Source organism: Halomonas sp. QHL1, assembly GCF_001882345.1.
Lineage (GTDB): Bacteria > Pseudomonadota > Gammaproteobacteria > Pseudomonadales > Halomonadaceae > Vreelandella.
Genome location: NZ_MINL01000001.1, coordinates 114565 through 228676 on the forward strand (window position 1 = coordinate 114565; position 114112 = coordinate 228676).

105 protein-coding genes (2 of these 105 running past the window's edge) are annotated in these 114112 nt (G+C 55.5%); 59 read left to right on the forward strand and 46 right to left on the reverse strand.

All coding sequences use genetic code 11. The features are described from left to right. The 3 genes in view from QHL1GM_RS00510 to QHL1GM_RS00520 are tightly spaced (at most 44 nt apart) and all read right to left on the reverse strand, a layout consistent with a single transcriptional unit that may run on beyond the window. A protein-coding gene (locus QHL1GM_RS00510) for an FtsX-like permease family protein (protein WP_071692720.1) crosses the window boundary here: on the reverse strand, nt 1-2460 show its 5' portion. 42 nt of this gene lie to the left of the window's left edge; the window shows 2460 of its 2502 coding nt (coding positions 1-2460); its start codon is at nt 2458-2460; its stop codon lies off the left edge, out of view. Beyond that, a complete protein-coding gene (locus tag QHL1GM_RS00515) occupies nt 2457-3122 on the reverse strand; it encodes an ABC transporter ATP-binding protein (RefSeq protein ID WP_071692721.1) in 666 nt (221 codons plus the stop codon). Before QHL1GM_RS00515 ends, QHL1GM_RS00510 begins: the two co-directional genes overlap by 4 nt. Before the next feature lie 44 nt (nt 3123-3166). Continuing rightward, a complete protein-coding gene (locus QHL1GM_RS00520) occupies nt 3167-4594 on the reverse strand; it encodes a GGDEF domain-containing protein (RefSeq protein WP_254795231.1) in 1428 nt (475 codons plus the stop codon). A 498-nt stretch (nt 4595-5092) separates the two neighbouring features. Between QHL1GM_RS00520 and QHL1GM_RS00525 the strand changes: the two genes are divergently transcribed. From QHL1GM_RS00525 to uxuA, 8 genes are all read left to right on the forward strand, one after another. Then, a complete protein-coding gene (locus QHL1GM_RS00525) occupies nt 5093-5872 on the forward strand; it encodes a GntR family transcriptional regulator (RefSeq protein WP_071692723.1) in 780 nt (259 codons plus the stop codon). Next, nucleotides 5869-7080, forward strand: a complete 1212-nt coding sequence (gene manD, locus QHL1GM_RS00530; protein ID WP_071692724.1) for a D-mannonate dehydratase ManD — start codon at nt 5869-5871, stop codon at nt 7078-7080. The genes QHL1GM_RS00525 and manD overlap by 4 nt, the downstream gene beginning before the upstream one ends. A 13-nt stretch (nt 7081-7093) precedes the next feature. Then, on the forward strand, nt 7094-8116 hold the full coding sequence (locus QHL1GM_RS00535) for a Zn-dependent oxidoreductase (RefSeq protein WP_071692725.1): 1023 nt from the start codon (nt 7094-7096) through the stop codon (nt 8114-8116). Between the two features lie 85 nt (nt 8117-8201). Continuing rightward, nucleotides 8202-9170: a TRAP transporter substrate-binding protein gene (locus tag QHL1GM_RS00540; protein ID WP_071692726.1), complete on the forward strand. Its 969-nt coding sequence runs from the start codon at nt 8202-8204 to the stop codon at nt 9168-9170. A gap of 102 nt (nt 9171-9272) precedes the next feature. Next, nucleotides 9273-9851, forward strand: a complete 579-nt coding sequence (locus QHL1GM_RS00545; RefSeq protein ID WP_071692727.1) for a TRAP transporter small permease — start codon at nt 9273-9275, stop codon at nt 9849-9851. 2 nt (nt 9852-9853) lie between these two features. Then, nucleotides 9854-11134, forward strand: coding sequence for a TRAP transporter large permease (locus QHL1GM_RS00550; RefSeq protein ID WP_071692728.1), 1281 nt, complete (start codon nt 9854-9856; stop codon nt 11132-11134). 3 nt (nt 11135-11137) lie between these two features. Further along, nucleotides 11138-12610, forward strand: a complete 1473-nt coding sequence (locus tag QHL1GM_RS00555) for a mannitol dehydrogenase family protein (protein ID WP_071692729.1) — start codon at nt 11138-11140, stop codon at nt 12608-12610. 15 nt (nt 12611-12625) lie between these two features. Beyond that, nucleotides 12626-13804 carry a mannonate dehydratase gene (uxuA, locus tag QHL1GM_RS00560; RefSeq protein WP_071692730.1) on the forward strand — a complete coding sequence of 393 codons (1179 nt, stop codon included), beginning with the start codon at nt 12626-12628 and terminating at the stop codon, nt 13802-13804. 35 nt (nt 13805-13839) lie between these two features. On the opposite strand, the gene QHL1GM_RS00565 is transcribed toward uxuA, so the two are convergent. The 5 genes from QHL1GM_RS00565 to QHL1GM_RS00585 form a co-directional block, all read right to left on the reverse strand. Continuing rightward, the gene (locus tag QHL1GM_RS00565; RefSeq protein WP_071692731.1) at nt 13840-14505 is read right to left on the reverse strand and encodes an HAD family phosphatase; all 666 of its coding nucleotides are present in this window, start codon (nt 14503-14505) and stop codon (nt 13840-13842) included. Next, nucleotides 14502-15476 (reverse strand): D-glycerate dehydrogenase, encoded by a 975-nt coding sequence (locus tag QHL1GM_RS00570; RefSeq protein ID WP_071692732.1) that lies wholly within the window; start codon nt 15474-15476, stop codon nt 14502-14504. Before QHL1GM_RS00570 ends, QHL1GM_RS00565 begins: the two co-directional genes overlap by 4 nt. Before the next feature lie 62 nt (nt 15477-15538). Then, nucleotides 15539-16522, reverse strand: coding sequence for a sugar kinase (locus QHL1GM_RS00575; RefSeq protein ID WP_071692733.1), 984 nt, complete (start codon nt 16520-16522; stop codon nt 15539-15541). 85 nt (nt 16523-16607) lie between these two features. Beyond that, nucleotides 16608-17624, reverse strand: a complete 1017-nt coding sequence (locus QHL1GM_RS00580; protein ID WP_071692734.1) for a LacI family DNA-binding transcriptional regulator — start codon at nt 17622-17624, stop codon at nt 16608-16610. A 114-nt stretch (nt 17625-17738) separates the two neighbouring features. Next, nucleotides 17739-19478 (reverse strand): HD domain-containing phosphohydrolase, encoded by a 1740-nt coding sequence (locus tag QHL1GM_RS00585; protein ID WP_071692735.1) that lies wholly within the window; start codon nt 19476-19478, stop codon nt 17739-17741. A gap of 279 nt (nt 19479-19757) precedes the next feature. On the opposite strand from QHL1GM_RS00585, the gene QHL1GM_RS00590 reads away from it, so the two are divergent. Both QHL1GM_RS00590 and QHL1GM_RS00595 read left to right on the forward strand, forming a co-directional pair. After that, nucleotides 19758-20597, forward strand: a complete 840-nt coding sequence (locus QHL1GM_RS00590) for a methyltransferase domain-containing protein (protein ID WP_071692736.1) — start codon at nt 19758-19760, stop codon at nt 20595-20597. Beyond that, nucleotides 20594-21613 carry a methyltransferase gene (locus tag QHL1GM_RS00595; RefSeq protein ID WP_071692737.1) on the forward strand — a complete coding sequence of 340 codons (1020 nt, stop codon included), beginning with the start codon at nt 20594-20596 and terminating at the stop codon, nt 21611-21613. The genes QHL1GM_RS00590 and QHL1GM_RS00595 overlap by 4 nt, the downstream gene beginning before the upstream one ends. Before the next feature lie 21 nt (nt 21614-21634). Here the strand turns inward: QHL1GM_RS00595 and greB are convergent, their stop codons facing one another. Then, a complete protein-coding gene (gene greB, locus QHL1GM_RS00600) occupies nt 21635-22165 on the reverse strand; it encodes a transcription elongation factor GreB (RefSeq protein WP_083570937.1) in 531 nt (176 codons plus the stop codon). Between the two features lie 172 nt (nt 22166-22337). Between greB and QHL1GM_RS00605 the strand changes: the two genes are divergently transcribed. The 6 genes from QHL1GM_RS00605 (at nt 22338) to cysN (ending at nt 27598) form a co-directional block, all read left to right on the forward strand. Next, nucleotides 22338-22997 (forward strand): TRAP transporter TatT component family protein, encoded by a 660-nt coding sequence (locus QHL1GM_RS00605; protein ID WP_071692738.1) that lies wholly within the window; start codon nt 22338-22340, stop codon nt 22995-22997. Between the two features lie 72 nt (nt 22998-23069). Next, nucleotides 23070-23789 (forward strand): NUDIX domain-containing protein, encoded by a 720-nt coding sequence (locus tag QHL1GM_RS00610; RefSeq protein ID WP_071692739.1) that lies wholly within the window; start codon nt 23070-23072, stop codon nt 23787-23789. 2 nt (nt 23790-23791) lie between these two features. Further along, a complete protein-coding gene (locus QHL1GM_RS00615) occupies nt 23792-24238 on the forward strand; it encodes a DUF1249 domain-containing protein (protein WP_071692740.1) in 447 nt (148 codons plus the stop codon). Then, entirely contained in the window at nt 24238-24984 is a 747-nt protein-coding gene (locus QHL1GM_RS00620) for a phosphodiesterase (RefSeq protein WP_071692741.1), read from the forward strand. The genes QHL1GM_RS00615 and QHL1GM_RS00620 overlap by 1 nt, the downstream gene beginning before the upstream one ends. A 177-nt stretch (nt 24985-25161) precedes the next feature. Then, nucleotides 25162-26154: a sulfate adenylyltransferase subunit CysD gene (gene cysD / locus QHL1GM_RS00625; RefSeq protein ID WP_071692742.1), complete on the forward strand. Its 993-nt coding sequence runs from the start codon at nt 25162-25164 to the stop codon at nt 26152-26154. A 1-nt stretch (nt 26155) separates the two neighbouring features. Beyond that, nucleotides 26156-27598, forward strand: a complete 1443-nt coding sequence (gene cysN / locus QHL1GM_RS00630; protein ID WP_071692743.1) for a sulfate adenylyltransferase subunit CysN — start codon at nt 26156-26158, stop codon at nt 27596-27598. A 195-nt stretch (nt 27599-27793) separates the two neighbouring features. Here the strand turns inward: cysN and QHL1GM_RS00635 are convergent, their stop codons facing one another. The 3 genes from QHL1GM_RS00635 to QHL1GM_RS00645 are packed head-to-tail and all read right to left on the reverse strand — an operon-like array spanning nt 27794 to nt 30064. Beyond that, complete coding sequence (locus QHL1GM_RS00635; RefSeq protein WP_071692744.1) at nt 27794-28603, reverse strand: substrate-binding domain-containing protein; 810 nt, start codon at nt 28601-28603, stop codon at nt 27794-27796. A gap of 28 nt (nt 28604-28631) precedes the next feature. Then, entirely contained in the window at nt 28632-29363 is a 732-nt protein-coding gene (locus QHL1GM_RS00640) for an ATP-binding cassette domain-containing protein (protein WP_071692745.1), read from the reverse strand. Further along, a complete protein-coding gene (locus QHL1GM_RS00645; RefSeq protein ID WP_071692746.1) occupies nt 29360-30064 on the reverse strand; it encodes an ABC transporter permease in 705 nt (234 codons plus the stop codon). The genes QHL1GM_RS00640 and QHL1GM_RS00645 overlap by 4 nt, the downstream gene beginning before the upstream one ends. Before the next feature lie 170 nt (nt 30065-30234). Here QHL1GM_RS00645 and QHL1GM_RS00650 point away from each other — a divergent pair, with 170 nt between their 5' ends. The 4 genes from QHL1GM_RS00650 to QHL1GM_RS00665 all read left to right on the forward strand — a co-directional run bounded on the left by QHL1GM_RS00650 (nt 30235) and on the right by QHL1GM_RS00665 (nt 33700). Continuing rightward, on the forward strand, nt 30235-31122 hold the full coding sequence (locus QHL1GM_RS00650; protein WP_071692747.1) for a helix-turn-helix transcriptional regulator: 888 nt from the start codon (nt 30235-30237) through the stop codon (nt 31120-31122). Between the two features lie 105 nt (nt 31123-31227). Beyond that, entirely contained in the window at nt 31228-31791 is a 564-nt protein-coding gene (locus QHL1GM_RS00655; RefSeq protein ID WP_071692748.1) for a type 1 glutamine amidotransferase domain-containing protein, read from the forward strand. Then, the gene (locus tag QHL1GM_RS00660; RefSeq protein ID WP_071692749.1) at nt 31791-32909 is read left to right on the forward strand and encodes an App1 family protein; all 1119 of its coding nucleotides are present in this window, start codon (nt 31791-31793) and stop codon (nt 32907-32909) included. Before QHL1GM_RS00655 ends, QHL1GM_RS00660 begins: the two co-directional genes overlap by 1 nt. Before the next feature lie 116 nt (nt 32910-33025). Further along, the gene (locus QHL1GM_RS00665; RefSeq protein ID WP_071692750.1) at nt 33026-33700 is read left to right on the forward strand and encodes a zinc metallopeptidase; all 675 of its coding nucleotides are present in this window, start codon (nt 33026-33028) and stop codon (nt 33698-33700) included. A 34-nt stretch (nt 33701-33734) separates the two neighbouring features. Here QHL1GM_RS00665 and QHL1GM_RS00670 read toward each other — a convergent pair whose 3' ends face one another. From QHL1GM_RS00670 to cmoA, 4 genes are all read right to left on the reverse strand, one after another. Next, complete coding sequence (locus QHL1GM_RS00670) at nt 33735-34364, reverse strand: cyclodeaminase/cyclohydrolase family protein (RefSeq protein ID WP_071692751.1); 630 nt, start codon at nt 34362-34364, stop codon at nt 33735-33737. Nucleotides 34365-34421: 57 nt separating this feature from the next. Next, nucleotides 34422-34736, reverse strand: a complete 315-nt coding sequence (locus QHL1GM_RS00675) for a thioredoxin family protein (protein ID WP_071692752.1) — start codon at nt 34734-34736, stop codon at nt 34422-34424. 79 nt (nt 34737-34815) lie between these two features. Continuing rightward, nucleotides 34816-35823: a tRNA 5-methoxyuridine(34)/uridine 5-oxyacetic acid(34) synthase CmoB gene (cmoB, locus tag QHL1GM_RS00680; RefSeq protein ID WP_071692753.1), complete on the reverse strand. Its 1008-nt coding sequence runs from the start codon at nt 35821-35823 to the stop codon at nt 34816-34818. A 1-nt stretch (nt 35824) separates the two neighbouring features. Then, nucleotides 35825-36568 (reverse strand): carboxy-S-adenosyl-L-methionine synthase CmoA, encoded by a 744-nt coding sequence (cmoA, locus tag QHL1GM_RS00685; RefSeq protein ID WP_071692754.1) that lies wholly within the window; start codon nt 36566-36568, stop codon nt 35825-35827. A 159-nt stretch (nt 36569-36727) separates the two neighbouring features. Between cmoA and pgi the strand changes: the two genes are divergently transcribed. From pgi to serB, 4 genes are all read left to right on the forward strand, one after another. Beyond that, the gene (pgi, locus tag QHL1GM_RS00690; RefSeq protein WP_071692755.1) at nt 36728-38410 is read left to right on the forward strand and encodes a glucose-6-phosphate isomerase; all 1683 of its coding nucleotides are present in this window, start codon (nt 36728-36730) and stop codon (nt 38408-38410) included. A gap of 343 nt (nt 38411-38753) precedes the next feature. Continuing rightward, a complete protein-coding gene (parE, locus tag QHL1GM_RS00695; protein WP_071692756.1) occupies nt 38754-40649 on the forward strand; it encodes a DNA topoisomerase IV subunit B in 1896 nt (631 codons plus the stop codon). A gap of 6 nt (nt 40650-40655) precedes the next feature. After that, entirely contained in the window at nt 40656-42908 is a 2253-nt protein-coding gene (gene parC / locus QHL1GM_RS00700) for a DNA topoisomerase IV subunit A (RefSeq protein ID WP_071692757.1), read from the forward strand. 3 nt (nt 42909-42911) lie between these two features. Continuing rightward, on the forward strand, nt 42912-43853 hold the full coding sequence (serB, locus tag QHL1GM_RS00705; RefSeq protein ID WP_071692758.1) for a phosphoserine phosphatase SerB: 942 nt from the start codon (nt 42912-42914) through the stop codon (nt 43851-43853). 203 nt (nt 43854-44056) lie between these two features. Here serB and QHL1GM_RS00710 read toward each other — a convergent pair whose 3' ends face one another. Genes QHL1GM_RS00710 through QHL1GM_RS00735 form a run of 6 tightly spaced genes read right to left on the reverse strand, consistent with a single transcriptional unit; the run spans nt 44057 to nt 49927 of the window. Next, nucleotides 44057-44443, reverse strand: coding sequence for a Na+/H+ antiporter subunit G (locus QHL1GM_RS00710; protein ID WP_071692759.1), 387 nt, complete (start codon nt 44441-44443; stop codon nt 44057-44059). Nucleotides 44444-44486: 43 nt separating this feature from the next. Beyond that, a complete protein-coding gene (locus QHL1GM_RS00715) occupies nt 44487-44756 on the reverse strand; it encodes a K+/H+ antiporter subunit F (RefSeq protein WP_008958594.1) in 270 nt (89 codons plus the stop codon). Continuing rightward, complete coding sequence (locus tag QHL1GM_RS00720; RefSeq protein ID WP_071692760.1) at nt 44750-45247, reverse strand: Na+/H+ antiporter subunit E; 498 nt, start codon at nt 45245-45247, stop codon at nt 44750-44752. The genes QHL1GM_RS00715 and QHL1GM_RS00720 overlap by 7 nt, the downstream gene beginning before the upstream one ends. Further along, nucleotides 45244-46758, reverse strand: coding sequence for a monovalent cation/H+ antiporter subunit D (locus QHL1GM_RS00725; protein WP_071692761.1), 1515 nt, complete (start codon nt 46756-46758; stop codon nt 45244-45246). The genes QHL1GM_RS00720 and QHL1GM_RS00725 overlap by 4 nt, the downstream gene beginning before the upstream one ends. Next, nucleotides 46755-47087, reverse strand: a complete 333-nt coding sequence (locus tag QHL1GM_RS00730; protein ID WP_071692762.1) for a Na+/H+ antiporter subunit C — start codon at nt 47085-47087, stop codon at nt 46755-46757. The genes QHL1GM_RS00725 and QHL1GM_RS00730 overlap by 4 nt, the downstream gene beginning before the upstream one ends. Beyond that, nucleotides 47087-49927, reverse strand: a complete 2841-nt coding sequence (locus QHL1GM_RS00735; RefSeq protein ID WP_071692763.1) for a monovalent cation/H+ antiporter subunit A — start codon at nt 49925-49927, stop codon at nt 47087-47089. Before QHL1GM_RS00735 ends, QHL1GM_RS00730 begins: the two co-directional genes overlap by 1 nt. Nucleotides 49928-50101: 174 nt before the next feature. Here QHL1GM_RS00735 and QHL1GM_RS00740 point away from each other — a divergent pair, with 174 nt between their 5' ends. The 3 genes from QHL1GM_RS00740 (at nt 50102) to QHL1GM_RS00750 (ending at nt 53868) form a co-directional block, all read left to right on the forward strand. Further along, the gene (locus QHL1GM_RS00740; RefSeq protein ID WP_071692764.1) at nt 50102-50992 is read left to right on the forward strand and encodes an ion transporter; all 891 of its coding nucleotides are present in this window, start codon (nt 50102-50104) and stop codon (nt 50990-50992) included. 16 nt (nt 50993-51008) lie between these two features. Further along, on the forward strand, nt 51009-52715 hold the full coding sequence (gene leuA, locus QHL1GM_RS00745) for a 2-isopropylmalate synthase (RefSeq protein WP_083570938.1): 1707 nt from the start codon (nt 51009-51011) through the stop codon (nt 52713-52715). Between the two features lie 94 nt (nt 52716-52809). Continuing rightward, on the forward strand, nt 52810-53868 hold the full coding sequence (locus QHL1GM_RS00750) for a hypothetical protein (RefSeq protein WP_254795232.1): 1059 nt from the start codon (nt 52810-52812) through the stop codon (nt 53866-53868). Between the two features lie 84 nt (nt 53869-53952). On the opposite strand, the gene QHL1GM_RS00755 is transcribed toward QHL1GM_RS00750, so the two are convergent. From QHL1GM_RS00755 to epmB, 3 genes are all read right to left on the reverse strand, one after another. Further along, entirely contained in the window at nt 53953-55971 is a 2019-nt protein-coding gene (locus QHL1GM_RS00755; protein ID WP_071692766.1) for a pyrroloquinoline quinone-dependent dehydrogenase, read from the reverse strand. 10 nt (nt 55972-55981) lie between these two features. Beyond that, entirely contained in the window at nt 55982-56347 is a 366-nt protein-coding gene (locus QHL1GM_RS00760; protein ID WP_071692767.1) for a hypothetical protein, read from the reverse strand. Nucleotides 56348-56591: 244 nt separating this feature from the next. After that, the gene (gene epmB, locus QHL1GM_RS00765; protein ID WP_071692768.1) at nt 56592-57626 is read right to left on the reverse strand and encodes an EF-P beta-lysylation protein EpmB; all 1035 of its coding nucleotides are present in this window, start codon (nt 57624-57626) and stop codon (nt 56592-56594) included. Nucleotides 57627-57790: 164 nt separating this feature from the next. Between epmB and efp the strand changes: the two genes are divergently transcribed. Further along, complete coding sequence (efp, locus tag QHL1GM_RS00770; protein ID WP_071692769.1) at nt 57791-58357, forward strand: elongation factor P; 567 nt, start codon at nt 57791-57793, stop codon at nt 58355-58357. Nucleotides 58358-58443: 86 nt separating this feature from the next. Beyond that, entirely contained in the window at nt 58444-59424 is a 981-nt protein-coding gene (gene epmA / locus QHL1GM_RS00775) for an EF-P lysine aminoacylase EpmA (RefSeq protein ID WP_071692770.1), read from the forward strand. Here epmA and asd read toward each other — a convergent pair. Genes asd through rsgA form a run of 3 tightly spaced genes read right to left on the reverse strand, consistent with a single transcriptional unit; the run spans nt 59421 to nt 62145 of the window. Next, entirely contained in the window at nt 59421-60254 is an 834-nt protein-coding gene (gene asd, locus QHL1GM_RS00780) for an archaetidylserine decarboxylase (protein ID WP_071692771.1), read from the reverse strand. The two genes, epmA and asd, sit on opposite strands and share 4 nt — an antisense overlap. A gap of 10 nt (nt 60255-60264) precedes the next feature. Further along, a complete protein-coding gene (locus QHL1GM_RS00785; RefSeq protein ID WP_071692772.1) occupies nt 60265-61107 on the reverse strand; it encodes a sulfurtransferase in 843 nt (280 codons plus the stop codon). Nucleotides 61108-61125: 18 nt separating this feature from the next. Beyond that, nucleotides 61126-62145, reverse strand: a complete 1020-nt coding sequence (gene rsgA / locus QHL1GM_RS00790; RefSeq protein ID WP_071692773.1) for a small ribosomal subunit biogenesis GTPase RsgA — start codon at nt 62143-62145, stop codon at nt 61126-61128. Nucleotides 62146-62301: 156 nt separating this feature from the next. Between rsgA and orn the strand changes: the two genes are divergently transcribed. Beyond that, nucleotides 62302-62907 carry an oligoribonuclease gene (gene orn, locus QHL1GM_RS00795; RefSeq protein WP_071692774.1) on the forward strand — a complete coding sequence of 202 codons (606 nt, stop codon included), beginning with the start codon at nt 62302-62304 and terminating at the stop codon, nt 62905-62907. A 4-nt stretch (nt 62908-62911) separates the two neighbouring features. On the opposite strand, the gene queG is transcribed toward orn, so the two are convergent. Further along, the gene (gene queG, locus QHL1GM_RS00800) at nt 62912-64000 is read right to left on the reverse strand and encodes a tRNA epoxyqueuosine(34) reductase QueG (protein ID WP_071692775.1); all 1089 of its coding nucleotides are present in this window, start codon (nt 63998-64000) and stop codon (nt 62912-62914) included. Nucleotides 64001-64136: 136 nt separating this feature from the next. On the opposite strand from queG, the gene QHL1GM_RS00805 reads away from it, so the two are divergent. The 11 genes from QHL1GM_RS00805 (at nt 64137) to QHL1GM_RS00855 (ending at nt 77336) form a co-directional block, all read left to right on the forward strand. Beyond that, nucleotides 64137-65609: a bifunctional ADP-dependent NAD(P)H-hydrate dehydratase/NAD(P)H-hydrate epimerase gene (locus QHL1GM_RS00805; RefSeq protein WP_071692776.1), complete on the forward strand. Its 1473-nt coding sequence runs from the start codon at nt 64137-64139 to the stop codon at nt 65607-65609. 11 nt (nt 65610-65620) lie between these two features. Next, entirely contained in the window at nt 65621-66127 is a 507-nt protein-coding gene (tsaE, locus tag QHL1GM_RS00810) for a tRNA (adenosine(37)-N6)-threonylcarbamoyltransferase complex ATPase subunit type 1 TsaE (protein WP_071692777.1), read from the forward strand. Further along, the gene (locus QHL1GM_RS00815) at nt 66118-67581 is read left to right on the forward strand and encodes an N-acetylmuramoyl-L-alanine amidase (RefSeq protein ID WP_071692778.1); all 1464 of its coding nucleotides are present in this window, start codon (nt 66118-66120) and stop codon (nt 67579-67581) included. Before tsaE ends, QHL1GM_RS00815 begins: the two co-directional genes overlap by 10 nt. A 32-nt stretch (nt 67582-67613) precedes the next feature. After that, the gene (mutL, locus tag QHL1GM_RS00820; protein ID WP_071692779.1) at nt 67614-69521 is read left to right on the forward strand and encodes a DNA mismatch repair endonuclease MutL; all 1908 of its coding nucleotides are present in this window, start codon (nt 67614-67616) and stop codon (nt 69519-69521) included. Nucleotides 69522-69596: 75 nt separating this feature from the next. Continuing rightward, complete coding sequence (gene miaA, locus QHL1GM_RS00825) at nt 69597-70535, forward strand: tRNA (adenosine(37)-N6)-dimethylallyltransferase MiaA (RefSeq protein WP_071692780.1); 939 nt, start codon at nt 69597-69599, stop codon at nt 70533-70535. Between the two features lie 191 nt (nt 70536-70726). After that, nucleotides 70727-70975 (forward strand): RNA chaperone Hfq, encoded by a 249-nt coding sequence (gene hfq, locus QHL1GM_RS00830; RefSeq protein WP_007114649.1) that lies wholly within the window; start codon nt 70727-70729, stop codon nt 70973-70975. A gap of 37 nt (nt 70976-71012) precedes the next feature. After that, on the forward strand, nt 71013-72323 hold the full coding sequence (hflX, locus tag QHL1GM_RS00835; protein WP_071692781.1) for a ribosome rescue GTPase HflX: 1311 nt from the start codon (nt 71013-71015) through the stop codon (nt 72321-72323). 148 nt (nt 72324-72471) lie between these two features. After that, on the forward strand, nt 72472-73740 hold the full coding sequence (gene hflK / locus QHL1GM_RS00840) for an FtsH protease activity modulator HflK (RefSeq protein ID WP_071692782.1): 1269 nt from the start codon (nt 72472-72474) through the stop codon (nt 73738-73740). Next, nucleotides 73741-74637 carry a protease modulator HflC gene (gene hflC / locus QHL1GM_RS00845; protein WP_071692783.1) on the forward strand — a complete coding sequence of 299 codons (897 nt, stop codon included), beginning with the start codon at nt 73741-73743 and terminating at the stop codon, nt 74635-74637. A 207-nt stretch (nt 74638-74844) separates the two neighbouring features. Then, nucleotides 74845-76041: an ATP phosphoribosyltransferase regulatory subunit gene (locus QHL1GM_RS00850; RefSeq protein WP_071692784.1), complete on the forward strand. Its 1197-nt coding sequence runs from the start codon at nt 74845-74847 to the stop codon at nt 76039-76041. Next, nucleotides 76041-77336 carry an adenylosuccinate synthase gene (locus QHL1GM_RS00855; RefSeq protein ID WP_071692785.1) on the forward strand — a complete coding sequence of 432 codons (1296 nt, stop codon included), beginning with the start codon at nt 76041-76043 and terminating at the stop codon, nt 77334-77336. Before QHL1GM_RS00850 ends, QHL1GM_RS00855 begins: the two co-directional genes overlap by 1 nt. Nucleotides 77337-77424: 88 nt before the next feature. Here QHL1GM_RS00855 and cobO read toward each other — a convergent pair whose 3' ends face one another. After that, entirely contained in the window at nt 77425-78024 is a 600-nt protein-coding gene (cobO, locus tag QHL1GM_RS00860; RefSeq protein WP_071692786.1) for a cob(I)yrinic acid a,c-diamide adenosyltransferase, read from the reverse strand. Nucleotides 78025-78274: 250 nt separating this feature from the next. Between cobO and QHL1GM_RS00865 the strand changes: the two genes are divergently transcribed. From QHL1GM_RS00865 to QHL1GM_RS00880, 4 genes are all read left to right on the forward strand, one after another. Next, complete coding sequence (locus QHL1GM_RS00865; protein WP_071692787.1) at nt 78275-78760, forward strand: YajQ family cyclic di-GMP-binding protein; 486 nt, start codon at nt 78275-78277, stop codon at nt 78758-78760. 68 nt (nt 78761-78828) lie between these two features. Further along, nucleotides 78829-81459, forward strand: coding sequence for an aminopeptidase N (gene pepN / locus QHL1GM_RS00870; RefSeq protein WP_071692788.1), 2631 nt, complete (start codon nt 78829-78831; stop codon nt 81457-81459). A gap of 55 nt (nt 81460-81514) precedes the next feature. After that, complete coding sequence (yegS, locus tag QHL1GM_RS00875; protein ID WP_071692789.1) at nt 81515-82474, forward strand: lipid kinase YegS; 960 nt, start codon at nt 81515-81517, stop codon at nt 82472-82474. Nucleotides 82475-82518: 44 nt separating this feature from the next. Further along, complete coding sequence (locus QHL1GM_RS00880; protein ID WP_071692790.1) at nt 82519-83328, forward strand: hypothetical protein; 810 nt, start codon at nt 82519-82521, stop codon at nt 83326-83328. Between the two features lie 71 nt (nt 83329-83399). On the opposite strand, the gene QHL1GM_RS00885 is transcribed toward QHL1GM_RS00880, so the two are convergent. Continuing rightward, the gene (locus QHL1GM_RS00885; protein ID WP_007114660.1) at nt 83400-83603 is read right to left on the reverse strand and encodes a cold-shock protein; all 204 of its coding nucleotides are present in this window, start codon (nt 83601-83603) and stop codon (nt 83400-83402) included. Nucleotides 83604-83736: 133 nt separating this feature from the next. Here QHL1GM_RS00885 and QHL1GM_RS00890 point away from each other — a divergent pair, with 133 nt between their 5' ends. Next, nucleotides 83737-84393 (forward strand): LysE family translocator, encoded by a 657-nt coding sequence (locus tag QHL1GM_RS00890; RefSeq protein ID WP_071692791.1) that lies wholly within the window; start codon nt 83737-83739, stop codon nt 84391-84393. 34 nt (nt 84394-84427) lie between these two features. Here the strand turns inward: QHL1GM_RS00890 and QHL1GM_RS00895 are convergent, their stop codons facing one another. Next, nucleotides 84428-86377, reverse strand: coding sequence for a transglycosylase SLT domain-containing protein (locus QHL1GM_RS00895; RefSeq protein WP_071692792.1), 1950 nt, complete (start codon nt 86375-86377; stop codon nt 84428-84430). A gap of 137 nt (nt 86378-86514) precedes the next feature. Between QHL1GM_RS00895 and QHL1GM_RS00900 the strand changes: the two genes are divergently transcribed. The 4 genes from QHL1GM_RS00900 to sixA all read left to right on the forward strand — a co-directional run bounded on the left by QHL1GM_RS00900 (nt 86515) and on the right by sixA (nt 90639). Beyond that, nucleotides 86515-86847 (forward strand): YkvA family protein, encoded by a 333-nt coding sequence (locus QHL1GM_RS00900; protein ID WP_071692793.1) that lies wholly within the window; start codon nt 86515-86517, stop codon nt 86845-86847. Between the two features lie 151 nt (nt 86848-86998). Beyond that, complete coding sequence (gene htpG, locus QHL1GM_RS00905) at nt 86999-88933, forward strand: molecular chaperone HtpG (RefSeq protein WP_071692794.1); 1935 nt, start codon at nt 86999-87001, stop codon at nt 88931-88933. A 103-nt stretch (nt 88934-89036) separates the two neighbouring features. Beyond that, complete coding sequence (locus QHL1GM_RS00910; protein ID WP_071692795.1) at nt 89037-90167, forward strand: NAD(P)H-dependent glycerol-3-phosphate dehydrogenase; 1131 nt, start codon at nt 89037-89039, stop codon at nt 90165-90167. Next, nucleotides 90160-90639 (forward strand): phosphohistidine phosphatase SixA, encoded by a 480-nt coding sequence (gene sixA / locus QHL1GM_RS00915; RefSeq protein WP_071692796.1) that lies wholly within the window; start codon nt 90160-90162, stop codon nt 90637-90639. Before QHL1GM_RS00910 ends, sixA begins: the two co-directional genes overlap by 8 nt. A 170-nt stretch (nt 90640-90809) precedes the next feature. Here sixA and gatB read toward each other — a convergent pair whose 3' ends face one another. The 3 genes from gatB to gatC form a co-directional block, all read right to left on the reverse strand. Continuing rightward, nucleotides 90810-92264 (reverse strand): Asp-tRNA(Asn)/Glu-tRNA(Gln) amidotransferase subunit GatB, encoded by a 1455-nt coding sequence (gene gatB, locus QHL1GM_RS00920; RefSeq protein ID WP_071692797.1) that lies wholly within the window; start codon nt 92262-92264, stop codon nt 90810-90812. Next, a complete protein-coding gene (gene gatA / locus QHL1GM_RS00925) occupies nt 92264-93724 on the reverse strand; it encodes an Asp-tRNA(Asn)/Glu-tRNA(Gln) amidotransferase subunit GatA (protein WP_071692798.1) in 1461 nt (486 codons plus the stop codon). Before gatA ends, gatB begins: the two co-directional genes overlap by 1 nt. 94 nt (nt 93725-93818) lie before the next feature. Then, nucleotides 93819-94106 (reverse strand): Asp-tRNA(Asn)/Glu-tRNA(Gln) amidotransferase subunit GatC, encoded by a 288-nt coding sequence (gene gatC / locus QHL1GM_RS00930; RefSeq protein ID WP_071692799.1) that lies wholly within the window; start codon nt 94104-94106, stop codon nt 93819-93821. A 229-nt stretch (nt 94107-94335) separates the two neighbouring features. Between gatC and QHL1GM_RS00935 the strand changes: the two genes are divergently transcribed. From QHL1GM_RS00935 to tldD, 7 genes are all read left to right on the forward strand, one after another. Then, nucleotides 94336-95373, forward strand: a complete 1038-nt coding sequence (locus tag QHL1GM_RS00935; protein WP_007114671.1) for a rod shape-determining protein — start codon at nt 94336-94338, stop codon at nt 95371-95373. A gap of 24 nt (nt 95374-95397) precedes the next feature. Further along, the gene (gene mreC, locus QHL1GM_RS00940) at nt 95398-96327 is read left to right on the forward strand and encodes a rod shape-determining protein MreC (protein ID WP_071692800.1); all 930 of its coding nucleotides are present in this window, start codon (nt 95398-95400) and stop codon (nt 96325-96327) included. Beyond that, nucleotides 96327-96815, forward strand: coding sequence for a rod shape-determining protein MreD (gene mreD / locus QHL1GM_RS00945; RefSeq protein ID WP_071692801.1), 489 nt, complete (start codon nt 96327-96329; stop codon nt 96813-96815). Before mreC ends, mreD begins: the two co-directional genes overlap by 1 nt. Beyond that, a complete protein-coding gene (locus tag QHL1GM_RS00950) occupies nt 96812-97393 on the forward strand; it encodes a nucleoside triphosphate pyrophosphatase (protein WP_071692802.1) in 582 nt (193 codons plus the stop codon). The genes mreD and QHL1GM_RS00950 overlap by 4 nt, the downstream gene beginning before the upstream one ends. A gap of 70 nt (nt 97394-97463) precedes the next feature. Next, the gene (rng, locus tag QHL1GM_RS00955; RefSeq protein WP_071692803.1) at nt 97464-98927 is read left to right on the forward strand and encodes a ribonuclease G; all 1464 of its coding nucleotides are present in this window, start codon (nt 97464-97466) and stop codon (nt 98925-98927) included. A gap of 2 nt (nt 98928-98929) precedes the next feature. Then, nucleotides 98930-102784, forward strand: coding sequence for a YhdP family protein (locus tag QHL1GM_RS00960; protein WP_071692804.1), 3855 nt, complete (start codon nt 98930-98932; stop codon nt 102782-102784). Next, nucleotides 102781-104232, forward strand: a complete 1452-nt coding sequence (tldD, locus tag QHL1GM_RS00965; RefSeq protein WP_071692805.1) for a metalloprotease TldD — start codon at nt 102781-102783, stop codon at nt 104230-104232. The genes QHL1GM_RS00960 and tldD overlap by 4 nt, the downstream gene beginning before the upstream one ends. Nucleotides 104233-104257: 25 nt before the next feature. On the opposite strand, the gene yjgA is transcribed toward tldD, so the two are convergent. Next, nucleotides 104258-104779 carry a ribosome biogenesis factor YjgA gene (yjgA, locus tag QHL1GM_RS00970; protein WP_071692806.1) on the reverse strand — a complete coding sequence of 174 codons (522 nt, stop codon included), beginning with the start codon at nt 104777-104779 and terminating at the stop codon, nt 104258-104260. A 123-nt stretch (nt 104780-104902) separates the two neighbouring features. Between yjgA and pmbA the strand changes: the two genes are divergently transcribed. Continuing rightward, entirely contained in the window at nt 104903-106243 is a 1341-nt protein-coding gene (pmbA, locus tag QHL1GM_RS00975) for a metalloprotease PmbA (RefSeq protein WP_071692807.1), read from the forward strand. A 16-nt stretch (nt 106244-106259) separates the two neighbouring features. On the opposite strand, the gene QHL1GM_RS00980 is transcribed toward pmbA, so the two are convergent. From QHL1GM_RS00980 to QHL1GM_RS01025, 10 genes are all read right to left on the reverse strand, one after another. Then, complete coding sequence (locus QHL1GM_RS00980) at nt 106260-106529, reverse strand: HPr family phosphocarrier protein (protein WP_071692808.1); 270 nt, start codon at nt 106527-106529, stop codon at nt 106260-106262. Nucleotides 106530-106574: 45 nt separating this feature from the next. Further along, nucleotides 106575-107507, reverse strand: a complete 933-nt coding sequence (gene rapZ, locus QHL1GM_RS00985; protein ID WP_083570939.1) for an RNase adapter RapZ — start codon at nt 107505-107507, stop codon at nt 106575-106577. Nucleotides 107508-107606: 99 nt separating this feature from the next. Further along, the gene (locus QHL1GM_RS00990; protein WP_071692810.1) at nt 107607-108077 is read right to left on the reverse strand and encodes a PTS sugar transporter subunit IIA; all 471 of its coding nucleotides are present in this window, start codon (nt 108075-108077) and stop codon (nt 107607-107609) included. Nucleotides 108078-108081: 4 nt separating this feature from the next. Further along, nucleotides 108082-108390, reverse strand: a complete 309-nt coding sequence (gene raiA, locus QHL1GM_RS00995; RefSeq protein WP_071692811.1) for a ribosome-associated translation inhibitor RaiA — start codon at nt 108388-108390, stop codon at nt 108082-108084. Between the two features lie 98 nt (nt 108391-108488). After that, a complete protein-coding gene (locus QHL1GM_RS01000) occupies nt 108489-109904 on the reverse strand; it encodes an RNA polymerase factor sigma-54 (protein ID WP_071692812.1) in 1416 nt (471 codons plus the stop codon). Between the two features lie 129 nt (nt 109905-110033). Beyond that, nucleotides 110034-110783 (reverse strand): LPS export ABC transporter ATP-binding protein, encoded by a 750-nt coding sequence (lptB, locus tag QHL1GM_RS01005; protein WP_083570940.1) that lies wholly within the window; start codon nt 110781-110783, stop codon nt 110034-110036. A gap of 11 nt (nt 110784-110794) precedes the next feature. Next, entirely contained in the window at nt 110795-111304 is a 510-nt protein-coding gene (gene lptA, locus QHL1GM_RS01010; protein WP_071692813.1) for a lipopolysaccharide transport periplasmic protein LptA, read from the reverse strand. Nucleotides 111305-111315: 11 nt separating this feature from the next. Then, nucleotides 111316-111885, reverse strand: coding sequence for an LPS export ABC transporter periplasmic protein LptC (lptC, locus tag QHL1GM_RS01015; protein ID WP_071692814.1), 570 nt, complete (start codon nt 111883-111885; stop codon nt 111316-111318). Continuing rightward, entirely contained in the window at nt 111886-112428 is a 543-nt protein-coding gene (locus QHL1GM_RS01020; protein ID WP_071692815.1) for an HAD family hydrolase, read from the reverse strand. 45 nt (nt 112429-112473) lie between these two features. Then, nucleotides 112474-113460, reverse strand: coding sequence for a KpsF/GutQ family sugar-phosphate isomerase (locus QHL1GM_RS01025; protein ID WP_071692816.1), 987 nt, complete (start codon nt 113458-113460; stop codon nt 112474-112476). Nucleotides 113461-113768: 308 nt separating this feature from the next. On the opposite strand from QHL1GM_RS01025, the gene QHL1GM_RS01030 reads away from it, so the two are divergent. Further along, nucleotides 113769-114112, forward strand: the 5' portion of a protein-coding gene (locus QHL1GM_RS01030) for an ATP-binding cassette domain-containing protein (RefSeq protein ID WP_071692817.1). Its footprint extends 481 nt past the window's final position; the window shows 344 of its 825 coding nt (coding positions 1-344); the start codon lies at nt 113769-113771; its stop codon lies off the right edge, out of view.

The following is a 114112-nucleotide window of genomic DNA, read 5'->3' on the forward strand; positions in this document are numbered from 1 at the left end:
GCGCCAGAAACGCAGCGTGGGCAGGGCCGCTGCCAAGAGCGCCACACCGACGGCGGTTGCCAGTGTCACGGCCATTTCCCAGGGAAACAGATAGAGCGGCAGTCGCCAGCCGAAGGCGGCCACATTGATAATGGCCACTAATCCCCAGGTAATCACGATACCCAGCGGGACGGCCAGCAGGCCGGTGACTAACGCTGCGCCGCCTAGTTGCGCCAAATTCAATTGTGCCAGCTGTGTTCGAGGAACGCCCAGCGCCCATAGAGGTGCTAACTGTTGGCGTCGGCTGCGCGCCTGGGCTAACAGGCTGGCGAATAGCGCGAGGGCCGCTACTGCGAGGGTCAATACATTCAGTGCGCGGGTGATGGTAAATGTGCGCTCGAAAATCTCGGTGGCGATACGCTTAATCCCGGCTTGGTCGCTTAGCGCATCGCTGCCGAGGACAAAGCGTTCGCGCAGAGCAGCACGCAGGGCATCAACATTGGCGTCATCATTCAACACTAACCCCATGGAGCTCGGCGGCGCATTAAAACGCGCGGCAAGCTGGGGCGATGCCACCAGCACCTGCCCGCTGGGGTTGCCGTAGTCGGGATAAATAGCGGCGATTGTTAGCGTTTCATTGGCGCCCGGCGCGCTCAGGGTTAGGCGATTACCGGGGGCAAGATTCTCTGCGGTGGCAAGTTGCTCGTTAACAAAAATCGCACCATCGCCAAAGGCTGCCCAAGCGGATGCGCGGTCTTGTTGGGTTGCCAGCAACGGCCAGTGAGGGGTTAATGATTTGCCTGGGGTGATGCCGTAAAGCTCGATAGGTGTGCCTAAAGCGCGACTACCTTCTGGCGTTGTGGCGGCCTGTAGGGTGGCATCACTGCGCCGAGTGAGCAGACGCTCGAAGACCTCCGGGCGATCAGCCAGCCAAACATCAATATCCGCATACTGCTCGGTGGGGGCATTCAAATAGAGCGGGGCGACTAGCCGCTGATCAAGCCAGTCTAAAAACGTAAGACGAAAGCCGCCGACCATGCTACCCACCCCCAGATTGGTCGCTAAGGCGATGAGTAGTGCCATCATGGCCAGTGACAGTCTGGGTAACTGAAGCTGCATATCCGCCATTGCCCAGTGAATAAGCGGGCGCCGCCGGACAAGGTGTGTCAGCGTTCTCAGTACCAGCGCTAAAAAGGGCGGGAGCCACAGGGCGCTTGCCAGCAGCAGCGCGGCAATTAGCCCAAAACCTGCCACTAAGCCATCGCCAGGGGGCTGGAAACGTAACCAGGCATACAGCGCTAGCGCAATGCTCAAGGCGATCGCACCACCGATGCCCATTAGTGTTAATTGCCGACGGTAACCACTACGCCAAGCCTGCATCTGGCCTAATTCCAGCATGTTTAAGCGAGCAGCGCGCCATAATACGCCGCTGCCCGCCAGCAGTAGCCCGCTAAGGCTAACCGCCAGCCCTCCCACCCAGTAATGCCAAGGCAGGTTTAGCTCTTGCCCCACACCTGCGCCATAGAGTGAGCCCAGGGTGGCAGCGACATCGGGCAGTAACAAGCGTGCCAGCCATACACCGCTGGCTATACCGGCAAGCGCTCCGATTAGGCCGAGCAGAATTAGCTCTAAGCTGAGCGCTATGACTAAACGGCGCCCTGATACACCCAGCACCCGCAGGGTGCGCAGCATGCCCAGGCGTTGCTCTAAAGCCAGGCCCAGCGCCGCCTGAACAATGAAGAGTCCCACGACCCAGGCAAGTAGCCCCAGCGCGGTAAGGTTTAGGTGAAAGCTTTCAGTCAGTTGGCCGGGGGAGGCAAGCGTGGTGGCGCGGGTGAGTGTTAATCCGGTGGGCGTTTCTGATAGTGCTCCCGGTGCGGCCACAATGCGCGTAATCTCATCGCCGCTTTCAAGTAACCGGGCTGCGGCGGCAATATCCATGATCAGCGTGTCCGGCGGTAGCGCTGGGGCTAAAACGAGCGGCGGGAGTGTCTTGCCATCTTTCAGGGTCGGGGTGGCACCCGAGGCTTTTTCGCGCTCTATTCCTAGGGCTGCCAAGGCGTCAGGCGCTACGCGTGTTTGCCACGGGGGGCTTAGAAAATCGCTTAGCGAAGTAGACGTGTTTACTTGAGCCAGTGCGTTATCGCTGGAAAGGGTAAGGGGGTCAATACCGATCAGGGTTAGCCGTGTGCCATCTTGAGTAACGACTTCACCCTCTAGCATGGGCGAAACGGGCAAGCCTGCTTGGCGCAGGGAGTGATACTCGGTACGACTGAATGGTGTGCCATCGCGCCGCTCAAGTTGATCCAGCTGGGTGTCAAACATTGCATCGGCGCGGTCATAGCTGTCTCGCGCGGTGGCATTGATCGCTTGGATACCACTCCATAGGGCGCTGGCCACCCATAGGCCGAGTAGCAGCATGATCAGTTGGCCGGGATGGCGCCGGTAGTGGCTAAGTAACGTTGCTAGAACCCGGGTCATGGTGTCGCGTCTAGTAGACGACCGTGGCGCAGGCGTAGGCAGCGATCAAGCGGTGCCGCCACTTGCAGGCTGTGGGTGACGATGAGTAGGGCGCAATGCGTTTCGCGAACCAGGCTCAATAGCAGGTCAAGCACTTCGCCTGCGGTGGTTTCATCCAAATTGCCCGTGGGTTCATCGGCGAGCAGCAGAGGCGGGCGCGGTGCCAGAGCACGGCCAATGGCTAAGCGCTGCTGCTGCCCGCCAGAGAGCTGCTCAGGGTAACGTTTTTCCATGCCCGTCAGCCCGAGCCGCTTAATTAAGTAGCCTGACCAGTCAGCGTCGTCGCGGCTGGCTAGGCGCGCCTGCAAGCGCAAATTGTCGATCACCGTTAGGCTGGGGACTAAATGGAACTGCTGGAAGACTAAACCCAATTGCTCGCGGCGTAGTTTGGCGCGGGTGGGCTCGGGTAAAGAGGCGACGTTCTGTCCTTCGAGGGTAATGACACCTTGGTCGGGTAGATCTAATCCGGCGGCAAGATGAAGTAGAGTGGATTTGCCGCTCCCAGATTCGCCCATTAGCCCTAGGCTTTGCCCGGCGGCCAAGCGTAGGGATACATTTTCAAGCACCTTCAACGGGCCTTGGGGCGTCGCGTAGGTTTTATGTACCTGGTGAAGTTCCAGCATGGCGGCTCTTATTGTCAACTGAGAGGCTAAACAACAGGCATAGGCTAGTCGATGCTAGTAGGTGCTCCCGGAGCGCCGCGTTCGCCATGCACCGCTATCCCGCCCCTGCCCGTGCGTTTAATGAAATACATGCTCTTATCAGCGGCATCAATAAGCTCACCCGCATCACCAAATCCTCCATCACCTAAGCAGGCAATGCCAATCGAGACAGACACATGGATAGGGTGTTGGCCGTCGTAAGCCATGGGCATTTTTTCTAACCGCTGGGCAATTCGTTTAGCGAATACTTGGGCTGCCTGTGCATCTTCATCTGGCAAAATGACCAGAAACTCTTCGCCGCCCCAGCGTCCTGCAAGATCACCTTCACGAATGAGCGCCTGTAGCGTTTTACCGAATTTTTGTAGTACATGGTCGCCCATTTGGTGCCCGTATTGATCGTTTAACTTCTTAAAGTGGTCAAGGTCAATAAATACCACGGACATGTTGCGAGACTGTTGCTGGCACAAAATAAAGCGCTTATGCATCTGCTCCTCAAGCCAGGATCGGTTGGCAAGACCGGTGAGCATGTCTGTTCGTGAGCGCTCTTCTAACTCATCTTGCCGCTGGCGCAGGGAGGCAAGCTCCGCTTGGTGCGTATCAAGGCGTGCTTTGAGCTGTAGTGTTTGTTGAAACAGCAGTTGCTGAGCTTCAGCAAGCAGCGATTCGTTATCCTGCAATGGGGGGGCCGTCATTTGCAGCATGTCCACCAGCGCTGGTAACTGTTCCTGAATATTCTCTAACAAATGCCGTAACGAGATTGCCTGGGCGCCATGATAGATTTCAAATTCTCGCAATACGGAGACGAGCGATCGCGCTGGGTGTGATGAGAGCCAGGTATCGGCGATGGAGCCAGATAGCTGAATGCATAGCATGTCGGGAGCGGTAATGTCGTATTCGCCGTGACTATCACAGATGCGCTGAGCAAGCGGTGAAGGAACCCCCCATTTAGCAGCAAGCCAAGCGCCTACTTGAGAATGATCGCAGCCAAAAAGCTGCTGTTCAGATACTGATAACTGCCGATGAGATAATGCCACTTCAGCATATAAGTCATTGCTCTCTTTCGGGTATATCCCCCGTAATGCCATGATGCCAATGTCTTGAAGCAACGCTGCTGTAAACACAGGCCCTGCCATATCGGGGCAGAGGTGGATGGCAAGGTGTCGTGCTGCTAACGAGGCAATGATGGAGCGCATCCATACCCGCTGGTAATGGACGTCAACTCCCCTGTTTTGAAGCAGGCTGAAGCTCATCACCGCTGCCAGCGTGGTGTCTAAACCTAGACGAGCCGTCGCTTCCTGACACGCGTGCACCTTTATATGGCTACGCGAGAAAAAAGCGCTGTTGGCAAGGGTAATAATGCGCATGGTTAAGGCGGGATCACGCTCGATGGCATTAGCGTAGTCGCTAACCGACGGATGCTCGGTACGCGCCATTTTCAAGACATTGACAGCAACAGCGGGCAGAGTGGGTAAGGTTGGACACTTGAGTAGATCAGCTACCAAAAATGATGGTAATTCAGTCTTTAAAACCAGCTCGTTCGAATTATCCCTTTCCTGGATAGCCTGCATTACTCTCTCCTTACTCGTATTGGCTTGCAGCCGCCCTAAACTGTCCATGGCAATTGCCGTATTGGACAGTGGTCGTGATATTCAATCGTTTGTATTAAACCATCTTAGGCGATTAGCTTGCGAAATACTTACCTATAAATGCTGTTGTTTTTTACAAAGGAATACTCAAAAAATACGCTAAACCGGGTTGTTATGTAAGATATTTCTTACAAGTATGGGGGAATTGGCCATAGGGTAGTGAGGCACGCTGTTCGACTAAAGAGTAAGTGCCGAGGCCTTTTTTTATCTCTGGTCGACTACCATACTAGTCATATCAGTGATGGTCGCTAACCACCACGGACTTCTTTATTAGGATCAAGTGCAATGCACACGACATTACAAACGCTATGGCAGGAAACACACGATGGAGAATCAGTACGCCAACGGCTATTTCACGTGCTGCGGCAGTCGATTATCCAGATGGTGCTGGCGCCGGGTCAGGCGTTATCGGAAAAGGAGCTTGCCGATACCTTTTCGGTGAGCCGTCAGCCTGTGCGGGAAGCTTTCATAAGGCTCTCCGAGGCTGGGCTGGTGGAAGTAAAGCCTCAGCGCGGCACCTATGTCGTGAAGATATCCCAGCGGGCGGTGCTTGAGGCGCGCTTTGTCCGTGAGGCGGTTGAGGTAGCGGTGGTAAGGCTGGCGGCTGAAAAGGGATTGGATCCAGGAGTGCTGACAGACCTACATGACCTGTTAGCACGGCAGCGTCGTTGTATTGAGCCTAATGATAATGACCGTTTTTATCGCCTTGACGAAGCCTTCCACCGAACGCTTTCGCTGGGGGTAAAGCAGCATGCAGCCTGGAAAGTCATTGAAGAAGTCCGTGCTCAACTTGACCGAGTACGCTACCTCAGTGTGCCCCATAGCACCCCACTGGAACGGCTTGTGGATCAACATGCCAGCATTGTTGATGCCATTGAGGCGCGAGACGTTCAGCAAGCGGAAGAAGCTATGTCGCTTCATTTGCGTGAGATTTTAGTCTCTATGCCCGATCTGGTTCGTCGTTTCCCCGCTATGTTTGAAGAACAAGCAGCGTTTGAAGGGCAAGAAAGTCAACGGTTCAAAGAACAAGAAAACCCAGCTCTGAAGCAGGAGACGATCCAATGAAGATCGAGCAGGCTTATACCATTGTGACCTCGCCGGGGCGCAATTTCGTGACGTTAAAGATTGTTACTGACCAGGGCGAATACGGTATTGGCGATGCCACGCTAAATGGCCGCGAAATGGCCGTGGTGGCCTACCTGGAAGAGCACGTTATCCCAACGTTAATCGGGCGCGATCCTCAGCGCCTCGAAGACATCTGGCACTACCTTTACCGCGGCGCTTACTGGCGGCGTGGGCCTATCACCATGAGTGCGATTGCCGCCGTTGATATGGCACTGTGGGATATCAAGGCCAAGCTTGCGGGCATGCCGCTGTATCAACTGTTGGGTGGTAAGAGCCGTGACCGAGTGATGGTGTATGGCCATGCAACGGGGCGAGATATTGAAGCGTGCCTGGAAGAGGTCGCCCGTCATGTGGATGAGGGCTACAAAGCCGTGCGCGTTCAGGCGGGTGTGCCAGGCATTGCCAGTATTTATGGTGTCGCCAAAAAAGATGGCGAGCCGTATGAACCAGCCGATGCCGAGCTGCCTGCCGAGCATGTCTGGAGTACCAGCAAATATTTAAACCATGTACCCAAACTGTTTGCCGCGGTGCGTGAGCGTTTTGGTGATGATTTGCACGTGCTACACGATGTTCATCACCGTCTGACGCCCATTGAGGCCGCCCGTTTAGGCAAAGAAGTTGAGCCCTACCATCTATTTTGGCTCGAAGACTGCGTGCCGGCTGAGAATCAGGAGGCGTTTGGTCTTATCCGTCAACATACCACCACGCCGTTGGCGGTAGGCGAAGTCTTTAACAGTCTGTATGACGCCAAAGCGCTAATTGAAAATCAGTGGATCGACTATATCCGCGCCACCTTAACCCACGCTGGTGGTATTACCCATATGCGCCGCATCGCCGATTTGGCAGGGCTTTACCACGTGCGTACCGGTTTCCACGGCCCAACGGATCTTTCGCCGGTTTGTCTGGGTGCGGCGATTCACTTTGACACTTGGGTACCCAACTTCGGCATCCAGGAGTATATGCCGCATACCAGCGCCACGGACGAGGTCTTCCCCCACGATTATCGCTTTGAAGATGGGCATTTCATTGTCGGTGAAAAGCCGGGGCATGGTGTTGATATCGATGAACAGTTAGCCAAGCAGTACCCCTATAAGCGTGCCAGCCTGCCGGTAAACCGGCTGGAAGACGGCACTCTGTGGCATTGGTAAGGAGATTACGTCGATGAAAGCATTCCAGGTGAAGGCGCCTCACGACTACCAGGTAGCGGATGTTGAACCGCCCAAGGTGGCCGCTGGTGAAGCGCTGGTGCGTGTGGCATTTGCCGGTATCTGTGGCTCGGATATGCATATTATTCATGGCGACAACGCTTTTGTGTGCTTTCCACGTATCACTGGTCATGAGTTTGCCGGGGTAGTGGAAGCGGTGGGGGAAGGCGTGCTTGACGTCACCGTCGGGGATCGTGTCTGCATTGACCCCGTTATCAGCTGTGGTGAGTGCTATCCCTGCCGTATTGGCCGTCCCAACGTGTGCAGTTCGCTTGAAGTGATCGGCGTGCATCGCGATGGCGGTTTTGAGGAGTTTGTTGCCGTCCCCGCGGCTAACGTGCACCACCTACCCGAGCATATAGGACTAGACGCTGCTGCCTTAGTTGAACCTTACACCATTGCTGCCAACGTACTTGATCGTATGCAGCCGCACCCTGGTGATCGACTAATGATTCTGGGCGCTGGCGTTATTGGCCTGACGATCCTACAGATGGCTCTGGCCAAAGGCATCGAAGAGGTCATCGTCACTGACGTTATTAATGAGCGATTAGCGGCGGCAAAACAGCTTGGGGCAACACAGGTATTTAATAGCCGCGAGCAGGATGTGGAAAAAGAGGTGCTTGCCTTAACCCAGGGTGAAGGCGTACCGCTGATTGCTGATGCCGCCTGCGTGCCAGCGCTGTTACCGCAAATGCTGCGTTTAGCTTCGCCAGCAGGGCGCATTGGTCTGCTGGGCTTTAGCGTACAGCCCAGCGAGCTAGTGCAGTTAGAGGTGATTAAGAAAGAGCTGACTCTGGTCGGGTCGCGACTCAACAACCGTAAGTTTCCGGAGGTGCTTAAGCTAATGGCAAGTGGGCAGTTGGATCCGTTGGCGTTAGTTAGCCACCGGTTGCCGCTAAGTGACATGCCCAACGCCATCGACATGCTTGATCATCGTCCAGAAGAGGCCCGCAAGGTGCTGATTCAAATCAGTGCTTAAGGGCGTTACTCCAACCCACGCCAACCCACGTGCAATTAATAGCTGCAATTAACAACTAACAACACCCGTGTGCAGGAGAAATACAATGATCAAACAACTTATCACCAGCGCTGTTCTTGGGGCCGCCATGCTAGGCAGCCACTCACTAATGGCGGCCGACTTTACCCTGCGTTTTGGCCATTTAGCCAATGAGCAGAACATTTGGCACCAGGCCGCCGAGAAATTTAAAGAAGAGGTCGAAGCAAACTCTGACGGCCAGATTGAAGTACGCCTCTACCCCAGTGAGCAGCTTGGTAATGAAATGGACGTGATCAATAGTATCCAGCTAGGTACGGCGGATATGACCATCACCGGTGAAAGCTTACAGAATTGGGCGCCTAAAGCCGCGATGATGGCGGTACCGTATGCCTTTCGAGATTCCGAACATCTTCATGCGGCAGTGAATGGTGACATTGGTGCAGAGATTGAAGCGCAAATCACTGAACGCACTAACCTGGTGCCCCTGGCATGGTTTGAGCGTGGCCCCCGCGAGCTGACCTCCAATCGTCCTATCCGCACGCCTGATGAGTTGGATGGGTTGCGTCTTCGCGTTCCTAACGTGCCGCTGTTCGTGGATACATGGCAGGCAATGGGGGCACGTCCAACCCCAATGGCGTTTAGCGAAGTGTTTACAGCGCTGCAGCAAAACACACTGGAAGGTCAGGAAAACCCGCTTAGCCTGATCGAGAGCGCCAGCTTCAATGAGGTGCAGGACTACATCAACATGACCGGCCATGTGCGCAGCTGGATCTATGTGGTGATTGGCCGTAATCAGTTGGAAAGTATGCCGGATGAACTTCAGCAGGTGGTGCGAGACGCCGCTCAAACGATGCAGGAGTATCAGGCTGAGCTTTTCATTGAGGATCAGGAGCGTCTAGAGGAAGCGCTTCAGGAGCGTGGCATGGAGTTCGTGGAAGTTGATGTCGATGCGTTCGCAGAGAAAGCTCGCCCCGCTGTGCTTGAGGCTTTAACCGATGAGCAGCGTGAACTCTTTGATGCTATCCAGGACTTGTAAGTTCTTGGGCGTGAATTTTGAGTGAATGACTGAAGACGTTGGGCTGGCGAAATGCTAGCCCAATCTCCACTGCAATAGCGGCTTGCCCTTGAGGATACGGTTATGAACTCGGATCACAAATCGCTTGAACAGGAAGCGTTAGAGAGTCTGGATCCAATGGCGACGGTACCTAAACTAGCAGGACCCATTGGACGCGTGATTGGCTGGGTGGATAAATGCTTTCTAACCCTTGCCGTCGTGGCGCTTGTTGCGATTGCTGTCACGGTGCTGCTGCAAATTTGTTCGCGGCTATTTTTGCCGTTTTCGATAGCCTGGACTGAAGAGCTCTCGCGTTATCTGTTCATCTATATGGTGGCGCTATCTGTTGGTGTTGTGCTGCGAAAGAACCGAAACATTAGCGTTGAGCTTTTTCATCACCTGTTGGGGCCGCGCATGCAGGCGGCTTTTCAAGTGCTGATTTGCGCGTTGATTGGCCTGTTTGCCTTTCTAGTACTGCCTTACGCTTGGCAGTACGCGCAAAACGGCGCTTGGCAGACCTCGCCAACGCTTCACGTTCCCATGCTGTATATCTTTTTCTCAACGGTAGTCACCTTTGCGCTACTCCTGGTCTACAGCTTGCTAGGGTGCCTTGAGGGAATTATCGCAATGTGTCGCTCCTCTGCCCCCCTTCAGGAGTCGTAAGCATGGAAGTCATTATCCTTTTTAGTGTGTTTTTAATACTGCTCACGGTGGGTATGCCCATTGCGTTTGCGTTGGGGTTAGCCTCGCTTTCTTATCTGCTGCTTGAAGGCATTTCATTAACCATCGTGCCGCAGCGTATGTATGCCGGTATCGACACCTTTGTATTGCTTTGTATTCCCGGCTTTGTGCTGGCCGGTAATCTGATGAATGTCGGCAATATCACTGAACATATCGTGCGTTTCTCTAACGCTTTGTTAGGCCATATTCGCGGTGGACTTGGCTTGGCCAACGTGGCGGGTTCGATGATTTTCGGCGGTATCTCTGGCACGGCCGTTGCCGATTCAGCCAGTATCGGTTCGGTGATGATTCCCGGTATGGCGCGCTCGGGTTATGACAAGCCGTTTGCCGCTGCGGTCACCGCTGCTTCGTCTACCGTTGGGCCGATCATACCGCCCAGTGTGCCGATGATTATCGCGGGTTCACTTAGCGGTATTTCGGTCGGGCGGATGTTCCTGGCAGGTGCAGTGCCGGGGCTTTTAATGGGCCTCGCCATGATGATTACGGTGTATATCTTGGCCGTTCGACGTGGGTATCCTAAAGAGAAGCGGGTGCCATTTTTTCAACTGCTGCGCGAAGCCAAAACTGCCTTTTGGGCACTGCTGATGACCGTGATTATTCTCTACGGCATTATCGGCGGCTTCTTTACCCCCACCGAAGCTTCTATCGTGGCTTGCCTCTATGCCTTGGTCGTCGGCATGTATATCTATAAAGGCCTGTCGTGGAAAAAGCTCCCGGCGATTTTGTCAGACACCGTATTAACCTCTTCGGCACTACTGCTGATGGTAGGGTTGGCGAACCTGTTTGGCTGGATACTCACCAGTGAGCAGATCCCGCAGATGATCGCCACGCTGATTCTCTCCATCAGCGAAAATCCGTTGATTGTGCTGCTTATTCTCAACCTGATCCTGCTGTTTGTCGGCGCCTTTATGGAAACCATAGCTGCGCTGATCATCCTGTTCCCCGCACTGGTAGGAGTAGCCACTGGAGTGGGTGTCGATCCGGTTCATTTTGCGGTGATCGCTGTGTTAAACCTGATGATTGGGCTGACAACACCACCGGTGGGGGTGTGCCTATTCGTGGTGGCGGGGATTGGCAAACTACCTATGTTGACAGTGGCAAGAGCCATCGTGCCATTTTTGCTGTGCAACTTGGCGGTGTTGTTGTTGGTGACTTATGTCCCCGCGATTTCGCTTTGGTTGCCTAACTTGCTGATGGGAGAGTAGTTGATGGTGGCTCCACAGCGTATTGAAGCAAAGCCAAAAAGTGGCCAGATTGGGGTTGTCCACCTGGGGTTAGGCGCTTTTCACCGCGCCCACCAAGCGGTCTATTTTGAGCGTTATCGCCAACGCAGTGGCGATGGTGAGTGGGGCGTCTGCAGCGCGAATTTACGCTCTAGCGTGGGTTTAGTCGACGGCTTAAGCGCGGCAGGGCATCGCTATCATGTAGCGGAGTATGCCGACAGCGAGAGCATCACGCTGCGTGAAATTGGCGTGATCGAAGAGACGCTATTCTCTGGTTGTGACAGCGCGGGCAACTGGGGCCGTGATCGAGGGGCACTGCTGGCGCGAATGGCATCTGCGGATACCCGTATAGTCACCTTAACGGTGACCGAGAAGGGCTACTTTTTAAACCCCGCGAGCGGTGAGTTAAGAGCTGATGACCCGATGATCATCGGTGATATAGCTTCGCCCCAACAGCCGCGTACCGCCCCTGGACTATTGGTGGAAGCGTTAGCTCTGCGGCATGAGGCAGGCATTGCCCCCTTTACCGTGCTCTCTTGCGACAACATGCCGGATAACGGTAAGCGTACACGCCAAGCGGTGGTGCAACTGGCCGAGCATCGAGACGCAGAATTGGCCCGTTGGATTGCCAGAGAAGTGGCGTTTCCCTGCAGCATGGTGGATCGTATTGTGCCCGCGATGACTGACGCCGACTTTGAGCGCTTAGCGGCACTGGGCGTTATCGATCAAAACGCCGTGGTATGCGAAGCGTTCACTCAGTGGGTGGTCGAAGATAATTTCCCAATGGGGCGACCCGACTGGGAAGCCGAGGGCGTTGAGATGGTGGCAGATGTGGCGCCGTTTGAAACCATGAAACTACGCATGCTCAACGGTAGCCACTCCTTGCTTGCCTATCTTGGTGCACTTGCAGGTATCGAAACGGTTTTTGAAGGCGTCAATCGCGACGAACTTAGAGCGCTGTTGCGCCGCTATATGCTTGAAGAGGCGGCTCCTACACTTGAGATGCCCGCAGGGATCGATTTAGAGAATTACGCCGATTCGCTGCTGGCACGCTTTGCCAATGACAGTTTGCGTCATCGTCTACAGCAGATCGCTATGGACGGCAGCCAAAAACTCCCACAGCGCTGGCTCTCTGGCGCGTTCGAACGTAGCGCCACTGCTCAATCATCGCCCTGCGTGGCGTTGGGGATGGCGGCCTGGATTCGCTATACCGCGGGTCAAGACCTACAAGGCAATAGTTACCCCGTGGATGATCCGCTAGCCAAGCGCTTTGCGGAGCTGCACCAGATGCATGGTAGCGATCCCAGCGCTCTGGTAGCGGCCTATTTAGCCATGGACGATGTGGTGCCGGGTGAACTGTCAGCGGATAAGAAATTTGCCCAGGACGTGCTGACCGCGTATCAGACGTTGACCCATGATGGCCTGAGTGGGGCACTTAAGGCGCTAGCGCTTAACTGATCAAAGGAGAACACCATGGAGCATACTTGGCGCTGGTTTGGCCCTAATGATGCGATTCGGCTAGAAGAGATTCGCCAGACAGGGGCCACCGGTATCGTCACGGCACTACATGAGGTGCCCAATGATCAGGTTTGGCCGGTTGAGGCGATCCGTGAGCGTCAGCAAATGATCGAAGCAGCGGGCCTGACATGGTCGGTGGTAGAGAGCGTGCCGGTACATGAATCGATCAAAAAAGGATTGCCTGAGCGCGATGCATTAATCGCCACCTACTGCCAAACGCTGCGTAACCTTGCGGCCTGTGGTATCGACATTGTCTGTTACAACTTTATGCCGGTACTGGACTGGACGCGCACGGACCTTACCTATGCACTGCCCGATGGCGCCTTGGCGCTACGCTTTGATCAGGCGGCTTTTACCGCCTTTGATCTTTATCTGCTTCAACGACCCGGTGCGGAGCAAGAGTACAGCGATGAAGAGAAAGCTCGAGCACGCCGCTATCTGGACGCATTGGATAGCGCAGGGCGTGACAAATTGGTCAATACGCTGATCGCCGGGCTACCGGGCGCCGAAGAGCACTACACTCTTGAGCAGTTTCGCGATGTACTGGAAGCGTACGCTGATGTTGACGCCACTCGGTTGCGGGAAAATCTTGGCTATTTTTTGCAGGCGTTGATTCCGGTGGCAGAAGAAGTGGGCATTCGTATGGCGATTCACCCGGATGACCCACCGCGGCCGCTACTGGGCCTTCCCAGGGTGGTCTCGACTCGCGAGGATGCTCAGTGGATTATTGATCGCGTGCCCAGCTCCGCCAATGGCTTGACGCTCTGCACAGGCTCTTATGGCGTTCGACAAGACAATGATTTGGTGGCCATGACCCGCCACTTCGCCTCGCATATTCACTTTATCCATCTGCGTGCCACAAAGCGCGAAGCGGATACCCTCTCTTTTCACGAGGCGCCTCACCTAGCGGGTGATGTGGATATGGTGGGGGTGATACGTGCCTTGGTGGAGGAAGAACGGCGCCGCGAACGAGAGGGCGGGGCGCGCTTACCGCTGCGCCCAGATCACGGCCACCAACTTCTTGATGATCAACAGCGCAATACGGCACCTGGTTACCCGCTTTACGGGCGCATGCGTGGGCTAGCCGAACTGCGCGGTGTGGAACTTGCTGTGCGGCAACTGGTAGCTGACTAAACAGGACCTACTTCTATAGGCCCTGGTAATTGCAGTTATACACTCAACTTGGCAATAGCGGCGGGTAGTTCATTGGCGTGATGGATGCCAATGGCACCTTCGGGGGTGGTTTCTTCGGTGGGGAAGTGATTGAGGTGAATTACGTGCATGCCCGCCGCCAGCCCCGCTTCCACACCCACCGCCGCATCATCAATTACGACACACTCTTGTGGCGCGTAACCCATCGCGGCAGCCGCCTTACGATACAGTTCTGGATCGGGTTTCCAAACGTTGAGGGTATAGGCGCTGAACAGCCTGCTAGCAAAGTGGTGGCCTAGTTCGGTGCTTTCCAACGCACAGCGGATTTTGCGCTCGGGGCCATTAGATACCACGGCCTTGGGGTGGCTGCTTAAGTGGTCAAGAGCCGCAGGTATGCCCGGTATTGCCACAAGCTCGGCACGCATGCGGGCTTCCATACGCGCCCGCATGCCTGCTTCAAGCTGGGAAAATTCGTCTTCTGCCAACGCCTGAAAACGGTTTTCCAGCGTTTGGACGATCGTCTGGAAACGTACCCCACGAAATTCATCCATATACTGTCGTGCTGAAAACGGTAAGCCGAACTCGGGAAGGATATCCCCCATCACCTCAGCAAGCAGTATTTCGCTATCTACTAGGGTGCCATCGCAGTCGAACAGTAAGCAGAGAGGCGTGGCGGGTTTCATTGATGTGTTTCCTCGTTGACTAAGCTAATCGGTCGCTCACCCTGGAGTGCTAAACGGATATTATCTACCGCCCGTTGGGCCATGGCGTTGCGGGTTTCATGGGTGGCAGAGCCGATATGGGGTAGGGCGACCACATTGGGCATCTTTGTCAGCGGTGACGCAGCGGGTAGTGGCTCCTGCTCAAATACATCTAGCCCGGCTGCTTGAATAACGCTGTTTTCCAAGGCGTGTATTAAAGCGCTTTCATCGACGACTTTGCCGCGGGCGATATTGATAAAAATGCCTGAAGGCTTCATCAATGCAAACTCTTGGGCACCGATCAAATGCTCGGTCTCAGCGTTAAGCGGCACAGTGACACAGACGAAATCGGCCTCGGCTAACAGCTCTTTGAGTTCGCGGCGCTGCGCGCCAAGTTCACTCTCTAAATCGGGCTTGGGCGAAGCGTTGGAGTAGAGTACCTGCATCCCAAACCCCAGGGCTCCGCGCCTGGCAACGGCTTGACCAATGCGTCCAAACCCCACCATGCCGAGTGTTTTGCCATGCACATCGCTGCCAAACAGTGCCGGGCCAATGCTGGCTTGCCATTTATCCGCTTTGACCCACTCGGCTAATTCAACTACCCGACGCGCTGTGGCCATTATCAGTGCAAAACCGGTATCGGCGGTGGTTTCGGTAAGCACATCAGGCGTATTGCACAGCATAATGCCACGCTTGGTGAGCTCATCAACGGGTATGTTGTCATAGCCAACAGAGACGGTCGCGATGACTTCCAGGTTGGGCGCTGCGTCCAGTAACTGAGGAGTGATCGCCAAGCCAGAACCGATAATGCCGTGCACATCCGCTAATAGAGCACGGTTTTCAGGGACATCCAGCGCGGTTGTTTTCGGCAGCACATCCACTTCAAATAAATCGCTAAGTTCAGCCTGTTGTGCGTCGCTGAGTCGTCCTTGAATCACTAAGCGTTTTTTCATTGTTATCTCCATGGTGAAAAGCCTGTTATTTAAAACCTGTTATTAAAAAAAGTGCGTGGCGATTAGCCAATGGGTTGGTCGGCTTCAAGCGTTAGTAGTCGCTCGCGATTAGGCAGTCCTTCCATGTCACCCACCACCTGGATGGCTTGAGCGCCAATGAGGTTGCCGCGCTGGGCTGCTTGGCGCGCCGTTCTTCCGTCAAGCAGAGCGCTAATTACACCGACGGCGAAGCCATCGCCTGCGCCTACGGTATCCACCACCTCAGCGACGTGGCAACCGGCCACCGTAAAGCTCTCTTCCTGGCCGTCCAGGTTGCCACGGTAATAGCTACCTTCCGGGCCCAGTTTGATGATCACTGCCGAGGCGCCTTGATCCAGATAGTAGCCTGCTACGTCGTAAGGCGTCTTCTGCCCGGTCAGCAGCTGGCCCTCTGAAAGCCCAGGTAATACCCAATCGGCGCGGCTGGCGAGTTCATTGAGAGTCGACCGCATTACGTTTTCGCTGGGCCAAAGTGACGGACGTAAATTGGGGTCAAAGGAAATACTGGCGCCATGGGCGCGGGCCTGCTCCATCAAATGATGGCTAAGCTGGCAGGCGCTTTCAGATAAAGCCGGGGTAATGCCCGTCGCGTGAAGGTGGTTAAGCGCCTGAAAGTCGACATTCTGGGCGTCGTCAATAGTAAGATGGCTGGCAGCACTGCCTCGTCTGAAATATTCTACTCGCGGGTCGGCGCCGTCCTGGGCGCGCTCTTTAAAGAGTAGTCCGGTGGGGTGGTGTGCATCGGCGTGGATATAGCGGTTGTCTATACCTTCCATTGTTAAAGCCGCCTGAATAAAACTCCCAAAGCTATCGGTTCCCACCCGGCTTAACCACCCCACGTGAAAGCTTAGTCTTGAGAGGCCAATGGCAACATTGTTGTCGGCACCGGCCAAGCGGCGGTGGAAACGCTCAATGCCGGATAACTCGCCCGGCGTATCAGCCACAAACATGGCCATGGCTTCGCCGAAGGTGAGAATTTTGGGTGGGCTAGAGAAGGAGTTGGGCATGGTCATAATCTCTTTATGTTGTTTATTATCATCCAATGGGAACGATACCATTTTTGCGACAATTTTTTAGCAACGCCATATTAAATTAACGTTGGGTAGAACCTCGTTCCATCAGGGTAGGTGCAAAACTCAGCCCTGTCGGCATTGATGCTGCGTGGGGAGCAATGTGATGCATCAAACATTGAACAGCCGTTTTGCCAATTGTTTCGGTGGGTTGAGCAAGCGTGGTAATGCCGGGAGGTACTAAGGCGCACCAATCGAGCTCATCAATCCCCATCAAGCCTATCTTGCCAAGCTGTAAGCCTAACTGCTGAAACAGGCGGGTCACTATGAGGGTGGCATTGCCGTTACCACACAAGACGGCGCAGGCATGCCGTTGATGGGCAGTTAAAAAGTCGCTTAGTGCTTGAAGCGTTGCAGTGCCATCTGAGTTAGCGAGCAGTGACGTTGCGTACTTCAGCCCATGCCGCTCAGCCGCGTGGCTAAAACGTGACAAACGTTTTTGTCGCGTGCTTGACTGATCGGGAGCTTCGCTGACATACAGCACAGCTTGGTAACCCTTATCGGCTAAGTGTTCTAGCGCCATATCAATCGCTAGGTGATTATCGAGCCCAACCACTTCCGCCTCTACATGGTGGACTTCGCGGTCTAGTAGCACGATAGGTGTGCCCAGGCTGATAAAGGTATGCAGTTGGCGTTCGGGGTTACCGGACGCATTCAACACAAGACCTTCTACTTGATAGGCGCCCAGTAGGTCTAAATGCTGGCGCTCCTGTTCCGGGTCATTGTCGGTATTACACACGACCAGCGAGTAGCCGTATTGGCGACACGCTTGTTCGACTCCGTGAGTGATGGCCACTGAAAAAGGATTGCGGATATCGGCGACTAGCATGCCTAGCAATTTAGAGCGCCCACCTTTTAGCCCGCGTGCCATTTGATTTGGCTGGTAGCCAAGGGTGCGCGCAGCATGGGCGATACGCGCCTGAAGTGAGGGAGAGAGCCGCTCACGCTCTTCGCCAAAATAGCGCGACACGCTGGTTTTAGAGGCTCCAGCGAGTCGGGCTACTTCAAGAATGGTGGAACGACGAGGTGTAGGGGGCATAGAGTGCTTAAATAAGTAGTATCTTTCGTTAAAGCGTCTTCCGCTACATTGTAATTAGCGGAATTAGAACAGCTCAATTTTGGGCTTTTGTTGGGCCAAAAGCCATGGTTCACGTTAAGCGTGATTAACCATATGGATATTGTAATCGGTGGGGTTTACCGTACCCTCAAGGCGCCCAATTTGAGTAAAGTCACTATTTTCAAGAACAGTGTCTATAGACGTATCCTTGAAGGAAAGATTTTTAATGACATTGACTTTACACGGCATTCCTTTTGCGTCTACATCCATTATCCATGCTAAAAAACCGCTTGAGAATTTGGCTAAACTACCAATAGGGTATAAACCAAAGTGTTGAATGTATTCTACGAGCAAGGACTTTTCATAAATAGTCGGGCAGTCGTTAACCCAGCGGTAAGCATCAAGAGGTTGCCGCGGTTGTTGACCATTTCGCTCATGGGTTAATTTATTGATTATTTTAATAACGCTGATTAGTCTAACGTGTTCGGATAACTCTGTTGCCTGCTTTCCTTCTGGATAGCCGCTGCCATCAAGCCGTTCGTTGGCATTGAGGATAATATCATGGCAGGCTGGGCTGGCGGTCCAGCCCAATGTAGTTAATCTGTTGTTCAGTGCAACAACATGCTCTTTAAGTAGCTCGGCTTGCGATGGAGACATGCGAATTTTAAGTGAGGGAAGCTGTTCGCTAATTAGCAATGGTTTACCCATAGTGTGCAGTAGGGCACCTGCCACCGCTTCCCGTGTCTGTGAGGCGTAGGGGTCTCGACTGATTAGGATCATTGCTAGCTGGCTACTCACTTGTATGGCATGGCGAACCCACTCGGGTTCATCATGCAAAAAAGCCAGCGCATACTGAAGACCCTTTCGGTCTTGGTTGACCATGTAAAGAAGGCTGTCCACACACTCATAGAGACTCTCTTCTGGGAATAAGTCTTTGTTTTTGGTAAACATTAACATGACTTGAAGCTGGTGAGCGACTTCGAGTACACCGCGTAACAGTGGGGATCGTTGGGTGTTTTTAGTTTGATCACGCTCTTCTTTTTGCTGCATTTTCTTCTCTTTCGCATCCGCTATAAAAAGCCGTGATTTAGCTCGAGAGGAACTATCCTGTACGCCCGAGCGAAAAGCAGCTTCGAACTCAGATTCCGATACATAATGGAAAAGTGTCTCGGTCATCGTGGCTGTCATATTAATGAACTCAATACCGATAGCCGCATAGTCGTGGCTGCCAAAAGGGCGCATATGACAAATACGCCCTTGAGTGTTAAACGCTTCTCCGTTTGGAAACTCGAGTGTTACCTCTGGCAGCACCTGATTAACGGTAAGAGCCATGCTATCTTCCAGTCTGACATACACCATGCAACCGCCTACTGAAAGGTTGCGCACTTTACCTTCCACGTTGAGTTCATGGGCAAAAACTTCCAAGTGCACGCGAGCATGCATGCCGAGAATAAAAGGCACACGCAAAGCTCTTCGATTATCGGAGGAAAAGATAGAGCTAGGCAGTTGGCACTCTAAATGGTAAGTGCAGGCATCTATTTTAATGACGTGCGCAGGTACTTGTTCAATATTATAGATTTCTTCTTCAATGCCCGGCGTAGAGTGGGAGGCTTCTATGTCAAAGCAAATAGTATCGTTTTGTAAATAAGGAGAAAGCGAGCTGCCCGTGTAGTGTATAGCTAACGTTATTTTACCGCTGTCCAATTCCATCTTAATAGCCTTCGCCTCAATGGCATAGGCCGCTTCTTTAGAAAAAATGGAAATAGTATGCTCTTTTTTTAGCAAAGATCTTATTATTTGCCCAGTGGTATTTTGGCTAACTGTATCGATAATCATATCAAATCCACCGTTATTATAATGTTATGGCTTATATAAGTTTGACTAGACTGTATTGTTTTGATTTTATTGATCATTCCCGGCATGGAAGGACGTCTAATCCTGGGTAGATTAGCTATTATTTTGCGTCAATTTGCAAACCTATTTATATTTATTTTAAGTGTCATTTGTAGTCATTTGATAATTTTTGTTGATATTTGATGCGAGCAGGAATGCCATTCGGTTGAGCAGCAAGAATCAGGTAAACTGCGCGTTTCCTTTTACAGCGATGCCCGCGGCATGCCCTCAAACCCTCAATCAATCAATTCTCAATCGAACAGCTATGAATTGACCCAGGCTGGCGATCGCTATTTTGACGGCTTGGCAGAGAAGTTCTCCCGTTCGCTCTATCAGGCGCCCCGGGGTGAGCTGCGCCTAGCCATGCTCGACTATCTGCTCCCTGAAATGTTGAGTCTAGAGGGGCAGCGAGTGCTGGACGTGGGCGGTGGCCTGGGCCAGCAGGCGGCATGGTTCGCTGAACGGGGGCACTGCGTATCGATGACTGAGCCCTCAGCGGATATGTTGAACTACGCAAAAACCTGGCACCGGGACGTTAAATCGTTACCGGAAGATGCCATTACGTATCTGCAGGCGCCACTGCAACTGTTAACGCAGCATGCTCCAGGCCCGTGGCCTCTCATTACCTGCCATGCAGTGTTGGAATGGTTAGGTGACCCGCAAGCGGCGCTGTCCACCTTGAGTAATTTATTAGCACCGGGTGGCCAACTTAGTTTGATGGTGTTTAACCGCGATGCACTGCGCTTTTCTAACGCGGTCAAAGGCAATCTTGAGAAGGCATTGAGCGACCGCTTAGCGGGGAAGGGCAAGCGCCAGCGATTGACGCCTATTTCGCCCGTTAGTCACGCCGAGATTGAGCAGTGGAGTGCGGATAACGGCTTAATGATAGACGCAGTCGCGGGTATTCGCGTCTTTCAAGATTACTTGCGCCAACCACCTGCCACGCCAGAAGAAGCTGAAACGCTGTTGGCGCTGGAAAAACAGTACTGTCGCCATGACCCCCACTGGCGGCTAGGCCGCTACCTGCTGTACACCCTTACTAAACCGGAGACGCCTGAATGAGTTCCCAAGCCCCAGCGTGCCAGCTGTTAGAGCGCCAAAAAGATAACTACACAGCGCTGTGGGTCGTTGGCCCGCCAGTTGATAGCTGGCTTATTGAGCAATCGACGGGTGTGATTAGTGGTGATTTTGACGTACTGGGTGAGTGGCAGGCGAAAGGCAAGCAGGCCCGAACGCCTTTTGACTTAGCGGCGGGCGAGCCATTCGGTAAAGAGATTGTGCTGTTCTGGCCGAAGGCACATCAGTTAGGTATTTGGTGGCTCAAGTGGTTATGCGAGCAGCTACCCGAAGGGACACCCATTGAAATTGTCGGTGAGCATCAAGGCGGAATTAAACGCGTTCCCAAGATGCTGGAAGAGCTGGGCATGCCTTGGGACAAACGCGATAACGCCCGGCGCTGCTCACTGTTTGCTACCCAGACCGTTGCGTTAGACTTAGTCAGTGGGAACGGGGCTAGCGATAGCGCGTGGCAGCAATTCGAGACAGCAGGATTAACGCTGGTCAGTCACCCGGGTGTTTTTGGTCACGGCAAAGTCGACGAAGGCACGTTGTTACTGTTGGAGAGCATTGAGAATAGCTTGCCGAAAAAACCACTCAAGGTTCTGGATATGGGCTGTGGCGACGGCATCATTAGCGCCTGGCTAGCCCAGCGTGGCCACCATGTGACCGCCGTGGACGTCAGTGCCTTTGCGGTAGAGGCGTGTAAGCGCACCTTAGCGGCGAATGGGCTAGAGGGGCGGGTGCTTTGCAGTGATGTGTACAGCGTGCTTGAAGGCGAGCAGTTTGACTGTATTGTTAGCAACCCGCCTTTCCATAAAGAGCGCGACATTAGCTATGGCCCCAGTCAGCGTTTAATCAGCGCAGCGCCGAAACATCTCAATACGGGCGGGCGATTAATCCTGGTGGCAAATGGCTTTTTGCCCTACCCAGATCACTTGCAGCGGGCGTTTCAGGACTTTCAGACCCTGGCGGATAATCGTCGCTTCAAGGTTTACGGCGCGATTAAATCACAGCGCTAGGCGGCGTTAATCGCGCAGGGGTCAGCCAGTGTAGTCAATGGCGGTGATGGTATAAAACGTATCACCGTTAGGCGTCAGCACTTTGGCTTCATCCCCCACCTGTTTGCTGAGCAGCGCTTTGGCCATGGGTGCATCGATACTGATCCAGCGCTTTTTAGTGTCGATTTCATCGTGGCCAACGATCCTGAGATGCACTTGAGCGCCATTTTCATCTTCCAGGCTTACATAGGCGCCAAAAAACACCTTGCTGGTATCGGCTGGCAGGCGGTCAACGATTTGCAGTTCGTCCAAGCGTTTCGTCAGGTAAGTAATCCGGGCAATAACGCGGTTTAACTCTTTCTTGTTATAGGTGTAATCGGCATTTTCACTGCGGTCGCCTTGGGCGGCCGCTTCGCCAACCTTCTCAGAAATAGCGGGACGTTTAACCCTCGACAGGTGATCCAAAATAGCGCGCAAGCGAGCCGCCCCTTCTGGGGTAATCAGGTTGCTCTTAGGGGCTTGACGCGGATCTTTGGCTGGATCGCGCCAGCGGGTCATGTTGCGGCCTTTCATTACCTATTCCCCATTGTGTTTCGAGCTATCTACCTTACGTTAATTGCGCGAAGCATACCAAGCACATACTACTGGCGAATCATTCAAACGTTTGTTACATTTTTTGCTATATTGAGCGAGAGGCCCGCTATTGGTAGGTCTAACCAGGACAACAATAATGTTAGGAGCATGTATGCGAACGCACTCTTTTTTACGCAACTCTTTTTCACGTTCAGCAATCGCCGCCGCTATTGGCAGCGCGATGATGCTGTCTCCGCTAGCCGCTTCTGCCTTTGAAGGCGAGCTCTTCTCGCTTAAAAACAGGTGGGAGCATACCGTTACGGAACTCCCCACCAACGAGCGGGAGAGCACGTTAAAGGCGTTGGCAGGTGAAGCTGAGCAGTTGGCCGAGCAGAACAGCGATGAAGCTGACGTACTGGTTTGGCAGGGAATTGTGCTGGCTTCTTATGCCCGTGAGCGAGGCGGTTTAGGCGCATTAGGAACCGCAGGTGATGCGCGTGACGTGTTAGAAAAGGCGATTGAAATAGATCCTCAGGGGTTGAATGGTTCCGCCTACGTCACACTCGGTGCGCTTTATGATCGCGCTCCGGGTCGACCACTCGGTTTTGGCAATAGCGATACCGCTGAACGCATGTTCCAGCGTGCCTTGGAGATCCGCCCAGACGGCATCGATGTGAACTACTACTATGCCGCCTTTTTGAAAGAAGAGGGCAATGAGCAGGCCGCTCGCGAGCACGCCCAGCGTGCGGTTAACGGCACCGCTCGCGATAATCGACAAGTCTCCGATGAAGCGCTACGCCGTGATGCCGAGGCGTTGCTTAATCAGCTGTAATCCACCCGCTGAATTGGCATTCCCGGTGGCAAGCATTGATAATAGATCGATTATCACCACCGGGAGTGCCCCATGGCGTCCAACTCCAAGCACGATTCTGTTCAGAATCCTTCTATTCAGCGCTCTCCTTTTAAAAACACGGCTCTTAGCGTTCCAGACTTAAAGCGCAATGATGTTGAGCTGATTAAGCGGGAGACGCTACACCAGGGGTTTTTCCGCCTGGAAGCCTTAGAGCTTCGCCACCGGCTATTTGAAGGTGGTTGGAGCGAATCGATGCGTCGCGAAGTACATAACCGCTTTGATGCGGTGGGTGTACTGCTCTACGACCCCGAGCGCGACTCATTGGTGCTCATTGAGCAGTTTCGTGCCGGTGCCATTGATGACGCCGTCTCTCCCTGGAAGCTCGAACTCGTGGCTGGTTTAGCCGAAAAAGACGAATCGCTGGAAGATGTGGCGCGTCGCGAGGCGTGGGAGGAGGCCGGTTGTAAAGTGGCCCAACTGACCAAACTTCACACTTATTATCCCAGTCCTGGCGCCTGCAACGAGCAAGTGACACTATTTTGTGGTTTGGTAGATACCCATGGATTAGGTGGGATTCATGGCCTAGATGAAGAGCATGAAGATATTCGTGTTCACGTCATGCCTTTTGCGAACGCTTGGGAACTCTTAGAGCAAGGGCGACTCGACAACGCCATGTGTTTAATTGGTTTACATTGGCTTAATAGCCAGCGAGCCTCACTGCGTGCCGCTTCTCAGCGCGCGCTGACGCAAAGCGAAACCAACGAGGAGTGAACATGGCGAGAACGGCCTATGTCACCGATTTAAAATCGCTCCAAGGGGAGTGCAGCGCCAACTATTTACGTTTGGTGCGCCTGGTGGGCGATATGGAGGCCGGCCAGCGTCGTGATATTGCCCTGCGCGGCGATAAACAGCATTTCGGTGATCTGCATCTCTATATTCAAGAGCAGGCGCCTTATACCACCATGGTGAATGTGTCTCAGACTGGCCCGCTAGATACCGTTTTGGAAGGGCCGCGTATGCGCGTACACCTCTATCACGATGTGCGCATGGCGGAAGTGACCGACTTTCAGCGCGAGCGTCACTTTAGTGGCCGCTACCGCTATCCCAATGCCCGGATGCATCAGCCGGATGAGAAGCTTCAACTCAACCGCTTCTTGGGCGAGTGGCTGGCTCACGGCCTTGCACACGGTCACACGGTTGACGTGCCGGAGATACCCTAATGCGTGTGGTTCAAATTACCGACGCCCATCTCTATGCGGATATCGAAGCGCGTTCCCGGGCGGGCATACCCTGGCGGCAGTTTCAGCAGGTGTTGAGTGCCGTTGTCGCCGAAAAGCCTGATATCGTGCTGTTTACCGGTGATGTGAGCCAGGACGAGTCAGCTGCTTCCTATGAGTTGGCGGTGGAGGCGCTGGAGCAGTTGTCTTGCCCCTGGTACTGGTTGCCGGGCAATCACGATCAACCCGAATTCATGGCTGCCGAGCGTCCGATGGTCGATCAAGTGGACTTGGGTTCGTGGCGCATACTGCTGCTCAATACCCAAGTAGAGGGCAAACCTTTTGGGGAGTTGGGAAGCGAGCGGCTAGCTAAGCTCGCTGAACAGTTAGAGAACGACGACCGCCCCACGCTGATTGCCATGCACCACCCGCCAGTTGACGTAGGCGCGGTGTGGATGGATGCTATTGGCCTACAAGATCGCGAAGCGTTTTGGGAACTGCTTAGCCAACACCCGTACGTCAAGATCATCCTATTTGGACATGCGCACCAAGCCTACGCCGAGCACCGCCGCATAGGCGAAGCGACTATTGATGTTTATGGCTGTCCGGCGATGGCCGATCAGTTTCTGCCCGGTGCCGAGCAGTTCGCCATCGATGAAGCTTCCCGCCCTGGCTATCGCATTATCGATTTGGCGAGGGGCGATACCCAGGAAAGCGAGTGGCAGAGCTGGATTGAGCGCATTGATTGATGGACCTATCACATTATTAGCCTTCGATAGGTGATTAAGGAATAAAAAGATAGTTATTAATTCTTTTGGGTTATTATCAACTCGGCGTTACCCTACCCACATTCGAACGTACATTTATTTATAACGTACTCTGATTTTAGCTTGTGTGACGAGCTTGTTCTTGTGAGGTAAGGGGCCATGACCCAATTGTCTACTATTTCTGCAAAGGAGCGGTCTTCAGCGACACGCTCTTCCGCGCCACAGCAGGAGGCTTTTAATGCCCCTGATGCCGCGCGCTTGACCCACCTCAAGCAATTAGAAGCCGAGTCTATCCATATTATTCGTGAAGTCGCCGCCGAGTTCGCCAACCCGGTGATGATGTACTCCATTGGTAAAGACTCGTCGGTAATGCTGCATCTGGCGCGCAAAGCATTTTACCCCGGTACACCGCCATTCCCGCTGATGCACGTGGACACCACGTGGAAGTTTCGCGAAATGATCGAGTTCCGCAACCGCATGGCTGAAGAGGCGGGTATGGAGCTGATCGTGCACACCAACGAAGAGGGTCGGGCAGCCAATATCAACCCGTTCGATCACGGCAGCGCCAAATACACCGATATCATGAAAACCCAGGCGCTCAAGCAGGCGCTGGATAAGTATGGGTTTGATGCGGCCTTTGGTGGCGCTCGTCGTGATGAAGAAGCCTCGCGTGCCAAAGAGCGCGTCTACTCGTTCCGCGATAAGTATCACCGTTGGGATCCTAAAAACCAGCGTCCTGAGCTTTGGAACGTATATAACGCCAAGGTCAATAAAGGCGAATCGATCCGCGTGTTCCCGCTTTCTAACTGGACCGAGCTGGATATCTGGCAGTACATCTACTTAGAGTCGATTCCTATCGTGCCGCTCTACTACTCGGCCAAGCGGCCCATAGTCGAGCGCGACGGTATGCAAGTTATGGTGGATGACGACCGCATGCCGTTAGCGCCTGGCGAGGTGCCGGAAATGAAGTCGGTGCGGTTTAGAACGCTTGGCTGCTACCCCCTAACCGGCGCGGTGGAATCCGAAGCTGCGACGCTTCCGGAAATTATTCAAGAGATGCTGCTAACCCGAACCAGTGAGCGCAGTGGCCGCGCTATCGATCGCGATCAGGTGGGTTCGATGGAGAAGAAAAAGCGCGAGGGGTACTTCTAAAATGTCTCACCAATCTAATTTAATCGCCGACAATATTGAGCAGTACCTTCACGAGCATGAAAACAAAGACCTGCTGCGTTTTATTACCTGCGGCAGCGTCGACGACGGTAAATCGACGCTGATTGGCCGTCTGCTTCACGACTCGAAAATGATCTTTGAAGATCAGTTGGCGGCGATTACGCAAGCCTCTAAAACCAGCGGGACCACCGGTGATACGGTTGATCTGGCGCTGTTGGTGGATGGCCTGCAGTCAGAGCGTGAGCAGGGTATTACCATTGATGTGGCGTACCGCTTTTTCTCTACCGATAAGCGCAAGTTTATTATCGCCGATACGCCTGGGCACGAGCAGTACACCCGCAATATGGCCACGGGCGCTTCAACCGCCAGCCTGGCGATTATCCTGATCGATGCCCGCTACGGCGTGCAGACTCAGACCCGCCGCCATAGCTTTATTGCCGACCTGCTGGGTATTCAGCACCTGGTGATTGCGGTCAATAAGATGGATTTGGTGGGCTTCTCCGAGCAGCGCTTTAACGAGATAGTCGATGAGTACCGCGCCTTTGCCACTAACCTGCAAGCGCCGGATATTCGCTTTGTGCCGATGTCGGCGCTGAATGGCGACAACGTGGTCAACCGTAGCGAACAAACGCCCTGGTACTTTAGCGACGGCTACCAGGGGCAAACGCTGATTGAACTGTTGGAAAGTGTCGAGATTACACGCGATCAGAACCTCAGCGATCTGCGTTTGCCGGTTCAGTACGTGAATCGTCCGAACCTGGACTTCCGCGGTTATTGCGGCACCTTAGCCGCGGGTGTATTACGCCCAGGTCAAGCCGTTAAGGCACTCCCCTCGGGTAAAACCTCGCGGGTTGCACGGGTTGTCACCTTTGATGGAGACCTTGCGGCAGCTTATCCAGGCCAGGCGATCACTGTGACTCTGGAAGATGAGATCGATATCTCCCGTGGCGACTGGCTGGTGGCAGCGGATAGCGAACTGCCGCTCTCCAACACCTTTAAAGCCGATATTGTCTGGATGCAGGAAGAGGCGTTAACGCCGGGTAAGCTCTACGATTTCAAACTGGCAACCCGCGATCTTTCCGGTCAGGTCAGTGCAATTGATTACCAGATAGACGTCAATACCCTAGAGAAGCATGCCACTCACTCGCTGGGTCTAAATGCGATTGCCCGCTGTGACGTGGAACTGACCGCCGCTATTCCGGTGGATGATTATCGCACCAGCCCGGGCACCGGCAGCTTTATCATCATTGATCGGTTGACCAACGTGACCGTAGGCGCCGGTATGATCCGCGGCACGGCAAGCGCTCCAGGCAGTGTTTCAAGTACCACCGATTGGGCGGCATTTGAGCGCGATCTGAATGCCTTGGTGCGTAAGCATTTCCCTCACTGGGAAGCGAAAGATATCAGCGGCTTATTTAACCGCTAACCGGCATAAACTTTGGTCACGTGCCGCCTCATCTCGGCGCGAGGAGCTTTCCTTATGTCATTGCGAGGAGCGAAGCGACGCGGCAATCTCGCTTTTGTCATTATGAGCGCAGCGCGGCAATCTCAGAGTTAGTGCCACCGCCGGAATGAGATTGCTTCGTCGCAAGCTCCTCGCAATGACGGTAGGTGATTAGATTTACTCAGCGTTAGGGAAAAACAGCTGCTGGCCATCTACCTCAAAATCCGCAATCGCTTGCTGCCCCTGTTCAGAAACCAGCCACTCGTGCCACTGGGCGGCGAGATCATGCTTTAAGTGCGGGTGACGCTTTGCCGAGAGCAGTAGGCTGCCATACTGATTAAAAAGTGACTCATCGCCTTCAAACAGCAGGGTTAAGTCTTGCGGATTGTCAAAGGCGACCCAAGTGGCGCGGTCGGTAAACGTATAGGCGTCCATACCTGCCGCGGTGTTTAGCGTGGGCCCCATGCCGCTGCCTAGCTCGCGATACCACTCACCCTGTGGCGTGACCCCAGCGTCTTCCCATAAACGTAGCTCGGCGCGATTGGTGCCGCTGTCATCGCCTCGTGAGGCGAAGGGGGACTTGCTCTCTGCAATGCGCTGCATGGCATCAATGACGGTTTCGCTATCGCTAATGCCCGCAGGGTCATCGCCTGGGCCTACAATTACGAAGTCGTTGTACATCACATTGATACGTTCAGTGGCGTAGCCATCGGCCACAAACAGCTCTTCACCAGCGGTGTCGTGAACCAGCAGGCTATCCGCATCGCCACGGCGGCCAATTTCAAACGCCTGGCCGGTGCCCACGGCGACCACGCGCACATCAATCCCCGTTTCTTCAGTGAATGTGGGGAGGATGGCGTCAAACAAACCAGAGTTCTCGGTAGAGGTGGTTGAGGCCAGGGTAATGTAAGCATCGGCCGCCATCAGCGTACCGCTGAAGGTCAGCCCTAGGGCGCCTGCAGCTATAAACGCGGTGGTCCTATTCATGTTATTGCTCCTTTTTAGTGCTCTAGAACTACCAGACGAGCTCACCCCGAATAAACGCCTCCGCCTCGCGTGAGGTGGGGGCGTTAAAGAAGTCGTTGGCAGGGGAGTGTTCAAGTAATTCGCCGTTATGCAAAAACACCACGTCGTTGGCTAAGCGACGTGCTTGGTGCAAGTCGTGAGTGGTCATCACTATGCGCGTGCCGCTGTGATGAAACTCCAGTACGGCATCTTCAACGGCCTTGATCGCGGCGGGGTCGAGCGCCGAGGTAGGCTCATCTAAAAACAGCACTTGGGGATTGAGCAGCCATGCTCGCGCCAGCGCTAAGCGCTGCTGCTCACCGCCGGAAAGCACCCGCGCAGGCCGTTTGGCGAGGTGCGCTAAGCCAAACTTCTCAAGGGCACTCATCGCCTGAGCTTTTCGGGGTAATGCTTTAAGTTTTGGTCGTGCCGCTTTGTTGATCGCTAACACATAGGTCAGGTTATCCAGCGCGGAGCGACGCAGAAGCACAGGGTGCTGGAAAACCATGGCTTGCGCTGGCTGGGCACCTTGCCAGCGAACAGAGCCGCTAGTAGGCGTTAACAGGCCATGGGCCAAGCGCATTAACAGGCTTTTGCCAGCACCATTAGGGCCCATAATTAGCGTACGCTGGCAGCCTGCTAGGCGCAGCGACGTCGGCTTAAGCAGCGTATGGCCGCGATGGATAAAGCCCACGCTGTCGAGCTCAAGAGTGGCGACGGGGGGTGTATGATGTGCGTTCATCCCAACCGCCTTTTTGCCGTTTCGCCGATCATATGGGCAATGGCGTTAATCATGGTGACCAGGGCGAGCAGAATGATCCCTAAACCTAGCGCCATGGGGAGGTTGCCCTTGCTGGTTTCCAGCACAATGCTGGTGGTCATCACGCGGGTGACACCATCGATATTGCCACCCACAATCATAACTGCGCCTACCTCGGCGCTGGCGCGGCCAAAGCCCGCCAGGATTACTGTTAACAGCCCGAAGCGCGCATCCCAAAGCAAGGTGGGGATCATACGTAGGCGCGTTAGCCCTAGTGAGTTCAACTGCTCGGCATACTCACCGTGAAGCGCTTCAACCTGCTGGCGGGTAAGGGCGGCGATGATCGGTAGTACCAAAATCACTTGAGCGATCACCATGGCCGTAGGGGTGAACAGCAGCCCCCATTCACCTAGGGGGCCTGCGCGTGAAAGCAGCAGGTAGACGCAAAGCCCTGCGACCACTGGCGGCAAGCCCATGAGCGCATTAAGGGCGACAATAACGACGTTACGTCCAGGAAAACGCCATAGCGCCAGAGCGGCACCTAAGGGCAGGGCTATCAGGCTGGCAATCATCACCGCCATAAGCGACACCTGCAGCGAAAGCATCACGATGGCGATTAATGCGCTATCCATACTCAGGATCAGGGTAAGGGCGGTACTAAAGGCGTTTTCACTGGTCAGCATTGAGCGTTGGTATCATCTTATATGTGAACTGTTGTGGGTAAACGGCTGCATGAGAATTGGCATGATGTATCGAAAAGTGACTTAATGCACTCTGTGCTGGAATAGATACAGTTATATGCAGTTAAACTACGAAATTGCCGTTTGTATTTATCCAGTGAGGTTTCCTTTCGATGTCTGAACGACATGCTTACTTGACCACGGCAGAGGTCGCCGACTACTTGCGCCTAAAAGAGCGCAAGGTGTATGACTTGGTGCGCCAAGGCCAGATCCCCTGTAGTCGGGTCACGGGAAAGCTGCTGTTTCCCCGTCAGCAAATAGACCTATGGGTGTTGAACTACTTGGAAGGAGATCAGGCGCAGCGTTTATCAGTACCGCTAGTGGTCGCGGGGAGTCAGGACCCGCTGCTTGAGTGGGCTATTCGGGAAAGCGGCTCTGATTTGGCGATGCTCTGCCAAGGCAGTGGTGACGGCGTTCGGCGGTTGCTCGACGGCAAGGCGATGCTGGCGGGTATTCATCTGCTGGATGCTTCCACTCAGCGCTACAACGAACCCGGCGCACTCGGTTTAAGCGGCATGCGTGATCTGTTGATAGTGCACTGGGCAAAGCGTCGCCAGGGGCTGCTATTGCCAGCCGACAACCCGCTGAGGATCAGCGGGATGAGTGATTTAAAGCGAGCCGATGTCCGCGTAGCGCATCGCCAACCCGACGCGGGAGCAGCAAGGCTGCTGAGCTGTTTGCTACAGCAAGCGGAAATAGAGAGCTCGGCGCTTAACTGGGCGCCACACGCTTCCTTAAGTGAAGATGACTTGGCACTCAGCATTGGTCAGGGCGAGGCGGATGTAGGCTTGGGCGTGGAAGCCGCCGCCCATCGCCAGCAACTGGGTTTCATTCCACTCTGCGAGGAGCCGTTTGATTTAATTATGCAGCGGCGAAGCTATTTCGAGCCTTCAGTACAGCGGCTGCTGGCGTTTGCGCATCAAGCGCGTTTTGCCGAGCGGGCAACACAGCTAGGTGGTTACAATCTCGCTGAGACAGGAAGGATTGTGCATAACGCCTAGTGCTATTCGATAAGGAGTCACCAGCAGGAGGGCTTGACCCTGATCCAATATGCGCCACACTAGTGAAGCGTTGTTAACGCCTATCATCACGAAAAGGAGAGCATGATGAAACAAGCACTAAACGGTAAACGTGTCGCTATTTTAGCCGCAGATGGTTTTGAAGAGTCTGAGCTGAGCGTACCGCGTGCCGCCTTACAGAAAGAGGGCGTTGAGGTTCATGTGGTCACCCCCGACGGTAAAGGAATTCGCGCCTGGGCAGAAACCGACTGGGGCGATACATATGAAGCTGATAAAGCCCTTGCCGATGCCAGTGAGTCTGATTACCACGCCTTGGTACTGCCAGGTGGCTTATTCAACCCCGATGAACTGCGCACCAACGACGATGCCTTGACCTTCGTTAAAGCGTTTTTCAAAACAGGCAAGCCTGTCGCGGCTATCTGTCACGCGCCGTGGATTTTAATTAATGCGAGTGTGGTTGAAGGCCGCCGCATGACCTCGGTACCCAGCGTCGCACAAGATTTACGCAATGCAGGCGTGGAGTGGGTCGATGAGCCGGTTGTCGTGGACAGCGGACTCGTGACCAGTCGTACGCCGAAGGACTTGGATGCGTTTAACGCCAAGTTGCTTGAAGAGCTGCAAGAAGGGCGTCACTCCGGTCAACACGCTTGATGAGCGTATTGCGTCAGTGGGCAAGCTTTGTCAAAAGGCTTGTCCACGTTATTGCCAAACCCATCAAAGGAGACAGTGGCCGCGGCGGGATGGTGGTTCATCCCTACCGCGGCTATGGCTCTCAGCATGAAGTATTTGTCATGGGTCGGGTATTTCGCCAAGCCGCTTTAGGCCGCGCAATTCCTCGCCATGGCATGCTGCGCGATACCGCAGACGTTGCCCGACGAGTTTTGCGCCGTGGGCTGGCCGATGCGCAGGTAGAAATTCACATCGGCGAAAATCAGCTCTGCGTCGGTACGGATCGCGATGGCTATTTCGATGTGCATTTGCCGATTAGCCACACCCTGCCCATTGATGTCTCCTGGCACCGCGCCGATATTATGGTGCACTGCTCAGGGCAGACGCCGGTACGTACCCATGTAGAGGTTTACGTACCGCCGCCAGAGGCCGACTTGCTGGTGATCAGTGATATCGATGACACCGTGATGTTTACCGGGGTGGCGGAAAAGCTCAAAATGCTTTACCGCTTATTTGTTAAAAAACCTCATCGCCGCACCGCCTTTCCTGGTGTTGCGCCGCTTTATCAAGCTTTACATCGCGGCGTTAGTGAACGCGCCGAGCGGCCCATTTTGTATGTATCCCGTGGCCCTTGGGCGATATATGAAATGCTCGAAACCTTTTTTCAGATCAACCGCATTCCTGTCGGGCCAATTATTTTTTTACGTGAGTGGGGCATCTCTTTGCGCCGCCCATGGCCGCGCCGTGCAGAAGAACATAAGCGCGACCTGATCGATCGGATGTTGACCCTTTACAACGATCTGCCGTGTATTTTGATTGGGGACAGCGGCCAGCACGATCCCGAGGTGTATATCGAGATCGTAAAAGCCTACCCGGATCGGATTAAAGCGATTTACATTCGTCGAGTGGATAAAAATCCCAAGCGCGAACAGGCCATTCAACGTTTGCGCGATGAACTGGTCGGCACCCAATGTGATTTAGTGCTCGCTGCGGATAGCGTTCTGATCGCCGAACACGCCCACGCCCAGGGCGATATCTCTGCCCACGGCTTAGCGGCAGTTCAGCGCGAGGTAGAGGAACATCGCAACAATCCTACTTAACCGCACTCCCGCATAACGCTGTTGCCAAGTCAGCCCCCATGGTAAAAAGCTAAGCTGAGAATAATGTCGTTTGCCGCCGATCGTTTACTGACGGTTTTATGTAGATAGGGGCTGCCATGGTTGTAGTGCTAATCATTATTGCGTTGGCCATTTTTGTGCTCCCCAATGTTTGGGCTAAATGGGTACTCAAGCGCTATACACGTGGCCGTGACGATTATCCCGGCACAGGGGCAGAGCTTGCCGATCACTTACTGCGTCGATTGGGCATTGAGGGCGCGAGCGTTGAGCGTACTGAATTCGGTGACCATTACGACCCTGAAACGCGCTGTGTGCGCCTTTCCCCGGATAATTACGATGGCCGTTCGCTAACGGCCGTCACTGTGGCTGCCCATGAAGTAGGACACGCTATTCAGCATCACCAAGGCTACGCGCCGCTACTGGCGCGTAGCCGCTTAGTCGGCGTCGCCCAAAAAGCCGAAAAACTCGGCGCTCTGCTGATGATGGCTGCACCTTTTCTCTTTCTATTGACGCGCTTGCCCGGTGGCCTAGCGATAGTGATTGCCATGGCGGTGATCAGCTTTGGCACCGCGGCGTTGGTACATTTGGTGACTTTGCCGGTAGAGTTTGATGCCAGCTTCAACCGAGCGCTGCCGCTGTTAAAAGAGTACGTGCCACCTTACGATATGCCTGGCGCCCGTCATGTCCTTACCGCCTGCGCTTTTACCTACGTGGCCGCCTCGCTTGCCAGCGTGATGAACCTGGGCCGTTGGCTAGTGATTTTGCGAAGGTAGAGAGCGCTATCCCTCACTCCTCCGTGACGCTGATTCAGTCCCTGGCCCGGGCGCCGCGTTCGGCGGCGCTGTCGGTGATGGCCGCCAGAAGTGCATCGGCGCGCTGCGCAAGCCCATCGCGGGTATGTCTGGCACTGTCACGGGCGGCGTCACTGCCGAGCTGTCCGGCATTGACATCCACGTTGAGCAGCACGCTGTGCAGCGCGGCGTGAATCAACCGTGCCCCGGCGAGCGCGTCGCTGACAAACTGTTGTTCGATGTGTTCCCCTGCCTGCTGCGCCAGTGCCAGCGCCGCATCACATAGCTGCGCCGTTTTCAGCGGTACCTCGACGGCTGTATCGGCCGCCGTATGAATGGCCTCAATACGCCCTTCGTCCTCCTCATCGCGGCCGAGGGCAGCCATGAACGCCTCAAAGGCGGTCACATCCGCCTGGGCCAGCGGCGACAGGCGCTGCGTGAGCGATGCCCCTTCATTGATCAACGCCTGGTGCGGCGCCGTGGCGTCATGGTGCTGGCTCAGATGCAACCCCTTGAGCACGAGCGCCAGGCCCAGATTGGCACTGACCACGGCCACGGCGCCGCAGCCGGGCATCGGCTCGCGGGCCACGGTGTCACGAAAATCGTTCAGTCTGTGCTCCCAGAGCGGCGCTGCGTTATCTGACATGGCGTCCTTTCCTTTTTTGAACATGGTGGTTGAGTGTGCCACACCACGCTTCATTCCTTATAGAATACGCTCAAGCGCGGCTTCCAGCGCCTGGCGCGTCTCGGGACGCACGCAGCGCGCCTGTTCCCGGCCGTTCTTCAAAAAGATCAGCGTTGGCCAGAGCTTGACCTGATATGACCGCCCCAGCCGCTTGGACTTGCCATCCTCGACACGGACATGGCGTACCCCGGGTGTCTGAACAATCATCTCCCTGATCAATGGCTGCGCGACCTTGCAGTAGCCACACCAGTTTGTGCCAAACTCCACCACTACCGGCCCTTGACTAGCATCCAGTTCGCTGCGCACTGGAACGACACTATCGGGCATGGTCATATGTTCTCTCCTGTGGTGATGGCAAGCCCCACATCCCTTGAGGCCTGATTGGTTTGGCGGCTGTTCAAGGTAAAAGAGATCAACCCGGTTTATTTGCAATGATGACCGCACGCCGTGGTGCGGGGTAGCCTTCGATGGTGCGGGTACGGTCTTCGGGGTCAAGGAAATCGGCCAGCGATTGGTAGGCCATCCACTCCGTAGAACGCTGCTCGTCAAGCGTGGTGACTGCCTCATCCACCACCCGCACGTTGGTAAAGCCGCAGCGTTCTAGCCAGTGGCATAGCGCTTTGGAAGAGGGCAGGAAGTAGACGTTGGGCATGGCGGCGTAACGTTCGCCGGGCACAAATACGGTCTGTTCATCACCTTCCACCACCAGTGTTTCCAGTACCAGCTCGCCACCCGGCGCTAACGCTGCTTTTAGCTGCTGAAGGTGTTCCAATGGGGCAGGGCGATGGTAGAGCACGCCCATGGAAAATACCGTATCGAAAAAGCCCAGGTTCTCCGGTACATCTTCTATACCCACCGGTAAAAACTGTGTTCTACCTCCATCGGCATCGCCGACGAAGTGTCGTACCGCCTGAAACTGCCAGTAGAAGCGCGGCGAAGGGTCGATCACCAGCACAAAAGCAGCCCCCGCTCCGGCCATCCGCCAAGCGTGGTAACCACTGCCGCCGCCCACGTCGAGCACCTTACGATATTTTAGCGGCGCTAGGTGTGGCGCCACTCTCTGCCATTTCCAGTCCGAGCGCCATTCGGTATCAATATCAATGCCACCCAGTTGAAAGGGACCTTTACGCCAGGGGGAGAGCTTTCTTAGCAGGTTAAAGCACTGGCGCTGCTGGCTATCGCTAAGGTCGAGATCAACAGTGACGGTGTCGCTGTTTAAATCCACGCGCCGATCAGCGGGTAGCACGGGCAGTTTGGCGACGGCTTTTTCCCACGCAGATAGGTCACCGTGGCGGTTACGGTCAAGCCCATGGGCTAGCTGCTCGGGAAGCTTTGCCAGCCAAGCAGCGAGCGATGAGTCAAGAACGGCTTGATCCAGAAATGCTTGATAGAGGGCGCGGTGGTCGTCGGGTAGTGGCACCTCACCCCTCCTTAAAGGCAATGATGGAAGCGAAATTTAAATACTGAAACCAGGTCATCGAACGGGGGAAGCCTGCCTGCTTTAGACGCCCGTGCAGTGCGTCCAACGTGTCGGGCACCAGCACATTCTCAAGAGCGGTACGTTTCTGGCTAATCTCTAAATCGCTGTAGCCATTGGCGCGCTTAAAATCGTGGTAGCGCTCAACCCGCCAAGCGTTGTCGCGTTCGTCGGCATCGACGGTTTTTTCAGAGAGGATCAGTACACCGCCGGGTTCCAGCGCTGCATAAAGCCGCGCCAGTAGCGCATCGCGGTCGGCGGCGGGCAGAAACTGTAGGGTGAAATTAAGAATGATCATGCCCGAAGGCGCATACTCTAGGGTACGAATGTCGGCTTCTTCTATCTGCATAGCGTACGCTGGGCACTCGTCAGCAAAGGTTTGCCTTGCCTGCGCCACCATGGCGGGGGAGAGGTCAACGCCCGTGTAGCGAAAGGCGTCTGGCGCCAGCGCCCCTGCCAGAGCAAGACCGGAGGCACCCAGTGAACAGCCTAAGTCATATACATGGGCGCCGTGACGCAAATGGCGTTGGGCAATTAAGCTCAACATGCCAAGAATCTGTCCGTAGCCGGGCACCGATCGACGGATCATGTCAGGAAAGCACGCGACAACCTTTTCATCGAAAGAGAACCGCGCTACTCGGTCAAGGGGTGTCGAAAAGATAGCGTCACGGTAAGATGCATTACTCATGGGCAAGCCGGGATCATGGAAAAGGCGTGCTAGTTTACGCGCCCTTAATTGACTAGAACAGGCCTGTCTAGAGCAGACTCGCTTAGAACAGCCCTGTTTAAGTTTATTAACCGGCTTAAAAAGCCCCGCTGCAAGGATCGACGCCACTGGAGAAGCCTCATGGCCTCAGCATCAAGCGCTACCCCCGATACGCTACCTGCGTGGCAGACGTTAAAGCATCATGCTGAAACACTGCAGCACGTTCACTTGAAAACGCTATTTGGCACCGAGCCCTCCCGTTGGGAAAGCTTTACTCGCCAGGTGGCGGGCTTGACGCTGGATCTCTCCAAGCAGCGCTGGGATGACGATACGCTTGAGCATCTGTTTACACTGGCCAGCGAAGCCGGGGTGCCCTCTGCCATTGAGGCGCTGCTAAATGGCAAGCGAGTGAACGTCAGCGAGAACCGCCCGGCGTTACACACGGCGTTGCGTTTGCCCGCCGATGCAACGCTTGAGGTTGAGGGTGAAGATATCGTCGCCGCCGTGCACGAAAGCCTTAGCCAAATGGAGCGTTTGGTCAGCCGGCTGCACGCAGGGCAGTGGCGCGGAGCCACCGGCAAGCCGATTCGACATGTGGTTAATTTAGGTGTCGGCGGTTCAGATCTGGGGCCGTTAATGGTCACCCATGCGTTAGCAGATTTTCGACCTAAAGATATTCATCCGGTTGAGGTGCATTTTGCTTCCACTATGGATGGCTCGCAGTTAGCGGATTATCTAAGCCGGTTGAATCCTGAAACCACGATCTTTGTACTGTCGTCCAAGTCGTTTACCACTATTGATACACTCTCCAACGCTAACACTGCGCGTGAGTGGCTATTGGGCCGCTTAACCCAGCATGGCGCGACACCGATTAGCGCTGAGCTAGTGGTGCGACAGCACTTTATTGGTGTTTCGGCGAGCCCCGAGAAAATGACCGAGTGGGGCATTGCGGAGGATCATCAGTTAACCTTTTGGGAGTGGGTTGGTGGGCGCTACTCGCTATGGGGCACCATTGGCTTACCCATTGCACTGGTGGTCGGGATGGCGAATTTCCGCGAGTTTTTAGCCGGTGCCCACTCCATGGATCGCCATTTCGCTGAGGCAGATATGGCAGAAAACCTGCCTGTGCTACTGGCGTTGGCGGGGATTTGGAACGTCAATTTTCTAGATATCCGCGCGCACTCCATTTTGCCCTACGATGGCCGTTTGGAGTATTTCGCCGCTTACCTTGAACAGCTTGAGATGGAATCCAACGGCAAGTCGGTCACCCGCCAAGGTCAACCGGTCAACTACTCGACTTGCCCGGTGCTCTGGGGCCAACTTGGCCCCAACGCCCAGCACGCGTTTTACCAATTGCTACACCAAGGCACTCAGCCGGTGGTGTGTGATTTTATCGCGCCGCTTAAACGTTACGACGAGGTGGAAGATCCGGATACCCGACGCCACCTAAAAACCCAGCACCGCCTGGCACTGGCTAACTGCTTCGCTCAGTCCCGCGTTCTTATGCTTGGCGACGACGCTTTAGAAGATGACGGCCCGAGGCCAGAGCACAAGCGTTACCGTGGCAATCAGCCTTCAACGACGGTGCTACTTGACCAGCTTACGCCCGCTACCCTCGGTTCGCTCATCGCGCTTTACGAGCACAAGGTGTTTGTTCAAGCGGTGATTTGGGATATTAACCCGTTCGACCAGTGGGGAGTTGAGTTGGGCAAACAGATTGCCACCGATACCCAAAAGATTATCGACCATGAGGGCGATCTAGCGCGGATGGATGCTTCCAGCCGTGGATTGATAGAAGCATTTTGGGCGGCTGAACATGAGTGAATTAAGCAGATAGCGAACCGGGGCTAACCCAGCGACAGGTCTACGAGGAGGCGCTGTGAACCCGTCCTTGGGCGCTACATTTGCCATCTGACCGCCATGGATGGTGGAAATGCCGGAATTGAAGGGATCATTTTTTCCGGCCATGGCAAATGACCTCCTCTACGACCTATCCCCGGCGCCCCTGGCAATAAGCATGAAGCATGGCTAGATATACAGCTTTTTGGTTTTCCGCTATCCTATGTCCCTTTAGTAAGCTGCCGATCCCTTTTTTAACAACTGTTTCTAACAACTGACTAAACGCCCAGCGAGGCTGCCAGAACTATTTTTCAGGAACCGACGTTACATGACCCAGTTTGATGCCTCTCAGTACGGCGCGAGTTCCATCGAAGTCCTGTCGGGCCTCGAGCCGGTACGTAAGCGTCCCGGTATGTATACCGACACCACACGCCCCAACCACTTAGCCCAGGAAGTCATAGATAACAGCGTCGATGAAGCGCTAGCGGGCCACGCCACCATGATCAACGTCGTGCTGCATAGCGACGGTGGGATTGAAGTGCAGGATAACGGCCGGGGTATGCCGATTGATCTGCATCCTGAGCATGGTGTTTCAGGCGTTGAACTGATATTTACCAAATTGCACTCGGGTGGCAAATTCTCCTCTACTAGCTACCGCTTCTCAGGCGGCCTACACGGGGTGGGGGTGTCGGTGGTTAACGCGCTGTCGCGTCGGTTAGATGTAGAAGTCACCCGCGACGGCGCGCGTCATGCCATGGCCTTTGAGTTTGGCGAGAAAGTCGAAGAGCTGCATGAGATTGGCAAAGCCCCCAAGCGGGCAAGCGGTACTTTGGTGCGTTTCTGGCCCGATGAGAGCTACTTCGATAGCCCTAAGTTAGCGCTAACGCGGCTTAAACACCTGCTACGTGCCAAAGCGGTGCTATGCCCCGGCTTGAAAGTCACGCTGGTAGAACCTGACGGTACCTCGACCGAGTGGGAGTTCGCCGATGGCCTGCGCGATTATCTGGTCGAAGCCACTGACGGCTACGAAGTGCTGCCGGCGGAGCCTTTTATCGGCCACTTCAATGACGATGAGCACGGCGTGGATTGGGCGATCCAGTGGCTACCCGAAGGTGGCGAAGCACTGCTGGAAAGCTACGTTAACCTGATTCCCACGCCGCAGGGCGGCACCCACGTGAACGGCTTTCGTTCCGGGTTGCTGGACGCGCTGCGCGAGTTCTGTGAATACCGCAGCCTGTTGCCCCGGGGAATTAAGCTCACCGCCGATGATCTTTGGGAGCGCACCTCCTTTGTGCTCTCGGTAAAAATGCTCGACCCGCAGTTTGCCGGGCAAACTAAAGAGCGGCTGTCATCACGTACGATTGCCGGCTTTGTTTCCGGCGTTGTTAAAGACGCTTTCTCGCTATGGCTGAACCACCACGTGGATCAAGCCGAAGCGATCGCCGAGCTGGTGATCAGCGCGGCGCAAAATCGCCAGAAAAAAGCCAAAAAAGTGGCCCGTAAAAAGGTCACTTCCGGCCCGGCACTACCCGGTAAGCTGGCAGATTGCTCCGGTCAAGACCCCGCCCAGAGCGAGCTGTTTTTGGTCGAAGGGGACTCGGCAGGCGGCAGTGCCAAGCAGGCGCGCAACCGCGAAACCCAGGCGATTCTGCCGCTACGCGGTAAAATTCTGAATACCTGGGAGGTGGAGACCCACGATATCTACGGCTCCCAAGAGGTGCACGATATCGCGGTCGCCATTGGCGCCGACCCTGGCAGCGCCGATTTAGAAAAACTGCGTTACCACAAAATCTGTATTCTCGCCGACGCCGACTCCGATGGCCTGCACATCGCTACGCTGCTGTGCGCGCTGTTTGTGCGCCATTTTCCGAGCTTGGTCGACGCAGGGCATGTCTATGTAGCGATGCCACCGCTTTACCGCATCGATCTGGGCAAAGAAGTGCACTACGCCCTGGATGAGAGCGAAAAGGCCGCGATTCTCAAGCAATTGGCCAACAAGCGCGGCACGCCTAACGTTCAGCGCTTTAAAGGCCTGGGTGAAATGAGCCCGCTACAGCTGCGTGAAACCACCATGTCGACGGAAACCCGGCGCCTGGTGCAGCTCACTCTGACGGAGGGTGACGGCACCATGGAAATGATGGACATGCTGCTGGCCAAAAAACGCGCCGGTGACCGCAAAAAGTGGCTGGAAGATTACGGCAACCTCGCAGACATTGAGGTATAACCCCCGATGACCATGGATATTCAAGTAGCGGAGGGCGACGTCGAACGTCTCTCCCTGCGCGACTACACCGAAAAAGCGTACCTCGACTACTCGATGTACGTCATTCTCGACCGCGCCTTGCCCAATATCGGCGATGGCATGAAACCCGTGCAGCGGCGAATCATTTACGCCATGCGCGAGCTGGCGCTGCATGCCAACGCCAAGTACAAAAAGTCGGCGCGTACCGTCGGTGATGTACTGGGTAAATTTCACCCCCATGGCGACAGCGCCTGCTACGAAGCCATGGTGCTCATGGCGCAGCCTTTCAGCTACCGCTACCCGCTGGTAGACGGCCAAGGCAACTGGGGTAGCCCCGATGACCCCAAATCCTTCGCTGCCATGCGCTATACCGAAGCCAAGCTTTCCAAATTTGCTGAAGTACTGCTCGGCGAGCTAGGCCAAGGTACCGTCGATTGGGCGCCTAACTTCGACGGCACCATGCAGGAGCCGCTGGTACTGCCGGCCAAGTTACCCCATGTACTGCTTAATGGCGGTACCGGGATTGCGGTTGGCATGGCGACCGATATTCCGCCGCATAATGTGTCGGAAGTCGTCGAAGCAACATGCCATTTGCTGCGCAATCCCAAGGCGACTACTGCCGATTTAATGGAATTCGTGCCTGCGCCGGATTTTCCTACCGATGCGGAAATTATTACCCCGCCTGCGGACCTGCGTAAGCTCTACGAATCTGGGCGTGGCTCGGTCAAGCTGCGCGCTCGCTATGAGCGCGAAGAGGCCAATATCGTGATCACTTCGGTGCCGTACCAGGTGAGTGGTGCCAAGGTGCTTGAGCAGATTGCCGCGCAAATGCAGGCCAAAAAGCTACCCATGGTGGCCGACCTGCGCGATGAGTCGACTCACGAAGAGCCAACCCGTTTAGTGATTGAGCCGCGCTCCAACCGCATTGACGTCGAGTCGTTGATGGCGCACCTGTTCGCCACCACCGACTTGGAAAAGAACGTGCGGGTGAACATGAACGTGATCGGTCTGGACGGCCGCCCACGGGTGATGCCGCTGCCAGAAATGCTGGGCGAATGGCTGCAGTTCCGGCGCAGCACGGTACGCCGCCGTTTAGAACACCGCCTAGGTAAAGTTGAGGATCGCCTGCATATCTTGGAAGGCCTGCTGATCGCCTACCTCGATCTGGACGAAGTGATCCGCATCATTCGTGAAGAGGACGACCCTAAAGCCTCGCTAATCGCGACGTTTAGCCTCTCGGAGCGCCAAGCGGAAGCCATTTTAGAGCTGCGCCTGCGTCATCTTGCCAAACTCGAAGAGATGAAAATTCGCGGCGAGCAGGATGAGCTGGAAAAAGAGCGCAAATATTTACAGGGCCTGCTGGGCAGCGAAGCCAAGCTCACTACGCTGATTGAAAAAGAGATCCGCGCGGCGGGTAAAGAGCACGGCGACGAACGCCGCTCACCGCTGGTCGAGCGCGAAGAGTCCAAGGCGCTGTCTGAAGTAGAGCTGCTGGGTGCTGACCCCATTACCGTGGTGCTCTCGGATAAAGGTTGGATTCGCGCGGCGAAAGGGCACGATATCGACCCTGAGGGGCTCTCCTATAAGGCCGGAGATAGCTTCCAACTGGCGGCGAAAGGTAAAACCAATCAGCCGCTGGTGCTACTGGATGACACCGGTCGCGCCTATACGCTGTCTGCGCATAACCTACCCAGTGCGCGGGGCCAGGGTGAGCCGGTCACCGGGCGTGCTAACGTTGCCGCCGGAGCGAAAATGGCGGGGCTAATGTTTGCGCCACAGGAGCGACGCTTTGTGCTTGCCACAGACGGTGGTTATGGCTTTGTGGCGCGACTGGATACGCTCACCGGTAAAAACAAAGCCGGTAAAGCGGTACTTAGCCTGCCCAAAGGCTGCAATGTGATGGCGCCGGTTGACGTGCCAGAGGGCGACGAGCTGTGGGTTGCCTCGGTTTCAAACGAAGGTCGGCTGTTGCTGTTCCCCTTGGATCAACTACCGGAAATGTCCAAAGGTAAAGGCAATAAGATGCTCGATATCCCTGGCCCACGAGCCGCCCGCCGGGAGGAGTTTGTCACTGGCATTGTGGTGCTAGCCGTCAATGACGCACTGATGATTCATGCCGGTAAGCGCAAGCTAACCTTAAAAGCTGACGATTTAGCTTATTATCGCGGCGAGCGCGGCCGCCGCGGCAGCAAGTTGCCCCGCGGCTTCCAGAAAGTAGATCGACTAGAGGCAGGGGAATAAGTAATGGCACGCGGTGATTTGATCCTAACCGTATTAGCGGCGCGTTTATCCGCGGATATCCAATCCCAGGTAGACGCACTGATCGTGCAATTTGGCCTGCAGAAAAGAACCACCCAGCGACTTGCCGACGTCTCGTTACAGCAAAACTCGTTACAGCAGAGCAAGTACATCGACTGTATTGAGCATCGTCTGGTAGGTGAGGTGGATATTGCAGCTGTCCGCAATGCCGCACTGGTACTGAGCGAAACGCTGAGTGCCGATATTGTTATCCAAGTGGATACCCGTGATCATGTTCAGCCTCGTTTGGTGTGTTTCGATATGGACTCAACGCTGATCAAAGCTGAAGTGATTGACGAACTGGCCCGCCGCCATGGCGTGGGTGATGAAGTCGCAGAAGTCACTGAACGTGCCATGCGCGGCGAGTTGGATTTCAAGGCGAGCTTTCGTGAGCGCATGAGCAAACTGGCCGGTTTGGATGAGTCCGTACTGGCAGAGATCGCGGAAGAGCTGCCACTGATGGAAGGCGTAGAGCGCTTGATGGTTAACCTGAAAAGGCTAGGATTTCGTACCGCTATCCTCTCCGGCGGCTTCACCTACTTTGCTCGCCACTTGCAGGAGAAGCTTGGCTTTGACGAGATCCATGCCAATGAACTGGTCATCGAAAATGGCAAGGTGACCGGCGAAGTAAGTGAACCGATCGTCGATGCCGAGCGCAAAGCCGAACTATTAGAGTCCATTGCATTACGAGAAGGGTTTACCTCGGAACAAACGATTGCGGTAGGCGACGGTGCTAACGATCTAAAAATGCTCGCCAAGGCGGGCATGGGAATCGCTTTTCGGGCCAAGCCTCTGGTACGTGCTCAGGCGCGCCAGGCGATTTCCACTTCGGGCCTTGATGGCGTGCTCTATCTGCTGGGCTATCACCAGCGGGATTTAACCCCGTAAAACCTGCTGTGGCACAGTCGCGAAAAGTGTCGTTGCGAGGAGCTTGCGACGCGGCAATCTCAACCTGCGGAGACGCAGTTCAACACAAGATTGCCGCGCTTCGCTCGCAATGACAGATGCAGGATTGCCGCGCTTCGCTCGCAATGACAGATGCGGGATTGACGCGCTTCGCTCGCAATGACAAAAGCGAGGTTGCTTCGCCTTCAGCCATGGCCTTTATCCGGGTGCGGAACAGGCTTATCGCCTACTTCTTCAGATCTCAGCTCCACCGGTTTACCCAGGGTTTTATCGGCGTGCTTTAAGCGCAGGTGCAGGCCCGATTTGGCTAGCAGATGCGCGCTCACCGGAGCGGTAATAAACAGGAAGAGCGTAATCAGCAGTTCTTGAGCATCCGGTTTACCGTCAACGCTCCAGAAATACAGCATCGAAGCGATAAGCATGCAGCCGATACCCAAGGTAGTGGCCTTAGTAGGGCCATGCAGGCGCATATAGAAATCGCGCAGGTGGGCCATTCCCAGTGAGCCAATAAACACAAAGATCCCGCCAGCGATCAGCAGCAGTGAAATAAGCGCTTCAATGATTACTGACATAGCTCCCCCTGACTCATATTCATCATTCGATAGCTCATGTTAATCATTCGATGATGTCTCCACGCAGAATATATTTGCATACCGCGACGGTGCTGATGAAACCTAGCATCGCGATCAGCAGCGCCGACTCGAAATAGGTTTTGCTGTTCAGCCACAGCCCCAACAACACAATCAGCGCAATCGAGTTGACGTACATCGTGTCCAGGGCGAGTACCCGATCGGGCAGGCTGGGACCGATGGTAAGCCGGTAGAGATTCATCAACAGTGCCATCACCACCAGGGCTAAAGTGATATAAAGCGCAATGCTCAGCATTCGTAAATCTCCTTGAGCGGGCGTTCGTAGCGCTCACGAATCTGGTTAATCAGCGCCTCCTCATCGTCCACGTTTAAGGCGTGAATCAACAGCGACTTACCATCCATACGCAGATTGGCCGATACGGTGCCCGGTGTCAGGCTGATCGTGCTGGCCAGCAACGTGATGGTGAAGCGCTCTTCGAGCATGAGCGGGTATTCAATAAAGTGAGGCTTAAGCTTGCGCCATGGATTGGCGATCAAGTAAGCCACTTCAAAGTTGGCGGTGATAATGTCGCCCAGCACCCGGAAAATAAACCGTAACAGCGCGAAAGGTTTGCTTATAAGTGGTCGCGCATCCCAAAAGCGGTGGGTCAGCAGAGGGATCAAAATGGCTAAGGAGCCGCCCAACACGAATTGGCCAAAGGCGTAACTGCGTACCAGCAGCAGCCAAACGATGAGCAATAAAAGGGACAAAACAGGCGTGGGTAGCCAGGAACGCGGGGCGATCATGGGGCATCTCCAGCAGCATTGGGTAGTAGCGTGCGAATCAGCACCTGAGGGTTGGCTAATTGCTCAGCTGTGGCTTGAGTGTAGCTGCTAACTGGCCCGGCCAGGGCGACTAACAGAGGGGCTGCACTCAGTAGCCAAATAACCCCAAACCATTGGTAACGGGAGAGTGGCGTACCACTGCTGGTGCCCCGTTGGCTACGCCAAAACAGCGTAGAGCCTGCCCGGGAAAGGGCGATCAGCGAGGCTAAACTGGTTAGCAGCAGCAATGGCCATAGCCATAGTCGCTGGGTACCTTCGGCGGCATTGAGCATCAACGCTTTGCCGAAAGCGCCGGAGAACGGTGGGACGCCTGCGACGGCGATAGCGCCGACAAAAAACAGCATGGCAAGTGATGCGCCCTGCACCATAGGGCGGCCCTTGACTATGCGAGTACCCGCTTTGCCGCGCTGGAGGCCAATCATTTCCGCTAGCAAGAACAGACCACCGGTAATCAACGTCGTGTGGATCAGGTAATAGAGTAGCGCAGAGACCGCCTGGGGCGAGCGCATACCGATACCCGCCAGCAGCGTGCCCACTGACACCAACACCAAATAAGCAACCAGCAGTCTTAAGTCCCGTGCGGCCATTACCCCAACGCCTGCGGCAGCCAGGGTAGCGAGCGATAGCCACCAAACCCAAGGCTGTTCCAGCGCTTCCAAACCGCCAGCGCTGTCGCCAAAAATAAGCGAGTAGACGCGCAGAATGGCGTAGATACCCACTTTGGTCATGATGGCAAACAGCGCCGCTACAGGCGCGGGGGCTGAGGCGTAAGCTTTGGGTAGCCAGAAGTAGAGCGGCAGAATGGCGGCTTTTAACCCAAACACCACCAGCAGCATGAGTGCCCCAGCGCTCACTAAGCCGTCACGCTCTGCGGGTAGTTCGGCTACCCGAATCGCCATATCGGCCATATTGAGCGTGCCTGTAGCGCCATACAGAATCCCCACCGCAATCAGAAACAGCGAGGAGCCCGCCAGATTGAGCACCACATAGTGGACGCTGGCCTGAATGCGCGCTTTACCGCCGCCGTGAAGTAGCAGGGCGTAAGAAGCTAGCAGCAGCACTTCAAAGAAAACGAACAGGTTAAATAAGTCACCGGTTAAAAATGCGCCGTTAATGCCCAGCAGTTGCCACTGAAAAAGGCCGTGGAAGTTGCTGCCTTTCTCATCGTCACCGGCGCAGGCAAACACCACTGCGCCAACGGCCAACACGGCGGTAATTAGCAGCATTAGCGCCGAGAGGCGATCCAGCACTAACACGATGCCGAACGGGGCTTGCCAATCGCCTAGGGCGTAGTAGGTGATCTCACCGCTGGCGGCTTGGCGTAACAAGCCAATCGCGACCAGCAGCAGTAGCACCGTGGCAGTAACGCTGACACTCCGCTTATAGCGCACCAATCCTTGGCGCTGATAGAGCAGCAAGATGCCCGCAACTAGCGGTAGAACGACAGGTAAAACAATCAAATGCTGCATCATTCTCGGTCTTCCTTCTTACCGTCGACGTGGTCGTTCCCCGCTTCACTGCGCGCCCGCATAGCCAGGATCACCACAAACGCCGTCATGGCAAAGCCGATCACTATGGCCGTGAGCACTAACGCCTGGGGCAGCGGGTCGGCATAACTCGTACCCTCAGACACAATGGCAGCACCGTCAGTGGTCAGGCCACCCATCGAAAACAGGAACAGATTCACTGCGTAAGAGAGCAGCGTAAGGCCCACCACCACGGGAAAGGTGCGGCCTCGCAACGTCAAGTAGATGCCACAGGCAGTCAATACACCGGTGGTCATCGCGTATAGCAGTTCCATTAGCGAGGCTCCTTGGCAGAGGGCGTTGCAGCGCTGGCGTCGGCATCTTTTTCCGAGGCTTCAGTGACCGGGCGATGGACGGTGGTGACCTTACCCAGGTTGGCAAGAATCATCAGTGTTGCGCCCACCACAGCTAAGTACACACCGAGGTCAAAGAGCAGCGCGGTGGCCAGTTCAAAGGTACCGATGAGCGGTAGGCTGAAATAACCGAATGCGGAAGTTAAGAACGGATGACCAAACAGCCAGCTGCCCAGCCCGGTTAGCGTGGCTATCGCCACCCCAATAACGGCTACAGGTTGGAAAGGGAAGTCCAAACGCTCTTGCGCCCACTCTACACCCCTTGCCATATACAGCAGGATCAGCGCGACTGCGGTAATCAACCCCGCAATAAAGCCACCCCCTGGCTGGTTGTGGCCGCGCAGGAAGATAAATGCTGAGACTAATAGCGCCAGCGGCAGCAGTGTCATTGAAATTGATGTGAGTACGGCTGGATAGCGGTCAGGTGACCATACCCGGCCTTCACCGTCACTGTGGGGCATAAACAGACGTAAGCGGTTCAGCAGCTTAAAGATCGCGAGGCCTGCAATGGCGAGTACGGTGATTTCACCCAAGGTGTCGAAGCCGCGAAAGTCGACCAGAATCACGTTAACCACATTGTAGCCGCCACCCCCGGGCTTGCTGTTCTCCACAAAGAAGCTGGAAATCGACAGCGTCTCGCGGGTCATGACCGCGTAGTTAAGGCTGGCGATCACCAAACCCAGGGTGCCAGCTAGCAGCATATCGCGGATGTTACGCAGCGGGCTGGATTCGCGAGGCGTTTTTTGGGGTAAGAAAAATAGCGCCAGCATCAGCAGAATCATGGTCACCACTTCCACCGAAAGCTGTGTCAGGGCTAAATCGGGCGCTGAGAAGCGGGCAAAGGTGAGCGCCACAAATAGTCCGACTACCGAAAGCATCAGCAAAGAAATCAGCCGGTAGCGGTGAGTGGCAGCAGTGGCCACGCCGCCAAACATCAGCATCCCCGCCCCGAGTATGAGAATACCATCCAGCTCTTGATTGCCAGCAGCGCCCGTTAAGTCGGTGATCTGAACCAGACCGACCCCACCCATGACTAATGCGCCTAACCAGAGCCAGCCCACATAGCGCTGTAGCGAATTGCCCTCCAGCGCGGCGATAAGTCGCTCGGCGCGATAGCCCATGGAAACAAGAATACGCTCAAACACGCGCCGAGCATCCACCCCGGCAAACTGCTGGGTAAATCGACGCACCTCGGCATGTCGCCAATAGAGTGCAATGCCGACCACGAAGGCGAGCAAACTCATAATGAGCGGCAGATTTACGCCGTGCCAGATAGCCAAGTGGAAATCGAGCGGTCTACCGATCACCGCTTGGCTGGCGAGTTCAAGTAAGCCCGTTGCCATAAAGGCCGGGAATAGTCCCACTATCACACACAGGGCTACCAATATTTCTACTGGCAAACGCATAAGGTGTGGCGGCTCATGGGGCGATTTCGGTGGTGCTTCTCGAGCCGGTTTAAAGAAAATGGCGTGTACTAAACGCAGTGAATAGGCCACGGAAAGAATACCGCCAAGCGCCGCTAATGCGGGTAATAACCAGCTTAGGCCACCTAAAACGGGCGTCGCTAGTGCCTCGGTGAAGAACATCTCTTTGGATAAGAAGCCATTAAATAGCGGTACGCCTGCCATCGCCGCGGCAGCCAGGGTAGTCAGTAGCGCCGTCACAGGCATGGCTTTTTTCAGTCCGCCCAACTGTTTCAACTCCCGAGTACCGGTCTCGTGGTCTATGATTCCTGCGCTCATAAATAGCGCAGCTTTAAAGGTGGCGTGATTAAGTATGTGAAAGAGCGCGGCCAAGATCGCCATGGGGCTGCCGATGCCCAACAGCACAGTGATCAAGCCTAAATGACTAACGGTGGAGAATGCCAAAATACCCTTCAGGTCGGTCTTCATAAGCGCAAACCAAGCGCCATAAAGCATCGTCACGATGCCGACCAGGGAGACCACTACGCTCCACAGCTCGCTACCCGCGATGGCGGGGTGTAGACGCGCCATCAGGAAAATACCCGCTTTAACCATGGTAGCCGAGTGCAGGTACGCCGACACCGGCGTGGGCGCTGCCATGGCGTGGGGCAACCAAAAATGGAATGGGAACTGCGCCGATTTAGTAAACGCCCCCAGCAGTACCAACCCCAGCATAAGCGGGTAACGGGAATCCGCCAGAATCACGTCGCCGCTAGCCAGCACATCGCCCATATTGAAGCTGCCCGCCATATCGCCCAGCAGCAGTAAGCCCGCCAATAGAGCAAGGCCGCCCGCACCGGTGACAGTGAGCGCCATGCGCGCGCCTTTACGGGCATCCGATTGGTGCGACCAGTAACCGATCAGCAAAAACGAAGAGAGGCTGGTTAACTCCCAGAACAGCCAGAGCAGAATTAGGTTGTCCGACATTGAAATACCTACCATTGACGCCATAAAAAGCATCAGGAAGGCGTAGAATCGGCCATAGGGTTCGTCTTTGGCTAAATAGTAGTGAGCATAAAGAATAATCAGCAGGCCGATGCCGAGTATCAATAGGTTGAACAGCAGCGATAGCCCATCCAGGCGGAACGCCAGATTCAGCGCCAACTCCGGCATCCAGGTGGCCGAAAAACGCAGCTGCTCGCCATCTAGTAGAGCTGGCACGTTGAGTAGCGTCATTACTAAGGCGGTGGCGGGCAGTACAGCCGTCGCAAGGGAACAGAAACCGCGACCACGCTGTGCGGTGAGTGCCGGCACCAGTACGCCTAGCAGAGGCAATAAGGCTATCCAAAGCAGTGTCATGGGGGTCATCCAGCGGCTAAAGTAAAAAATGTCAAAAGAGTACCAGCAGGGCGCTTGAACGGCGTTCTGGTGGCGCAGGATACATCAAGTGAAACAACAGGATATCACTTGTGTAGCAGGCGTGTAATTTTAGTATAAAGTGTGCCGGTCAACCGTTAAGAGATTTTTTGTTCCATGAGTGAGTCCTTTACTACCTGGCAGGCCCGTTTTGAAAAACTGCGTTCGAACAAGTTTTTTGAAGCGATGGTGATCGCCATTATCGTCATTTCCGCCCTGGTAATCGGGGCAAAGACCTACGACGAAACCACTCAGGTTGAGCAGTGGCTGCTTTATCTCGATATCGCGGTAACGATTTTTTTCCTGATTGAAATTTTAATCAGAATGGCCGCAGAGCGCAGCCTGCTCGACTTCTTCAAAAAGGGCTGGAACGTTTTTGACTTTCTGATTGTGACCGCCAGTCTCATACCCATGGATGACTCGGAAATGGTGCTGCTGGCCAGGCTGCTGCGCATTTTCCGGGTATTGCGCCTGGTGTCGATGATACCTGAATTGCAGATGCTGCTTAGCGCTCTGGTGAAGTCGGTGCCACGTATGGGCTATGTGGTACTGTTAATGTTTATCATCTTCTATATCTACGCCGCCATTGGCAGCTTTCTGTTTCACAATGTAGACGAGGACCTGTGGGGCAATATTTCTCTGGCGATGCTAACGCTATTTCAGGTGGCGACCTTTGAGAGCTGGGCCACCGCCGTGCTCTATCCCGCCATGGACGTCTATCCCTACGCGTGGATCTATTTCTTAACTTTTATCTTTTTGAACGCCTTTATCTTTCTCAATATGATGATTGGTATCGTGCTGGACGTGATGCAGAAAGAGAGCGCGCAAATGGCGCTGGACAATGGCGAAGGCGAAGAAGCAGAGCTGCAGTCGCTGCGCAATGATGTTCGCGGGCTGAAAGCGCAGCTTGACCGCATGGAGTCAGCTCTCTCTCAAACAAACTCGCCAGCCCCAACACACCAGAATGACGCGGGCGGTAAGCACAGCGACAAGCCCACAACTGACTGATTTTAGGAGAGCCGCCATGATGTTGACTGATCCTGCCAAAAAGTACCGCCCCTTTGTAGCCGTTGATCTGCCCGACCGCCAGTGGCCGAGCAAGCGTATCGAAACGGCGCCTATTTGGTGCAGCGTTGACTTGCGCGATGGCAACCAGTCGCTGATTGACCCGATGGATCAGGAACGCAAGCAGCGCTTATTCGACATGCTGCTAAGTGTTGGCTTTAAACAGATAGAGGTGGGCTTTCCGTCAGCCTCCCAAACTGACTTCGATTTCGTGCGCTCGCTGATTGAGCAGGATAAAATTCCTGGCGATGTAACCATTCAAGTGCTGACTCAGGCACGGCCACACTTGATTGAACGCACTTTCGAAGCGCTGCAGGGTGCCAAAAACGCCATCGTCCACGTCTATAACGCCACCGATCCCATGTTTCGCCGGGTGGTGTTCAACGTCGATAAAACTGAGTGCGTGCAAATCGCCGTCGAAGCAACCCAGCAGATCCGCGCGCAGATGGACGCCGTACCGGAAACCAACTGGACGTTTCAGTACTCGCCGGAGCTCTTCACTACCACCGAGATGGATTTCGCTGTTGAGATCGTCGAAGCTGTCATGGACGCTTACGGTGCCAGCGCAGACAAGCGCATGATCGTTAACCTGCCGGCCACGGTAGAAGTCGCCACACCTAACAACTACGCCGACCAAATCGAGTGGTTCTGCCGACACGTTATCAATCGCGACCACCTGATTGTCAGCGTTCACCCCCACAACGACCGAGGTACCGGCGTAGCGGCAGCCGAACTGACGCTAATGGCCGGGGCTGACCGCGTGGAGGGCACGCTGTTTGGCAACGGCGAGCGTACTGGTAATGTCGATATTGTCACCTTGGCGATGAATATGTACACCCAGGGCGTTCACCCGCAGCTCGATTTCTCTAATATCACCCCGATCATGCGCGAGGTGGAGTACTGCAACCAACTGCCGGTGCATCCGCGCCACCCCTACGTGGGCGATTTGGTATTTACCGCGTTCTCCGGCTCCCACCAGGATGCGATCAAAAAAGGCATGGCGGATCGCCGCGCTAATCCGGATGCCGTATGGGATGTGCCCTATCTACCTATCGATCCGCTGGACGTGGGCCGCAGCTACGAAGCGGTGATTCGTGTTAATAGCCAGTCGGGTAAAGGCGGCGTCTCTTATCTTCTTGAGCAGGAGCACGGCATTGAGCTACCGCGTCGGCTATCGATTGAATTTAGCCAGGTGGTGCAGGAGGTCGCGGAACGCACCGGGCGCGAGATCACCTCGCAGATGATTTACCAGGCATTCGCGGATGAGTATTTAGAGCAGCGTGCGCTCTTTGGTTTGGTGAGTCATCGCCTATCCTCAGAGCCGGATAGCCCCAAAGTAACGTTGGAAGCCGTCGTCGAAGAGAACGGCACACGGCAAACGCTAAAAGGCGAGGGCAACGGCCCATTAGCCGCTTTTATTAACGCACTGGCCGCAGCAGGGCACGATGTAGAGATTATCGATTACCACGAGCACTCACGCGGTCAGGGCGCTGACGCGGAAGCCATTGCCTACGTGGAAGTGCGTATCGACGGTAAAGCGGTGTTCGGCGTGGGTACGGACGAGAGCATCACCAGCGCCTCCATGAAAGGCGTTCTTAGTGCCATCAATCGCCACCATTCGACCCAGCCTGCGGCGGCCAACGTGACGGCGGCGACGTTAGGGTAATCCTGCGGTTACCAATTGAGTGAGGTGAATGGCGATGCGGCCCTGGCAGATAATTGTAGTAACCGCGATAGTGATCGCCGGGCTAGCATCGACTTTGGCCTCTCATGAACCGTTTGAGTCCAAACTGGTGCGATTGGAAGTGCAGCAGGCGCTGCCCTCTTTGGAAGCGTCGCTTCAGCAGGAGACGCCGGAGCTGAATGCGCTGTTTCTAAGCTATGCTGACGATCAGGCGCTATGGATGAGCGCCTCTTTGGCGATTTTGCGCCACGGTGATAGGGCCCGCGATGTATTAGTGGAGTACGGCTTACTGTCCGATTTTCAGCGAGTATTGGTGCGCTATGGTGCCGACGCCATACTGCCCATTAGCTACTTTCGTAGCCACGATGTGGCCACGCTAAGGGCGCAACACTGGGTCGGCGAGCGCTATCAGCAGGTTAGCCGTTGGTGGAGCGATGAAGAGGGTGAGTCAGATTCAGCGTTCACTCCTTATCGTCGCGGGCAGATGGGCATTGCGCTGTTGGATGCCAACGGCCATGCGCTGCTTAACCAGTTTGTGGTCAGCGAACAAGGCGAAGTGGAGTGGCTACAGGGTGAGCGTCTGGTTGCGGGCCTAGGCGATTTCTTCACCAGCGGGCTACGCGATTTGGAAAGCCAGTGGCGGCGGGGCGACGACATTGGCGCAGCCGACTTAGGCTGGGCTGGGGTAGATCTGCTGGTAATGGCTAGCACCGTTAAGGTGCTACGGGCAGGCCGGGCCGCGCGTGCTGCCCGAGTGGGCAGCGTGGAAGCCCAGGGCGCTAGGGCCGGGCTGCGCCAAGGGTTGCTAGCTACTAGCGGGCGCTTTGCTACGTTACCGCGTATGGCCAAGGTCGCCGCCGTAGCGGGCACCGCTTATGTGGTGGTTCGCCACCCAAGCTTAGTGAGCGCAATCGGTGCCAATCTCTCGACCTGGCTTGGCTGGCCGGTATGGCTTGGCCAGTTTCTTATCTGGCTGATCGTCCTACTGCCGATCCTGTTCATTGCTCGCTTTATCTATTGCTGGTTACTCACGCCACTTTTGTGGCTTTTGGTGCCATTAATACGGGTATGTTTTAGGGCGACAAATAACCAGTTAGCCAAGCGTACCAAGTCGCAGACCAGTGATATTAACTGAAGCTGTTATGTTTAGTGGCTGGAAACGTTAAAGGGGCGGCTTTAGAAGCCGCCCCTTTTGATTTGCATTGATCAATCGCGAAAGTTATTCCGGCAGGGCATAAACCGCGAGCTGATCACCTACCTGATCTTTCAGAATGGTATTGCCGCCTGCAATAAAGGCAACATATTGTCGACCGTTGTACTCGTACACAGCAGGGTTAGAGACGGAGGGAGCCTCGACCTGATCTGACCAAAGCTGCTCACCTGTTTCGATCGAATAGGCGCGTACTTTGGCATCCATCGACGCACCGATGAAAATAATGCCGCCAGCCGTGACTGCCGGGCCACCGATGGTGGGTGAGCCCCAGCTTTCGGGCATAAAGAAGCCATGTTGCTGCGATGCCCCCACCGGACGACGCCATTTGACATCGCCGTTGGTCATGTCGAGGGCGACGAGCTCACCGAAAGGTGGCTCCCAACAAGGCATACCGAGCCAGTTCTGCGCGATCTCAAGGCGTATCCCGTAGGGTGCGCCTTCTTGGGGCGCAAAGCCGCTTTCATTGCCCGAACCGCTATCCGCCTCTTCATAAGCCTCGCGACTATAAAGCTTCAGATACTGGACAATATGGGAAGTGTTTACTATTGCGGTTTGGCTTTCAGGGTCAAACGCCACGCCGCCCCACTGTGGTCCACCGGCAGTAATGGGGTAGCCCATCGCGCCTTCACCTTGAGTGGTGGGTGGGGTATACAGGCCTTCGTACCAGAGCTCTTTCCAGAGCGCCGAGCACTCACCAAAGCCCAATGCATCGGCGAGTGCCCAGACATTGGGTTTTTCAGCCTGATCAAGCAGCGGCGCCGGTTTGGTGGGGAAGGGTTGGGTTGGGGCGTATACCTCACCCTCGACCGTGCCATCACCGCCAGGAACCGGGCGCTCCTCTATCGGCCAGACATCTTCACCGGTTTCGCGATTCACGACGAATAAAAAGCCCATCTTGGTTGCTTGGAGCAGCGCAGGTATCTCCTCGCCGTCCACGGTGATATCCATTAAGGTTGGCGCGGCAACAGTATCGTAGTCCCAGATATCGTGATGTACCCACTGCCGCGACCAGACGACGTCACCGGTCTCAATATCTAGGGCAGTCGTCGAAGTTGCCAGAGGCACTTCTTCAGTGCGGTTGCCACCCCAGAAGTTTGGCGAGGGAGAAGAGACCGGCAGGTAAACCAGGCCAAGCTCTTCGTCGGCAGACATATGCGTCCAAACGTTGGCAGTACCACTTTGCTCGCGTATCTCATCGGGCAGTGCCTGGAAAGTCCATTCGAGCTCGCCGGTACGGGCATTGAGGGCAAACACGGAGCCGGGAGGAGCTTGTTCATAAGCCCAATCCATTCCTGCCCAGCCAAGGATCAAGCGATCACCGACGACTGTCGGTGGCTGCAGCAGCGACAACGGCCACTTGTCATTGGTGTCATTCCACTGGTTGACGTCGAGCACACCGTTATCGGCAAAGTCGGCGCACTGCTCGCCACTATCGGCGTCGACCGCGAATAGCTGGGCATCCATAGTGCCCATATAGATAATTTTCTGGCAGGGCTCGCCCGCTACCGGGTCGTCGGCTTCCCAATAAGCGACACCGCGGTTTTTCAAGGCGGGCTGGGTCAGCGCTTCCAGGGAGGATTGAGTATCAAAACTCCACTTCTCTTCGCCACTACCCGGGTCTAACGCGAGGATGCGATAGAAGGGGGTGCCAATATAAAGGGTATTGTTAGCAAACACCGGGGTCGCTGACCAAACGGTGGCGGGTAAATCACCCGAGCCATCCGCGACATCGCCGGTATGCACTTCCCATACCTTTTCCAGCTCGCCGACGTTATCAGCATTGATTTGATCAAGCGGGCTATATTTCTGGGCATTGAGCTGGCCATGAAAACTGTCCCAGGTCGGTTCGCCAGGCAACAATGGAATGGGGGCGCGACTAGGCGTTTCTTCTTGCTCGGGATTCTCCTGCTCATTTGGTTGATCCTGAGCTAGTAACGGCAAGGGCGTAAAGCACATCGCGAGGGTGGTAACTACGCCTAAGCCTGGGGTTATCGATTTAAATGAGGTGGGTAACGAAATCGGCATGGGCGGCTCCTCAGGTAGGGGTAGGACGGGCTTGTTGTGATGGGCGAACCATGTCAACAATCAAGCCGATCAGGCCGATCACCATGGCTGCACTTATCCACCACTGATGCAGCAGCATCCCGGCGAAAAATGTACCGGCAAGCCCCATCAGAATGAGTATCCGCAGTACGATGGAAGCACCACGCCCTTTAACTTTAAAGAGAAGTAACGCCATCACCGCAAGGGCGAGGCAGGCCACAATGGCAACCAGTGCACCGAGGGTTCCAGTGACCCCAGTCAGTGGTGTGAAATAGGCATAGAGCGCAACTGCTAGCCCGGTAAGCGCCGCTATGAGCAGAACGATAGCGCCCAGTCGATTCGAGCGTGGTGTCGGCATAGCGTGATTTCCTCCATGAAGATTTGCGGGGCAGTAAAACGAAAGTCTAACGAAAAAGTAGTTAGCACTATTAAAGTTAGCAGAAAACGAGCCTTTACGATTTTGAGCGCCGCAACATGATCAAATATAGAAAGCGCAGCCCCACCTTTTAGTGATTGGCAAACAATGCAAAAGCGCATATCTCTTGTTTTGCTTTGATTTGAATGTATGAAATGTCTCAGCACCGCGGTTTCTTCAACATCCTTCACAACGGCGTTTTACTTCCCCTTCCAGGAATTTCCCGCACCAGGCGTGGCATTAAGAACCCGGGAAGATGATCGCGTAGCTGAGCTACCAACTCACGCGCTTCTTCATCCGGCACATCAAAGTGCGCAGCACCCTGAACTGGGTCCAGTACGTGCAGGTAGTAAGGCAGAATACCCGCTTCGAATAGCCGTTCGGAAAGGTTTGCCAGGGTAGCGGCAGTGTCGTTCACATCGCGCAGCAGTACACTCTGATTGAGCAGTGTCGCACCGGTTTGTTTGAGGCGCGCACAGGCATCTACCACGGCTTGGTCGACTTCATTGGCGTGGTTAATATGCAGCACCACCACTTTTTGTAAACGCGTCGACGCTAGCCAACCAAGCAGGGCGTCATCGACCCGGTCGGGAATTACCACCGGTAGGCGGGTATGAATGCGCAGCCGTTTAAGATGCGGGATGCTTTCTAGCTGTTCCACCAGCCATGCTAGCTGGCGATCGCTGGCAGCCAGCGGATCGCCGCCGGAGAGAATCGCCTCGTGAATAGTGGTATCGCTTCGTAAGTAGTCGAGTGCTTCCTGCCACTGCGTTCTGGAGGGGGAGTTGTCGCTATAGGGAAAATGACGGCGAAAGCAGTAGCGGCAGTTAATGGCACAGTTAGGGCTGGCGATGAGTAATACCCGACCAGCATACTTATGAATCAGCCCTTTAGCGGGCCGGTGGTCGGCTTCTTCGAGAGGATCGACGACGTAGCCATGCGGCGTGAGCGCTTCTTCGCCCAGCGGCAGCACCTGGCGCAGCAGTGGGTCGTCTATATCGGCATAGGCTATTCTGTTGAGATACGCCTCTGGCACACATACGTCAAACAGGTCGTGACCTGCTTGGGCGCCTGCCAACCAATCGCTGCTTAGTCCCAGCCGTTCACATAGGGCTTGCGGGTCGCGAATGGCGTGGGAAAGCTGTTGCTGCCAAGTGGGTTGCACCATTGAACAGCGATGGCTTTGCGTTTCAGACGCGGCAATAATGATGTTCTCCTGCAAAAAAGCCCTCCTTCGGGTTATCATGCGCGCACTTATTTAACGACGCCATTTGCAACGCTGCTGGCATATAGCTGCTGGTATATAAACCTGCTGACGGCGGCAAAGTATGGCTTCGCGCACCACCTGTTGAAACAAATAACTGAAATGGATGATTGAGAGACATTATGGCGAACTATTCTACCAACGAATTCAAGGCCGGTCTGAAAGTAATGCTCGACGGCGATCCTTGTTCGATCGTTGAGAACGAGCTGGTCAAGCCCGGTAAGGGGCAGGCGTTTAACCGCGTTAAGCTGCGGAATCTGATGACTGGCCGCGTAGGTGAGAAGACTTTCAAATCCGGTGACTCGCTGGAAGGTGCCGATGTGATGGATTTAGAGATGGAATATCTCTACACCGACGGTGATATGTGGCACTTTATGAAGACCGATGGCTCCTTCGAGCAGTACGCTGTGGAGAAGAAAGCCTTGGGTGATACTGAAAAATGGCTTAAGGAGCAGGTGCCTTATGTCATTACACTCTGGAACGACAAAGCGATCTCCGTCACGCCACCGAATTTCATTGAACTGGAAGTTGTCGAAACGGATCCCGGTTTGAAGGGCGATACCGCTCAAGGCGGCTCTAAACCAGCGACGCTGTCCTCCGGTGCTGTTGTTCGCGTGCCGCTGTTTATCAACCAGGGTGAAGTGCTGAAAATTGATACGCGCAGTGGTGACTACGTCTCCCGCGCTTGATCGCTTTCCTGGGTGCCTGTATGTCTTAATGGCCACGCTACGTGCGTGGCCATTATTGTTTAAGGTGGTTTTTTCAAGGAGTCGTTATGGCCATTGATTGGCAACCCTCAGCGTCTTTTGAAACGCTGCGTGAACGGGCGCAGTTAATGGCCAAAGTGCGCGCTTTTTTCGCCCAGCGCGACGTGCTGGAAGTGGAAACGCCCGTGCTGGGGCAGGGGGGTAGCACGGATGTGCACTTGGTGTCGCTGCACACTTTGGCGCGGACGGACAAAGGTCAGCGTCGCCTATGGCTGCAAACCTCCCCCGAATTCCACATGAAGCGCTTGCTCGCAGCGGGAAGTGGGCCGATTTTTCAGCTCGCACGGAGTTTTCGTGACGGTGAAATCGGTGGCCGTCATAATATCGAGTTCACTATGCTGGAGTGGTATCGGCCGCAGTTTACGCTGGATCAGCTGATTGATGAGACCGCGACGCTCATCATGTCACTGCTGCCCAGTTTTCCCGGCCCACTTGTGCATTATCGCTACCGGGAACTGTTTCATACCTATTTAGAGGTTGATCCGTTTACCACGCCTCTGGAAAAGCTGCGTTCGTTAGCCGCTAAACGGGCACAAATGTCTGCCCAATCCTTAGCCGCTGAAGGCCGGGATACCTGCCTTGACCTGTTGATGAGCGTGGTGATAGAGCCGCAGCTAGGCCAGCGTGAGCTAAGCGTGGTGGTAGATTATCCGGCAAGCCAAGCGGCACTGGCGCGACGCCATCAAGATGCAGACGGTGAGTGGGTGGCTTCCCGCTTTGAGGTTTATTTAAACGGTATTGAGTTGGCCAACGGCTACGATGAGCTGATTGATGCCGCTGAGCAGCGCACCCGGTTTGCTGACGATAACGCTGAACGCCGTCGCTTGGGCTTGCCGGAAGTGGATGTAGATGAGCGACTACTGGCCGCACTTGAGTACGGCATGCCCGAAGGTGCCGGTGTGGCGCTGGGGATAGATCGTTTGATCCAGTTGGCATTAGGCAAAGCACGCCTGGAAGACGTGCTCACATTCTCAACGCCTAATTGCTAGATATCACCTAACGACTCTCCCATGCTGACCATCGTCGCAGGGGTACGCTGTTCAAAACTAACGGGTTTGGCAAAGCACATCACTACGGTAGAACCGAGCTTGAAGCGTCCCATCTCTGCGCCTTTTTCTAGCGTGATTGGTTGGCCAAACTGCATGCGCTGAGGTTGCCCCGCCAGTGGCGTTACCTGCCCTGACCACACAGTCTCGATAGCAGCGACAATCATCGCGCCAACCAATACCATCGCCATGGGGCCGTGCTCGGTATCAAAAATGCATACTAAACGCTCGTTGCGAGCGAACAGGCCCGGCACGTAGTTAGCGGTAGCTTGGTTGACCGAGAAGAGCCGCCCAGGCACGTAGATCATCTCGCGCAGGGTGCCGGTTACCGGCATGTGCACACGGTGGTAGTCCCGTGGGGAGAGATACACGGTGGCAAAACTGCCGCCTAAGAACTCCTCTGCCAGTGCCGTATCCCCGCCCAGTAGGGTCTGCGCGGAGTAGGTGTGGCCTTTGGCCTGCACTAACTGTCCCGCCTGTAAACGACCATGTTGGGAAAGCGTGCCATCGGCGGGGCTGAGGATGCCATCGCCTAGTGGGCGCGCGTCGGCTTTAAGCGCACGGGTGAAGAAGTCGTTGAACGTAGCGTAGGCGGTAGGGTCTGGTTCCAGCGCTTGGCTCATATCGACGTTAAAGCGCTTGATAAACGCTTTAATCAAGGTGTCTTTCACCCAGGGGTTGTCGCACTGGGCGAACTTGCCGGTTAGACGTGAGAGCGCGTGATGAGGCAGCGGGTACTGGAGTAGCGAAAAAGCTTTTTGGGAAAGAGTCACAGTAATATTTTCACTTCTCGATCGGTGTGTCGTCGCGGTTGCCCCATTCACCCCAGGAACCAGCGTAGCCGCGCATGTTAAAGCCTAGCGCCTTGCCCACCAGCCAGGTAAAGCTGCTGCGGTGGTGGCTTTGGCAGTGTGTAGCAATTTCCATGTCCGGTGTTAGGCCCAGGGCGCCTAGCTCAGTGATGAGCTCCGCGTAGTCGCGTATGCGCAGCGCGCGGTTGCGGTCCATGGCATGGAGCCAATCCATATTGACCGCCCCTGGAATATGGCCCAGGTGCTTGTTGTTGCCGCGTACGCCATCGTACTCATCTTTGGAGCGCGCATCCCATACCGCAAACTGCCTGTCATCAAGCTTTTCTTTGATTTCGTCGCAGGTAATCAGGGCTTGAGGGTTGAGAAACTCAGCATGGTATTCACTGGGGGTTGGGGCGGTCGGTTCTGTGCTCTCTTCAAGGCCCGCATCGCGCCAGGCGTGAATGCCGCCGTTCACATAGGAGTAGCGAGTGTGGCCGATAAGATCAAGCGTCCACAGTAACCGTGCCGCCCAGCCGCCGCCTTCGTCGTCGTAAGCGACCACGTGAGTATCGCGGGTTAAGCCCAGGGCACTGAACAATCTTGATAGCGCCTCGACGCTGGGAACGTCGCTGGGCACAGGCCCTTCACCGCGCATCAAATAGCGAAAATCGAGGAAGATAGCCCCAGGCACATGGCCCTGGCGATAGCTATCGCCGTTGACCGGCACATCGATAATCAGCAGCTGCGGGTCATCCAAATGTTCCTGCAGCTGTTCGGGTTCAACGATTAGCGGCAGCAGGTTGGATTCCGACGATTGGCTTTCGGTGCTCATGAGTAACTCCTTTAAATCCTAGCTATCCAAGCTATCAAGTATGCGCCGGTAGCTGGTAAAGCGTGCTGGATGAATCTTGCCTGCCTCAACCGCTGCGAGTAAAGCGCAGCCTGGCTCATTACGGTGGCGGCAGTCGCGGAAGCGGCAGTGACCAATATAGTCGTGAAACTCAATAAAGCCGTCGGTGACTTCCTGCTCGTTGAGGTGCACCAGGCCAAACTCGCGAATACCCGGTGAGTCGATCAGATCGCCGTCGGCGACTTCAGCCCGACTCATGGTGTAGAGGCGTGCCGTGGTGGTGGTGTGAGTACCTTTGCGGGAGTCTTCCGAGAGCGCGCCAATGCGCAGGGTTTCATCGGGTAGCAGCAGGTCGATTAGCGATGACTTACCCACGCCGCTTTGGCCGACAAACACCGAGGTGCGCCCTTCAAGCTGACTGCGCAGCTCATCCAGCCCGGTTTCGGTAGCGGTGGTGGTGCGCACGACGGGGTAGCCCAAATCGCGATAGCGTTCTAATAGTTTGCCTAGCTCGCCACCATCTTCTGGGAGCAGGTCGGTTTTATTGAGCACCAGCACTGGCGCTATGCCGGTGGCTTCGGCGGCAACCAGATAGCGGTCGATAAGGTTGGCGTGAGGTGCGGGTTCGACCGCAAATACGATCAACAGCTGATCAATATTGGCGGCCACCGGTTTGAGCAGGCCGCGAGCGTCGGGGCGTTTAAGCACGCTATCGCGCTCTTCTCGGGCGACCACCACGCCGGAGCCTTCTTGCCCTGCGCGCCATATCACTCGGTCGCCGGTAACTAGGCCGTCCAAATTGGCGCGCAAGTGGCAGCGCACCGGTTCATTATCACTGTTGCGCACCTCTAGGGTACGACCAAAGTGAGCAACGACACGGCCCGGCTGTTCGGCACCGTATTCGCCGGCGGCGAGTTTTTCAGCGTCTTGCACGTCGCGCTTTTCGGCGCGCTGGGCACGTTCCGCCTGGACTTTATCGACTCGCCACTGCTGCTGACGACTTAATTTACGTTTGCTCATGTCTACCCGATGCTAGGTACAATAGGCTCCATTGTACCTAGCAAAGGTGTCATTGTATTTATCTAGTCGCCAAGTAGGCCTGTATAGCTGCTTGACGGGCAGATTTAAGGCACACTTGCGCGATGTTATACGCATTTAGGCAAAGGAATAATGGTAATGAGCAACGAAACGACGGGTGCAACGGAAGGAAAAACGGCGCCACGGGATGATCTGCTGATTTGGATTGATCTCGAGATGACCGGTCTCGACCCAAATAAAGAGCGCATCATTGAGGTAGCCACACTCATTACGGATGCGGATTTGAATGTAGTGGCGGAGGGGCCAATCATTGCTGTGAAGCAGCCCGACAGCCTGCTGGCGCAGATGGATGACTGGAACCAGAAAACCCACGGCGAATCAGGCTTAGTCGCACGGGTGAAAGCCAGCCAAGTGGAAACCGCTGAAGCTGAGCAGCAAACCCTGGCATTTCTGCAGCAGTACGCGGTGGCGGGTTCGTCGCCCATGTGCGGCAATAGCATCCACCAGGATCGCCGTTTTTTGGAGCGTGAGATGCCTGCGCTGCTCAATTTTTTCCACTACCGCAATCTCGATGTGTCGACATTGAAAGAGGTGGCCAAACGCTGGAATCCCGGCGCGTTGGCGGGCTTTAGTAAGCAGAATGTGCACCTGGCCATGGACGATATTAAAGAGTCGATTGCTGAGCTTGCTCATTACCGCAGTACGTTTTTACGCGTTGAACAGAGCAGCGACGAAGAAGAGTAACCGTTTAAGACGCGTCAGTGGCAATGCGCTCACTGCGCTTGAGGCCCTGTTCCTCAAGTGCCCAGGCGACATGTTCACGCACCAGTTCGCTTGGGTAGGCTCTACGCGCCCAGAGGGCGGCTTCAACGGCTTCGCTCCAGGGCGCGTTGCCCAGGCCAATGGCGATATTGCGCAGCCAGCGTTGGTAGCCAATGCGCCGAATGGGGCTGCCGGCGGTTTTATCTAGAAACTCCGCTTCGCCCCAGCCAAACAGGCTAATAAGCGATGCGCGGTCTAAATCATGGCGTGGCGCAAAGTCATCTTCCTGGGTGATATGGGTAAAGCGGGTGAAGGGACATACCAGTTGGCAGTCATCGCAGCCGTAAATACGGTTGCCCATGGCGCGGCGAAACTCGACCGGAATCGCGCCGTGCAGTTCGATGGTGAGATACGAAATGCACTTGCGCGAGTCGACCACTTTATCGTCAACGATGGCGCCGGTGGGGCAGGCGGTGCGGCAAGCGCTGCAGCTACCACAGTGTTCGTGCTCAAACGGTGCGTCAATGGGGAGCGGCAGGTCGGTATAAAGCTCGCCAAGAAAGAACAGCGAGCCCGCTTTAGGGTTGAGCAGCATGGCGTTTTTGCCAAACCAGCCTAGCCCCGCTTTTTGGGCCAGGGCGCGCTCCATGACCGGCGCTGAGTCGACAAAAGCGCGATAACCAAAGTCACCGACTTCTTGCTCAATTTTTTTTGCTAATAGGGCTAACCGTTTGCGGATTAGCTTGTGATAATCACGCCCTAAGGCGTAGCGCGATACATAGGCGCGGCTGGGTTGGCCGAGCACCTTGGTGCTCTCCGCCTCGGCGGGTAGGTAATCCATGCGTACGCTGATAATGCGTTGGGTGCCGGGTTCCAGTTCCGCAGGGCGAGTGCGCTTAGTGCCATGCTTGGCCATAAAGCCCATTTCGCCGTGGTAGCCCTTTTCCAGCCACCCGTCGAGGTGGGCTTCATGTGTCGACAGCTCGGTATCGGTGATGCCCACCTGCTGAAAGCCCAGCTCTCGCCCCCAGGTTTTAATCAGGTCGGCAAGGCGAGCAAGTTTCTGGTCAGTCATTGCACCATCAGAACGTGCAAAGGCAGTGGAATTCGACATAGTCAATCAACAGCAAGGCATTAAGCGCGCTATGCTAACGCATTGGCAGCCATCAAAACATGTGAAAGGAGCGATCGTGACGGTCCCGAGTACTTCCATGCTACGCCCTCTATATAAATCCGCCCAGGTGCGGGAACTAGATCGTCGCACCATTGCTGGTGGCATTGATGGTTTTGCGCTAATGCAGCGCGCTGCTTCAAGTGCCTGGCACAGTTTTCGCTCCCGCTGGCCGCAAGTTCGTAGTTTAACCGTGATGTGTGGGAGTGGTAATAACGGTGGCGATGGTCACGTGTTGGCAGCGCTGGCCATGCAGTCCGGTCTTAAAGTGCAGCGAATTACGCAGAAACCCCTCGTAGAGCTAAGCGGTGATGCGGCCCGTGCAGCAGAATTGGCAACATCTGCGGGGGTGGGCTGCGAGGAGTGGCACGCTGGCATTGAGCTTACCGGCGAAGTGATTGTCGATGCGCTGTTGGGTACCGGTTTGACCGGTGAGGTAGAGGGACGCTTCAAGCGTGCTATCGAAATGATCAATGCCGCGCATCGGCCGGTACTGGCGATTGATATTCCCTCAGGATTAGTTGCAGACACCGGTGCTGTGCTGGGTATTGCTGTTAAAGCCGCCTGCACGGTCACCTTTATTGGCGATAAGGTGGGGTTGCATACAGGGGAGGCGCCAGCTTATACCGGCGAGATCGATTTTCGCCCCCTGGGCGTCAAAGCCCAGGCCTATTTCGACATTCCCCCCACGGCTTGGCGTCTGGATGATTCGCTTCTGGCGGATGCCTTTGCGCCACGCCTGCGCACTAACCACAAAGGTGACATGGGGCACGTGCTGGTGATGGGCGGCGCACCCGGTTTCGGTGGCGCGGCGTTGCTGGCTTGCCAGGCCGCAGCGCGCCTGGGGGCGGGTAAAGTAAGCTTGGCGACGGCCCCAGAGCATATCACTGCCAGTTTGGTACGTTGCCCGGAAGTGATGGCCCATGGCGTACGCGGTGGCGCTGAGGCCGCAGAGCTGCCTAATAACGCTGACGTTGTGGTGGTGGGGCCCGGGCTTGGTCAAGCTGCCTGGGGGCAGGCGGTGCTTCAGAGTGCGCTTCAGTCAGATGCGCCGCTAGTGGTGGACGCTGATGGGCTTAACCTGTTGGCGCGTCAATGGCCGGATGTTCGTCGCGATAACTGGATATTGACCCCGCACCCTGGTGAAGCCGCACGACTGCTGGGCTGTGAGGTGGCCGATATTCAGGCAGATCGGCCTGCCGCAGCCCAGGCACTGCAACGCGCCCGGGGTGGCGTGGTAATCCTAAAAGGCGCGGGCAGTTTAATCGCTGGCCCCAGTGGCTTGGTAGTGTGCCCTTACGGCAACCCGGGCATGGCCAGCGGCGGGATGGGCGATGTGCTTAGCGGCATGCTGGGAGCGCTGGTTGCGCAGCGTGGTGATGTAGAGTTCAGCGCCTGGCTAGCCGCGATGGTGCATGCGTTAGCGGCTGATCGAGCGGCAGAGCAAGAAGGCGAGCGTGGCCTGCTCGCCAGCGATCTGGCATCCTATGCGCGAAAATTGATTAATCCGTGAAGGCAGCCCACATGCAGGTGCAATTAGACAACGAAGAAGCCCAGGTCGCCTTTGGCGAAGCACTCGGGCAGGTGTTGCAAGGACGCGGGCTGGTGTATCTGGAAGGTGAGCTGGGAGCCGGTAAAACGACGCTAACCCGCGGTATCCTGCGTGCTTATGGCCATCTAGGGACGGTTAAAAGCCCCACTTATACGCTGGTCGAGCCTTATGAGCTGGGTGCCCAACGGGTTTATCATCTTGATTTATACCGCTTGTCAGATCCAGAAGAGCTAGAGTTTATCGGTGGTCGAGACGTGCTGGCCGACGATGCGCTTAGTATTGTTGAGTGGCCCAGCCGAGGGGAAGGGTGGCTGCCAGCCCCTGATATCGCGCTGGTGCTTGAAGTGGCTGCTCAAGGGCGCTTAGCCTCATTAACAGCGAGCAGTGATCGGGGCAGGCGTATGCTGGCATTATTGGAAAGTAAAGTAGGCAAGGTAAGTTCCGACCATTTGGGCAACGGTGTGATTCAATGGAAATAAAGGGCATAGCGGCACGTGTATCTTGTTTGTTAGCCGCCAGTTTTTTTGCCCTGGCGGCGGTTAATGTTCAAGCGTCCAGCGTTGAAAGTATGCGTCTTTGGGCGGCGCCGGATCATGCCCGGCTGGTATTTGATCTGTCCTCTGCCACGAATGCCAACGTGTTTTCACTAGAGAACCCTGCGCGGCTGGTAATTGATTTAGATGACACTCAAATGGACACCGATCCCAGTACGCTGCCTTTGCATGACAGTGCGATTACCTCGGTGCGCACCGGCACGCGAGAGGGTGGCGGCCTGCGGGTAGTGCTTGAACTCAATCGAGAAATTGAGCCGCGTCACTTTACCCTGACACCCAACGACCAGTACGGCCACCGGCTGGTCGTTGATCTTGAGTATCCCGGTGAGAGCGCCGTCGAGAACCCGATCGATCCTATCGAGGCGATGATTCGAGATCAGGAAACTCAGGCCCAGCGGGCATCTGCTCAAGGCCAGCTGCCTAGCAGCGTAGCGTCGCCTAGCGACGCCGCCCTGGCAGAAGTCCAGGAAGCCAAGCCGCACCCAAGGCGCGATATTATTATTGCCGTGGATGCCGGTCATGGTGGTGAAGACCCTGGCGCGATTGGCCCATCAGGCACCCGTGAAAAGGACGTAGTGCTGGAAATTGCCCGGCGCTTAGCCGCGCAAGTGAACGGCACCGAAGGCTTTAAAGCCGTGCTGGTGCGGGATGGCGACTACTACTTGGGGCTTCGTCAGCGCACCGCATTGGCCCGTGATCAGAAAGCCGACTTCTTTGTCTCCATACACGCCGACGCCTTCACCAGCCCAAGGCCTCAAGGTAGTTCGGTCTATGCGCTCTCCCAGCGCGGCGCCACCTCGGAAACCGCCCAGTGGCTAGCCGATAGCGAGAACCGCTCCGATCTGATCGGCGGTGTCGATGGCAACCTCTCTTTGCGCGATAAAGACCAGGTGCTGCGCGGCGTGCTGCTGGACTTGACCATGACCGCTACCTTAAACGATTCGCTGTCTATCGGCGGGCAGGTATTAGAGCAACTGGGGCGGATTAATCGGCTGCATAAGTCACGCGTTGAACAGGCCGGGTTTATGGTACTCAAATCTCCCGATATACCCTCGCTGCTCATTGAGGTTGGCTTTATTTCCAACCCGGATGAAGAGCGTCGTCTGCGCGACCCAGTCCATCAATCGGGGCTTTCTCAGGCTATTTTCAGCGGTTTGCGGGAGCATTTTGAACGCTATCCGCCACCGGCCAGCCTGCTTGCTTGGCAGCGTGATAATCAGCGTCGCCCTTCGGGTAACGAATACCGTATTCAGTCGGGGGATACCCTCTCCGCGATTGCCGTACGTCACGGCGTACCGGTTAATCAGTTGAGGCAGGCCAATGAATTGAACGGTGACGTAATTCGCGTTGGCCAAGTGTTACAGATTCCCAGTTCATGAGTAATCGTTCATGAGGTTTCAAGTTGACTGATATGACCGCTACCGCGCCGCGTATTCATGTGCTCGACCCTCGGTTGGCCAACCAGATTGCCGCTGGTGAGGTGGTTGAGCGCCCTTCGTCGGTGACCAAAGAGCTGATTGAAAACGCCATTGATGCAGGTAGCCAACGTATCGAAGTGGAGATCGAACAGGGTGGCGCGCGACTGATTAAGGTGCGCGATGACGGTATTGGTATTGGCGAAGAGGATTTGCCGCTGGCCCTGGCCCGCCATGCCACTAGTAAGATCGGTAGCCTGGAGGACTTAGAAGGCGTTAGCTCGCTAGGCTTTCGCGGCGAGGCGTTGGCATCGATTAGCTCTGTCTCACGGCTGGAACTAATCTCCAATGCCGAAGACGACCCCCGCCAAGGCTGGCGGGTGGTCGCGGAAGGGCGCGGAATGGAAGCACGGGTTACCCCTGCGCCGCACCCCCGTGGGACTAGCGTCGGCGTGCGCGACCTGTTTTTTAATACCCCTGCCCGGCGTAAGTTTCTGCGCACTGAAAAGACCGAATTTGCCCATGTGGAAGAGGCGTTTCGCCGCCAGGCGCTATCGCGTTACGACATTGCCTGGGTATTGCGCCATAACCAAAAAGTTATTCACCAGTTGCCCGCCGGTCACTCTGCAGCGGCTCGGGAACGGCGTATTGCCTCGCTGCTGGGCAAAAACTTTATCGAGCACGCCCGCTATATCGAGCGCGAAGCGGGCGGTTTGCGGCTAAGCGGCTGGGTGGGGCTGCCCACCCACTCGCGCTCCCAGGCCGACCAGCAGTACTTTTTTGTAAACGGGCGCGTAGTGCGCGATCGCTTGGTCGCCCACGCGGTGCGCCAAGCCTATCGCGATGTGCTGTTTAACGGCCGTCATCCGGTATTTGTGCTCTATCTGGAGCTTGATCCCGACGTAGTAGACGTTAACGTTCACCCCACCAAGCACGAAGTACGCTTTCGTGATGGCCGCATGGTGCACGATTTTCTCTATTCAAGCCTCCATCACTCTCTGGCGTCTGCTAAACCCCCTGAGAGCCCAGAGGAGGAGGGTGCCGAGGTGGCTGATACGTCAGGCGCATCGGCACAGGGCGCGGCTTCAGAAGCGAACGCTGAACAGCCCCGTTGGCAGCAGCAGGGGATTGCGCTGACCCACTCGCCGGATCGCCACCCTGGTGCAGAGCGTGTGCGCCGCTTTATGCAGGGTTATCAGGCGCTCCATCCCAATCATGAAGAGACGCTGTTAACGCCGCAGCCTAGCGCTCCCGTTGAGCGAGGCAGTGAAGTGCGTGAAGCGCCTCTGGCAATGCCTGACAACGATCCTACTGTGCCACCGCCGCTGGGGTTTGCGCTGGGGCAGTTACACGGCATTTATATTCTGGCCCAAAACGCTGAGGGATTGGTGCTGGTGGATATGCATGCCGCCCATGAGCGAATCGTCTATGAACGCATGAAGACACAGCTGGCCGCCGCCAAAGGGTTGGATGCCCAGCCGCTGTTAGTACCCGTCTCGATTGCCGCTAGCCGGGCTGAAGTGGCCACGGCAGAGAGCGAGCAGGAGGCGATTGCCAAACTGGGTATTGAGCTGGATATCGCCGGGCCAGAGACGCTGCTTGTGCGCCAATTGCCCGCTTTACTTGCTCAGGCTGATCCAGAGGCGCTGGTCCGTCAGATGCTGGAAGAGCTGGCGCGCTATGGGCGTACCCATCAGGTCGAGGCGCGATTGCATGAACTACTCTCGACTATGGCCTGCCATGGCAGTGTGCGTGCCAACCGGCGGCTCACTATCGACGAGATGAATGGGCTACTGCGCGATATGGAGCGCACTGAACGAAGCGATCAGTGCAATCACGGTCGGCCTACATGGACCCAAATGGGACTCAAAGCGCTTGATCGACTGTTCTTACGAGGACAATAGCTACGCGGACAGTAGCTATGTTGACCATAGCGGCGCGCAAAGCAATCACCATTTTCTTACCTGACGGAACCGCGCATGGCTGATACCCGCCCCTGGGCGATTTTTTTAATGGGCCCGACGGCTGCCGGGAAAACCGATACGGCGATGGCGCTGCACGAGCGCCTGGGGCATGAGCTGATCAGCGTTGATTCGGCGATGGTGTATCGCGGTATGGATATTGGCAGCGCCAAACCCAGCGCGGCTGAGTTAGCCCATGCGCCCCACCACTTGATCGATATCCGCGATCCCGCTGAGCCCTATTCGGCCGCCGATTTCCGTGTAGATGCACTTTCGCTTATGCGACAAATCAGCGCGGCGGGCAGGGTTCCGCTCTTGGTCGGCGGTACCATGCTTTATTACAAGCGATTGATTGAGGGCGTGGCCAATATGCCTTCCGCTGATCCCGCCATTCGCCAGCAGCTCGAAGCGCAGTGGCAAGCCGAAGGGCTTTCGTCGTTGCATAAACGCTTGGCAGAGGTGGATGCGGTATCCGCGCAGCGTATTCATCCTAACGACCCTCAACGCCTGATGCGCGCGCTGGAAGTGTACTACGCCAGTGGGCGGCCAATGAGTGAGCTGTGGGCGGAGCAGCAGCCGGAAACCTTTCCCTGGCGCGTGCTGTCGATATCGTTGGCGCCCAGTGATCGCTGCTTGCTGCATCGACGCATCGCCCAGCGATTCGAAGTAATGTTGGGTGAGGGCTTGATAAATGAAGTCGCCGCCCTCAAAAAGCGTAATGACTTGCATTTAGGCCTTCCGGCCATGAAGAGCGTGGGTTATCGCCAAGTGTGGGAGCACCTAGAAGGCGATTACGATTATGCCTCTCTCGTTGAGCGAGGCGTGATCGCCACTCGTCAGCTAGCCAAGCGTCAATTAACCTGGTTAAGAAGCTGGCCAGAGCTTAATTGGGTAGATTCACAGCGTTCAGACGCGCTGGATCAGGTGCTGAAACTCGTGCGTGAAAGCGGTGCTTAGCGTAAGATAGTCCTCTAAGATAGTAATTTAGCAAGTGTGTGTTTTCGTTGGGCTGAGTGATTGAGCCTTTCGACTACCACTAGGCTCTTCGGGCATCACTTGGCCTTTCGGGCAGTAAATAATAGTGCGGCGTAGCACCAGTAGGGCACGCCATTGATAATTAACCCCAACGACAGTTTAGGGAGATTAACATGTCCAAAGGGCAGTCCCTTCAAGACCCGTACTTGAACATTCTGCGCAAGGAGCGCATTCCGGTCTCTATCTTTTTGGTCAATGGCATTAAGCTGCAGGGCCAGATCGAATCGTTTGACCAGTTTGTCATCCTGCTACGCAATACCGTCAGTCAGATGGTTTATAAACACGCTATTTCTACGGTTGTTCCATCTCGCAACGTACGCTTGCCTGCGCAAGACCCGGCAGAGCAGGATGCGGAGATTTAACACCGCTGGATAAGCAAGAGAGTCCACGAGGTATTGATTGTTTTTCGAACGCCCAGACGCCGGTGAAACGGCAGTTCTTGTTCACGTCGATTTTCATGATGAACAAAAACGTGAAGACCCGGGTGAGTTTTTAGAGCTCGTACGCTCTGCTGGTGCAGAGCCTGCGACTCTACTCACTGCTAGCCGCCACCGACCTGACTCACGCACCTTTATTGGGTCAGGTAAGTTGGAAGAGTTGCGAGCACTGCTCGCGGCTCACGAGGCAGAGCTGGTGATCTTCAACCATAGCTTAAGTCCCTCTCAAGAGCGCAATGTTGAACAAGAGCTCAAATGTCGAGTGCTTGACAGAACCGGCCTTATTCTCGATATCTTTGCGCAACGGGCACGAACCCATGAGGGTAAGCTGCAAGTAGAGCTTGCTCAGCTTGAATATATGTCGACTCGCCTAGTGCGCGGGTGGACACACCTTGAACGCCAAAAAGGCGGGATTGGCCTGCGCGGCCCAGGTGAGACGCAGCTTGAAACTGACCGTCGCCTGCTGCGTGGGCGGATTAAATCGATTCATAAGCGGCTTGATAAGGTACGCAGTCAGCGTGATCAGAATCGTCGCGCTCGTGCACGCGCTGAAATTCATAGCGTATCGCTGGTTGGCTATACCAACGCCGGTAAGTCGACGCTGTTTAACGCCTTGACCAATTCTGAGGTGTATGCAGCCGACCAATTGTTTGCAACACTTGACCCTACTCTGCGACGGCTTGAGATTGAGGATGTAGGCCCCGTAGTGATGGCCGATACAGTGGGCTTTATTCGCCACTTGCCGCACAAGCTAGTTGAGGCATTCCAGGCGACGCTTCAGGAAGCCTCGGAAGCGTCATTGCTGGTGCACGTGATTGATGCCGCAGATCCTGACCGCGAGCTAAACGTGGAACAGGTGGAGTTAGTGCTCAAAGAGATCGGCGCTGATGATGTGCCAGTACTCAAAGTCATGAATAAAATTGATAAGCTCGATAGTGCTCCGCGTATAGAACGCGATGGCCATGGTGTTCCCGAAGTTGTTTGGCTCTCGGCCCAGCAGGGGCAGGGCCTTGAACTGCTTCATGAAGCGCTTACCGAGCGCTTAGCCAACGATGTCATTGGCTTTTCGCTGACACTGACTCCCGAGCAGGGTAAGCTGCGCGCTGGTCTTCATGAGCTGAATGCCGTTCGCGAGGAAGCCTTTGATGAGCAGGGGCATTCGGTGCTTGATGTGCGTTTGCCGCGGCGTGATTTTAATCAGTTGATGGCACAACTTGGTGAACGAGCTAATACCTATTTACCTGAAGCGTTGCGTGAAACCGATGAGTGGTAGGCGGCGTATTACCAATCTTAGAACGCTACATGTATTCTGTTTTGTATAAAAATGGTACAAGGTTTATAGAGCAATAATATCAAAACGCGGTGGTGTCCTATAAAAATGATGCCACTAGCGTTAGCGAACACCTTAGTGGAGAAGAAGTATGGCCTGGAATGAGCCTGGTGGTGGCAACCAGCACGACCCTTGGAGCAGTGGCGGCCGACGCGGTGGAAATGATGGTGATGGAAACCGTGGCAATAATAATGGCGGCGACAACAACGGCAATAAAGGGGGCAACAACCAAGGCCCTCCTGACCTGGATGAAGCGCTGAAAAAGTTTCAGGATAAGCTCAACAGTATGTTGGGTGGTGGCAAAAAAGGCGGTGGCAAGAAAACTGGCGGTGGCGGTAGTGATAAAAACCGCAACCCCTTTGCGCTGCCAGGCTTGCTGGTTATCGTTGCGCTGGCGATCTGGGCCGCTATGGGTTTCTACTTAGTGGATCAATCAGAGCGTGGCGTTGTGCTCCGTTTTGGTGAATACCAGGACATCGTCAATCCCGGTCTTCAGTGGAACCCGCCGTTGATTGACGACGTTCGTATGGTTAACGTGACCCGCGTGCGCTCGCTGTCGCAGACACAGTCGATGCTGACTCGTGACGAAAACATTGTAGAAGTGGAAATTTCTGCTCAGTACCAAGTGGCTAATCCACGCGATTTCGTACTCAACGTACGTGATCCTGCTATCTCGATTGAGAACGCGCTGGATTCGGCACTACGTCACGTAGTGGGTGGTACCGATATGATCGATATCCTTACCTCGGGTCGTGAGATTCTGGGTAGCTCGGTCGCTAGTCGTCTGCAGTCCTATCTCGACAACTATGGTGCCGGTATTCGTCTACAAACCATCAACATTGAGTCTACTTCGGCGCCTGCGCCAGTGATTGACGCCTTCGATGATGTTATCCGCGCCCGTGAAGATCGCCAGCGTACGATCAACCAAGGTATCGCTTACGCCAACGCGATTATTCCAGAAGCGCAAGGTCAGGCGCAGCGTATTGTTGAGCAAGGGCAGGGTTACCGTGAATCGGTCGTTGCTGAAGCGCAAGGTCAAGCCAACCGCTTTAACTCGCTCTTGACCGAGTACACTAATGCACCGGACATCATGCGCGAGCGTATGTATCTAGACACGATGGAAGAGGTGTTCGGTAAAACGCCGAAGGTGCTGTTGGATGTAAGCGAAAACGCCCCGCTGATGTACTTGCCGCTGGATCAAATGAGTGGCAGAGGTAGCCGCACATCATCAAGCGGTAGCGCTAATAGCGGCGATGAGCAGTTAGACCCCGACGTGCTTGAGCGTTTGCGCAACACCCAGGGCAGCGCTAGCTCTTCATCAAATACGAATAGTAGCTCCATCCGCAGGGAGGGCCGGTAAATGATTAATAATCGATCCCTGCTGATTGTTGGTGGTCTGGCGGCCGTTGCATGGCTGGCGAGCAACACTCTGTACGTGGTAGACGAAACTGAACGCGCCGTTAAGCTGCGTTTTGGTGAGGTCATCGAAGAGAATATTCAGCCTGGCTTACACGCAAAAGTGCCGATCGCCCAAACGATCCGTAAGTTTGATACGCGTTTACTAACGCTGGATACCGATACCAGTCGTTACCTGACGCTCGAGCAGAAAGCCGTTATCGTCGACTCCTACGTTAAGTGGCAGGTGGTTAATCCTACCCGCTACTACGAGGCGACGGCGGGTGATGAGCTGATGGCTATCCGGTTGATTCAGCCGCGAGTGGATGAGAGCCTGCGTAATGAATTTGGCCGCTTGAACCTTCAGGAAATTATCGCCGAACGGCGTGATGATCTGATGATCGGCCCTACCGAAGAGCTTGATTCACTAATGCGTGAAGAGCTTGGGGTAGCCATTCGAGATATCCGCATTAAGCGTATCGACTTGCCGGAAGATGTCTCGGCGGCGGTGTTTGAACGGATGCGTTCCGAGCGTGAGCGTGAAGCCCGTGAATGGCGTGCTCAGGGTCAGGAAGAGGCCGAGCGTATTCGCGCCAATGCGGATCGCCGTCGCCAAGTACTGCTTGCCCAGGCTAACGAGCGCTCTGAGACATTGCGCGGTGAAGGTGATGCCCAGGCCGCTGCGATCTTCTCTGAAGCTTATGGTCAGGATCAGGAATTCTTCTCTTTCTGGCGTAGCCTGAATGCCTATAGCGAAAGCTTCGCCGACGATGGCAACCTGATGGTGCTGGAGCCAAGTAGCGATTTCTTCCGCTATTTGCGCAGCGCTGAACCAGAAAACGGTGAAGACGACAGCGAGTAAACCGCTGTTGGACGGTGTTCCTCGCCTTGGTTTGTAACAGCCAGGCGGGGTTCACCCGGCCAATAAACGTGATAGAATTTATTAACCGGGCGTCGCCCGGTTTTTTTGTGGCCCTTATTCTTCAAGTTCAAGGCGATTATTGTCAGTGACCTGACGTCATTACTGCTTGAATTTGTTGGGCCTTCATCGTCTTGCAGGATTGTTCACATGACCATCGCTGACCGCTGGCTACTGCCCGACGGCATGGATGAGGTGCTTCCGCCTCAGGCAAGCCGCATGGAAGAGCTGCGCCGTGCGCTGCTCGATCTTTACCACTGCTGGGGCTATGACCAGGTCATGCCGCCGCCAGTGGAATTTTTGGACTCCCTGTTAACAGGCACCGGTACGGATCTGGATCTTCAAACCTTCAAACTGACCGATCAGTTAACGGGCCGCATGATGGGCGCCTCGGCAGACGTTACGCCGCAAGTAGCGCGTATGGATGCCCACTCTCTAAAGCGTCAGGGGCCGGTACGTCTTTGCTACTGCACTAACGTATTACGTGCTAAGGCAGACCAGCATCAGGGTGGCCGTAGCCCGGTGCAGGTGGGCGCTGAGTTGTTTGGTCATGCTGGGCTTGAGGCGGACAGTGAAATTATTCACTTGGCCCTGGCCAGCATGAAAGCCGCGGGCGCTGACGAGATTCACCTGGCGTTGGGGCATATCGGTATCTTTCGAAGCCTTGCCGAAGCTGCGGCGCTCAGCGACGAGCAAGAGCGTGCGCTATTTGAGGCATTAGCGCTAAAATCACCCAGTCAACTGGCGCAGCTTGTAGACGCCAGCGTCAGCGACCCTGCATTAGCGGACATGCTGTTAGCCCTGGGTGAGTTGCACGGCGGGGCGGATATTTTACGCCAGGCGCGGGAGCGCTTTGCCGGCGCGCCAGCATCCGTCATGGCGGCACTGGATCAGTTGGACGCTCTTTATCAAGGGGTGTTGGCACGCTTTGATGTGTCGCTCTACTTTGACTTGGCGGAGCTGCGCGGCTATCAGTATCACACGGGCATGATGTTTGCTGCCTATGTACCAGGCTATGGGCATGCGCTGGCTAAAGGCGGGCGTTATGATGATACGGGTCGGGCCTTTGGCCGTGCGCGTCCGGCCACCGGCTTCTCGATGGATCTGAAGCAGCTGGCGTCGCTGGCGCTGGCATCCCCGAGTCGTGGGGCTATTTGGTCGCCCGCTGCGCAGGATGAGTCGCTCAACGCTGCCATTGTCGCGCTGCGTGGGCAGGGGGAACGCGTGATTCAAGCGCTGCCAGGGCAGCGTACTGGGCCGGCGGAGCATGACTGTGACCGCCGTCTTGAGCTTATCGATGGTCGTTGGCAGCCAACGGCCCTGACACAAGAGACGAGTGCATCATAATGGGTAAGAATGTCGTAGTGCTGGGCACCCAATGGGGTGACGAGGGCAAGGGTAAAATCGTTGACCTGCTCACCGAATCAGCATCCGCCGTGGTGCGTTTTCAAGGTGGTCATAACGCCGGTCATACGCTGGTCATTGACGGTGAAAAGACTGTTCTCCACCTAATTCCTTCCGGCGTTTTGCGTCCAGGCAAAACCTGCGTGATTGGTAACGGTGTGGTGCTTTCACCTGAAGCGCTGATTAAAGAGATCCGTGAGCTGGAAGCCAAAGGCGTTCCGGTACGTGAGCGTCTGCGTCTGTCGCCAGCCTGCCCGCTGATTTTGCCATACCATGTGCGCCTGGATCAGGCCCGTGAAAAGGCCCGTGGCATCGCCAAAATTGGCACCACTGGCCGAGGCATTGGCCCTGCCTACGAAGACAAGGTTGCTCGTCGTGGCCTACGCTTGGGCGATATGCTGCATCGCGAGCGTTTCGCTTCCAAGCTGGGCGAAGTGCTCGATTACCACAACTTCGTGCTGGTGAATTACCACGGTGAACCGGCGGTCGACTTCCAGGAAGTACTGGATACGGCGATGCAGATGGCCGAAGAGCTGCGCCCCATGGTGTGCGATACCGTCAGCATGGTGCACGACCTGCGTAAAGCCGGTGAGAACATTCTGTTTGAAGGTGCTCAAGGCTCGCTGCTGGATATCGACCACGGTACCTACCCGTATGTGACCAGTTCGAACACCACTGCAGGCGGCACGGCCACCGGCTCTGGCGTCGGCCCGCTCTATTTGGACTACGTACTGGGTATCACCAAGGCGTACACCACCCGCGTTGGTTCAGGCCCGTTCCCCACAGAGCTTTTCGACGTCGATGGCCGCCACCTTGCCGAACGTGGCCATGAGTTTGGTGCTACCACCGGCCGTGCGCGCCGCTGTGGCTGGTTTGACGCCGTGGCCTTGCGTCACGCGGTACAAATCAACTCGGTCTCCGGCATCTGCCTGACCAAGCTGGATGTGCTGGATGGGCTGGAAAATATCCGGGTTTGTGTTGGCTATCGCAGTAAAGATGGTGACGTGCTGGAAAATCCGGTGGATTCAGAAGGCTACGAAGCCGTCGAGCCGCTTTATGAAGACCTGCCAGGCTGGAAAGAGTCGACGTTGGGCGCTAAGCGGGTAGAAGATTTACCCGCCAATGCCCGCGCTTATATCAGCTACCTTGAAGAGCAGGTAGGCACCAGTATCGATATCATCTCCACCGGTCCTGACCGTATGGAAACTATCGTGCTGCGTAACCCGTTCGATAGCTAAGAACGGTTTTAGATAGCTAGCAGCGGTTCAAGCTGGCCATTGGTTAGCAGATGAGCAAAAGGGGCAACTTAGTTGCCCCTTTTGCTATTTAAAAGTCGATACCCCGGCGCGCCTGCAGGCCATTGTTGAAGGCATGGCGCACTTCCTGCATTTCGGTCACCGTATCGGCCATGGCGACGAGCTCGCGGTGGGCATTACGGCCGGTAATAATCACAGTCTGTTCTTGAGGTCGATTCTCCAACGCTTGTTTAACGGCGTCGATCTCCAGGTAGCCAAACTTGAGCATATAGGTAATCTCGTCAAGCACCACCAAATAGGTGTCTGGATCTGCGAGCATACGCTCAGCCTCTTTCCACACTGCTTGGCAGGCGTTGGTGTCCGCTTGGCGATTTTGCGTATCCCAGGTGAACCCAGTGGCCATTATCGCGACCTCTAGATTGGCATCTTCTTCCAAGCGATTGCGTTCACCGCACTCCCACAGCCCCTTAATGAACTGAACTACGCCCACTTTATAGCCATAACCCAAGGCGCGGGTGACCGTTCCCCAGGCGGCCGTCGTTTTGCCTTTACCGTTACCAGTATTAACAATGATTAGGCCGCGCTGCTCGTTGGCACCGGCGACTTTCTCCTCTACGCGCGCTTTAAGCTTCTCCATGGAGGCTTTGTGGCGGGTGTCGCGGTCACTCATGGTATCTCCTGGGTAAAAAAGGGTAGGCTGAACAATAGTCAATTTTATAAACAGCTAGCCTAAGCTATCCGCAGTGGGTTGAACATCACCATAGATCTACTTAAAGACAGTTTTTGTACAAATATTTTTCAGCTGTTGTGAATATTTGTCTTAATAATGCCCTCTTAAAACCAACAATAAGCAACAGAATTGGCCCCTAGGGTGCTGGCTGCTCTAGAATAGGTGGTCATGTCTTGTCAGGAATTACATCATGCCCTCATTTGATATTGTCTCAGAGTACGATAAGCACGAAGGCGCGAACGCCGTTGATCAAGCCAACCGAGAGGTACAGTCGCGGTTTGATTTTAAAGGCGTCGATGCAAGCTTCACCCTTGAAGGCGACAAAGTGCAGCTTGAAGCGGAAGTTGATTTCCAGCTCAAGCAGATGCTCGATGTGCTGCGTGCCCGTCTCATCGCCCGGGGTATCGATGCCCGTTGTATGGATGTGCAAGACCCGGTGCTCTCCGGCGTTAAAGCGCGCCAGGAAGTTGCCCTCAAGGAGGGGCTCGACGCGGCGGAAGCCAAAGATGTGGTCAAGCGCATCAAGGCCAGCAAGCTCAAAGTGCAGACGCAAATTCAGGGTGAGAAAGTACGTGTGACGGGTAAAAAGCGCGACGATTTACAAGCTGTTATGGCGCTGCTACGCGGTGAAGAGGGGCCGGACTTGCCACTCCAGTTCGATAACTTCCGCGACTAGCGGAGGTTACGCTGCCCGCCACCCCGCTTTAATTAGGTAATATTCGTTTTATACAGGAGTCACGCACTATGTCTGATCCGCAGCCGGTTTATTTAAGCGACTACCAGCCACCCGCCTACCGGGTAACTCATGCCGAGCTGACGTTTGATCTTGACCCCGCCGCGACCCGTGTGAAAGCGCGACTGTTGATGGAGCGACATCCAGAGGCTGACGCGAATGCACCGCTCGTTTTAAATGGCGAGCACCTAAAGCTTATCTCCCTGGCGATTGATGCAACGCCGCTGGATACTTCTGCTTATGAACTAAATGAAGAAAGCCTGCGCATTGCCCAGGTGCCCGAGCGGTTTGTATTGGAGAGCGAGGTGGAGATCGCCCCGGAGGAAAATACGGCGTTAGAAGGGCTGTACCAATCCAACGGTATGTACTGCACCCAGTGCGAGGCTGAAGGCTTTCGGCGGATTACCTTTTACCCCGACCGTCCGGACGTCATGGCGACCTTTAAGGTCACGGTGATCGGCAATCAGCAGCACGAACCAATTTTACTCGCTAACGGTAATCCGATAGAGCGCGGCGAGCTGGAAGGGGGGCGTCATTTTGTCACTTGGGAAGACCCGCACCCCAAGCCTTGTTACTTGTTTGCCCTGGTCGCAGGCAACCTGCATAGCGTAGAAGATCACTTCACTACCATGAGCGGGCGTGATGTCACGCTGCAGATTTGGGTCGAAAAAGAGAACCTGGATAAGACCGAGCATGCCATGGCCTCGTTAAAGCGCGCCATGGCGTGGGACGAGCAGGCGTACGGTCGCGAATACGACCTGGACCTGTTTATGATCGTGGCCGTCAATGATTTCAATATGGGGGCGATGGAGAACAAAGGCCTCAATATCTTTAACTCCGCCGCGGTATTGACCCACCCCCAAACGGCTACCGATGCAGCGTTCCAAAACGTCGAAGGCATTGTTGCCCACGAATACTTCCACAACTGGTCGGGTAATCGCGTCACCTGCCGCGACTGGTTCCAGCTCTCTCTAAAAGAGGGCTTTACGGTTTTTCGTGACCAGTGCTTTTCGGCGGATACCAACTCTGCGCCGGTTAAGCGCATTCAGGACGTGTCTTTTTTCCGCACGGCCCAGTTTGCCGAGGATGCTGGCCCTACGGCGCATCCGATTCGTCCCGACCACTTTATCGAAATTACCAACTTCTACACCCTAACGATTTATGAAAAGGGCGCGGAAGTCGTGCGTATGTTGCGCAATTTAGTGGGGGAGGAGAATTTCCGGCGCGGATCAGACCTATACTTCGAGCGGTTTGACGGTCAAGCGGTGACCATTGAAGACTTTGTTGGCTGTATGGCTGAAGCCTCCGGTGAAGACTTTAGCCAGTTTATGCGCTGGTACTCCCAGGCGGGAACGCCGGATATTGACGCCCACGGCGAGTACGACTATGTGCATGCCGAGTATCACCTAACGCTGCGCCAGCGCACGCCTGCGACGCCAGGCCAGCCGGATAAGCTACCGCTGCATATTCCGGTGCGGATGGGCTTAGTGGGTACCAAGTCGGGTCAAGATCTCACACTAACGCTCAATGGCGAAAAAATAGGTAAAGACGCTGTCATTCACCTGCGTGACGATGAACAGACGTTTGTGTTTACCGATGTCGCCGAAGCGCCGGTGCCCTCCTTGCTACGCGAATTTTCCGCGCCGGTGAAACTGCAGTACCCTTATTCACGGGAAGAACTCGCCTTTTTGTTAACCCACGACAGCGATGGCTTCAACCGCTGGGATGCGGGCCAGCGATTGGCGCTTTTGGCCTTGGATGACTTAATTGCTGCCCACCGAAACGGCGTCGAGAAGGTCATGGACAGCCGCGTCGTAGATGCCTTTAAAGCACTGCTGAGTGGGCCAATGAGCGATAAGGCGGTATTGGCTGAGATGCTGACGCTGCCTTCTGAAGCCTATATCGCCGAGCAGCAGCCCATCGTAGATGTTGATGCCATTCACGCCGCGCGCGAATTTGTACGCCAGTCATTAGCCGTGGCTCTTCGCGATGAATTTATCGCCATTTATGAAGCCAATGTGACGGAAGAGGCGTACGCGCCGACACCGGAGCAAATTGCTCAGCGTAGCCTGAAAAACGTGGCGCTCGCTTATCTTATTTCGATTGAAGATGAGCAGGGCTTGGCGCTGTGTGAAGCACAATTTGCTGCCGATCATAACATGACCGATGTGCGTCAAGCGCTGACCCTGATGGTGCACAGTGATCGTGACGACTTGGCCTCACCAGCGCTCAAAGCCTTCGGTGAAAAGTGGGCGCATGACCCGCTCGTGATGGATCAGTGGTTCACCGTTCAGGTATCGCGTCCCCAGCCAGATGTGCTTGAGCGCGTGAAGTATCTGATGCAGCATCCCGCATTTTCACTTAAAAATCCCAACAGAGTTCGCGCGCTGGTAGGGGCCTTCGCTCAGAACCGAGTCAATTTCCACCGTTTGGATGGCAAAGGCTACCAACTGCTCGCCGATGTGGTCATTGAACTTAATCGGCTTAACCCAGAGATTGCCGCACGGCTTATCACTCCGCTGACACGCTGGCAGCGCTTTGATGAAACGCGCCAAGCACTTATGCGGTCTGAGCTTGAGCGGATTAAGCAACAGCCGCTATCTTCAAATGTGTACGAGGTGGTCGAGAAAGCACTGGCATAAGCTTTTAGTGCAGTAGTGAACAACCACAGTTAAACCAAGGAAAGGAATAACAACAGTGACAGACTCACAGCAACACTATTTACTGATTATCAATGGTAAATCTGCCGGTAATCCGGCATTGCGTGAAGCAGTCAATGAACAACGTCAGGCAGGGATGCTGATTACTGTCCGCGCTACCTGGGAAGGTGGCGACGCGGCGGATATTGCAGAGCAGTCTCACGCTATGGGCATGACTCACGTGATTGCCTGTGGGGGTGATGGCACCGTCAGCGAAGTAATGAACGGTTTGATGCGTTTGCCCCATGACCGACGTCCTGCGTTGGGCATTGTGCCATTAGGCAGTGCTAATGACTTTGCTACCTCCGTCGGTTTACCGTTGGAGCCAGGCGCCGCGTTGGCCGCAGCAAGGGAGTTAAGTGCCTATCCCATTGATGTTGTTCGCGTGACTGCAGGCTCTGGTGGTGAGTCGGCCACCAGTTACTATATCAACATGACCACCGGTGGGTTTGGCGCTGAAGTGACGTCATCGACGCCAAAAACCTTAAAACGGTTGCTCGGGGGCGGGGCTTATTCACTGATGGGGGCGCTAAAAGCTTGGCGCCACCGTAGCTATCGCGGCACGCTACATTGGGACGAAAAAGAGGAGAGCGCCTCGCTACTACTCCTGGCGCTGGGCAATGGCCGCCAATCAGGCGGCGGCCAGGTGCTGGGGCCGCGTGCCAAACTGGATGATGGCCGTTTGGACGTGCTGCTGGTTAAAGACTTTCGGTCGGTAACCGAGCTGACCAAGCTCATCAGTGAGCTGCAAAGCTTTCCCTATGACGGGCGGTTCGTGCGCTATTTCACCACTACCCAACTGACAGTGACCACTCAAGAGAATGACTCACCTTGGCCACTCACGTTAGATGGCGAGGCCCGCTACTATGATCAGTTCTGTGCAGAAGTGGTGCCACTTGCGCTGCGTGTGTTACTACCAGAGGAGTGCCCGTTGCTCTCCTCGAACAATCGACCTTAACCCTCTTGGCTCAGATTTTTAATGTTATAAAGGAGAAGGACCTAATGGCAAATCGCGTGTGGATACCCGCACTCGCCGCTGTGGCACTGCTGCTTAGTGCCTGCGGTGACTCCCAGGAAGATCCCACCGTGACACCCGATGATAATTCTGCGGTGACGGATGAAGAAACGACTCAAGATGAGGGGGCAGGACAGGAAGAGGCATCGTCCGCTGCTGAAAGCGAGGCAGACATATCTAGTCCCGAAGAGGTAGAGGATGACATTGAATCCCGACAAGCCGCTGAAGAGCTTGAGCGAGCTGAAGCGCTACGTGAGGATAGCGACAGCCAGTCTAATGACACGCAGTCAACTGACAGTGTGACGGCTGGAGAAGGTGAAGAGGTTGAGGCTGGTGAAGACACCCTGGCGGCTAATCCAGAGGATGTGCTTGATGAAGAGGGCGCGATGCCGGGTGAGGCCACTCGCTCTGATGTGGATGAGATTATTGCCGAGACTGAACGCCGTTTCGAAGAGGCCGAGCAACGTTTAGAAGAGCAGTTTAAGGAGGTAGAGCAGCAAGCGCCGACCTTAGAGCCGATGGAGAGCGATGATGCCGCGCCTAGCTGGGACACCGAGAGTAGTCTGCCAGAGCGGACGCCTTTGCAAGATGATCGCGAGGCGTCTGATGTTGATGCCTTGATTGAAGACACCGAACGCCGTTTTGAAGAAGCACAGCAACGTCTTGAAGAGCAGTTTCAGGAGTTGGAAAGTCGAGAGGCTGAGAGTGGAGCGGTGGTTGAGTCGTCAAGCGAGCATGATAGCACTGAAGATAACCAGGAATCCGACACTAGCGGTGAGCCAGGGAGCGAAAGGTGATCCGCTGGAGTGATTTTCGATAGGCAATAAAAAAGGCCCGCTATTGCGGGCCTTTGTCCATCCGTTAGCAATTAAGCTGGGCGGATGTTGGAAGCCTGAAGGCCTTTTTTACCCTGAGTCACTTCAAAGCTGACTTTTTGACCGTCTTGCAGGGTCTTGAAGCCTTCAGCTTGAATTTCGGAGAAGTGGGCGAACAGATCGTCTCCGCCGTCATCAGGAGAGATGAAGCCGAAGCCTTTAGTGTCGTTGAACCACTTAACAGTGCCAGTTGCCATTTTCTATTTCCTTAACGTGCTTAGTAATCACGGGCAACTCAATTGTCCACCCGCTACAATTACTCTAGATGTAAACACGGCTGTCGTCCAGCGACATTCCTAAGATTTTTTATTTGGTTGCGAGCAAGCACAAATGATGCAGTTGGGTTTTATTGATGCGCAGTTTATTTCCTTTTTGGTAGCCATCACGTTGCTGACGATAAGCCCCGGTGTCGACACACTGCTGGTGATACGCAACACGGCACGCGGTGGCATCCGCGATGGCATTACCACGAGTTTGGCTATCTGCTGCGGCCTGTTTGTACATGCCACGATTTCTGCGTTGGGTATTTCACTGATCCTGCTGCAGTCGGCCTGGGCGTTTCATATGCTGAAGCTGGTGGGGGCGGGCTATCTAATTTGGCTGGGTATTACCAGTTTGTTAGCAGCGCGGCGAGGACAGCCACTGCCGGTTAATGGGGTGCTAGAAGGCGTGCCTGCCGTTTCTCGCTGGCAGCCGGTCAAAGAGGGATTTTTGTCCAATGTGTTGAATCCCAAAACCGTGGTGTTCTATATGGCCTTTTTGCCCCAATTCATCGCCCCTGGGGACCCTGCGCTACTGAAGTCACTATGGCTGGCGGGGGTGCACTTTATCATTGCCAATATTTGGCAAATCAGCGTGGTTATGATGGTGGGAAGTGCCGGCAAGTGGTTGGCTAACGCACGTTTTGCGCAAGTTCTAAATGCTGCTACGGGCAGTGTATTGGTGGTGCTTGGTATTCGGCTGGCATTAACACAGCGCCCGGTATAAACCGGGCGCTGGTAACGTGGTAGGTAAGAGGGGCTTAGCGGCGGGCGAGCAGGGCTCGGTCGTAGCGCACCTGCTGTTCGTTATCGCTCAGCAGCGAAACACCTTCGCTATTGCCGCCGTTGGCGAGACTCTCAAAAATCACCCGATAGCTAAGCACCGCCTGCACGTAGTCGCGGGTTTCACGGAAAGGGATGCTCTCCACAAAGAGATCAAAGGCCTCTACGCCATCGCCCAGCCACTGATCTACGCGGCCTGGGCCCGCATTATAAGCCGCAGCGGCGGCCAGTCGATTGCCCTGGTAGCGTTGCAGCTTGTCGCGCAGGTAGGTGCTGCCCAGGCGAATATTAAGCTCTGGGTCGAGGACTCCGTAAGGGCCAGGATCACTCATGCCCAGTTCGCGGCTGACTTGGCTGGCGGTGCCGGGCATGAGCTGCATCAATCCACGCGCCCCTGCGGGTGAAAGAGCGTTAGGGTTGTATGCGCTTTCACGCCGGGTAATGGCCATCAGCAGGTACGGGTCTACGCCAGTGAGACGGCCCCAGTGCTGAAAGCTGTCGTGATAGGCCTGGGGGAAGCGCCAATCCAACGCATCCCACATCTCGGCGGCAATGGTCGTTTGCACTAAGCGCGCGTGCCACTGCTGCTGAGCGGCATAGTCGGCTAACGCTCGCGCCTGCTGGGAAGAGCCGCTCTGCACCGCGTGCAGCCACTCGCTGTTGGCCAGCCCATCCTCGCCAATGCGTAGCAAGGCCTCGGTACGCTGCACGGCAGGGAGTTGGGCAATACGTTGGCGGGTCACATCGTCAAAATGATTGCGCTCAAGATTCAACTGGTAGGGTTGGCCGAGCTTTTCTGCTGCCGCAAAGCCGTAAAAACTGCGGTCCTGCGCAGCCTGCTGGTAGCGGGCTTCGGCGGCCGCCTGATTGCCAAGCTGCCCATTGGCGCGGCCCAGCCAATACTGCCAACGGCTATTCTCCTGCTGAATAGCGGGCATTTCCGCAATCCAGTAGAGCACTCTGTTCCAATCACGGCTAGCCAGCGCATTGCGGACACGCAGCTCTAACACGCGCTCGCTGTCAAGACTCGGTAGCACGCTGTCAACCCAGCTTAGGGTGCCCGGTACATCGCGCACCAGGGCGTAAAAAGCTAACTCTTCTTCAATGGATGCGCGGTCACTGGGCAGCAGGGTCAAGCGTGGTGATAATGTCTGCCAAGCAGCAAACGCAGCGGGGGTGTCTTCACGTGTAAAACGCTGCATGGCCGCTCGGTAAAAGCTAGCCGTGGCGGCACACTCTGGGCCTAGGCAGGAGGGTGCCTGGGTAATGGCGCTGCTACGCGCTGTGACACTATCTACAGTGTCTAGTGCGGTTTGCCACTGGCCGCTTAACAACCCGTCAAGGTAGTTTGAAAGGCCTGTTTCGCCCGCCTGCCACGCGAGCATCTTGCGCTCCCATATAGCCGTGGCATCGATAGTGCCGTTGGCACGCAGGCGCTCAAATAGTGGGTCGCAAGCGTTGGGCTGCGAGCTGCCTACCCGCCACAAAGCTAACCCCGCATGGCTCGCCTGCTGAGGCTGCTCATCCAGCAGCGCCGTGTAGTAGTAGCACTGGCGAGCGGTGCCTGCTGGCTCGCCATCGGCCACCGCGAGCAGGTCACTATAGCGCCCTGCATGACCATACTTTGCAATCGCTTGACCACGCAGCCACCCTGCTAGGGGGGAGTCTGCGTGCTGATCGATAAATTGATGCACCCTGGTAGGTGAAACGTTAGGCAATTGCCCCCTTATGCGGTGGTACTCCACGTAGCCGCGCAGCGGGTGGTTTTCAATTGAGCGTTCATCAACCTGCGACCACTGCTGCTCCCTTGCGGCAGCGAGCGCATCGCGTAACTCACTATCGGATGCGGCCCACGAAAGCGCAGGTAATCCCGCCAGTAGTGCTGTACACAACACGCGGGCGGTATGGCGAAATGGCGAAACCAACATGGTGCTCTCTCTCTATAAATCGATGTCACTTAGTCTGGGTTCAAGTCAGCCCATTTAGTTTGCGGTGTACCCGCTATACTGAACGAATAGTCGCAATCATGATCTGACAGCCCAGATACTCAAAGGATTTAATTTTAATGGCTCCATTATCCACTTGGTGGTTGCTGCGTCGACTCAAATCCCGCGTTTGGGCGACAAAACGTATTGTGCGCGCTTTAAAGCTATTTATCCCCATGACGCGTGATGTGATCCGCGGCGACTTTCGACCAATTCCCTGGTCGGCTTTTGGCATGATGGCATTAGCGCTGGGTTACTTGGTAATGCCGTTCGATCTAATTCCCGATTTTCTTATGCTCATCGGCGTGGTCGACGACGTGCTGATTGTCGGATGGCTGCTCAATCGTATTGATCAGCGCCTGGAAGGTTATCGGGCATGGAAGTATGCCGATCCCGATATGACGCCTTCTTGACCCCAGCTGCTTGTTAACCCCGGTGGCTTCTTAATCAAGGCTGCTTGAAAAATCGCTGCCTATCCCCATATCTACTCCACGAAACCATTTTATCCCGCTGAATGTAAACACAGAGGGATGTGACTCAACGTGATTGATAAGGGCTAAGCGCATGACTACAGCTACCCACGAACAAGCAACTGATAAATCGGCTAACCACGAAGAAACGCTCGGCTTCCAGACGGAAGTTAAGCAACTGCTTAATTTGATGATTCACTCCCTGTACTCCAACCGGGAGATCTTCTTACGCGAGCTTATCTCAAACTCCGCCGACGCCTGCGATAAGCTGCGCTACGCGGCTCTCGATAACGATGCCCTTTATGAAGGCGACAGCGAGCTACGCATCGAAATCGAACACGACCGCGATGCCAACACCATCACTCTGCGTGATAACGGTGTTGGTATGAACCGCGAAGACGTGATCGCCAACTTGGGCACCATCGCCCGCTCTGGCACCGCCGAGTTTCTTAAGCAGCTATCCGGTGAGCAGCAGAAAGACGCCAAGCTGATCGGTCAGTTCGGCGTTGGTTTCTACTCGGGTTTTATCGTTGCTAATGAAATTTCGGTGCGCACCCGCAAAGCGGGCACGCAAGCTTCCGAAGGCGTAGAGTGGCGCTCAAAAGGCGAAGGCGAATTTACCGTTGCCGATATCGAGCGTGCCCAGCACGGTACGGAAATCACTCTGCACCTGAAAGAAGACGCTAAAGAGTTTGCCGACGACTATCGTTTGCAGAGCTTGGTGCGCAAGTACTCGGATCATATCGAAGTGCCCGTGCGCATGCCGAAAACCGAAACGGCCAAGGATGATGAGGGCAACAGCATCGAAGGTAGTGAAGTAACTACCTGGGAAACCGTTAACGAGGCGACAGCGCTGTGGTCGCGCCCCAAGAGCGAAGTTTCTGACGACGAGTACAAGGCGTTCTACAAGCACGTTGCCCACGATTTCTCTGACCCGCTGACCTGGAGTCACAACAAGGTCGAAGGCAAACTTGAGTACACCAGCCTGCTCTACGTGCCGGGCCGCGCACCGTTTGATATGTTTGACCGCGACGGCGCCCGGGGCGTTAAGCTCTATGTCCAGCGCGTCTTTATTATGGACGACGCTGAACAGTTCCTACCGCTCTATCTGCGCTTTATTAAAGGCGTGCTGGATACCCGCGAACTGTCGCTGAACGTATCCCGCGAACTGCTCCAGCAAGATCCCAACGTCGATAAGATCAAAGCAGCGCTTACCAAGCGCGGCTTGGACATGCTGAAAAAGCTCGCCAAGGATAAAGAGCAGTATCAAACTTTCTGGAATACCTTCGGCAGCGTATTGAAAGAGGGGCCGGGTGAAGATCCGTCTAACCGCGAAAAAATCGCTGGCTTGCTGCGCTTTGCCTCAACCCACACCGATACCGCTACCCAAGAGCACGCGCTTGCGGACTACGTAGAGCGTATGAAAGAGGGGCAGCAGAAGATTTACTACGTGGTGGCTGATAGCTTCAATGCGGCGAAAAATAGCCCGCATCTGGAGATCTTCCGCAAAAAAGGCATCGAAGTACTGCTGCTCTCTGACCGTATTGACGACTGGCTGATGAGCCACCTGACAGAGTTCGATGGTAAAACCTTTGCCGATGTGGCCAAGGGTGAGCTTGACCTTGGCGATGTGGAAGACGAAGCAGAGAAGAAAGCCCAGGAAGAGACCGCTAAGGCCAAAGAGGATCTGGTGAAGCGCGTTAAAGAGGCGCTGGGCGATGGGGTTCAAGAGGTAAAAGTGACTCACCGCCTCACCGATTCGCCGGCCTGCGTCGTGCTTCCTGAGCATGAGATGGGCTACCAGATGCGCCGCATTATGGAGGCCGCCGGTCAGCCGCTGCCCGAGGTGAAGCCGATTCTTGAGCTTAACCCCAGCCATGCGCTAGTAGCACGCTTGGAAGGCGCTGAAGGCGATCTCTTTACCCAGCTAGCTTATATCCTGCTGGATCAGGCTATCATCGCAGAAGGTGGCCACTTGGATGATCCGGCTGCTTACGTGAAGCGTTTGAATAGTGTGCTGACTGCTTAACAGGACACACAACGTAAATGACGGCCCGCTTGGTTACCCCAGCGGGCCGTCTGTTTTGGTAAAGTAGGGATATACGTTCTGCAGGACTGACTAGGACATCAACATGGCTGAGCAGCAAACCAACGACGCAGTACCAACCAACGTAGCGGTACTGGGGGGCGGTAGTTTTGGTACGGCGCTAGCGAGCATTGCCGCCGATAATGGCGCCCGCGTTCGCCAGTGGATGCGTGACGAAACGCTGGTCACGCAAATCAATCAAGAGCATCGCAACGGGCGTTATCTGCCCCACTATGCAATGAATCCGGCAGTGGAAGCCTCAACCGACCTTCAAGCCGTGCTGTCGGATGCGGAGCTAGTGCTGATTGCGATTCCCTCAAAGGCCTTTCGCAGCGTAGTGCAGGCGGCGAAAGCGTGGTTGAGACCCGAGCAGATACTGGTCAGTACCACCAAAGGGATCGAGCAGGAAGGCTTTTTACTGATGAGCCAAGTGCTTGAGCAGGAAACGGGCTTTAGTCACATTGGCGTGATTGCGGGCCCCAATCTGGCCTCTGAAATTGCCGATAAGCAGTTAACCGCAACCGTGATTGCCAGCGCTGACCCGCTTACCCGCACCCGCGTACAGCAAGTATTGGGCTGCCGTTACTTTCGTGTCTACGCTAGCGACGACCGCCATGGTGTTGAACTGGGCGGGGCGCTTAAAAATATCTACGCGATTGCCGCCGGTATGGCGGCGGCGCTGGGCATGGGTGAAAACACCCGCAGCATGCTGATGACCCGCGCCTTGGCTGAAATGAGCCGCTTTGCCGTCGCCCAGGGGGCTAACCCGATGACCTTTTTAGGGCTGGCGGGAGTGGGGGATTTGATCGTCACCTGCTCATCTAACCTGTCGCGCAATTACCGGGTCGGCTACGCTATGGGCGAAGGGCGCACGCTGGAAGAGGCGGTAGACGCCCTTGGTCAGGTGGCTGAAGGGGTAAATACCGTTAAGCTGGTATGCGCTAAAGCGAGCGAGATGGGCGTTTATATGCCACTGGCGGAAGGTCTTAATCACGTGTTGTTTGACGGCGTGCCCGCCCAGGAGATGGCGCGTACCCTCATGATGGGTGAGCAGAGTAGCGATGTGGAGTTTATCCTGCCCCGTGAAGCCGTGCAGCAGGCCCATCGAGACCAAGCTCCTCACAGCCAAGCTCCTCACAACCAAGCTTCTAAGGACAATGGAGGCAGGAATGCCTGATGTGCTGATTATGCGCCACGGTGAGGCCGCTCCGGGCTATCCCGACCAGGCGCGCCGACTAACGCCCCACGGTGAGGTGGAGGCCGAAAAAATGGCGCATTGGCTGGCTAAGCGTGTGGCTGCGGGCGAGCTGTTTATGCCGAGAATTTATACCAGCCCCTATGCACGCGCGCAGCAAACCGCGCAAGCGCTATGCGATGCGCTGGGAACGTCGCTTGAAACGCTGGATTTTATAACCCCGGATGACTCGCCCCATGCGGTAAGCGATTGGTTGCTTGAACAGCCTGAAGGTGCGCCGATTATGCTGGTCAGTCATATGCCGCTGGTAGGCGATCTGGCGGGGTTGTTAGTAGAGGGGAACCTTGCCCAGGGTATTGGCTTTCCTACCGCCGCTATCGCCGAGCTTGAGTCCGAGGTGTGGGCAGCAGGCTGTGCGCAGTTGAAGCGATTCACCCAGCCCAGCCAACTTTAAGAGCCTTAAATGCCAAAAAAGCGGCTGCCAATGCAGCCGCTAGTATTTGCAAGCTTTCAGATCCGAATCAGCTCGTGGCGGGGGTCTTTCGCCAGGGATGGCGAAAGTAGCGCCCAGGGAAGGGTTTACAGCGCCCCCGCCAAGAGTTGTTCGGATCGTCCAAAATGCTGTTACAGCAGCGCGTCGAGCTTCTCTTTTAACAAGCCGTTCACCTGCTGTGGGTTGGCGGTGCCACGCGACGCCTTCATTACCTGGCCGACAAAGTAGCCAATCATCTTGCCGCGTTTTTCCGGCTCCGAGTCGCGGTATTGGGCGACCTGGGCGGGGCTATCGGCGATCACTTGATCGATCATTGCCTCGATAGCGCCAGTATCGGTCACCTGCTTAAGGCCTTTTGCGTCTATCACCTCGTCGGCGGACTCACCCTGACCATTCCACAACACCTGGAAAACCTCTTTAGCGGCTTTGCCGTTAATGGTGTCATCCAGTACGCGGCTGATCAGCTCGCCTAGATGACGCGCCGAAATCGGGCTATTGGCAATGCTTAGGTTTTCGCGGTTAAGCGCCCCAGAAAGCTCACCCTGAACCCAGTTGGCCGCCTGCTTGGCATCGCCGCACTCGTTATGCACCGCTTCAAAGAATTCAGCCATATCGCGACTGGCGGAGATGACGTTGGCGTCGTAAGCAGACAGCCCAAGCTCGTTCTGGAAGCGCTCGCGCTTATCCGCAGGCAGCTCGGGCAACTGGCCACGCAGGTGATCCAGGTAGGCCTGGTCAAGCACCACCGGCAGTAGGTCAGGGCAGGGGAAGTAGCGATAGTCGTTGGCCTCCTCCTTGGTGCGCATGCTGCGGGTTTCATCACGATCAGGGTCAAACAGGCGGGTCTCCTGAACCACCGTGCCGCCATCTTCGATCAGCTCAATCTGCCGCTCAACCTCTAAGGCAATCGCGCGCTCGACAAAACGGAAGGAGTTAACGTTTTTAATCTCTGCACGGGTGCCAAAGGCTTCCTGACCTTTGGGGCGTACCGAGACGTTAACGTCGCAACGCATGGAACCTTCAGCCATATTGCCGTCGGAAATGCCCAAATAGGTAACGATCGAGTGAATCGCCTTGAGATACGCCGCGGCTTCCTTGGCGTTGCGCATATCTGGCTCGGAGACGATCTCCAGCAGCGGTGTGCCAGCACGGTTTAGGTCGATACCGGTCATGCCGTGAAAATCTTCATGCAGTGACTTACCGGCATCCTCTTCGAGGTGGGCATGGTGAATGCGGATACGCTTGGTGCTGCCATCTTCCAGCGTAATCTCAACGTCGCCAGGGCCCACAATCGGGTGGTACATCTGGCTGGTTTGATAGCCCTTGGGCAGATCAGGATAGAAGTAGTTTTTGCGATCAAAGATGGATACTTCAGCAATATCCGCATGCACCGCCAGGCCAAACTGAACGGCCATCGCCACGGCCTGCTCATTGAGCACCGGCAACACGCCGGGTAGACCTAAATCCACCGCACAGGCCTGGGTGTTTGGCTCTGCGCCAAACGCCGTTGAAGCACCTGAGAAGATTTTTGAGCGTGTTGCGAGCTGAACGTGGACTTCAAGCCCAATCACGGTTTCCCATTGCATTAGGCGTACTCCTCGGCAAAGGCAGGACGTTGTAAGTGCCAGTCGGTCGCTTGCTGAAACTGGTGAGCGACGTTAAGCAGCTGCGCTTCGGCAAAGTGGGTGCCCAGAATCTGAAGACCGACGGGGCGGCCACCGGCAAAACCCGCCGGCACGCTGATGCCGGGAATACCCGCCAGATTCACCGCGATAGTGTAGATATCCTGCAGGTACATCGACACCGGGTCTTTTTTGGCACCCAGGTCAAACGCCGGGGTCGGCGAGGCGGGGCCCATCAGTACATCGACGTCTTCAAAGGCGTCCAGGAAGTCCTGACGGATCAAACGACGTACCTGTTGGGCTTTGGTGTAGTAGGCGTCAAAGAAGCCTTCAGAGAGCGTGTGAGTGCCGATTAGGATGCGTCGTTTCACTTCTTCGCCAAAGCCCTCTGCGCGGGAGCGGGTATACAGGTCAATCAAGTCGCTGGGATTGTCGCAGCGATGACCAAAACGCACACCGTCATAGCGGGACAGGTTGGAGGAGGCTTCCGCGGGGGCAATCACGTAGTAGGCCGGAATCGCATAGTGGGTATGCGGCAGGCTGACCTCGCGCACCGTGGCGCCTAGGGATTCGTAAACTTTTACCGCTTCACGGACGGCTTTTTCGACCTCGGGGTCTAAGCCATCGCCAAAATACTCTTTGGGCAGGCCAATTTTGAGACCTGAGAGAGGGGCGTTAAGGCTTTCCACATAGTCGGGTACGCCGCGGGAAACGCTGGTGGAGTCGCGGCCGTCATGGCCAGCAATCACCCCTAGCAGGTGGGCGCAGTCCTCGGCGCTGCGCGCCATGGGGCCAGCCTGATCAAGGCTTGAGGCGTAGGCAATAATGCCAAAGCGCGACACGCGGCCGTAGGTGGGCTTTAAGCCGGTAATGCCACAAAACGCCGCGGGCTGACGAATCGAGCCGCCGGTATCGGTACCCATGGCCGCGGGCACCAAACCCGCCGCGACCGCTGCCGCGCTGCCGCCCGAGCTGCCGCCGGGCACCGCCGTCAGGTCCCAGGGGTTTTTGACTGGGCCGTAGTAGCTGTTTTCGTTGGAGGAGCCCATGGCGAACTCATCCATATTAGTTTTACCCAAACTGATAGTGCCCGCAGCATTGAGTTTTTCCACCACGGTGGCGCTGTAGGGGGCGATAAAGTTATCCAGCATTTTTGAGCCGCAGCTGGTTTTCACGCCTTGGGTGCAAAAAATATCTTTCAGGGCCAGGGGAATGCCCGCAAGAGGCCCGGCAGTGCCCGCCGCCCGCGCTTTGTCAGCTACTTCCGCCTGTTTCAGCGCCTGCTCTGCGGTCACGCTGATAAAACTGTTCAGCTTGCCGTCAGCCTTTTCAATGCGCTGCAGATAGTGAGCGGTCAGCTCGCGGCTTGAAAACTCACCGCTTTTTAGCGCGGCGGCGAGTTGCGTTAAGGTTTTCTCGTACATGACCCAGAAGCTCCGTTCAGGGGAGAAAAAAAGAGGCAATAGTGGTGGCCCGAGTAAATGTTCGTGCGCCGTTACTCATCCTGCTTAGCCTGCGTTATTCAACGACGCGGGGCACGAGATACAGGCCATTTTCCACTGCCGGAGCACAGCGCTGAAAGGTGTCGCGCTGGTTGGTTTCCGTCACTTCATCGGCGCGCAGTCGCTGGGTCGCATCTAGCGGATGAGCGAGCGGCGTAACGCCTTCGGTGTCGAGGCCTTGTAGCTGATCGACCATGTCCAGAATCCGGCTTAGGTCGTCTACAAAGCCGCTGGCTTGGTCATCGCTGACGGCGAGTCGGGCCAAGTGAGCGGCCCGGCGCACATGAGATTCTTCAAGCGCCATGATCGATATTTCCTCGTAAACGTGGTGGAACATAATCCGCTTTAAGCGGTATACATACCGATATCAAAAAAACGTCTTGTGTTGCAGACGTGGAAAATAGCCGCAAAAGGTACCACATCTTGACCTTAACGGGCAGTGTTAGGCGCGACTCGTGCTTGCTGCCAAAGGGCTGCGGTGATACCGTTTGCATCCGCACAGGGTTCCCGGTCTGCACTAGGTAACAACATCCATGTTTAAACGTTTGAGGGGGCTGTTTTCCAGCGATCTATCGATCGACTTGGGTACGGCCAACACACTGATTTATGTTCGCGGTCGCGGTATCGTGCTCGATGAGCCGTCCGTGGTTGCTATCCGCCAATCTGGCAATATGCGCAGCGTCGCGGCAGTTGGTACAGATGCTAAGCGAATGCTGGGGCGTACGCCCGGCAATATTACCGCGATTCGGCCGATGAAAGATGGCGTTATTGCCGACTTCACCGTCACCGAACAGATGCTTCAGCACTTTATCCGTAAAGTTCATCAAAGCACCTTCTTAACCCCCAGCCCACGTGTGCTGGTGTGCGTTCCTTGCATGTCAACGCAAGTGGAGCGTCGGGCGATTCGTGAGTCAGCAGAAGGTGCCGGTGCCCGCGAGGTGTTCTTGATTGAAGAACCCATGGCGGCGGCGATTGGCGCAGGCCTTCCGGTTGATGAAGCGCAGGGGTCGATGGTGGTGGATATCGGTGGTGGTACCACTGAAATAGCGATTATCTCACTCAACGGCGTGGTCTACTCCGAATCAATTCGGGTGGGTGGCGACCGTTTTGATGAAGCCATTACCGCTTACGTGCGTCGTCACTACGGCAGCCTGATAGGCGAAGCGACAGCCGAGCGCATCAAAGAAGAGATTGGTTGCGCTTACCCTGGTGGCGAACTGCGCGAAATTGACGTACGCGGTCGTAATCTGGCTGAAGGCATCCCGCGCAGCTTTACGCTCAATTCCCACGAAACCCTGGAAGCGTTGCAAGAAACGCTGGGTTCTATCGTAGCCGCGATTAAGAGCGCCCTTGAGCAGTCACCACCTGAATTGGCGTCTGATATCGCTGAGCGAGGCTTGGTGCTAACAGGCGGTGGTGCGCTGTTACGCGATCTGGATAAGCTGATTGCTGAAGAGACCGGGCTGCCGGTGATCGTTGCCGAAGATCCGTTGACCTGCGTTGCTCGTGGCGGCGGTAAAGCGCTGGAGATGATTGATCAGCACACCTTTGAGTTGCTGTCGAGCGACTAATCGCAGCGGTTAATTGCGGGGGGATTGCCTATTAAACCGCTGTTTTCGCACGGGCCACTGCCGGGCTACCGGCTGTTTTTTTGCGTCTTGGCCGCCAGTGCATTGATGTTCGTCGACCATCATTTCACACGTATGGAGCAAGTGCGTGCGCAAATGTCGATGGTCGTTGCCCCGATTCAGTGGGTCGTTAGTTTGCCTAGCGACTTATTGAATTGGGGGGCACTGGCGCTCTCCGATCAACAGGCGTTGGTAGATGAGAACCGCCGCCTGCGCGAGCAGATTCTTACCCTTTCCCATCGCGGGCAACGGATGGCGAATTTGACTGCGGAAAACAGCGAGCTGCGAGATTTGCTCAAAGCGGCAAAGCGGCGTGATATTCCCTATATCACGGCTGAGCTACTGTCCCTGGATAACGATCCCTTCAGCCATCAAATGGTGGTTAATCGTGGCCATCGCAATGGTGCCTACGTAGGGCAGCCGGTGATTGATGCCTCGGGTTTGGTGGGGCAAATTACCGCGGTCTCTGCCTACTCCAGTCGTGTGTTGCTGTTAGCTGATGCTAGTCATGCGTTGCCGGTTCAGTTAAACCGCAATGGGTTACGCTTTATTGTTCAAGGGGCGGGGCGTTACAGCAGCGTCAATGTGATGTACGTGCCAGATACGGCAGATATCCGTGAAGGTGATTTACTGACCACATCGGGCTTGGCTGGACGCTTCCCTCCCGGTTATCCGGTAGCCCGTGTTAGCGAGGTTTATCATGATCCTGGTCAGCCTTTTGCCCGTGTGACAGCCGAACCCATGGCGCAGTTGCAACGCTCGCGCCACTTCTTACTGCTTTTTCCGCCTCCGCGAGCGGAGGTGGATGAGCACGCATGGGATGAGACGCTGGATATCTCATCAGAGGCTTTACGCTCTTCGCTTCAGCTAGCTAATCCCGACCAAGAGGTGCCCTGATGGCGCGTGCACCGGTTGTGCCTATTTTAGTTATTTGGCTAAGTCTGCTGCTAGCATTATGTTTGCAAGTGATGCCGCTAGCCGATGGTTGGCAGGTATATCGTCCCGAATGGTTGGGGCTGATGCTGATCTACTGGTGTATGCGCACTCCCGACAGAGTCGGCGTTTTCCATGGCTTTGTGCTGGGCATTCTAATGGATTTAATTGAAGGCACTGAACTGGGTCAGCACGCGCTAATCTATGCGCTCTTGGCGTTTCTCTGTGCCCTGGTCTACCCCCGTTTTCGGGCCTATTCGCTGGTACAGCAGTCGGCACTGGTGCTGGTGCTGTTAGGCTTGATGCAGTTAGTCGCCCAGTGGCTGCGCACTATCATCGGTGATTTTTCAATTCACTTAGCCTTTTTGATCCCCGCGCTGATCAGTGGGTTGCTATGGCCGTGGCTAGCGACGATGTTTCAAGCAATTGAACGTCGGTTGGCCGCTTCATGACTACGCCTGTTTTGTGCCTAGCATCGGCCTCCCCTCGGCGTCGGGACCTACTGGCATCCATTGGTGTGCCGGTCACGGTTCACCCCTGTGATATCGATGAGACGCCGCTGGCCGGTGAGACGGCTCAAGCGTATGTGCAGCGCTTAGCGGTTGCCAAAGCCGAGGCGGCGGTCCCTCTAACTGATTTGCCGACCCTCGGTTCAGATACCGCTGTGGTGGTCGATGGGCGTATTCTAGGTAAACCGGTGGATTTTGATGCGGCCGCCGAGATGCTGCGGCTACTTTCGGGGCGGTGTCACGAGGTGCTTACCGCCGTGGCTGTGAGTGGGCCAGAGGGGATGCTCTCCTGCTGCGTGGCCACCCAGGTGACGATGCGAGAGATAAGCGCCGATGAAATCGCTGCCTACTGGCGTACCGGCGAGCCCGCTGATAAAGCTGGCGGCTACGCAATACAGGGATTAGCCGCCATATTTGTAAAACAGATTCAAGGCAGTCACTCGGCAGTGGTAGGGCTACCGCTGTTTGAGACGACGCACTTGCTATGCCGACAGGGAGTTCCTATCTGGCAGCGCGTGTAACTCCCTTAAATAGAGGGCGTCGCCGCCTGTATCGCTGGCAAGGAATACGTCAACCAACAAGGAATTTTGCATGAGCGGTGAAGTTCTCATCAATTTAACGCCAATGGAGACCCGCGTCGCGCTGGTTGAAAATGGCGTTTTGCAAGAGGCACTGATCGAGCGTTCCCGTCGGCGTGGCATCGTGGGCAATATCTACAAAGGCAAAGTAGTGCGTGTACTGCCTGGAATGCAGGCTGCCTTTGTTGATATTGGCCTAGAGCGGGCGGCGTTTATTCATGCCCACGAAGTGATGCCACCCGGCACACCGCTCGATGAGCAGCAGACCATCGGCCAATTGCTTCATGAAGGCCAGGCGCTGGTGGTGCAGGCCACCAAAGACCCTATCGGTAGCAAAGGTGCGCGCTTAACCACGCACCTGTCGATTCCCTCACGCTACTTGGTGTATATGCCCGATTCGCCACATCACGGCGTTTCGCAGCGCATTGAAGATGAGCGCGAGCGCGAGCGTTTAAAAGCCTTGCTGGATAGCAGTATGGCGGAGCAGACGCTGGAAGTGACGGGCGGCTTTATTGTCCGTACGGCCGCGGAAGGCGTCGGTGACGAAGAGCTTAAAGGCGATATGCACTTTTTGCTGCGGCTGTGGCGTAAGGTGAGTGAGCGTAAAGTCACCGCGACGCCACAAAGCGTGATTTATGATGATTTGCCGCTCTTTATGCGCACTCTGCGCGACGTAATGCGCGACGATATTGAAAAAGTGCGTATCGATTCGCGGGAAAACTTCGTCAAACTGGTGGAGTTTGCCGAAGAGTTTATGCCTGATGCAGTCGAGCGGATTGAGTACTACCCCGGCGAGCGGCCCATCTTTGATCTTTACAGCGTTGAAGATGAAATTCAGAAAGCCCTGGGGCGTAAGGTACAGCTGAAGTCCGGCGGCTATCTGGTGATTGACCCTACCGAGGCGATGACCACCATCGATGTGAATACCGGTGGTTATGTTGGTCATCGCAACCTTGAAGAGACAATTTTCAAAACCAACCTTGAGGCGGCCACGGCGATTGCCCGCCAGCTTCGGCTGCGCAACCTGGGCGGCATCATCATTATCGACTTTATCGATATGAGCGATGTTGAGCATCAGCGCCAAGTGTTGCGGGTATTGGAAAAAGCCTTAGAGCGCGACCATGCTAAAACCAAGTGTACCGGGGTCACCGAGCTTGGCTTGGTTCAGCTTACCCGTAAACGGACACGGGAGAGCCTGGAGCAGACGCTCTGTGAAGCCTGTCCAACCTGCAGTGGCCGCGGTACGCTTAAAACCCCTGAAACTATCTGTTATGAGATCTTTCGGGAAATTTTGCGCGAAGAGCGTGCTTATAGCGCTGAAACCTACATGGTGCTTGCATCGCAGCCCGTCGTTGATCGTCTATTAGATGAAGAGTCAGCGGCAGTGGCCGATCTGGAGACGTTTATCAATAAAACGATTCGCTTTCAGGTAGAGCAACACTACTCCCAAGAGCAGTACGATATTGTGCTGATGTAATCATGCTGACTCGTTCGCTGGTGCGTTGGAGTTTGCTAATAGCGGCCTGGCTTCTGGGCAGCACGGCCGTGCTGTTGTTGCTGCTCCGTCTGGCGATCAGCCAAACCGATGCCCTTACCCCCCGCATCGAAGCGCTACTTGAGGCGCGTATTGGCGTGCCGGTAACCATCGAACGCCTATCACTTTCTCTCGCTCGAAACGACCTGTTGCTACGCCTTGATGGTGTTAACGCCGAAACCCCTGATGGGCAAGCGCTGTTTTCACTTGAGCATGCGGGACTGCGCTTGGATACCTGGGCGACGCTTGCCAATATGGCACCGATTTTTAGCGATGCGCGCATCAGCGGTATACAGTTTCACCTCTATCAAGGTTCGGGGGCGTCTTTGGAGTGGCCCGAGCCTGCAGAGTTACCGCTACTGATAGCGGCAGAACCCGATGTGGACCTGGCCACAATTGATAGCTGGGCGGGCTTGATTTTGCGCCAACGTGTGTGGGTGGATGACACCCGCGTGGTGCTGCACGGCAAGCACGACACTGTCATGCTGCATGCCCAGACGCTGTTACTGACCGGTGATGAGCGGCGCACAAGGTTAGAAGGCGCTATCAATATCGCGGAATCGCTAGAGCAGGCTCGCGACATTGCCCTGCCCGCCGCTGAAATGAAGGTCGAAATGCAGCCCGGCCGACGTGGGTTTAGCGATTTTTCGGCAGCGCTGCAGCTGGATATTCAGCTTGATCAATTAGTCGTACTGGCAGATATGTTTAGGCCTGATCATGCCGCCTATTTAGAGCAGGCCGGGGGCAGTGCCCGGCTATGGGGGCGTTGGACCAGCGGACGACTTGAAGAGGCCCGCGTTGCCGTCGACGTTCCACAGTTAACGCTTCGCCACCAGGTTCAGTACGCGGTGTTAAGGGACATTAAGGCCAATGGCCTGTGGCAGCGCGACGGCGAAGGGGGCGAGGCGTGGCTAAGCGGCGACGCTGAGAGCGTGGAGTGGGCCCAGCCCCCTGGCGGCAGCGTTGGTCCGGCCTTGCCTCGCTACTGGCACGCTACCCATCAGCCGGGGCTTTGGGAAGTTCGCACCAGTGCCTTTGAGCTCGCCTCGCTGACCGCTTGGCGCGACTATGTATTGCTCCCCGAATCCGTCACGCGAGTATTGCAAACCCTTGCTCCCCGTGGGCAAGTCGAGGGTTTACATATTGGGCAGCAGGACGGCCGCTGGGGAGTGGACGCAGCGCTCTCGGGCGTGGAAGTGTCGCCGTGGCAGCAGGCGCCAGGTGGCGGTCCGTTGGACGCCTGGGTACAGGCGCGTGATTTTCGCGGCCGCGTTCTGTTTAGCAGTAATGGCGATAGTACCCTCTATTTCCCCGAATTTTTTGCCGCTCCCATGCAGCTTCGCCGTGCTGAAGGGGAAGTAGAGTGGGTATATGACGGGCCTAACACCATGGTGAGCGGTAAGAACCTTAGCGTTGACTGGGACGGTGCGCAGATAGCGGGCGGCTTCGGTTTGGTAACGGGTAATCAGCGTGGCCATTTTGGTTTGGATCTTAATTTTAGTGACGTGGACGCTCTGGAACGTCCATTGGCTCAATGGCTGCCGCTAAGTGTGATGGATGATGAGCTGCAGGAGTGGCTGCTCAATGATATAGGCGGCTTCGTGAGCGAAGGCTCTCTGCAGCTAAGTCAGCCGTTAGGCGAAAGGGCGACCGCCAAGGATTTTACCGCAACGCTCGCGCTGGCGGTTACCCAGGGACATTTGCCGATCGCGCCAGGCTGGCCGCGTATTGATGACGTCGAGGGTCGCCTTAAGTGGCAAAATAGGGTGTTAGAAGCTGAAATCGATAATGCACAGAGCCATGGTATCACTGCGTCCGAAGGCGAAGTAGTGATGGCGGATGAGACGCTCAACCTTTCGGGGCAGTTACAGGCGGATGGGCCAGCACTTGTGTCATTTTTACAGGCGATGCCCGAGATTGATCTTACTCAGCTAAATGATTTGCGCGTAACGGGGGATGTTGATGGCGATATTGCGCTCTCGTTGCCGTTAGAAAATCCCGAGGCACTCCAACTGGAAATTAATGCCCGGCCGCGTTTCTCGGAAGTGGTATATCAACCGCTCGACCTACGTCTTCAATCGGTTGAGGGTGATCTAGCCTGGCTTCAAGATGGTGAGAGTTCGGGCCTCGTCGGTGAGGCCGGTGGTCAGTTGCTTGGAGGATCTATCAACGCGGATATTGATACTCAAAGCGACGACATACAGCTGCAGGGAAGTGTCGCTACCTCGGCGCTTTTTGGACTTGCTGGATTAGATAGCAGTCAAGGGCGCATGCCGCTAGAAGGGCCGTTAGAGTGGCAGGGCAGTGTTGCTTTAACGCCAACGCCCACTCTGCGTTTGGAGAGTCGTTTAGTCGGCGTCACCAGCCATCTGCCCGAGCCCTTTGCCAAATCGCCACAGCAGGCTTGGCCCTGGACATTGACCGCCGATTTAGATGCAAAGCGCGTCGAAACACAGTTGGCCGATATCGCTGCAGCGCGACTTCAGCTGCGTAACGGTGCGCTTGCCGGGACACTCAACTTAGGTAGTCAAGCAGATCGCTTGCCCGGCTGGCCCTCTCAGCCAGGTTTTCGTCTAGATGCTACTGTGCCGCGTATTGACCCACTGGCATGGCAGCAGGCGATTGCACCATTGATGACAAGCGGAGCGCCTACGGGAGCTGACGGTGGTGCTCAGCAGCCGCTGACAATGTCATTGTCCACGCCGTGTGTGGTTTACCAAGGTGAGTGTTTGGGCAGTCTTAACGCGTCGGGCGGCATGAACGCTGGCCTGATTGATGTAGGGCTAAGCGGTAACCTGGTTACCGGGCGGTTAGCGTACGATGCCCAATCACTGCAACCGTTAGATGTGACTATTGAAGCGCTGGCGCTAGACCGCTTGCTGGCGTTAGCCAATGTCGAGCATGACAGCGATGCGCCGATGCCAGACTCTTGGATGGAATCGGTCGAAACCCAGCGCCAGGAGCCTGTGGCCATTCCTGATTGGCTAGCCGATGTACCTAATGGACGACTACGCTTAGCCGAAATTGCCATGGGGTCGCGCCGCTTCGGCCCTTTGACCGCCTACTGGAAAACCGACGGCGAGCGTTTTTCGCTTACCCCCGTTGGCTTAACCCTGGGCCAGATTTCGGCACGCGGCGAGCTGTATTGGGAGGGGGATGCTGTTTCCAGTCATACCCGTGCGGACATTACGATTCAGGGCGGGGATATCGGTACCGCCCTTGAGCGCCTTGATCAACCCGTCGCTATGCGCAGCCGTAGTACCGATGTAGTTGCCTCGCTTGACTGGCCGGGGGCGCCCTGGCAGTTGGAGTTAAGCCGCTCAGACGGCTATATCAGCACCGATATTCGTGATGGCAGCTTTGTCACTCTGGATTCGGCGCCTGCTCGTTTAATTGGCTTGCTCAATTTCGATAACATATTGCGACGGCTGCGCTTGGATTTTTCTGATGTTACCGGGAGGGGCACTGCATTTGATCGTGTTCAAGGCACGGCCGATGTTACCGGCGGGCTGCTGACACTTCGCGGCCCATTGCAAATTGACGCCCCGGCCGCCACCCTAACGTTTAACGGCAGTGTCGATCTGGTGACGCGTGAACTTGACCAGCGGCTTGGCGTCACACTACCAGTGTCGCAAAGTTTACCCATCGCGGCGATTGCCGTTGGCGCGCCCATTGTGGGCGGTGCGCTGTTCCTTGCTGACCAGCTGTTTGGCGACGCCTTAGATCGCGCCACGACACTCCATTATCGCGTGCGAGGTCCTTGGACCTCGCCGCAGGTTACTTTAGAAGGCCCCCAATGACCGCATATAAAAGTGATGTAGATACGGCTGCTGCCATCCTGTTGACCCCTGGAGGGCTCGATTTAGACGCCTTGGAAACGGGGCTGGGCTACGCTATGGGCGCGGGCATTGACTACGCTGATCTCTATTTTCAGCGTACCTGGCAAGAGGGCTGGGTGCTGGAAGATGGAGAGGTGAAAGAGGCTAGTTACAATATTGACGGTGGCGTCGGTGTGCGCTCACTGGCCGGTGAAAAAACCGGCTTTGCCTACTCCAACCAAATTACTGCCGATGCGCTAATGGACACCGGTCGCACGGCGGCAGGTATCGTGCGCAGTGGTCAACGCTTGCCTGGGCAGCTGGTTCGTCCGGTTTCCGCCACGTCGCGCTATGCGGGGATTGACCCCTTAGCCGGGCTAAGCGCGGAAGATAAAGTCGCCATGCTAAAACAGGCTGACAAAGTTGCGCGCGCTGCAGACCCGAGCATCAGTCAAGTGAGTGCTTCCCTATCAGGTACCTACGAAGTGGTGCTGGTGCGAGCCAGCGATGGCACCCTGGCGGCGGATATTCGTCCGCTGGTGCGCTTTAACGTCAGCGTTATCGCGGTCAGGAATGGCCGTCGGGAACGCGGCAGTGCGGGTGGTGGCGGTCGTTACTCCATGGCCAAACTGCGCGATGACCAAGTTGCCGAGCAGTACGCCAAAGAGGCGGTGCGTCAGGCGCTGGTCAATCTGGAAGCCGTGGATGCGCCCGCTGGGCAAATGCCTGTGGTGCTGGCATCCGGGTGGCCGGGCATTTTGCTTCATGAAGCCGTCGGCCACGGCCTGGAAGGGGATTTCAACCGTAAGGGCAGTTCCGCTTTTGCGGGCAAGATGGGCGAGCGCGTGGCCGCTAAAGGCGTGACGATTGTCGATGATGCGACACTGTCGGATTGTCGTGGCTCGATGAGCGTGGATGACGAGGGCACGCCGGGCCAATACACGCCGCTTATCGAAGACGGCATTTTGACCGGCTATATGCAGGACAAACTTAATGCTCGCTTAATGGGTATGGCCCCTACAGGCAACGCGCGACGTGAATCCTTTGCCCATTTGCCAATGCCACGCATGACCAACACCGTCATGCTCGCAGGACAAGATGAGCCAAGCGATATTATCAAAAGCGTTAAGCGCGGCATCTATGCGGTCAGCTTTGGCGGCGGTCAGGTGGATATCACCTCGGGTAAGTTCGTGTTTTCTGCCAGCGAAGCCTACCTAATTGAAGATGGTAAGGTGACGGCGCCGGTAAAAGGGGCCACCTTGATTGGTAATGGTCCGGATGCGATGCAGCGGGTATCCATGATTGGTCACGATATGGCGCTGGATACCGGTATTGGCGTGTGTGGTAAAGAGGGGCAGGGCGTACCTGTGGGTGTCGGCCAGCCCACCCTGAAATTGGATGAGCTGACCGTCGGCGGCACGCAGTCTTAATGAGCCGCCTTTAAAGAGCTGTTTTTTAAAGAGCTAATGTTTCGCGCAGGTGTTTAAAGAGCTTGCGCGAGCTGGTCGGCGGTTTGCCCTGCTCGCGTTCCCGCTGGGCGTTGCGAATCAATTGACGCAGCGTCTGGCGATCAGCATCGGGGTGCTCCGCCATAAACAGATCAACTGCCACGTCGCCTTCGTCAATTAAGCGTTCCCGCCATTTTTCGAGCCGGTGAAACGCGTGGTCGCGCTGCTCCTGCTCTTGGTCGATGGAGTCGAACACTGCTTGAATGGCGATGAGATCCTCTTTACGGATTAACTTACCGACATACTGCATATGGCGGCGGCGACCTTCATGGGAGCGAATGCGCGAGGTTTCCTCGATAGCGCGCAGCATATCGTCAGAGAGGGGGAAACGGGCGCGTTCCGCCGGTCGCATGGCAATTAAGGTTTCCCCAAGTGCCTGTAAGGCATGCATTTCGCGTTTGAGTTGCGACTTGCTAGGGCGTTCTTCCTGCTCTTCTACTTCAATGGGATCGGGACGTTGCTTACGCATAGTGTGACTCACAGACAAGATTCGTGGCGGCATTATACCAGCTGCGAGTACAACATTGATTCGCCGAAGACATTCTCTTGAAGGACTTTGGTTTAAAGACATTCGGTTGAAAAAGGAGGCCATATGGCACAGGCATTTGATGCATCCGCGCAGCAGTCGCTATTGATCGCGCGCGCCGAAGAGGCGCTAGCGCTGGCGAAACGCTTGGGCGCTGATGCTGCTGAAGTGGGCGCAAGCGTCGATCAGGGCATCGGCGTTAGCGTACGCCTGGGCGAAGTTGAAACGGTGGAGTTGTCTCGTGACCAAGGCATTGCCGTCACGCTTTACGTAGGCCAGCGTAAAGGCAGCGCTTCATCCACAGACGCCAGCAGTGCCTCGATACAGGCCGCCGTTGAGAAAGCGCTGGCGATTGCCCGCTATACCGGCGAAGACCCAGCCGCAGGACTGGCTGATGCATCTCTCATGGCCACCGAACTGCCCGATCTAAAAGTGCACTACCCCTGGGCACTCACAACGGATGAAGCGATTGAGCTGGCGCTTGCCTGTGAGCAGGCGGGGCGAGACGTTGAGGGCATCTCCCAGTCGGATGGCGCGTCACTCTCCAGCGGCGAAGGGGTACGCGTTTACGCCAATAGCCATGGCTTTTTAGGCACCCAAAAGGGCAGCAGTCACTCTCTTTCGTGCATGCTGATTGCTCAAGATGCGAGCGGTATGCAGCGCGATTACGATTACACTTCTGCTCGCGATCCCAAGGCGCTGCGCGATCCCGCAGAGGTGGGCCGTGAGGCCGCCGCGCGTACGCTGCGCAGGCTCGGCGCTAAACGCCCACCCACGGGTACCTTTCCTGTGCTGTTTGACCCGTCGTTGGCCAGTGGCTTAATTGGCCATCTGCTCGGTGGTTTGGCCGGTGGAGCGCTCTACCGTCAGTCCTCTTTTTTGTGCGACCGGCTCGGTACGCCGCTGTTTCCCGACTGGTTTAGTCTCGAAGAGCGGCCGATGGAGATCGGCGCCACGGCTAGCTCGCCGTTTGACGGCGAAGGCGTACAAACGCGCAACAATCGCTTTATCGACCAGGGCAGCATTGCCAGCTACATGCTCTCTTCTTACAGCGCTCGTCGTCTCGATATGCAAACCACGGGCAATGCCGGTGGGGCGCGGAATGTGCGTTTAGTGGCGCCGCTGCAATCACGCGAAAGCCTGCTACAGGAGATGGGGCGGGGTATTTGGGTGACTGAGTTGATGGGGCAGGGCGTGAACGGGGTGACCGGTGACTACTCCCGCGGTGCGGCAGGTTTTTGGGTCGAAAACGGGAAGGTGCAGTACCCGGTCGAGGAGTTCACCATTGCTGGAAACCTGGAGCGGATGTTTGCTGGCTTAGTGGGTATTGGCGATGACACCGATACCCGTGGCAGTGTTCACACGGGTAGTTGGTTGATTGATGCCATGACCGTGGCGGGTGACTAACAGGTACTAACGACGGCTACTGATCTTCCTCAAAGCGGGCGTCGAACAGCGCTTGGATAGCTTCAAGCGCCTGTTCGGCGTCATCACCTTCGGCGGTGATCGTTAGCTCGGTACCGCAAGGGGCGGCAAGCATCAACAATGACATGATGTTGGCAGCATCAGCCACCTGTTGCTGTTTATAAACACGTATTTTAGCCGTGAACTGTTGGCCGCATTTGACCAGTTTTGTCGCTGCGCGAGCGTGTAGTCCGCGTTGATTGGTAAGTGTTAGTTTACGTTCTGGCACCCTGGTTCCTTTTCGCCGAGTGGTGTCATTAATGGATAGACGCGCTTAAGAGGTCTCTGGCCGCTCGTTAGTTGTAGAAGTGCTGACGAGGGGAGCGGTCGACTGTTCGCTTAAGGTGTAGTGCAGCCCCAGTTCGCGATGGCGGAGTTGAACGTCGCCCATGCTAGGAGCCAATTTTTCCGCTAACTTCTCGACCATATAGACCGAGCGGTGCTGGCCACCGGTACAGCCAATCGCGATAGTCATGTAGCTTCGCTGGCTATTCTGGTAAGCGGGTAGCCAACGCTCTAGCCAGGCCAGAATATCGTTGCTCATGGCGTCAACGATTGGGTAGCTGCTCAAAAAGGCCACAATTTCGGCGTCGCGGCCATTGAACTGGCGCAACGTTGGATCCCAATAAGGGTTCGGCAGACAGCGCACATCGAAGACTAAATCAGCGTCTAAGGGCACACCGCGTTTGTAACCAAACGACTCAAGCGTCAGCGTTAGTTTATCATGCTGCTGATGCGCTACCTGGTCGGTAATACGACGGCGTAAATCGTGTACCGATAACCGTGAAGTATCGATTAATAGGTCGGCTAGGTCGCGAATATCCTCCAGCGTCTTCTCTTCTTTATTGATAGCTTCTTCTAAGGTCATCTCACTGTCACGGGTCAGCGGATGACGGCGCCGCGTCGCGGAGTAACGCTCAAGCAGTATGCGTGCATCGGTCGTCAGATAAATGACTTGGAAGTCGATTTTACGCTGGCGCAACTCTTCTAACAATGAGGGCAGGCGCTCCAGTGCTCCCGGTAAATTACGGGCATCAATACTGACCGCCAAATGAGCCCGGTCGCCCTGGTCGCGTAATTCGTCCACCAACGACCCCAGTAGCATAGCGGGGAGGTTATCAATCGCGTAGTAGCCAAGATCTTCCAGCGCCTGTAGGGCGATAGATTTGCCTGACCCGGAGCGGCCGCTAATAATCACCAGTTGCATAGAGTCTCTCTTTGCTTTGGTCAAGCTGCGTTGGAGGTGGTGAGCGACATATTAACCTGCCTTGGCCGAGACGTATGTCTTAAGCAGGTTTTAGACCGGTTAGGTCGTAGATTGCTCACGAATTTTGGCGGTAATGAGCTCAAGTAATTCGCGCTGACTGGCTGCTTTACGCAGCTGCTGGCGTGTATCCCCATCATTCATGATGGTCGCTACTTGGCCGAGCAATGAAAGGTGTGTGTCATCTGCTTCTTCGGGTACCAGGAGTACGAACACCAGGTCTACCGGGTCGCCGTCTATAGCGTCAAAATCAATCGCTTCTGCGAGTTTTAAAAAACCAGCGATAGGGGCGGTGCAGTGGGGGCTACGCGCATGGGGAATAGCCACGCCGTTACCGATACCCGTACTGCCTAAGCGCTCGCGGCCGATTAAACGGCTAAACACTTCTTGGCTGTCCAGGCTAGGAATATTTTGGGCGATAAAGGTGCTGTAAAACTCCAGCACCCTTTTTTTGCTGCCCCCGGGCACGTCAAACAGAACGCGCTCCGGGGGGAGTATGGTTTCCAACGTCATTGAATTAACGCACACCGGCGCCTTGGGCGCGAGCTTGTGCTTTTTCCTTGTGTTTAACGAGTTGACGATCAATTTTGTCCGCTAGCGCGTCGATAGCGGCGTACATATCACTGTCCAGGGCTTCCGCATGTAAGTCTGCACCTGCGGCATGCAGCGTACAGGCGGCCTGCTGGCGCTCTTTCTCCACTGATAAGGTGACTTGCACCGTGGTTATATTGTCGTAATGGCGCTCTACACGCTCAAGCTTTTCGTTGACATAGTCACGCAAGGCGTCAGTCAGATCTACGTGATGACCAGTGATATTTACTTGCATTGACGTGCTCCTTATCCATCGGACTGTACTTCGATTGTAACCCTTTTTGCCGCGTTGCAAAGCCCTTGTCGAGAGTTTCCCTGAAACGTTGATTTGGGCTAGCGCAAACGACGCCGTTCACTTGAAGAAGGAATGCCCATGGCTTCACGATATTTCGCCACCGTTCGACGCGCCACTTGAATCCCCCCTTCGCCTAATAGCGTTACTAAGCGGCTGTCGGAAAGCGGTTTGCCGGGTGGCTCCTCTTGAATCAGTTTCTTAAGTCGCGCACGGATGGCGGTGCTGGAGTGGCTGTCGCCATCCTGGCCGCTAACCTGGCTTGAAAAAAAGTATTTGAGTTCAAACACGCCGCGGGGTGTATGGATATATTTTTGCGTCGTTACCCGTGAAATAGTCGACTCGTGCATCTCCACAGCTTCGGCAATATCGGCCAGTATCAGTGGCTTCATGGCTTCTTCGCCGTGTTCTAAGAAGCCAATCTGGCGGGTAATGATTTCGCGACCAACCCGCAGCAGCGTATCGTTTCGGCTGGAGAGGCTCTTGATCAGCCAACGCGCTTCCTGGAGGTGCTCTTTGAGAAACTGGTTGTCCTGACTTTTGTCCGCACGCTTAATCAAGCTGGCGTAGTCGGGCTGAATGCGCAGTCGTGGCAGGGCCTCTGGGTTGAGCTCTAAATGCCAACCTTCATGATCGTGGCGAACGACCAGATCGGGCGTTACATAGCTGTCGTCAGTGTCGCCGTAGGCACTGCCTGGGCGTGGGTCAAGGCTGCGAATCAATAGAATAACGTCGGCAAGCTGGCCGTCATCGAGCCCTAAGCGGCGTTTCAGCAGGCGCATGTCGTCTTTGCCAAGCGCTTCAAGAAACTGCCGCACTAGGCGGCGAGCGGGAACCAGCAGCGGCGTATCATCGGGGAGGGCGGCGAGCTGCAGCATCAGGCATTCACGCAGGTCGCGGGCAAAGATGCCGGTCGGCTCAAACTGCTGGAGCTTGAGCAGAGTGGTTTCCACTTCGCGCTGACTAAGCCCGTCAATGCCCTGGGCACGTAGCCCTTCACGAATGTCGTTGAGAGGCTGGGTCAGGTAGCCGTTGGCGTCGAGCGCGTCGATTAAGCTCTCCGCGACAAGCTGCTCGCGGGCGCTAAAATCGGTCATGGCAAGCTGCCACAGCAAGTGTCCATGGAGGCTCTGCCCGGCTGCCTGACGCTCAAAATCGGGGCCTTCACTGCTGCTACCGCCCTGACTACCCATATCCTGGTAGGTATCTGACCAATCGCTATCTACCGAGAGCTCAGTAGGGATGCTCTCTGACCACTCTTCTTCCTTAGGCTCGCTGACAGCCTGTTCACTAAATTCATCTTCCTGCTCCAGCATGGGATTGGCATCGAGGGCCTGCTGAATTTCTTGACGGAGGTCCAGTGTAGAGAGTTGCAGCAGCGCAATGGCCTGCTGCAACTGGGGCGTCATGGTCAGCTGTGTGCCGATACGCAGTTGGAGAGAAGCTTTCATGACCATCTGAGAACCACTCGTTAATCAGAATGCTCCACCCTAGTGCGAGTGAGTGTCTGGCGCAAGTGCAATAAGCATGCCATTGGTAGTAAAGTTGTTTTAAAGCGCTATTTAGGGGCGATTAAGGCTAAAACGTTACAGTCGAAAATCGGCACCCAAATAAACATCCCTTACTTTTTGGTTGGTGAGAATCGAGGCTGGTGAGCCGCTAGCGATGATTTGTCCATCGCCGACGATGTAGGCGATGTCGCAAATGTCCAGGGTTTCACGCACGTTGTGGTCGGTGATCAGCACGCCAATATGGCGCTGCTTCAACGCGCGAATGATGGTTTTGATCTCACCTACCGAGATGGGGTCAACGCCCGCAAAAGGCTCATCGAGCAAAATAAAGGCGGGCTCTGTGGCTAGCGAGCGGGCTATTTCTACACGCCTGCGCTCGCCACCCGAAAGGCTCATGCCGAGGTTATCGCGGATATGAGTAATGTGGAAGTCTTCGAGTAGTGCTTCCAGACGCTGTTCGCGGTCGCTACGGTTAAGCTCTTTGCGGGTTTCGAGTATCGCCATAATATTATCGGCAACGGAGAGCTTGCGAAAAATAGACGCCTCTTGAGGTAGATAGCCAATCCCCGCCGCTGCGCGCTCGTGCATGGGGGCGCGGGTTAAATCCTCATCGTCGATGCCCACCTTGCCAGCGTCGGATTTGACCAGCCCGACAATCATATAGAACGAGGTGGTTTTACCCGCGCCGTTGGGGCCAAGTAGGCCAACAATGCTGCCTTGGCAGATCTCCAAATTGATGTCTTTAACCACTCGGCGGCGTTTGTAACTTTTAGCCAAATGGTGGGCATAAAGGGTTTTGATCGGCGCGGTGTCAGCAGTTGCCACAGCTTTGCTCCCTATTGTTCAGGCTGAAGGGTCATACGTATGCGCTGGGGCTCGCTGCCGTCAACGTCAGAGCGTGCTTGAATCACTTCACGGTCAATAAAATACTCAAGGCGCCCGCCGGTGAACGTATCCTCTAGCTGGATCAGCTCGGCTTGGTCAATCAGCTCTACGCGGCGCTCAGCGACGTGATAAATAATCCGTCGAGCCCAGCCTTCAGTGGGGCCATCCTGTCCTTCCACTTGATGACGCAAGTAGGCGCGTTCGCCGGTGGATGTCGCTTTCGATAGTTCGCCAGCCTCATTGCGTTCGATCTCTACCCGTTCGCCTCGCAACTGCATTTCGCCTTGGCGAATATCTACATCCCCGGTGTAAACGGCGGTGCCCGCCCGCTGGTCGAGATCTAAGCGGTCGGCTTCTACTTCTACAGGGGCTTGTTGTGACGTTTGGGCCAGTGCCGATAACGGCATCGTGAGGGCAAAAAGAGTGGTGGAGAAAAGGGCTGTATAAATAATGGCTTTCATGGCGGCTCCTCTTAAGGTTGCGTGGCCGGGGGGTGTGTGCCGCGCACATTATCATTTAGGCGGACCTGGCTGGTGTTAAGCCACGCGTCCATACGTGAAGCGCTCATTTGCTGGGGCGGTTGCTGCAGTAATACCGGTGTTTCGCTCCAGGCATGTTGATTAAGACCATCATAATGCAATAGCTCGGTATCAAGCTGCCAGCCTTCATCCGGGGCGATCAGTCGGGCCGAGCCAGACATCAGCAAGGCCTGGGTAGCCGTGTTGAGCGTGCCTACATCGGCGCTCGCCAGCCACTGACGATTCTCACTATCATACAGTACCGCTTGAGGCTCTTCCGTCCAGGTTTCGCTTCGCTGCGGCGTATGGATAAGTCGCGGCGTTTTTAACGACTGCGACACGTTGCCGCTATCCCCGAACAGGGTGATCTCAGCATTTTCCAATACGTGGCCTGGCTCTTGAGCCTGCGCGTCGGGATCGATGCTAATGTCTTGAGGCCCGCGGGGGTCAAGCCATACCAATAGAGCCCCTAAGGCAATCACCAGTCCGGCTAACCAGATGCGTACTTTAAAGCGTTTAACCATTTACTTGCGGCCGTGCAGATATGTGTCGAGCACCGCGCTCCAGTGCCCTTGAGCTTCAAGCAACGTATCGCAGATTTCGCGCACGGCACCGTGGCCGCCCAGGCGTTCGGTGGTCCAGTCGGCGTGGGTGTGCATATAATCCGGTGCGTTGGGTACGGTAATGCCGACGCCACAACGCTTAATAGCCGCTAGATCGGGAAGGTCGTCGCCACAGTAGGCCACTTGCTCAAGCTCGATATCGAGGCGCTGACAGAGCCCCCTTAGGGTGGCCAGCTTGTCTTCACAGCCTTGGTGGACGTGGTCGATACCCAAGGCTGCGGCGCGTTGGCTAACCATGGGGGAATCGCGTCCGGTAATCAGCGCAACGTGTACGCCCACACGTTTGAGAAGTTTTAGCCCATGGCCATCCTGGGTATGAAACGCTTTGATTTCGATACCATCGGCCTGAAAGTAGAGGCGGCCGTCGGTGAGTACCCCGTCAACATCCAGCGCCAACAGGCGTACGCGACGAAGTCGATCAAGTAGCGCAGCAGGTAGGGTCATAGAGCCTCCATATTAGTAAATTCTTAAAGTCAGTAGGGATTGTAGTTAAATAACACCGCTGGCGAGCAGGTCGTGCATGTGTAAGGCCCCAATAGGGCGCTGTTGTTCATCAACCACCGCTAGCGCGGTAATACGGCTCTCTTCCATGATGCGTACCGCTTCGGCCGCCAGGATGTCGGGGCCGATACGCTTGCCCGGTCGGGTCATGACATCATCAACGAGCACATCGCGCAGATTATGGAATTGATCTAACGTGCGGCGTAGGTCGCCATCGGTGTAGACCCCGGCCAATCGCCCTTCGCTATCCACTACGCAGGTAAAACCAAGCCCTTGCCGGGTAATCTCTAGTAAGGCGTCGCGCAGCGGGCTGCCCAATGCGACCTGGGGCAGGCGCGTGCCGTCGTGCATTAGGTCTTTAACGCGTAGCAGTAAGCGTTTGCCTAAACTGCCGCCGGGATGGGAGAGGGCAAAATCTTCAGCGGTAAATCCACGTGCCTCCAGTAACGCCACTGCCAGTGCATCGCCTAGGGCGAGAGCGGCGGTGGTGGAGCTGGTGGGGGCGAGGTCCAGCGGGCACGCCTCACGCTCAACGCCACTGTTTAAGTGCGCATCAGCGTGTTTGGCAAGCGTGGAGTTTGGCCGCCCCGTCATGCTGACCAGCGGTATGCCCAGGCGCTTAAGCAGTGGTAGCAGGGCAGTGACTTCGGCAGTTTCACCGGAGTTAGACAGCGCCAGCACTACATCAGCACGGGTAATCATGCCCAGGTCGCCGTGGCTGGCTTCACCCGGGTGAACGAAAAAAGCCGGTGTGCCCGTACTGGCAAGTGTCGCCGCCAGCTTGCCCGCAATATGCCCCGACTTGCCCATGCCCGTCACCACCACACGGCCTTGGCAGGCGAGGATCAGCTCGCAGGCGCGGTCAAAGCTTTCGTCTAGTTTAGCCTGGAGACCACCAATCGCTGCCTGCTCAATTTGCAGCGTACGCAGTGCGCTTTCGCGTAGTAGGCTGGATGAAGCGAGAGGCTGGCGCATAGCGTTTTCTCTTAACGATTGAAAATGTAAAAAGTAGTAACCGCCAAGAATAACATCTCGACACCGCTTATAGGCAGTAATTGAGCTCGAAACCCCAGGTGGTTTGAGTGATAAGTTGGCCAGAGCTAGGGATTTGCTTACCAACGGTTTTATTAATCAACAGTAAAGCACACTCGCAAAGTAATGCTGTGTGGAGTTATAGTACAATGTTCGATAATGTTTTAGAAACACTGTTTTCTAACTACGGTAGCAGCAAGTAGGGTATGATATTTAGCCCTAGCTACGCCTCGTTAAGAGTCAACTGATCAATGACAGATGCACCCTTTATAGAAATTGAAGACCTTTATTTCTCACGTGGCGATCACGAAATTTTCCGTGGCGTGAATATGACCATACCGCGGGGTAAAGTGACGGCGATCATGGGGCCAAGTGGCACCGGTAAAACGACGCTGCTGAAGCTGATCGGTGGACAGTTAACCCCGGAGAGTGGGCGGATACTCATTGATGGGCAGGATGTTCATAAACTCTCCCGGAAGGCGCTATTCACGCTACGCAAGCGCATGGGAATGCTGTTTCAGAGTGGTGCGCTGTTTTCCGATTTGGATGTGTTCGAGAACGTTGCCTTTCCGCTGCGGGTGCATACGGATTTGCC

What these genes read in the sequence shown, in the direction of transcription:
- efp (WP_071692769.1), top strand. Translation starts at nt 57,791, where the DNA reads ATGGCGAACTATTCTACCAACGAATTCAAGGCCGGTCTGAAAGTAATG.
- QHL1GM_RS00960 (WP_071692804.1), top strand. Translation starts at nt 98,930, where the DNA reads ATGCTGACTCGTTCGCTGGTGCGTTGGAGTTTGCTAATAGCGGCCTGG.
- epmA (WP_071692770.1), top strand. Translation starts at nt 58,444, where the DNA reads ATGGCCATTGATTGGCAACCCTCAGCGTCTTTTGAAACGCTGCGTGAA.
- QHL1GM_RS00540 (WP_071692726.1), top strand. Translation starts at nt 8,202, where the DNA reads ATGATCAAACAACTTATCACCAGCGCTGTTCTTGGGGCCGCCATGCTA.
- QHL1GM_RS00850 (WP_071692784.1), top strand. Translation starts at nt 74,845, where the DNA reads ATGACCATCGCTGACCGCTGGCTACTGCCCGACGGCATGGATGAGGTG.
- QHL1GM_RS00640 (WP_071692745.1), bottom strand. Translation starts at nt 29,363, where the DNA reads ATGAACGCACATCATACACCCCCCGTCGCCACTCTTGAGCTCGACAGC.
- QHL1GM_RS00545 (WP_071692727.1), top strand. Translation starts at nt 9,273, where the DNA reads ATGAACTCGGATCACAAATCGCTTGAACAGGAAGCGTTAGAGAGTCTG.
- QHL1GM_RS00990 (WP_071692810.1), bottom strand. Translation starts at nt 108,077, where the DNA reads ATGACGTTGGAAACCATACTCCCCCCGGAGCGCGTTCTGTTTGACGTG.
- pmbA (WP_071692807.1), top strand. Translation starts at nt 104,903, where the DNA reads ATGGCACAGGCATTTGATGCATCCGCGCAGCAGTCGCTATTGATCGCG.
- rapZ (WP_083570939.1), bottom strand. Translation starts at nt 107,507, where the DNA reads ATGCAACTGGTGATTATTAGCGGCCGCTCCGGGTCAGGCAAATCTATC.
- yjgA (WP_071692806.1), bottom strand. Translation starts at nt 104,779, where the DNA reads ATGCGTAAGCAACGTCCCGATCCCATTGAAGTAGAAGAGCAGGAAGAA.
- QHL1GM_RS00740 (WP_071692764.1), top strand. Translation starts at nt 50,102, where the DNA reads ATGAGTGAGTCCTTTACTACCTGGCAGGCCCGTTTTGAAAAACTGCGT.
- QHL1GM_RS00565 (WP_071692731.1), bottom strand. Translation starts at nt 14,505, where the DNA reads ATGAAACCCGCCACGCCTCTCTGCTTACTGTTCGACTGCGATGGCACC.
- QHL1GM_RS00725 (WP_071692761.1), bottom strand. Translation starts at nt 46,758, where the DNA reads ATGATGCAGCATTTGATTGTTTTACCTGTCGTTCTACCGCTAGTTGCG.
- QHL1GM_RS00855 (WP_071692785.1), top strand. Translation starts at nt 76,041, where the DNA reads ATGGGTAAGAATGTCGTAGTGCTGGGCACCCAATGGGGTGACGAGGGC.
- rsgA (WP_071692773.1), bottom strand. Translation starts at nt 62,145, where the DNA reads ATGAGCAAACGTAAATTAAGTCGTCAGCAGCAGTGGCGAGTCGATAAA.
- leuA (WP_083570938.1), top strand. Translation starts at nt 51,009, where the DNA reads ATGATGTTGACTGATCCTGCCAAAAAGTACCGCCCCTTTGTAGCCGTT.
- QHL1GM_RS00635 (WP_071692744.1), bottom strand. Translation starts at nt 28,603, where the DNA reads ATGAATAGGACCACCGCGTTTATAGCTGCAGGCGCCCTAGGGCTGACC.
- QHL1GM_RS00645 (WP_071692746.1), bottom strand. Translation starts at nt 30,064, where the DNA reads ATGCTGACCAGTGAAAACGCCTTTAGTACCGCCCTTACCCTGATCCTG.
- miaA (WP_071692780.1), top strand. Translation starts at nt 69,597, where the DNA reads ATGGCTGATACCCGCCCCTGGGCGATTTTTTTAATGGGCCCGACGGCT.
- QHL1GM_RS00805 (WP_071692776.1), top strand. Translation starts at nt 64,137, where the DNA reads ATGCTACGCCCTCTATATAAATCCGCCCAGGTGCGGGAACTAGATCGT.
- QHL1GM_RS00720 (WP_071692760.1), bottom strand. Translation starts at nt 45,247, where the DNA reads ATGATCGCCCCGCGTTCCTGGCTACCCACGCCTGTTTTGTCCCTTTTA.
- QHL1GM_RS00580 (WP_071692734.1), bottom strand. Translation starts at nt 17,624, where the DNA reads ATGCCCCCTACACCTCGTCGTTCCACCATTCTTGAAGTAGCCCGACTC.
- QHL1GM_RS00760 (WP_071692767.1), bottom strand. Translation starts at nt 56,347, where the DNA reads ATGCCGACACCACGCTCGAATCGACTGGGCGCTATCGTTCTGCTCATA.
- hflK (WP_071692782.1), top strand. Translation starts at nt 72,472, where the DNA reads ATGGCCTGGAATGAGCCTGGTGGTGGCAACCAGCACGACCCTTGGAGC.
- QHL1GM_RS00570 (WP_071692732.1), bottom strand. Translation starts at nt 15,476, where the DNA reads ATGAAAAAACGCTTAGTGATTCAAGGACGACTCAGCGACGCACAACAG.
- QHL1GM_RS00605 (WP_071692738.1), top strand. Translation starts at nt 22,338, where the DNA reads ATGCGAACGCACTCTTTTTTACGCAACTCTTTTTCACGTTCAGCAATC.
- greB (WP_083570937.1), bottom strand. Translation starts at nt 22,165, where the DNA reads ATGAAAGGCCGCAACATGACCCGCTGGCGCGATCCAGCCAAAGATCCG.
- QHL1GM_RS00660 (WP_071692749.1), top strand. Translation starts at nt 31,791, where the DNA reads ATGAGCGTATTGCGTCAGTGGGCAAGCTTTGTCAAAAGGCTTGTCCAC.
- QHL1GM_RS00615 (WP_071692740.1), top strand. Translation starts at nt 23,792, where the DNA reads ATGGCGAGAACGGCCTATGTCACCGATTTAAAATCGCTCCAAGGGGAG.
- QHL1GM_RS00610 (WP_071692739.1), top strand. Translation starts at nt 23,070, where the DNA reads ATGGCGTCCAACTCCAAGCACGATTCTGTTCAGAATCCTTCTATTCAG.
- QHL1GM_RS00715 (WP_008958594.1), bottom strand. Translation starts at nt 44,756, where the DNA reads ATGCTGAGCATTGCGCTTTATATCACTTTAGCCCTGGTGGTGATGGCA.
- manD (WP_071692724.1), top strand. Translation starts at nt 5,869, where the DNA reads ATGAAGATCGAGCAGGCTTATACCATTGTGACCTCGCCGGGGCGCAAT.
- QHL1GM_RS00595 (WP_071692737.1), top strand. Translation starts at nt 20,594, where the DNA reads ATGAGTTCCCAAGCCCCAGCGTGCCAGCTGTTAGAGCGCCAAAAAGAT.
- cmoA (WP_071692754.1), bottom strand. Translation starts at nt 36,568, where the DNA reads ATGAGTAATGCATCTTACCGTGACGCTATCTTTTCGACACCCCTTGAC.
- QHL1GM_RS00525 (WP_071692723.1), top strand. Translation starts at nt 5,093, where the DNA reads ATGCACACGACATTACAAACGCTATGGCAGGAAACACACGATGGAGAA.
- QHL1GM_RS00815 (WP_071692778.1), top strand. Translation starts at nt 66,118, where the DNA reads ATGGAAATAAAGGGCATAGCGGCACGTGTATCTTGTTTGTTAGCCGCC.
- raiA (WP_071692811.1), bottom strand. Translation starts at nt 108,390, where the DNA reads ATGCAAGTAAATATCACTGGTCATCACGTAGATCTGACTGACGCCTTG.
- QHL1GM_RS00880 (WP_071692790.1), top strand. Translation starts at nt 82,519, where the DNA reads ATGGCAAATCGCGTGTGGATACCCGCACTCGCCGCTGTGGCACTGCTG.
- orn (WP_071692774.1), top strand. Translation starts at nt 62,302, where the DNA reads ATGAGCAACGAAACGACGGGTGCAACGGAAGGAAAAACGGCGCCACGG.
- QHL1GM_RS00555 (WP_071692729.1), top strand. Translation starts at nt 11,138, where the DNA reads ATGGTGGCTCCACAGCGTATTGAAGCAAAGCCAAAAAGTGGCCAGATT.
- QHL1GM_RS00515 (WP_071692721.1), bottom strand. Translation starts at nt 3,122, where the DNA reads ATGCTGGAACTTCACCAGGTACATAAAACCTACGCGACGCCCCAAGGC.
- htpG (WP_071692794.1), top strand. Translation starts at nt 86,999, where the DNA reads ATGACTACAGCTACCCACGAACAAGCAACTGATAAATCGGCTAACCAC.
- QHL1GM_RS01025 (WP_071692816.1), bottom strand. Translation starts at nt 113,460, where the DNA reads ATGCGCCAGCCTCTCGCTTCATCCAGCCTACTACGCGAAAGCGCACTG.
- cobO (WP_071692786.1), bottom strand. Translation starts at nt 78,024, where the DNA reads ATGAGTGACCGCGACACCCGCCACAAAGCCTCCATGGAGAAGCTTAAA.
- QHL1GM_RS00670 (WP_071692751.1), bottom strand. Translation starts at nt 34,364, where the DNA reads ATGTCAGATAACGCAGCGCCGCTCTGGGAGCACAGACTGAACGATTTT.
- QHL1GM_RS00575 (WP_071692733.1), bottom strand. Translation starts at nt 16,522, where the DNA reads ATGCCCAACTCCTTCTCTAGCCCACCCAAAATTCTCACCTTCGGCGAA.
- QHL1GM_RS00590 (WP_071692736.1), top strand. Translation starts at nt 19,758, where the DNA reads ATGCCCTCAAACCCTCAATCAATCAATTCTCAATCGAACAGCTATGAA.
- QHL1GM_RS00890 (WP_071692791.1), top strand. Translation starts at nt 83,737, where the DNA reads ATGATGCAGTTGGGTTTTATTGATGCGCAGTTTATTTCCTTTTTGGTA.
- QHL1GM_RS00950 (WP_071692802.1), top strand. Translation starts at nt 96,812, where the DNA reads ATGACTACGCCTGTTTTGTGCCTAGCATCGGCCTCCCCTCGGCGTCGG.
- sixA (WP_071692796.1), top strand. Translation starts at nt 90,160, where the DNA reads ATGCCTGATGTGCTGATTATGCGCCACGGTGAGGCCGCTCCGGGCTAT.
- QHL1GM_RS00650 (WP_071692747.1), top strand. Translation starts at nt 30,235, where the DNA reads ATGTCTGAACGACATGCTTACTTGACCACGGCAGAGGTCGCCGACTAC.
- hflC (WP_071692783.1), top strand. Translation starts at nt 73,741, where the DNA reads ATGATTAATAATCGATCCCTGCTGATTGTTGGTGGTCTGGCGGCCGTT.
- uxuA (WP_071692730.1), top strand. Translation starts at nt 12,626, where the DNA reads ATGGAGCATACTTGGCGCTGGTTTGGCCCTAATGATGCGATTCGGCTA.
- QHL1GM_RS00885 (WP_007114660.1), bottom strand. Translation starts at nt 83,603, where the DNA reads ATGGCAACTGGCACTGTTAAGTGGTTCAACGACACTAAAGGCTTCGGC.
- QHL1GM_RS01020 (WP_071692815.1), bottom strand. Translation starts at nt 112,428, where the DNA reads ATGACCCTACCTGCTGCGCTACTTGATCGACTTCGTCGCGTACGCCTG.
- hfq (WP_007114649.1), top strand. Translation starts at nt 70,727, where the DNA reads ATGTCCAAAGGGCAGTCCCTTCAAGACCCGTACTTGAACATTCTGCGC.
- cysN (WP_071692743.1), top strand. Translation starts at nt 26,156, where the DNA reads ATGTCTCACCAATCTAATTTAATCGCCGACAATATTGAGCAGTACCTT.
- gatC (WP_071692799.1), bottom strand. Translation starts at nt 94,106, where the DNA reads ATGGCGCTTGAAGAATCTCATGTGCGCCGGGCCGCTCACTTGGCCCGA.
- pgi (WP_071692755.1), top strand. Translation starts at nt 36,728, where the DNA reads ATGGCCTCAGCATCAAGCGCTACCCCCGATACGCTACCTGCGTGGCAG.
- rng (WP_071692803.1), top strand. Translation starts at nt 97,464, where the DNA reads ATGAGCGGTGAAGTTCTCATCAATTTAACGCCAATGGAGACCCGCGTC.
- QHL1GM_RS00675 (WP_071692752.1), bottom strand. Translation starts at nt 34,736, where the DNA reads ATGACCATGCCCGATAGTGTCGTTCCAGTGCGCAGCGAACTGGATGCT.
- lptA (WP_071692813.1), bottom strand. Translation starts at nt 111,304, where the DNA reads ATGAAAGCCATTATTTATACAGCCCTTTTCTCCACCACTCTTTTTGCC.
- parC (WP_071692757.1), top strand. Translation starts at nt 40,656, where the DNA reads ATGACCATGGATATTCAAGTAGCGGAGGGCGACGTCGAACGTCTCTCC.
- lptC (WP_071692814.1), bottom strand. Translation starts at nt 111,885, where the DNA reads ATGGTTAAACGCTTTAAAGTACGCATCTGGTTAGCCGGACTGGTGATT.
- QHL1GM_RS00620 (WP_071692741.1), top strand. Translation starts at nt 24,238, where the DNA reads ATGCGTGTGGTTCAAATTACCGACGCCCATCTCTATGCGGATATCGAA.
- QHL1GM_RS00520 (WP_254795231.1), bottom strand. Translation starts at nt 4,594, where the DNA reads ATGGCGCGTACCGAGCATCCGTCGGTTAGCGACTACGCTAATGCCATC.
- QHL1GM_RS00755 (WP_071692766.1), bottom strand. Translation starts at nt 55,971, where the DNA reads ATGCCGATTTCGTTACCCACCTCATTTAAATCGATAACCCCAGGCTTA.
- QHL1GM_RS00730 (WP_071692762.1), bottom strand. Translation starts at nt 47,087, where the DNA reads ATGGAACTGCTATACGCGATGACCACCGGTGTATTGACTGCCTGTGGC.
- parE (WP_071692756.1), top strand. Translation starts at nt 38,754, where the DNA reads ATGACCCAGTTTGATGCCTCTCAGTACGGCGCGAGTTCCATCGAAGTC.
- QHL1GM_RS00585 (WP_071692735.1), bottom strand. Translation starts at nt 19,478, where the DNA reads ATGATTATCGATACAGTTAGCCAAAATACCACTGGGCAAATAATAAGA.
- gatA (WP_071692798.1), bottom strand. Translation starts at nt 93,724, where the DNA reads ATGTACGAGAAAACCTTAACGCAACTCGCCGCCGCGCTAAAAAGCGGT.
- QHL1GM_RS00910 (WP_071692795.1), top strand. Translation starts at nt 89,037, where the DNA reads ATGGCTGAGCAGCAAACCAACGACGCAGTACCAACCAACGTAGCGGTA.
- tldD (WP_071692805.1), top strand. Translation starts at nt 102,781, where the DNA reads ATGACCGCATATAAAAGTGATGTAGATACGGCTGCTGCCATCCTGTTG.
- cysD (WP_071692742.1), top strand. Translation starts at nt 25,162, where the DNA reads ATGACCCAATTGTCTACTATTTCTGCAAAGGAGCGGTCTTCAGCGACA.
- QHL1GM_RS00735 (WP_071692763.1), bottom strand. Translation starts at nt 49,927, where the DNA reads ATGACACTGCTTTGGATAGCCTTATTGCCTCTGCTAGGCGTACTGGTG.
- QHL1GM_RS00535 (WP_071692725.1), top strand. Translation starts at nt 7,094, where the DNA reads ATGAAAGCATTCCAGGTGAAGGCGCCTCACGACTACCAGGTAGCGGAT.
- pepN (WP_071692788.1), top strand. Translation starts at nt 78,829, where the DNA reads ATGTCTGATCCGCAGCCGGTTTATTTAAGCGACTACCAGCCACCCGCC.
- serB (WP_071692758.1), top strand. Translation starts at nt 42,912, where the DNA reads ATGGCACGCGGTGATTTGATCCTAACCGTATTAGCGGCGCGTTTATCC.
- queG (WP_071692775.1), bottom strand. Translation starts at nt 64,000, where the DNA reads ATGACTGACCAGAAACTTGCTCGCCTTGCCGACCTGATTAAAACCTGG.
- QHL1GM_RS00935 (WP_007114671.1), top strand. Translation starts at nt 94,336, where the DNA reads ATGTTTAAACGTTTGAGGGGGCTGTTTTCCAGCGATCTATCGATCGAC.
- tsaE (WP_071692777.1), top strand. Translation starts at nt 65,621, where the DNA reads ATGCAGGTGCAATTAGACAACGAAGAAGCCCAGGTCGCCTTTGGCGAA.
- QHL1GM_RS00665 (WP_071692750.1), top strand. Translation starts at nt 33,026, where the DNA reads ATGGTTGTAGTGCTAATCATTATTGCGTTGGCCATTTTTGTGCTCCCC.
- gatB (WP_071692797.1), bottom strand. Translation starts at nt 92,264, where the DNA reads ATGCAATGGGAAACCGTGATTGGGCTTGAAGTCCACGTTCAGCTCGCA.
- QHL1GM_RS00550 (WP_071692728.1), top strand. Translation starts at nt 9,854, where the DNA reads ATGGAAGTCATTATCCTTTTTAGTGTGTTTTTAATACTGCTCACGGTG.
- mreD (WP_071692801.1), top strand. Translation starts at nt 96,327, where the DNA reads ATGGCGCGTGCACCGGTTGTGCCTATTTTAGTTATTTGGCTAAGTCTG.
- QHL1GM_RS00865 (WP_071692787.1), top strand. Translation starts at nt 78,275, where the DNA reads ATGCCCTCATTTGATATTGTCTCAGAGTACGATAAGCACGAAGGCGCG.
- QHL1GM_RS01000 (WP_071692812.1), bottom strand. Translation starts at nt 109,904, where the DNA reads ATGGTCATGAAAGCTTCTCTCCAACTGCGTATCGGCACACAGCTGACC.
- QHL1GM_RS00710 (WP_071692759.1), bottom strand. Translation starts at nt 44,443, where the DNA reads ATGTCAGTAATCATTGAAGCGCTTATTTCACTGCTGCTGATCGCTGGC.
- QHL1GM_RS00895 (WP_071692792.1), bottom strand. Translation starts at nt 86,377, where the DNA reads ATGTTGGTTTCGCCATTTCGCCATACCGCCCGCGTGTTGTGTACAGCA.
- mutL (WP_071692779.1), top strand. Translation starts at nt 67,614, where the DNA reads ATGACCGCTACCGCGCCGCGTATTCATGTGCTCGACCCTCGGTTGGCC.
- QHL1GM_RS00900 (WP_071692793.1), top strand. Translation starts at nt 86,515, where the DNA reads ATGGCTCCATTATCCACTTGGTGGTTGCTGCGTCGACTCAAATCCCGC.
- QHL1GM_RS00655 (WP_071692748.1), top strand. Translation starts at nt 31,228, where the DNA reads ATGAAACAAGCACTAAACGGTAAACGTGTCGCTATTTTAGCCGCAGAT.
- QHL1GM_RS00785 (WP_071692772.1), bottom strand. Translation starts at nt 61,107, where the DNA reads ATGAGCACCGAAAGCCAATCGTCGGAATCCAACCTGCTGCCGCTAATC.